This is a genomic window from Kribbella sp. ALI-6-A (assembly GCF_001984195.1).
In the GTDB taxonomy this organism is placed as follows: Bacteria; Actinomycetota; Actinomycetes; order Propionibacteriales; family Kribbellaceae; genus Kribbella.
Map to the genome: position 1 here is coordinate 168035 of NZ_MTQN01000007.1, position 112833 is coordinate 280867.

The 112833-nt window shown below is 69.7% G+C and carries 108 protein-coding genes (2 of these 108 only partly in view); 71 read left to right on the plus strand and 37 right to left on the minus strand.

What is annotated here, in order from left to right:
- The 6 genes from BWI15_RS04800 to BWI15_RS04825 form a co-directional block, all read left to right on the plus strand.
- A protein-coding gene (locus BWI15_RS04800) for a helix-turn-helix domain-containing protein (RefSeq protein WP_077013059.1) crosses the window boundary here: on the plus strand, positions 1-100 show its 3' portion. It extends 824 nt beyond the left edge of the window; the window shows 100 of its 924 coding nt (coding positions 825-924); its start codon lies beyond the left edge, outside the window; it ends in the stop codon at positions 98-100.
- Positions 101-183: 83 nt separating this feature from the next.
- The gene (locus tag BWI15_RS04805) at positions 184-1041 is read left to right on the plus strand and encodes a trypsin-like serine protease (protein WP_083750558.1); all 858 of its coding nucleotides are present in this window, start codon (positions 184-186) and stop codon (positions 1039-1041) included.
- Positions 1042-1268: 227 nt separating this feature from the next.
- On the plus strand, positions 1269-3749 hold the full coding sequence (gene leuS, locus BWI15_RS04810) for a leucine--tRNA ligase (protein WP_077013060.1): 2481 nt from the start codon (positions 1269-1271) through the stop codon (positions 3747-3749).
- A gap of 13 nt (positions 3750-3762) precedes the next feature.
- Positions 3763-4182 (plus strand): secondary thiamine-phosphate synthase enzyme YjbQ, encoded by a 420-nt coding sequence (locus BWI15_RS04815; RefSeq protein WP_077013061.1) that lies wholly within the window; start codon positions 3763-3765, stop codon positions 4180-4182.
- A 100-nt stretch (positions 4183-4282) separates the two neighbouring features.
- Entirely contained in the window at positions 4283-4474 is a 192-nt protein-coding gene (locus BWI15_RS04820) for a hypothetical protein (RefSeq protein ID WP_077013062.1), read from the plus strand.
- A gap of 161 nt (positions 4475-4635) precedes the next feature.
- Positions 4636-7197: an ATP-binding protein gene (locus tag BWI15_RS04825; RefSeq protein ID WP_077013063.1), complete on the plus strand. Its 2562-nt coding sequence runs from the start codon at positions 4636-4638 to the stop codon at positions 7195-7197.
- A gap of 580 nt (positions 7198-7777) precedes the next feature.
- On the opposite strand, the gene BWI15_RS04830 is transcribed toward BWI15_RS04825, so the two are convergent.
- Positions 7778-8293, minus strand: coding sequence for a pyridoxamine 5'-phosphate oxidase family protein (locus BWI15_RS04830; RefSeq protein WP_077013064.1), 516 nt, complete (start codon positions 8291-8293; stop codon positions 7778-7780).
- A 53-nt stretch (positions 8294-8346) separates the two neighbouring features.
- Here BWI15_RS04830 and BWI15_RS04835 point away from each other — a divergent pair, with 53 nt between their 5' ends.
- From BWI15_RS04835 to BWI15_RS04860, 6 genes are all read left to right on the plus strand, one after another.
- Positions 8347-9189 (plus strand): DegV family protein, encoded by an 843-nt coding sequence (locus tag BWI15_RS04835; RefSeq protein ID WP_077013065.1) that lies wholly within the window; start codon positions 8347-8349, stop codon positions 9187-9189.
- Between the two features lie 159 nt (positions 9190-9348).
- Positions 9349-10155 carry a ComEA family DNA-binding protein gene (locus tag BWI15_RS04840; RefSeq protein WP_237771127.1) on the plus strand — a complete coding sequence of 269 codons (807 nt, stop codon included), beginning with the start codon at positions 9349-9351 and terminating at the stop codon, positions 10153-10155.
- Positions 10156-10333: 178 nt separating this feature from the next.
- Positions 10334-12613 carry a ComEC/Rec2 family competence protein gene (locus BWI15_RS04845; protein ID WP_237771128.1) on the plus strand — a complete coding sequence of 760 codons (2280 nt, stop codon included), beginning with the start codon at positions 10334-10336 and terminating at the stop codon, positions 12611-12613.
- Between the two features lie 1818 nt (positions 12614-14431).
- Complete coding sequence (holA, locus tag BWI15_RS04850; protein ID WP_077013067.1) at positions 14432-15415, plus strand: DNA polymerase III subunit delta; 984 nt, start codon at positions 14432-14434, stop codon at positions 15413-15415.
- Positions 15416-15740: 325 nt separating this feature from the next.
- Positions 15741-16103, plus strand: a complete 363-nt coding sequence (locus BWI15_RS04855) for a hypothetical protein (protein WP_143465403.1) — start codon at positions 15741-15743, stop codon at positions 16101-16103.
- Between the two features lie 12 nt (positions 16104-16115).
- Positions 16116-16358 (plus strand): hypothetical protein, encoded by a 243-nt coding sequence (locus tag BWI15_RS04860; protein ID WP_077013069.1) that lies wholly within the window; start codon positions 16116-16118, stop codon positions 16356-16358.
- A 93-nt stretch (positions 16359-16451) separates the two neighbouring features.
- Here the strand turns inward: BWI15_RS04860 and rpsT are convergent, their stop codons facing one another.
- Positions 16452-16712 (minus strand): 30S ribosomal protein S20, encoded by a 261-nt coding sequence (gene rpsT / locus BWI15_RS04865; RefSeq protein ID WP_077013070.1) that lies wholly within the window; start codon positions 16710-16712, stop codon positions 16452-16454.
- Positions 16713-17083: 371 nt separating this feature from the next.
- Between rpsT and BWI15_RS04870 the strand changes: the two genes are divergently transcribed.
- On the plus strand, positions 17084-20083 hold the full coding sequence (locus BWI15_RS04870; RefSeq protein WP_077013071.1) for a S8 family serine peptidase: 3000 nt from the start codon (positions 17084-17086) through the stop codon (positions 20081-20083).
- On the opposite strand, the gene BWI15_RS04875 is transcribed toward BWI15_RS04870, so the two are convergent.
- From BWI15_RS04875 to BWI15_RS04885, 3 genes are read right to left on the minus strand one after another with little or no spacing between them, the layout of a single operon-like run.
- Positions 20080-21228 (minus strand): hypothetical protein, encoded by a 1149-nt coding sequence (locus tag BWI15_RS04875; RefSeq protein ID WP_077013072.1) that lies wholly within the window; start codon positions 21226-21228, stop codon positions 20080-20082. The two genes, BWI15_RS04870 and BWI15_RS04875, sit on opposite strands and share 4 nt — an antisense overlap.
- The gene (locus BWI15_RS04880) at positions 21225-21758 is read right to left on the minus strand and encodes an RNA polymerase sigma factor (protein ID WP_143465404.1); all 534 of its coding nucleotides are present in this window, start codon (positions 21756-21758) and stop codon (positions 21225-21227) included. Before BWI15_RS04880 ends, BWI15_RS04875 begins: the two co-directional genes overlap by 4 nt.
- A 51-nt stretch (positions 21759-21809) precedes the next feature.
- Positions 21810-22709: a phosphotransferase family protein gene (locus BWI15_RS04885; protein ID WP_077013074.1), complete on the minus strand. Its 900-nt coding sequence runs from the start codon at positions 22707-22709 to the stop codon at positions 21810-21812.
- A gap of 141 nt (positions 22710-22850) precedes the next feature.
- Here BWI15_RS04885 and lepA point away from each other — a divergent pair, with 141 nt between their 5' ends.
- From lepA to BWI15_RS04905, 4 genes are all read left to right on the plus strand, one after another.
- A complete protein-coding gene (gene lepA, locus BWI15_RS04890; protein ID WP_077013075.1) occupies positions 22851-24737 on the plus strand; it encodes a translation elongation factor 4 in 1887 nt (628 codons plus the stop codon).
- Positions 24738-25652, plus strand: coding sequence for an aminoglycoside phosphotransferase family protein (locus BWI15_RS04895; protein WP_077013076.1), 915 nt, complete (start codon positions 24738-24740; stop codon positions 25650-25652).
- 168 nt (positions 25653-25820) lie between these two features.
- Positions 25821-26453, plus strand: coding sequence for an MOSC domain-containing protein (locus BWI15_RS04900; protein WP_077013077.1), 633 nt, complete (start codon positions 25821-25823; stop codon positions 26451-26453).
- Between the two features lie 26 nt (positions 26454-26479).
- The gene (locus BWI15_RS04905) at positions 26480-27670 is read left to right on the plus strand and encodes an MFS transporter (protein WP_143465405.1); all 1191 of its coding nucleotides are present in this window, start codon (positions 26480-26482) and stop codon (positions 27668-27670) included.
- Here BWI15_RS04905 and BWI15_RS04910 read toward each other — a convergent pair.
- The 3 genes from BWI15_RS04910 to kduI all read right to left on the minus strand — a co-directional run bounded on the left by BWI15_RS04910 (position 27649) and on the right by kduI (position 30061).
- On the minus strand, positions 27649-28404 hold the full coding sequence (locus tag BWI15_RS04910; protein ID WP_077013079.1) for an IclR family transcriptional regulator: 756 nt from the start codon (positions 28402-28404) through the stop codon (positions 27649-27651). The two genes, BWI15_RS04905 and BWI15_RS04910, sit on opposite strands and share 22 nt — an antisense overlap.
- Positions 28405-28466: 62 nt before the next feature.
- On the minus strand, positions 28467-29225 hold the full coding sequence (locus tag BWI15_RS04915) for an SDR family oxidoreductase (RefSeq protein WP_077013080.1): 759 nt from the start codon (positions 29223-29225) through the stop codon (positions 28467-28469).
- Positions 29222-30061, minus strand: coding sequence for a 5-dehydro-4-deoxy-D-glucuronate isomerase (kduI, locus tag BWI15_RS04920; RefSeq protein WP_083750562.1), 840 nt, complete (start codon positions 30059-30061; stop codon positions 29222-29224). The genes BWI15_RS04915 and kduI overlap by 4 nt, the downstream gene beginning before the upstream one ends.
- Before the next feature lie 268 nt (positions 30062-30329).
- Between kduI and BWI15_RS04925 the strand changes: the two genes are divergently transcribed.
- The 6 genes from BWI15_RS04925 to BWI15_RS04950 all read left to right on the plus strand — a co-directional run bounded on the left by BWI15_RS04925 (position 30330) and on the right by BWI15_RS04950 (position 36075).
- Positions 30330-31691: an ABC transporter substrate-binding protein gene (locus BWI15_RS04925; protein ID WP_077013082.1), complete on the plus strand. Its 1362-nt coding sequence runs from the start codon at positions 30330-30332 to the stop codon at positions 31689-31691.
- Between the two features lie 74 nt (positions 31692-31765).
- Complete coding sequence (locus BWI15_RS04930) at positions 31766-32650, plus strand: carbohydrate ABC transporter permease (protein WP_237771129.1); 885 nt, start codon at positions 31766-31768, stop codon at positions 32648-32650.
- Positions 32651-32652: 2 nt separating this feature from the next.
- Positions 32653-33513 carry a carbohydrate ABC transporter permease gene (locus BWI15_RS04935; protein ID WP_193432133.1) on the plus strand — a complete coding sequence of 287 codons (861 nt, stop codon included), beginning with the start codon at positions 32653-32655 and terminating at the stop codon, positions 33511-33513.
- Positions 33514-33569: 56 nt separating this feature from the next.
- Positions 33570-34664, plus strand: a complete 1095-nt coding sequence (locus BWI15_RS04940; protein ID WP_077013084.1) for a mandelate racemase/muconate lactonizing enzyme family protein — start codon at positions 33570-33572, stop codon at positions 34662-34664.
- A 56-nt stretch (positions 34665-34720) separates the two neighbouring features.
- Positions 34721-34906 (plus strand): tautomerase family protein, encoded by a 186-nt coding sequence (locus BWI15_RS04945; protein ID WP_077013085.1) that lies wholly within the window; start codon positions 34721-34723, stop codon positions 34904-34906.
- Positions 34907-35049: 143 nt separating this feature from the next.
- Positions 35050-36075: an aspartate-semialdehyde dehydrogenase gene (locus BWI15_RS04950; RefSeq protein WP_077013086.1), complete on the plus strand. Its 1026-nt coding sequence runs from the start codon at positions 35050-35052 to the stop codon at positions 36073-36075.
- 93 nt (positions 36076-36168) lie between these two features.
- On the opposite strand, the gene BWI15_RS04955 is transcribed toward BWI15_RS04950, so the two are convergent.
- Complete coding sequence (locus BWI15_RS04955) at positions 36169-36378, minus strand: hypothetical protein (RefSeq protein ID WP_077013087.1); 210 nt, start codon at positions 36376-36378, stop codon at positions 36169-36171.
- 140 nt (positions 36379-36518) lie between these two features.
- Here BWI15_RS04955 and BWI15_RS04960 point away from each other — a divergent pair, with 140 nt between their 5' ends.
- The 5 genes from BWI15_RS04960 (at position 36519) to BWI15_RS04980 (ending at position 42198) form a co-directional block, all read left to right on the plus strand.
- Positions 36519-36776, plus strand: a complete 258-nt coding sequence (locus BWI15_RS04960; protein ID WP_168197263.1) for a helix-turn-helix domain-containing protein — start codon at positions 36519-36521, stop codon at positions 36774-36776.
- A gap of 121 nt (positions 36777-36897) precedes the next feature.
- Positions 36898-38733, plus strand: coding sequence for an AMP-dependent synthetase/ligase (locus BWI15_RS04965; protein WP_077013089.1), 1836 nt, complete (start codon positions 36898-36900; stop codon positions 38731-38733).
- Positions 38734-39277: 544 nt separating this feature from the next.
- A complete protein-coding gene (locus tag BWI15_RS04970) occupies positions 39278-41338 on the plus strand; it encodes a transglycosylase domain-containing protein (protein WP_237771130.1) in 2061 nt (686 codons plus the stop codon).
- A 42-nt stretch (positions 41339-41380) separates the two neighbouring features.
- Positions 41381-41761 (plus strand): hypothetical protein, encoded by a 381-nt coding sequence (locus tag BWI15_RS04975; protein ID WP_077013091.1) that lies wholly within the window; start codon positions 41381-41383, stop codon positions 41759-41761.
- Entirely contained in the window at positions 41758-42198 is a 441-nt protein-coding gene (locus BWI15_RS04980) for a MarR family winged helix-turn-helix transcriptional regulator (protein WP_077013092.1), read from the plus strand. Before BWI15_RS04975 ends, BWI15_RS04980 begins: the two co-directional genes overlap by 4 nt.
- Positions 42199-42201: 3 nt before the next feature.
- Here BWI15_RS04980 and BWI15_RS04985 read toward each other — a convergent pair whose 3' ends face one another.
- Complete coding sequence (locus BWI15_RS04985) at positions 42202-43050, minus strand: PHP domain-containing protein (protein ID WP_077013093.1); 849 nt, start codon at positions 43048-43050, stop codon at positions 42202-42204.
- A 56-nt stretch (positions 43051-43106) separates the two neighbouring features.
- On the opposite strand from BWI15_RS04985, the gene BWI15_RS04990 reads away from it, so the two are divergent.
- The 5 genes from BWI15_RS04990 to BWI15_RS05010 all read left to right on the plus strand — a co-directional run bounded on the left by BWI15_RS04990 (position 43107) and on the right by BWI15_RS05010 (position 48290).
- Positions 43107-43904, plus strand: coding sequence for an ABC transporter ATP-binding protein (locus BWI15_RS04990; RefSeq protein ID WP_077013094.1), 798 nt, complete (start codon positions 43107-43109; stop codon positions 43902-43904).
- A gap of 8 nt (positions 43905-43912) precedes the next feature.
- Complete coding sequence (locus tag BWI15_RS04995) at positions 43913-44674, plus strand: ABC transporter permease (RefSeq protein ID WP_077013095.1); 762 nt, start codon at positions 43913-43915, stop codon at positions 44672-44674.
- Between the two features lie 14 nt (positions 44675-44688).
- Positions 44689-45489, plus strand: a complete 801-nt coding sequence (locus BWI15_RS05000) for a MerR family transcriptional regulator (RefSeq protein ID WP_077013096.1) — start codon at positions 44689-44691, stop codon at positions 45487-45489.
- A gap of 38 nt (positions 45490-45527) precedes the next feature.
- Positions 45528-46733 (plus strand): radical SAM family heme chaperone HemW, encoded by a 1206-nt coding sequence (gene hemW / locus BWI15_RS05005; RefSeq protein ID WP_077013272.1) that lies wholly within the window; start codon positions 45528-45530, stop codon positions 46731-46733.
- 228 nt (positions 46734-46961) lie between these two features.
- Complete coding sequence (locus tag BWI15_RS05010) at positions 46962-48290, plus strand: ABC transporter substrate-binding protein (protein ID WP_077013097.1); 1329 nt, start codon at positions 46962-46964, stop codon at positions 48288-48290.
- Positions 48291-48293: 3 nt separating this feature from the next.
- Here BWI15_RS05010 and BWI15_RS05015 read toward each other — a convergent pair whose 3' ends face one another.
- A complete protein-coding gene (locus BWI15_RS05015; protein ID WP_077013098.1) occupies positions 48294-49796 on the minus strand; it encodes a SulP family inorganic anion transporter in 1503 nt (500 codons plus the stop codon).
- A gap of 250 nt (positions 49797-50046) precedes the next feature.
- On the opposite strand from BWI15_RS05015, the gene BWI15_RS05020 reads away from it, so the two are divergent.
- Positions 50047-51066 carry a LacI family DNA-binding transcriptional regulator gene (locus BWI15_RS05020; protein ID WP_077013099.1) on the plus strand — a complete coding sequence of 340 codons (1020 nt, stop codon included), beginning with the start codon at positions 50047-50049 and terminating at the stop codon, positions 51064-51066.
- A 6-nt stretch (positions 51067-51072) separates the two neighbouring features.
- Here BWI15_RS05020 and BWI15_RS05025 read toward each other — a convergent pair whose 3' ends face one another.
- Entirely contained in the window at positions 51073-51906 is an 834-nt protein-coding gene (locus BWI15_RS05025) for a hypothetical protein (RefSeq protein WP_077013100.1), read from the minus strand.
- On the minus strand, positions 51899-52582 hold the full coding sequence (locus tag BWI15_RS05030) for a hypothetical protein (RefSeq protein ID WP_143465406.1): 684 nt from the start codon (positions 52580-52582) through the stop codon (positions 51899-51901). Before BWI15_RS05030 ends, BWI15_RS05025 begins: the two co-directional genes overlap by 8 nt.
- 141 nt (positions 52583-52723) lie before the next feature.
- Here BWI15_RS05030 and BWI15_RS05035 point away from each other — a divergent pair, with 141 nt between their 5' ends.
- Complete coding sequence (locus tag BWI15_RS05035) at positions 52724-55324, plus strand: DUF3376 domain-containing protein (protein ID WP_077013102.1); 2601 nt, start codon at positions 52724-52726, stop codon at positions 55322-55324.
- Here BWI15_RS05035 and BWI15_RS05040 read toward each other — a convergent pair.
- From BWI15_RS05040 to BWI15_RS39785, 4 genes are all read right to left on the minus strand, one after another.
- A complete protein-coding gene (locus BWI15_RS05040) occupies positions 55299-56123 on the minus strand; it encodes a DUF3097 domain-containing protein (RefSeq protein WP_077013103.1) in 825 nt (274 codons plus the stop codon). The two genes, BWI15_RS05035 and BWI15_RS05040, sit on opposite strands and share 26 nt — an antisense overlap.
- 201 nt (positions 56124-56324) lie before the next feature.
- Positions 56325-57848, minus strand: coding sequence for an NCS1 family nucleobase:cation symporter-1 (locus BWI15_RS05045; RefSeq protein WP_077013104.1), 1524 nt, complete (start codon positions 57846-57848; stop codon positions 56325-56327).
- Positions 57849-57918: 70 nt separating this feature from the next.
- Positions 57919-58815, minus strand: coding sequence for an MBL fold metallo-hydrolase (locus BWI15_RS05050; RefSeq protein ID WP_077013105.1), 897 nt, complete (start codon positions 58813-58815; stop codon positions 57919-57921).
- A gap of 22 nt (positions 58816-58837) precedes the next feature.
- Positions 58838-59182, minus strand: a complete 345-nt coding sequence (locus BWI15_RS39785) for an EF-Tu/IF-2/RF-3 family GTPase (RefSeq protein ID WP_077013106.1) — start codon at positions 59180-59182, stop codon at positions 58838-58840.
- A gap of 133 nt (positions 59183-59315) precedes the next feature.
- On the opposite strand from BWI15_RS39785, the gene BWI15_RS05060 reads away from it, so the two are divergent.
- From BWI15_RS05060 to BWI15_RS05085, 6 genes are all read left to right on the plus strand, one after another.
- Entirely contained in the window at positions 59316-59957 is a 642-nt protein-coding gene (locus BWI15_RS05060; RefSeq protein WP_237771131.1) for a ThuA domain-containing protein, read from the plus strand.
- Complete coding sequence (locus BWI15_RS05065; protein WP_077013108.1) at positions 59942-61045, plus strand: Gfo/Idh/MocA family protein; 1104 nt, start codon at positions 59942-59944, stop codon at positions 61043-61045. Before BWI15_RS05060 ends, BWI15_RS05065 begins: the two co-directional genes overlap by 16 nt.
- Before the next feature lie 95 nt (positions 61046-61140).
- Positions 61141-62160 (plus strand): heat-inducible transcriptional repressor HrcA, encoded by a 1020-nt coding sequence (gene hrcA / locus BWI15_RS05070; protein ID WP_077013273.1) that lies wholly within the window; start codon positions 61141-61143, stop codon positions 62158-62160.
- Between the two features lie 28 nt (positions 62161-62188).
- Positions 62189-63325 (plus strand): molecular chaperone DnaJ, encoded by a 1137-nt coding sequence (dnaJ, locus tag BWI15_RS05075; RefSeq protein WP_077013109.1) that lies wholly within the window; start codon positions 62189-62191, stop codon positions 63323-63325.
- A 23-nt stretch (positions 63326-63348) separates the two neighbouring features.
- Positions 63349-64128: a 16S rRNA (uracil(1498)-N(3))-methyltransferase gene (locus tag BWI15_RS05080; RefSeq protein WP_077013110.1), complete on the plus strand. Its 780-nt coding sequence runs from the start codon at positions 63349-63351 to the stop codon at positions 64126-64128.
- Between the two features lie 101 nt (positions 64129-64229).
- Entirely contained in the window at positions 64230-64877 is a 648-nt protein-coding gene (locus BWI15_RS05085; protein WP_077013111.1) for a class I SAM-dependent methyltransferase, read from the plus strand.
- Here the strand turns inward: BWI15_RS05085 and BWI15_RS05090 are convergent.
- Together BWI15_RS05090 and BWI15_RS05095 are read right to left on the minus strand one after the other, a co-directional pair.
- Positions 64870-65973: a Gmad2 immunoglobulin-like domain-containing protein gene (locus tag BWI15_RS05090; RefSeq protein WP_077013112.1), complete on the minus strand. Its 1104-nt coding sequence runs from the start codon at positions 65971-65973 to the stop codon at positions 64870-64872. The two genes, BWI15_RS05085 and BWI15_RS05090, sit on opposite strands and share 8 nt — an antisense overlap.
- Positions 65970-66479 (minus strand): SigE family RNA polymerase sigma factor, encoded by a 510-nt coding sequence (locus BWI15_RS05095; RefSeq protein WP_237771132.1) that lies wholly within the window; start codon positions 66477-66479, stop codon positions 65970-65972. The genes BWI15_RS05090 and BWI15_RS05095 overlap by 4 nt, the downstream gene beginning before the upstream one ends.
- Positions 66480-66601: 122 nt before the next feature.
- Here BWI15_RS05095 and BWI15_RS05100 point away from each other — a divergent pair, with 122 nt between their 5' ends.
- The 7 genes from BWI15_RS05100 to BWI15_RS05130 all read left to right on the plus strand — a co-directional run bounded on the left by BWI15_RS05100 (position 66602) and on the right by BWI15_RS05130 (position 72287).
- A complete protein-coding gene (locus BWI15_RS05100) occupies positions 66602-67465 on the plus strand; it encodes a hypothetical protein (protein ID WP_077013114.1) in 864 nt (287 codons plus the stop codon).
- A gap of 148 nt (positions 67466-67613) precedes the next feature.
- Entirely contained in the window at positions 67614-68540 is a 927-nt protein-coding gene (locus BWI15_RS05105) for a PhoH family protein (protein ID WP_237771152.1), read from the plus strand.
- Positions 68537-69013, plus strand: coding sequence for an rRNA maturation RNase YbeY (gene ybeY / locus BWI15_RS05110; RefSeq protein ID WP_077013115.1), 477 nt, complete (start codon positions 68537-68539; stop codon positions 69011-69013). The genes BWI15_RS05105 and ybeY overlap by 4 nt, the downstream gene beginning before the upstream one ends.
- 7 nt (positions 69014-69020) lie before the next feature.
- On the plus strand, positions 69021-70334 hold the full coding sequence (locus BWI15_RS05115) for a hemolysin family protein (RefSeq protein ID WP_077013116.1): 1314 nt from the start codon (positions 69021-69023) through the stop codon (positions 70332-70334).
- Between the two features lie 27 nt (positions 70335-70361).
- Entirely contained in the window at positions 70362-70703 is a 342-nt protein-coding gene (locus tag BWI15_RS05120) for a cytidine deaminase (protein ID WP_077013275.1), read from the plus strand.
- Positions 70687-71616, plus strand: a complete 930-nt coding sequence (gene era, locus BWI15_RS05125) for a GTPase Era (protein WP_077013117.1) — start codon at positions 70687-70689, stop codon at positions 71614-71616. Before BWI15_RS05120 ends, era begins: the two co-directional genes overlap by 17 nt.
- Complete coding sequence (locus BWI15_RS05130; protein ID WP_077013118.1) at positions 71616-72287, plus strand: GNAT family N-acetyltransferase; 672 nt, start codon at positions 71616-71618, stop codon at positions 72285-72287. Before era ends, BWI15_RS05130 begins: the two co-directional genes overlap by 1 nt.
- Here the strand turns inward: BWI15_RS05130 and BWI15_RS05135 are convergent.
- Positions 72284-73273 carry a GNAT family N-acetyltransferase gene (locus BWI15_RS05135; RefSeq protein ID WP_237771133.1) on the minus strand — a complete coding sequence of 330 codons (990 nt, stop codon included), beginning with the start codon at positions 73271-73273 and terminating at the stop codon, positions 72284-72286. The two genes, BWI15_RS05130 and BWI15_RS05135, sit on opposite strands and share 4 nt — an antisense overlap.
- 110 nt (positions 73274-73383) lie before the next feature.
- On the opposite strand from BWI15_RS05135, the gene BWI15_RS05140 reads away from it, so the two are divergent.
- Entirely contained in the window at positions 73384-73836 is a 453-nt protein-coding gene (locus BWI15_RS05140; RefSeq protein ID WP_077013119.1) for a Fur family transcriptional regulator, read from the plus strand.
- A 2-nt stretch (positions 73837-73838) separates the two neighbouring features.
- Positions 73839-76043: a catalase/peroxidase HPI gene (katG, locus tag BWI15_RS05145; RefSeq protein WP_077013120.1), complete on the plus strand. Its 2205-nt coding sequence runs from the start codon at positions 73839-73841 to the stop codon at positions 76041-76043.
- Between the two features lie 51 nt (positions 76044-76094).
- On the opposite strand, the gene BWI15_RS05150 is transcribed toward katG, so the two are convergent.
- Positions 76095-76520 carry a PPOX class F420-dependent oxidoreductase gene (locus BWI15_RS05150; protein WP_077013121.1) on the minus strand — a complete coding sequence of 142 codons (426 nt, stop codon included), beginning with the start codon at positions 76518-76520 and terminating at the stop codon, positions 76095-76097.
- Between the two features lie 33 nt (positions 76521-76553).
- Positions 76554-76823 carry an EamA family transporter gene (locus BWI15_RS38665; RefSeq protein ID WP_143465407.1) on the minus strand — a complete coding sequence of 90 codons (270 nt, stop codon included), beginning with the start codon at positions 76821-76823 and terminating at the stop codon, positions 76554-76556.
- Between the two features lie 310 nt (positions 76824-77133).
- On the opposite strand from BWI15_RS38665, the gene leuA reads away from it, so the two are divergent.
- Positions 77134-78807 carry a 2-isopropylmalate synthase gene (leuA, locus tag BWI15_RS05155; protein ID WP_202817581.1) on the plus strand — a complete coding sequence of 558 codons (1674 nt, stop codon included), beginning with the start codon at positions 77134-77136 and terminating at the stop codon, positions 78805-78807.
- 41 nt (positions 78808-78848) lie between these two features.
- Positions 78849-80321: a GNAT family N-acetyltransferase gene (locus tag BWI15_RS05160; protein WP_077013123.1), complete on the plus strand. Its 1473-nt coding sequence runs from the start codon at positions 78849-78851 to the stop codon at positions 80319-80321.
- Between the two features lie 3 nt (positions 80322-80324).
- Here the strand turns inward: BWI15_RS05160 and BWI15_RS05165 are convergent, their stop codons facing one another.
- From BWI15_RS05165 to BWI15_RS05175, 3 genes are read right to left on the minus strand one after another with little or no spacing between them, the layout of a single operon-like run.
- Entirely contained in the window at positions 80325-80981 is a 657-nt protein-coding gene (locus BWI15_RS05165) for an ATP-binding cassette domain-containing protein (protein WP_077013124.1), read from the minus strand.
- Complete coding sequence (locus BWI15_RS05170; RefSeq protein WP_077013125.1) at positions 80981-81817, minus strand: ABC transporter ATP-binding protein; 837 nt, start codon at positions 81815-81817, stop codon at positions 80981-80983. Before BWI15_RS05170 ends, BWI15_RS05165 begins: the two co-directional genes overlap by 1 nt.
- Positions 81814-84933 (minus strand): FtsX-like permease family protein, encoded by a 3120-nt coding sequence (locus BWI15_RS05175; RefSeq protein WP_077013126.1) that lies wholly within the window; start codon positions 84931-84933, stop codon positions 81814-81816. Before BWI15_RS05175 ends, BWI15_RS05170 begins: the two co-directional genes overlap by 4 nt.
- Positions 84934-85142: 209 nt before the next feature.
- Between BWI15_RS05175 and BWI15_RS05180 the strand changes: the two genes are divergently transcribed.
- The 6 genes from BWI15_RS05180 to BWI15_RS38290 all read left to right on the plus strand — a co-directional run bounded on the left by BWI15_RS05180 (position 85143) and on the right by BWI15_RS38290 (position 90705).
- Positions 85143-86168: a bifunctional alpha/beta hydrolase/OsmC family protein gene (locus tag BWI15_RS05180; protein WP_077013127.1), complete on the plus strand. Its 1026-nt coding sequence runs from the start codon at positions 85143-85145 to the stop codon at positions 86166-86168.
- A 99-nt stretch (positions 86169-86267) separates the two neighbouring features.
- Positions 86268-87254, plus strand: a complete 987-nt coding sequence (locus BWI15_RS05185; RefSeq protein WP_077013128.1) for an aldo/keto reductase — start codon at positions 86268-86270, stop codon at positions 87252-87254.
- Entirely contained in the window at positions 87251-88195 is a 945-nt protein-coding gene (locus tag BWI15_RS05190) for an SDR family oxidoreductase (RefSeq protein ID WP_330359525.1), read from the plus strand. Before BWI15_RS05185 ends, BWI15_RS05190 begins: the two co-directional genes overlap by 4 nt.
- A gap of 29 nt (positions 88196-88224) precedes the next feature.
- Positions 88225-88995, plus strand: coding sequence for a DNA repair protein RecO (recO, locus tag BWI15_RS05195; protein WP_077013129.1), 771 nt, complete (start codon positions 88225-88227; stop codon positions 88993-88995).
- 127 nt (positions 88996-89122) lie between these two features.
- The gene (locus BWI15_RS38670) at positions 89123-89689 is read left to right on the plus strand and encodes a hypothetical protein (RefSeq protein WP_143465408.1); all 567 of its coding nucleotides are present in this window, start codon (positions 89123-89125) and stop codon (positions 89687-89689) included.
- Positions 89644-90705, plus strand: a complete 1062-nt coding sequence (locus BWI15_RS38290; protein ID WP_143465409.1) for a hypothetical protein — start codon at positions 89644-89646, stop codon at positions 90703-90705. The genes BWI15_RS38670 and BWI15_RS38290 overlap by 46 nt, the downstream gene beginning before the upstream one ends.
- A gap of 184 nt (positions 90706-90889) precedes the next feature.
- Here BWI15_RS38290 and BWI15_RS05210 read toward each other — a convergent pair whose 3' ends face one another.
- Entirely contained in the window at positions 90890-91237 is a 348-nt protein-coding gene (locus tag BWI15_RS05210) for a hypothetical protein (protein WP_077013131.1), read from the minus strand.
- A 267-nt stretch (positions 91238-91504) separates the two neighbouring features.
- On the opposite strand from BWI15_RS05210, the gene BWI15_RS05215 reads away from it, so the two are divergent.
- Complete coding sequence (locus BWI15_RS05215; protein WP_077013132.1) at positions 91505-92332, plus strand: isoprenyl transferase; 828 nt, start codon at positions 91505-91507, stop codon at positions 92330-92332.
- Between the two features lie 21 nt (positions 92333-92353).
- On the opposite strand, the gene BWI15_RS05220 is transcribed toward BWI15_RS05215, so the two are convergent.
- From BWI15_RS05220 to BWI15_RS05235, 4 genes are all read right to left on the minus strand, one after another.
- The gene (locus BWI15_RS05220) at positions 92354-93001 is read right to left on the minus strand and encodes a response regulator (protein ID WP_077013133.1); all 648 of its coding nucleotides are present in this window, start codon (positions 92999-93001) and stop codon (positions 92354-92356) included.
- A complete protein-coding gene (locus tag BWI15_RS05225) occupies positions 92998-94215 on the minus strand; it encodes a sensor histidine kinase (RefSeq protein WP_237771134.1) in 1218 nt (405 codons plus the stop codon). The genes BWI15_RS05220 and BWI15_RS05225 overlap by 4 nt, the downstream gene beginning before the upstream one ends.
- A 68-nt stretch (positions 94216-94283) precedes the next feature.
- A complete protein-coding gene (locus tag BWI15_RS05230) occupies positions 94284-95108 on the minus strand; it encodes an ABC transporter permease (RefSeq protein WP_077013134.1) in 825 nt (274 codons plus the stop codon).
- Entirely contained in the window at positions 95105-95983 is an 879-nt protein-coding gene (locus BWI15_RS05235) for an ABC transporter ATP-binding protein (RefSeq protein WP_077013135.1), read from the minus strand. The genes BWI15_RS05230 and BWI15_RS05235 overlap by 4 nt, the downstream gene beginning before the upstream one ends.
- 218 nt (positions 95984-96201) lie before the next feature.
- Here BWI15_RS05235 and BWI15_RS05240 point away from each other — a divergent pair, with 218 nt between their 5' ends.
- Entirely contained in the window at positions 96202-97296 is a 1095-nt protein-coding gene (locus BWI15_RS05240) for an S-(hydroxymethyl)mycothiol dehydrogenase (protein WP_077013136.1), read from the plus strand.
- Positions 97296-97901, plus strand: coding sequence for an MBL fold metallo-hydrolase (locus tag BWI15_RS05245; protein ID WP_077013137.1), 606 nt, complete (start codon positions 97296-97298; stop codon positions 97899-97901). The genes BWI15_RS05240 and BWI15_RS05245 overlap by 1 nt, the downstream gene beginning before the upstream one ends.
- Before the next feature lie 55 nt (positions 97902-97956).
- On the opposite strand, the gene BWI15_RS05250 is transcribed toward BWI15_RS05245, so the two are convergent.
- Positions 97957-98781 (minus strand): hypothetical protein, encoded by an 825-nt coding sequence (locus BWI15_RS05250; protein ID WP_237771135.1) that lies wholly within the window; start codon positions 98779-98781, stop codon positions 97957-97959.
- On the opposite strand from BWI15_RS05250, the gene BWI15_RS05255 reads away from it, so the two are divergent.
- On the plus strand, positions 98780-99541 hold the full coding sequence (locus BWI15_RS05255; RefSeq protein WP_143465410.1) for a class I SAM-dependent methyltransferase: 762 nt from the start codon (positions 98780-98782) through the stop codon (positions 99539-99541). The two genes, BWI15_RS05250 and BWI15_RS05255, sit on opposite strands and share 2 nt — an antisense overlap.
- A 1-nt stretch (position 99542) precedes the next feature.
- Positions 99543-100160 carry an HAD family hydrolase gene (locus BWI15_RS05260; protein WP_077013140.1) on the plus strand — a complete coding sequence of 206 codons (618 nt, stop codon included), beginning with the start codon at positions 99543-99545 and terminating at the stop codon, positions 100158-100160.
- Positions 100161-100188: 28 nt separating this feature from the next.
- Here the strand turns inward: BWI15_RS05260 and BWI15_RS05265 are convergent, their stop codons facing one another.
- From BWI15_RS05265 to BWI15_RS05285, 5 genes are all read right to left on the minus strand, one after another.
- Positions 100189-100689, minus strand: a complete 501-nt coding sequence (locus tag BWI15_RS05265) for an MFS transporter (RefSeq protein WP_077013141.1) — start codon at positions 100687-100689, stop codon at positions 100189-100191.
- A gap of 58 nt (positions 100690-100747) precedes the next feature.
- On the minus strand, positions 100748-101140 hold the full coding sequence (locus BWI15_RS05270; RefSeq protein WP_077013142.1) for a Fur family transcriptional regulator: 393 nt from the start codon (positions 101138-101140) through the stop codon (positions 100748-100750).
- A gap of 67 nt (positions 101141-101207) precedes the next feature.
- The gene (locus tag BWI15_RS05275; protein WP_077013143.1) at positions 101208-102212 is read right to left on the minus strand and encodes a metal ABC transporter permease; all 1005 of its coding nucleotides are present in this window, start codon (positions 102210-102212) and stop codon (positions 101208-101210) included.
- On the minus strand, positions 102209-102970 hold the full coding sequence (locus BWI15_RS05280) for a metal ABC transporter ATP-binding protein (protein WP_077013144.1): 762 nt from the start codon (positions 102968-102970) through the stop codon (positions 102209-102211). The genes BWI15_RS05275 and BWI15_RS05280 overlap by 4 nt, the downstream gene beginning before the upstream one ends.
- Positions 102967-103959 (minus strand): metal ABC transporter substrate-binding protein, encoded by a 993-nt coding sequence (locus BWI15_RS05285; RefSeq protein WP_083750566.1) that lies wholly within the window; start codon positions 103957-103959, stop codon positions 102967-102969. Before BWI15_RS05285 ends, BWI15_RS05280 begins: the two co-directional genes overlap by 4 nt.
- A 182-nt stretch (positions 103960-104141) precedes the next feature.
- On the opposite strand from BWI15_RS05285, the gene BWI15_RS05290 reads away from it, so the two are divergent.
- The 8 genes from BWI15_RS05290 to BWI15_RS05325 all read left to right on the plus strand — a co-directional run bounded on the left by BWI15_RS05290 (position 104142) and on the right by BWI15_RS05325 (position 112254).
- Complete coding sequence (locus BWI15_RS05290) at positions 104142-105359, plus strand: YibE/F family protein (protein ID WP_237771136.1); 1218 nt, start codon at positions 104142-104144, stop codon at positions 105357-105359.
- 143 nt (positions 105360-105502) lie between these two features.
- Positions 105503-106627 carry an inositol-3-phosphate synthase gene (locus BWI15_RS05295; RefSeq protein WP_077013147.1) on the plus strand — a complete coding sequence of 375 codons (1125 nt, stop codon included), beginning with the start codon at positions 105503-105505 and terminating at the stop codon, positions 106625-106627.
- Positions 106621-107490, plus strand: a complete 870-nt coding sequence (locus BWI15_RS05300) for an SCO3242 family prenyltransferase (RefSeq protein WP_077013148.1) — start codon at positions 106621-106623, stop codon at positions 107488-107490. Before BWI15_RS05295 ends, BWI15_RS05300 begins: the two co-directional genes overlap by 7 nt.
- Entirely contained in the window at positions 107487-108311 is an 825-nt protein-coding gene (locus BWI15_RS05305) for a sugar phosphate isomerase/epimerase family protein (RefSeq protein WP_077013149.1), read from the plus strand. Before BWI15_RS05300 ends, BWI15_RS05305 begins: the two co-directional genes overlap by 4 nt.
- Positions 108308-108883: an EboA domain-containing protein gene (locus BWI15_RS05310; RefSeq protein ID WP_077013150.1), complete on the plus strand. Its 576-nt coding sequence runs from the start codon at positions 108308-108310 to the stop codon at positions 108881-108883. The genes BWI15_RS05305 and BWI15_RS05310 overlap by 4 nt, the downstream gene beginning before the upstream one ends.
- Before the next feature lie 7 nt (positions 108884-108890).
- Positions 108891-109742, plus strand: coding sequence for a TatD family hydrolase (locus tag BWI15_RS05315; RefSeq protein ID WP_077013151.1), 852 nt, complete (start codon positions 108891-108893; stop codon positions 109740-109742).
- Positions 109739-110887: a metabolite traffic protein EboE gene (gene eboE, locus BWI15_RS05320; protein ID WP_077013152.1), complete on the plus strand. Its 1149-nt coding sequence runs from the start codon at positions 109739-109741 to the stop codon at positions 110885-110887. Before BWI15_RS05315 ends, eboE begins: the two co-directional genes overlap by 4 nt.
- Positions 110884-112254: an alkaline phosphatase family protein gene (locus tag BWI15_RS05325; protein WP_077013153.1), complete on the plus strand. Its 1371-nt coding sequence runs from the start codon at positions 110884-110886 to the stop codon at positions 112252-112254. Before eboE ends, BWI15_RS05325 begins: the two co-directional genes overlap by 4 nt.
- Positions 112255-112258: 4 nt before the next feature.
- On the opposite strand, the gene BWI15_RS05330 is transcribed toward BWI15_RS05325, so the two are convergent.
- Positions 112259-112833, minus strand: the 3' portion of a protein-coding gene (locus BWI15_RS05330; protein WP_077013154.1) for a LacI family DNA-binding transcriptional regulator. 421 nt of this gene lie beyond the right edge of the window; only the last 575 of its 996 coding nucleotides appear in the window; its start codon lies off the right edge, out of view; its stop codon occupies positions 112259-112261.

Below are 112833 nucleotides of genomic sequence, written 5' to 3' on the forward strand. Positions count from 1 at the left end.
CGACGTCCGCCCGTTCAGCACAGCGTTCCGGCGTCGTCACGGCCAGTCGCCGTCGGCGTTCCGTGCCGGTGGAGGGACCCGCCACCTCCACGAAGGTTGACCCTCGCGCTGACGTCGATCCCTGGACGCGCCCGCACCGCGGTGCTGCAATGCGAGCAAGCACGTCAGTCCCCTGGAGGAGACATGAGTCGACTCAGCCGTACCCTCGTCACCGCCGTCCTGGCGTTCGTGGTCGCGCTGCTTCCATCCCTGCCGGCCGCGGCGATCACCGGCGGCGAACCCGACGGGAACCGTCACCCGAACGTCGGCCTGATCCTGTTCTACACACCTGACGGCCGCTTCCGCTGCAGCGCGACGCTGGTCTCACCGACCGTCCTGCTGACCGCCGCACACTGCACCGACGGGACGCTCGGCAAGACCCTGGTCACGTTCGACTCGGTGATCGCGGAGCAGCCGCCGTCGCCGTTCCCGGTCGCCGCGAACCCCGCGGCCGGCTACACCCAGGCCGAGATCGAGGCCGCCGGCTACCTGTCCGGCACGGCGTACACGCACCCGGAGTATTCCGACTTCACCGACCTGGACAACTGGAACGACGTCGGTGTCATCGTGCTCGACCGTCCGGTCACGACGATCCAGCCGGCCACCATCGCACCGCTGAACTACCTGGACGACTTCGCCCAGCCGCTGCTGAACAAGACCATCTTCACCTCGGTCGGCTACGGCACCGAGGTCCGCAAGCCCGAGTCCGGCCCGCAGAAGCCGCAGCCGATGACGTACCCGCTGATGCGGCGGTTCGCCGAGCAGCCGGGCCAGAAGCTGACCGACCAGATCCTCCAGGTCAACGGCAACATCAACGACAACCGCGGGACCGGCGGCACCTGCTTCGGCGACTCCGGCGGTCCGACGTTCCACGGCGGCTACCTGGTCACCGTGACCAGCTACGGCTACACCGCCAACTGCCGGTACCTCGGCGGCCTGCAGCGGGTGGACATCGAGGTCGTCCAGAACTGGCTGCGCACCTTCGGCGTGACCTTCGCCTGATGCCCTGACCGTGTTCGGGTGGCGGGCGGACTCCCGCCCGCCACCCGATGCGGTAATCTGGCCGTATGCGAGTGAGCCTGCTCCTTGGTTAGCCGTACTGGCATCGAGGCGCCGATCGAGCGCCGGTCAGTACGGCGTCCCCTCCTGCGTGAGGGGCTTTTTCATGTTCCGGATGCCTTTCTGGCAGATTTAGGCTCAACCAACACGAAGAATGCGGGAGTAGGACCGTGAGCGAGCAGGTGGACGACACCCCCATCGACCGGGGCGGATACGACTTCGAGGCCATGCAGGCCAAGTGGCGGCCGGTCTGGGAGAAGCTCGACCCGTTCAAGGCCAAGGACGACGGCTCGGCCGAACGGCGCTACGCGCTGACGATGTTCTCCTACCCCTCCGGCGACCTGCACATGGGTCACGGCGAGGTGTTCGCGCTGCACGACGTGCTGGCCCGGTTCTGGTTCCAGCAGGGCTACGACGTGATGAACCCGATCGGCTGGGACTCCTTCGGGCTGCCGGCCGAGAACGCCGCGATCAAGCGCAACGAGCACCCGGCGACGTACACCTACGCCAACATCGAGACCCAGGCGGAGTCGATCCGGCGGTACGCGCTGAGCTTCGACTGGTCGCGCCGGCTGCACACGTCCGACCCGGAGTACTACAAGTGGACGCAGTGGCTGTTCCTGCAGTTCTTCGAGCGTGGGCTGGCCTACCGCAAGGCGTCGTACGTCAACTGGTGCCCGCACGACCAGACCGTGCTGGCCAACGAGCAGGTCGTCCAGGGCCGGTGCGAGCGGTGCGGGCACGAGGTCACCAAGCGTGAGCTGACCCAGTGGTACTTCAAGACCACCGAGTACGCCCAGCGGCTGCTGGACGACATGGACCAGCTGCAGTGGCCCGAAGAGATCCTGCTGATGCAGCGCAACTGGATCGGCCGCTCCGAGGGCGCGTTCGCCTCGTTCCAGGTCGAGGGCCGCGACGAGCCGATCAAGGTGTTCACCACCCGTCCGGACACGCTGTTCGGGGCCACCTTCATGGTCGTCGCGCCGGACGCCAAACTGGCCGAGGAGCTGGTCACGCCCGAGCAGCGCCCGGCGTTCGACGAGTACCTGAAGGCGGTCAAGGCCTCCACCGAGATCGAGCGGCTGAGCACCGAGCGGGAGAAGACCGGCGTCTTCCTGGGCTCGTACGCGATCAACCCGGTGACCGGCGAGCGGATCCCGATCTGGGCCGCCGACTACGTGCTGGCCGACTACGGCACCGGCGCGATCATGGCGGTGCCCGGCCAGGACAGCCGCGACTGGGAGTTCGCCGAGAAGTTCGGCCTGCCGATCGTGCGCACCGTGCAGCCCGAGGAAGGCTTCGACGGCAAGGCCTACACCGGCGACGGCCCGGCGATCAACAGCGCCAACGACGAGATCAGCCTGGACGGGCTGCCGATCGACGAGGCGAAGTCACGGATCATCGACTGGCTGCAGGACAAGGGCCTGGGCGAGCGCACGATCAACTACCGGCTGCGCGACTGGCTGCTGAGCCGGCAGCGCTACTGGGGTGCGCCGATCCCGATCATCCACTGCCCGGCGTGCGGTGAAATCGCGGTGCCCGAGGACCAGCTGCCGGTCGAGCTGCCGGACCTGCGCGGCGCGGCCCTGGCGCCCAAGGGCGTCTCGCCGCTGGCCTCGGTCCGCGAGTGGGTCGAGGTGGCCTGCCCGAAGTGTGGTGGCGACGCCGAGCGCGACACCGACACGATGGACACCTTCGTCGACTCGTCGTGGTACTTCCTGCGCTACTGCTCGCCGAACTACACCGAGGGCGCGTTCGACAAGGACGCGGTGAACCGGTGGATGCCGACCTTCCAGTACGTCGGGGGCAAGGAGCACGCCGTACTGCACCTGCTGTACGCGCGGTTCTTCACCAAGGCGCTGCACGACATGGGGCTGCTGGACGCCGTCGAGCCCTTCACCCGGCTGCTGAACCAGGGCCAGGTGATCAACGAGGGCAAGGCGATGAGCAAGTCGCTGGGCAACGGGGTCAACCTGGGCGACCAGCTGGACGAGTTCGGCGTCGACGCGATCCGGCTGACGATGGTCTTCGCCGGCCCGCCGGACGACGACATCGACTGGGCCGACCTGTCCCCGGGTGGTTCGCTGCGCTTCCTGCAGCGCGCCTGGCGGCTGAGCGGCGCGGTGGAGGCTCCGGTCGGCGCCGACCCGGCGACCGGTGACCTGGCGCTGCGCAAGATCACCCACAAGACCGTGGCGGACGCGACCGAGCTGATCGAGTCGTACCGGTTCAACGTGATGGTCGCGCGGGTGATGGAGCTGGTGAACGCGACCCGCAAGGCGATCGACTCCGGCCCGGGTGCGGCCGACCCGGCGGTCCGCGAGGCGACCGAGACGGTGGCGATCCTGCTGAGCCTGGTCGCGCCGTACACGGCCGAGGACATGTGGGAGAACCTGGGACACCAGCCGACGGTCGCCAAGGCCGGCTGGCCGACGGTCGACCCGGCGCTGCTGGTCGAGGACTCGGTCACCTGCGTCGTCCAGATCGCGGGCAAGGTGAAGGAGCGGCTGGAGGTCGCCCCGGACATCAGCGACGCCGACCTGGAGAAGCTGGCGCTGGACTCGGAGGCGGTGCAGAAGGCGCTGGACGGCCGTGGCGTCCGCAAGGTGATCGTCCGCGCGCCGAAATTGGTCAACATCGTCCCGGCCTGACACGCTGGCCGGTATGCGCTCCGAGCTGATCGACGTAGGAACCGGTAGTCACGAGGTCGTTTTCGACCTGACGAGCAAGTGCGAGCAGTTCGTCGACGCTGAGGCCCACCAGGCCCAGGGCGACGGACTGCTGCACGTGTTCGTCCCGCACGCGACGGCGGGGGTGGCGATCCTGGAGACCGGCGCGGGCAGCGACACCGACCTGCTCGCGGTGCTCGAGCAGTTGCTGCCCCGCGACTTCCAGTGGCAGCACCGGCACGGCACCGCCGGCCACGGCCGCGATCACGTGCTGCCGGCGCTGATCCCGCCGTACGCGACGATCCCGGTGCTGAACGGGCGGATGATGCTCGGCACCTGGCAGTCGATCTGCCTGGTCGACACCAACGTGGACAATCCCCAGCGCCAGGTCCGGCTTTCCTGGCTCCCGTCGTGAACAAATGACCTGGCGTCGCCATTGTCTGGTCTTTGCTGACTTATCGTGATGTTGCCGGAGGTGTTACCTCGGCGAAACACGTCTTCGCTTGAATATTCGCATGGCAGCCCTTGATTCCCTGCTCGGCGTGGGCGCCGAGCTGATCGTGCGCGCGACCAGGGGCATCTGCGACGGCAGCCGGCTCAACGCCGACCAGGGTCGCACGCTCACCGCGGCCCGCATCTCGGACTGGTCCGAGGTGCTTTCCCTGTACGCCGAAAAGAATGCCGAGGACGTCCGGGTCAGCGCCTGAGCCGGGTATTTCCTGTCCACGCAGCAATTCCCTTTTCAACCGTTTTCCGGGTTTCGGCCCGGCCTTCGCCGCGCGGCGCCGCCACGGAAGTGGCCGCTGTACCCGCCATGGTCACGTATCTTGTGCTGTGGCGGTGTGAGGCTCAGAAGGGGTGACGGGCTTTGACGGACGCGGATGGCCGGGCTGCGGGACGGAGTGAATTCGCCGATCTCCTGCTCGACCTGAGGGTCCAGGCGGGGTTCTCCCAGGAAGAGCTGGCCGAGGCCGCTGGGTTGAGTGTGCGCACGATCCGTGAGCTCGAGGCGGGCCGGGTTGCGCGGCCGCGCAAGGACTCGGTGCGGTTGCTCGCCGAGGCGCTCGGGCTGCAGGACGGTGACGCCGGCAGGTTCCTGGTGGCGGCTGGGCACGCGACGGTTCGGCCGGTGATCGCTGTGGGTGCTCCGGCGCCGTCCGGCATGCGCTGGCGTGGGACGCGGCCGATCCCGGACGGACTGGTCGGACGGGACACCGAGCTCGCGGAGCTGGCTGATCTGCTGCGCCAGAACCGGCTGGTCACGTTGGTCGGCCCGGGCGGAGTCGGCAAGACCGAGCTGGCGCTGGCCGCCGCAGACCGGTTCTCCGGTGCGGACACCACCGTCGTGGTCGTCGACCTGACGACGGTCCAGCGCGACTCCGCCGTACCGTCCGCGATCCTGGATGCCTTCGGGACCGCGCCGGGCACCTCCGACCTTGACGACGTGCTGTCCGGGCGGCAGCCGGGCGACCTGGTCATCGTCGAGGACAACGCCGAGCACGTGCTCGACGGCGTCGCCACGGTGGCGAACCGGATGGTCCGCAGCTTCCCGAGCGTCGGCGTACTGGTGACCTCGCGGATTCCGCTCGGCCTGCCGGACGAGGTGGTCCGCCGGGTGCAGGTGCTCGGCGTACCGGCGAACGACCGGGACTTCGCGGAGATCGCGGCCAGCCCGGCGGTGGAGATGTTTATCCGGCGGGCCGCGCGGGTCCGGCCGGACTTCGCGCTGACTCCGGAGAACGCGGCGACCGTCGCGCGGCTGTGCCAGCGGCTGGACGGGCTGCCGCTCGCGCTGGAGCTGGCCGCGGCGCGGGCCGGGTCGCTGTCGGTGGAGACGATCCTGGCCGCGCTGGACGACCGGTTCCGGCTGCTGTCCGGGCCGCGGCGGTTCGGCGCGCCGCACCAACGCACGCTGGCCGACACGATCGCGTGGAGCGTCGACGCGCTGTCCGACGCGGCTCGCCAGCTGCTGTACCGGGCCTCGATGCTCGGGTCCCCGTTCACGCTGGACGCGGTGGTCGGCGTCTGCACCGGTCCGCCGATCGACTCGCTCGACGTACCGATGCTGCTGGCCGAGCTGGTCGACAAGTCGCTGCTGCAGCCGGTGCTGGAGTTCGAGGCGCTCTACGGCGCGCGGTACAAGATGCTAGAGACGATCCGCGAGCACGCGTACGCCGGACTGACGTCGCAGAGCACCGATCTGACCGAGTTCCGCGACCGGGCGGTGAGCTGGTGCGCGGAGTACGTGAAAGGGCTGGAAGGCGCCTGGGCGAGTCCGGACCGCGACCGGCGGTACCGGGCGGCCAACGCGAACTCGGCGACCTTCGAGGTGGCGCTGGAGCGGGCGGCGGAGCTGGAGCAGTGGGACACCGCCGCCCAGATCGTGCTCGGCTTCCGGATCGCCTGGCAGTACCAGGCGAGCGTGGCGCAGAGCGGGATCCGCTGGGCCGTGCAGTGCGCCGAGAACGTGGTCGACAAGGAGGTCAGCGGGATGCTGCTGACCATCGGCGGCCGGCTGTCGAACCTGACCGGCGACGTACGGGCTGCGCGGCGGCTGTACAGCGAGGCGCGGACGCTGACTTCGCCTGAGTCCGAGATGGGGTTGGTGGCTCGAGGCGGCTGGGTGTCGTCGGGGTCGCTGCTGCTGGACACTGCGAGCCTGGCCGAGATCCCGGCGCTGGTGGCCGATGCCCGCTCGCACGGCAACGTGCAGCGGTCGGCGACGGTCCAGGCGATCTGCGGGCTGGCGCTGGCACGGTGGGGTCGGCTGCCGGAGGCCAAAGAGCTCCTGCTGGCGTGGGAGGCGGCGTTGGTGAACCCGGGGGTCTACCCGGACGAGATCGCCTACATGGCGCTCAGCCGGGTTTCGCTCGAGCTGGGTGACCTCGCGGAGGCGCGGCGGTGGGCGGAGCTGGCGCGCGACAGCCAGGCCTCAGACGATCCGGAGCGGACCAAGATCGCCGGGTGCCTGGCGATGGTGGAGTTCCAGGAGGGCCGCTACGACGAGGCGCAGGCGCTGCTGGACGAGGCCGACGAGGACATCCGCGGGCATCGGGGCTACTTCGACTACCTGGTGATGCTGTATCGGAGCCGGCTGGCACGTCGTACCGGTGACATCGCCGCGGCCCGTGCGTCGATCCGCGACGCGGTGAGCCGGCTGCAGGTCGAGGGACGGGTGGTGTACCTGCTCGACGTCTTGCCCGAGGCGGTCGCCGTACTGCATGCTGCTGGGCATTCTGCCGCGGCCGACCTGCTCTGCGGACAGCTGCTGGCCTGGCAGCAGACGATGGACCCGCCGATGCTGCCGACCGCCTGGGCCGTGCTGCAGGAGTCGTGCTCGACCGCGTCCGTGGCGCCCGGCTGGCCGGAGCCCAACCCCGCCGAGTCCGTACGCCGGCTGGCGGACGACGTACTGACCGCTCTCTCCTGACGTCTCCGGGCGGAAGCTGCCGGGGAACTGCCGGTTGTTCTGCCTCGTCCGGGTCTGCCGCGCCGACCAAGATAGTCGGCGTAGGGCAGGTTCCACACAGGCAGAGATCGACGGCCGGACCGGGTGTTCGAGGCAGGAGGTGGTCACCGTGACGAAGCAGGCGCGGGCCACCGACCAGCCGGTGGAGACCACGAGACGGGTGGAGACGACACGGAGCAAGCAGGGCAATGATCGGTGGGGGCGCCGTTCAGCTGTCGCGAGGCTTCGGCGTGCTGCGACGTGCGGATCTGTCCTACGCAGTACCGGGTGCCGTGCGCTGTCAGGGCACCGGACCCGGGGTGGGGCTCCAGCAGAGGCCATGCACACGACACAGGGGACGAGTGCGGGCCCGGTCGGTACGGGAAAGCCGGTGGGTTGGACGCCCATCGGTGGGGCCGGCCGCTGGAGCTCCCCGGGGTAGTTCCGGGGGGAGCAACTGCGGGGGGATGCAGGGGGGCTAGGAACTGGCAACCAGGGGGAGTCAGTTCTCGCGAGGTGGCAGCCAGCGGAGGGGTTGGCCGCCACCTCGCTGTTCGTTCGTCTATTCGTCGGCGGGAAGCACTTCGGACTTGTCGAAGGCGTAGCCGACCATCCAGTGCGGCTGCAGACGGCAGTAGACGATGTCGTCGCCCCAGGTCGACGGCGAGCTGCCGTAGTGGGCGACCAGGTGGTCCTCGATCTCCTGGAAGTCCGGGTGCTCGGGGGTGAGGAACTCGACCCGGCCGTGGCTGAACACCCCGATGCGCTCGCCGTCGACGTACGAGACGCTGGCCGCTGGTCTGGCGCGCAGATGCCTGGCCTTGGCCGCGCTGCCGGCCGTGCTGAACACCCAGCGGGCGTGCAGGAAGTGCCCGTCGACCGCGCTGATCCGCGGCTCGCCCTTCGCGGTGACGGTGGCCAGGTTGAGCGTGCGCATGCCGGTCAGCGCCTTGGTCAGCTCCTCGGCGGTCAGCTTGCGTTCGCCCGTGACGATGCTGCGCAGATGCTCGGTGGACCGCCCGTACGCCGCGTCCAGCAACTCCTGCAACTGCGTGATCTCGGTTGTGGTCTCCCTCATGCGTGCCACTCTCGCACCAGGCGCCGACGAAAACTGTCCGGTAACCTCGCTGCATGTCAGCCCGCGTGCACGTCGTCACCGACTCCACGGCGGGGCTGTCGGCGCACGAGGTGCTCCGGCACCCGCTGACCGTCGTACCGCTGCAGGTTGTGATCGGCGGCACGTCGTACGACGACGGCGGCACGAGCGCCGACGCCGTGGCGGAAGCGCTGAAGACCTTCACCCCGGTCTCGACCAGCCGACCGTCGCCGCAGTCGTTCGCGGACACCTATGCGGCGTGTGCGAGGGCGGGTGCTGAGTCGATCGTGTCGATCCATCTGTCCGGGGACATGTCCGGGACGTTCGAGGCGGCGATGATCGGGGCCAAGGAGTCGCCGATCCCGGTGCGGGTCGTCGATTCGCGCTCGCTCGGGATGGGCCTGGGTTTTCCTGTCTTGGCTGCAGCTGAGGCCGCTGCCTCAGGTGCCTCCCAGCAGGAGGTCGAAGCCGCCGCGCGCGCTCGGATGTCGTCCATCTCGTCGTACTTCTACGTGGACACCCTCGAGTACCTCCGCCGAGGCGGCCGCATCGGCGCTGCCCAAGCCCTCCTGGGCACGGCTCTGGCCGTCAAACCCCTGCTCACTATCAGCGGCGGCCGCATCGTCCCGTTGGAGAAGGTCCGTACGTCGTCCCGAGCCATCGCCCGACTCGCAGACATCGCCGTCCAACGAGCCGGCGACGGCCCGGTCCAGCTGGCCGTCCACCACCTGGCCAACCTCGACAAGGCCCACACCCTCGCCGACGGCCTCGCCGCCCGCCTGCCTCAAGCCGAGGGCATCGTCCTCCGAGAGGTGGGCGCCGTGATCGGCGCGCATGTGGGGCCGGGGATGCTCGCGGTCGTCATCGCTCCGCGCTGACGAGCCCCGGGCGTCGGGTGCTCTCTTCTCTCCGGCCGCCGCGACCTCAGCCCCCGCGACCTCCGCGGCCGCATCGCCACCCGCCTCAACCCACGCCGAGTTCTCCACAGGCAAAAACCTGCACCCAAACAACCGTCCAATCACTCGTACTTTCCCTGTGTGAAGTCACCACGCCGCACCCCCGCGCCGAACCCGGCCGACCGCCAGGCTGCCCTGGACCGGTTGCGCGCCGCCTCGGCCCGGAGTCCGGCCGACGAAGGGGAGGACGAAGTGCGAGGCGGATGGATCCCAGACACCGTGCTACCCGAGCGCCTACGCGGCACCCACTGGACCGTGGCTCCCCGCCACCTGATCGTCATCGCCCTGGTCCTCACGATCGGCCTGACCTGGGCCGGCTGCTCAGTCCTCCGCTCCCGCCCCGAGCCGATCCCCGACCGCCCGACCACCTCAGCCAACCTGACGCCGGGTTCCCCCGTCACCGCCCCCACACCAGCAGGCGCCAACCCCACCTCACCCTCAACCCCACCCAGCACGCTCGTCGTCCACGTAGCCGGCAAGGTCCGCCGCCCCGGCCTCATCCACAGCAAATCCGGCGACCGTGTAGCCGACGCCCTCGCCGCGGCCGGCGGTGCCTTGCCCGGCACGGATCTGACCACCCTGAACCTCGCCCGCCCCCTCACCGACGGCGAACAAATCGTCGTCGGCGCCCCCAACCTCCCACCCGCCGTCACCTCCACAGGCCCCCGCCCGAGCTCCGGCAGCCCCGGCCCCACCGCCCCCGTCGACCTCAACACCGCCACCCTCGACCAACTCGACGCCCTCCCCGGCGTCGGCCCCGTCCTGGCCCAACGCATCCTCGACTACCGCACCGAACACGGCCGCTTCACCACCATCGACCAACTCCAGGAGGTCACCGGCGTAGGCACCAAGAAGTACGAGGACCTGAAGCCCCATGTCCGCATCTGACCCGCGGGCAGCGGCGGGGGAGACGTCCACCCCGGAGAGACTTCACCCCGAAACCCCAGACACGCGGCAGCCCGAAGCCCCAGACACGCTTCAGCCCGAAGCCGACCCAGAAGAGAAGCCCCTCGACGCCCGACTCCTCCTCCCCGCAGCCGCAGGCTGGATCACCGCGATCCTCCTGATGCCCCACTCCAGCATCGTCGCTGTCATCACCGCGGCAACCGCCACCGCAATCACCCTGACCCTGCTGACCCTCGCCCTCCGCCGCCGCTCCCGCCTGCTCTTCACCCTCGTCGCGATCACCTCCCTCTCCGCAGGCCTCGCCGCCGCCTCCGCGCTGCAAATCCACCGCCTCACCACCGGCCCCATTCCAGCCCTCGCCACCACCCACTCCACCGCCAAACTCCACCTCAAGATCACCAGCGACCCAGCAGTCCGCAGCACCCCCGGCAACCGCCGCCCGCCGTACGTCGTACTCAAAGCAACCGCCGAGCAAGTCACCGCTCGCGGCACCGCCACCCGCGTCCGCACCCCGATCCTGCTCATCGGCTCACCCGCCTGGCAGCACGTCCGGCTCGGCCAACTCGTCGAGACCAGCGGCCGCCTGAGCGCGGTCGATCCCGGTTCCGATGTCGCCGCGATGGTCTCCGCCCGAGCGAGCCCCAAGATCCTCGGCGACCCCGCGTGGTGGCTCCGCGCCGCCGAGCAGGTCCGCGCCGGCCTGCGCGACTCGGTCGCCGATCAACCCGACGACGTCCGCGGCCTGGTCCCCGCCCTCGTCATGGGCGACGAATCAGCCCTCCCACCCGACCTCGTCACCGACTTCCAACTCACCGGCCTGACCCACCTCTCGGCGGTCTCCGGCACGAACCTCACCCTCCTGCTCGCCTTCGTCCTTCCACTGGCCCGGCTCCTCGGCGTCCGCGCCCGTGGTCTCACCGTCGTCGGCCTGCTGATGGTCGTCGCCTTCGTCATCCTCGCCCGCCCTCAACCAAGCGTGCTGCGCGCCGCCGCGATGGGCCTGGTCGCGCTGGCGGCGATGACCACCGGCGGTTCGCGGCGTCGAGCAGTCCGAAGCCTGTCCGTCGCCGTGATCGCGCTACTGCTCCTCGACACGTCCCTCGCACGATCAGCTGGCTTCGCCCTCTCGGTCCTCGCCACAGCCGGGATCGTGCTACTCGGACCTGCCTGGCGCGACGCCCTCGCGACCTGGATGCCGCTCCGCCTGGCCGAAGCCATCTCCTGCCCGCTCGCCGCCCAACTCGCCTGTACGCCGGTGGTCGCCTGGCTCTCCGGTCAGGTCTCGCTGGTCGCGGTCGCCGCCAACCTGTTGGCCGGCCCAGCAGTCGGTCCAGCCACGATCCTGGGCTTCGGCGCGGCCGGAATCGCCTTGCTGAGTTCAGATCTGGCCCGCTTGGCGGGTTGGCTGGCGAGCTGGCCCGCACGGTGGATCATCCTCGTCGCCGAAACCGGCGCTGACCTCCCCGGCGCCGTCAGTCCGTGGCCCGCAACAGTCGTAGGTGTCACGATCCTCACCCTGCTCTGCCTGGCCCTAACGGTCGGCCTGCACCGAATTCTCACCCGTCCGTTAGCCGTCCTGCTGTGCCTGGCAGTGCTCGTCTTCGTAGTCCTCCGCCCCACCCCACGCCTCGGCTGGCCACCCGCCAACTGGATCCTCGTCGCCTGCGACGTAGGCCAAGGCGACGGCTTGGTCCTCCGCACCGGCCCACGCTCCGCTGTAGTCGTCGACACCGGCCCCGACCCCACTCCCATGGACCGCTGCCTCCAAGACCTGGGCATCACCCACATCCCTGTCCTTGTCCTCACCCACTTCCACGCCGACCACGCCGGCGGCCTGGCCGGCGCCCTCCACGACCGCCAAGTCGACGAAATCGAGGTGACGCCGTACTTCTCCCCGCCCGCAGAATTCCGCCGAGTCCAAGCCCTGGCATCCACCCATCAGATCCCAGTCCGCCCAGTCACTTATAAGGAACGCCGAACCATAGGCCCTCTCACCTGGACCACCCTCTGGCCGGCCCAAGTCCCGTCCCTCCCCACCGATCCCTCCGCCACCAACGACGACGAAAGCTCCCCGGAGAACAACGCCAGCATCGTCATGCTCGCCGAAACCACCGGCCTGCGCATCCTCCTCACCGGCGACCTCGAACCAGAAGCCCAACGCTCCGTCCTAGCCGCCCACCCCGACCTCCGAGCCGACATCCTCAAAGTCCCCCACCACGGCTCCGCCCGCCAGGACCCCACTTTCTTCGCGACCGCCCAACCCCGCCTCGCCCTCATCTCCGCCGGCCCCGACAACGACTACGGCCACCCCGCCCCGAGAACCCTCGACCTCCTCACCCGAACCGGCACCACCATCCGCCGAACCGACACCTCCGGAGCCATCGCCATCACCAGCGAAAACAACAAACTGGCCACCACCTCCCAAGGCCGCTCACCATGAACGTGCCTGCTGAGCGGTGGAGTGGTTGCCGCGTTCACCCCGGTTGCGTTGCCGGAAGCAACGTTGATCGAGTCGACCCTGACCTGCCTGCCGCGCGCCGCGGCTGCCGAGCGCTCATCAGGGGCACCGAGTGGCTCATCACCCTGAGCAGGCGTGCGCCTCTCCGCCACTGCTCGTGCGGCACTCACAGGACGGGATCCGCACGGACCTGGCCGAGCACAGCCGCCGCGCGGTCGTGGCCGGCGTACCTAGCGCTACGCCTCGCAGTGGTGGCAACAGCCGAGCTAGTTGCCCTCAGCATCGTTCTGCGTGTCCGCACCGCAACACCTTTCATGCCGTCAACCGCGCCGTATGGGTCTTGTTGTGGAGTGTTGTGTGAACGGCGAGGTAACCGGGCGACGGTTCGGCGACGATGACGATCGCACTGTGCCGCTGACGCTTGGGTCCGCAGCGTTTGTGTCCCAGCTGCATCCGGTCCTCAGAGGGCGTCCAAGCCCTACCGAGCAGCTCATCGCGCCGACCTCCTAGACGGACCTCACCGTGAGGACGTCAAAGGAGACCGCCGCGACCTGCCGAGCACACGGCACTCCGGCCGTTCATGCCCAGCCCGAGACGGACGTCCGGATCGACCCGTATGCCCTTGCTGTACAAGCAGCCCGCCCGCCGGCACTCCGGCGTTTCCACAACTCCGCGCCGGTGAGTCGGCCGACTTCCGCCTGTCGCGCATGTCGGCAGTCCCGCATGCCTGCGCTCCCGCATGCCAGCGACCCACGCCCGCACGCCCGCAGTCCCGCACTCCCGCACGCCTGCGCTCCCGTACGCCCGTATGCCTGCAGCCCGCGCGCCTGCGCGCCCGCATGCCTGCACGCCCGCACGTCTGCACTTCCGTATGCCCGCGCTCCCGTACGCCCGGGGTCCGGTACGCCTGCACTCCCGTACGCCCGCGCGCCTGCATGCCCGCGCGCCATCAGTCCCGCGCCGAGCATGCGCCCGCACTCCCGCACTCCCGTACGCCCGCATGCTCGCGCGCCCGCATGCCAGCACGCCAACAGTCCCCCGCTCCCGTACGCCCGCAGTCCCGCACGCCTGCACTTCCGTACGCCCGCATGCCCGCGCTCCCGCAGTCCCGCACGCCTGCGCTCCCGCACGCCCGCGCCGCCACTTCCCGCACGCCCCCCAGTCCCGCGCTCCGCACGCCCGCATTTCCGCACGCCTCCACAGTGTGCGCGCCCCCGACCGGCTTGCAGTCCATCGCAGGTGGGCCGCTGTGCCCAGCCATGGAACGGATGCACCGCATCCGTGAGCTACCCCGGAATTTCGGACGACCTTGACGTGCGCCGTCGCCTGTCACCGGTCGCCACCGCCGGTGATGCCGTCGTCGTCGTCGCCGCCGTCGCCGTGGCTGTGGCTGTGCTGTGGCTGTCGCCGTCCTCGTTGGCGCGTAGGTAGGCGTTCGACTGGGCGATGTGCTCTCTCCGGCCGCCGATCCGGTAGCACGTGGCGGGCCTCGGATCCGCATCGACCTGGTGTGGATCAACGACCCCGCACTCACCCGACGCCGCGAACCATCTCGGTGTCGACGAAGGTCATGTGCGCGACGCCGCCCCCGGTTCGTCCGTACCCGCGACTTCCAACACGACGGACGTGGTTGGATGCGCGAGCGCCAAACCGCGCGGCGCCATCGACGACCTCAACGGTCCGTTCGCGCGCCTCATTCGGTGCCCATGGTCGACGGTCTGCGGACTGAGGGAGAGCCCCGCGGTGACCAACGGGGTGGGGGCGGGAATTGTCGGTCGGGCGTGGGATGCTGGCTTTGTTATGGCTGCTCGGAGAAGTGCTGCGCCGAAGCTGGGGGACGTGTTGCTCGTCACCGGCTCGGAGACGTTTTTGGCGGATCGGGCTGTGCGGTCGGCGATCGCGGCGGTGTCCAAGGGAAAGAGTGACGTCGAGGTCACTGACCTGGGGGCGGGCGAGCTCGATGTGGGGGTGTTCGCGGAGCTGACCGGGCCGTCGTTGTTCTCGGCGGAGCGGGTCCTGGTGCTGCGGATGCTGGAGAACCTGCCGACCGAGATGGTCCCTTATCTGCTGGAGTACGCCGGTGCGCCGGCGGACGACATGCTTGTGGTGCTGGTGCACTCGGGTGGGCAGAAGGGCAAGGCGGTGCTCGACAAGTTGCGCAAGGCCTCGGTGAACGAGGTGGTCGCGACGGCGCCGAAGACCTGGGAGTTGCCGCAGTTCGTGGCGGGGGAGATCCGGCTGCTGGGTGGCACGATCGACGAGCGTGGCGCTGCCGCGCTGGTGGATGCTGTTGGGCATGATCTGCGGGCGCTGGCGGGGGCCTGTTCGCAGCTGGTGTCGGATTCCGGTGGGCAGGCGATCTCGACGGACCTGATCGGGCAGTACTTCGGCGGCCGGGCCGAGGTGACGAGTTTCGCGGTGGCCGACGCGGCGATCGCGGGGCGCACGGAGCCGGCGCTCGAGCAGTTGCGCTGGGCGTTGGACTGCGGAGTCGCCGCGGTGCTGGTGACGAGCGCGATGGCGGGTGGGCTGCGGGGGCTGGCGAAGTATTCGAGCGCGCCGCCTGGGTTGCGCGAGGCGGATCTGGCGCGTGAGGTCGGCGTACCGCCGTGGAAGCTGAAGACGCTGCGGCAGCAGGCGCGCGGGTGGACCCCGGGCGGACTGGCGACGGCGATCAAGGCGGTCGCGCAGGCAGATGCCGATGTGAAGGGTGCGTCAGGCGACGCGGGCTATGCGCTGGAGCGGATGGTCATCACGGTCAGCCGAGCGCACGGTCGCCGCTGACCCTATGCCGCGAACCGGCGTTCCTCCGGCCACGGCCTGAGAGTCGGTGCCGCCACCGCAAGGCGTGGGAGCCGGTTGTACGCCACGAAAACTGCGGCGCGGGTCGGTGCGCGGCTGCGGCGCGGCGCAATCCTCTGCAACATTTCGGGCGGGCGGGCGGTTGCGGAGGTCGAGCTTCGACCGGGCCAGCAGGCCGAGTTCCTCAAGACTGGCCAAGTGCGGTGCGTGGGCGCTCGGACACACCGGATGACGTCCAGGGATTGCTTATTGCTCACCCGTTGCCGTCGAAGAGCCGTAGGTCTAGCGTGCGAAATGAGCGCGACGCATGGGGGGAATCATGGCGACGGTCGGTGTGGTGGGGCTCTACTCGTTCGGCAGCCCTTTCGAATCAGCGGTGTTGCAGCCCGGTGCGACCAGAGGGATCAGCTTCGGCCCGTCGGATGCGTTCAGGAACACCGCCGTGATCCTGACGCCGCACCCGATGCGGGTCGGACTGCTGGGTCAGGCAACCATGAGGATCTCCGATCTCGAATCCTGGTCGATCCAGGGCGCGCTCGGACCTCCGTCGAGCGGACTGTCGTTCACCGAGTGGTACGTCGGCGCCTACGTCACGAACATCGGCTCGACGCCGATCGAGGCGTTCACCGTCACCGTAGCCGTCATCACGCCTGGGCCTGACGGCCACTGAGGGGGCAGATTCATGAAGCTCACGGCATACCACGACGAACGCGGCAACATCGTGGCCGTCATCGCGCGGCCCGACGACGCGCCCGCGGCTCACATCGATCTCGGCCGGCCGGGACTGCACAGAACCGAAGTCGAGTCCGACGAGTTCACCGACCAACCGGACCCCGAGCAGCTCCAGGAGCGGCTGGCAACGCTGATGTCGTCACAGCGGATCGAGGTCGACGGGCCCACCGCGCGACTGTCGGCCAAGAGCTGAAACCGGCGACGAACCGAGAGTCTCAGCCCGGTTCCAGGCACGCAAAAACGATCGGCCCGGTCCACTGGGTGGAGGGCCGATCGTCGGGTGCGATCAGAGCGCGGCGGCCTTCTTGAAGATGGACGACTTGCGGTTCGCAGCCTGGTTGGCGTGGATGACGCCCTTGCTGGCGGCCTTGTCGAGCAGGCGGGCGGCCACGCGGGCCTCCTCCTGCGCCTTCGCGGCGTCGCCGGCGTCGGCAGCCTCGCGGAAGCGGCGAACAGCCGTCTTGAGGGTCGACTTCACCGACTTGTTGCGAAGCCGCGCAGCCTCGTTCTGGCGGTTGCGCTTGATCTGGGACTTGATGTTCGCCACGGAGCAGAGCCTCGATCAGGAGTTTGCGGTCAGTACAGGAAAGGTGGCGGGTGCAGGACGGCAGAACCGACGCACACACGCGAAGAGACAGATTAGCAACAACCCCGAGGCTTGACCAAACCGAGCAGTCACGGCAGCGCCGCTACACCCCGGAACGACGGGGAAAACCGCGCGCGCGACCCCGCGTACGGCGTACCGGCGCCTGGTGACACGGTACGGACCGAGCGTGACATCAGGGCGGGGCACCGGCATACTCGGGGCCCTCGTGACGCCGTTGGGGACGGCGTTACCGGCGGCGCGCGAGAAGGTGTTCCGTGAACCGATGTCGCGCGTGCCGACCAGCCAGCTCCGTCCAGCTCTGGAGGAACTCCGTGCCAGCTCCTGCCCGTCGGCGTCTGGCGGTACTCACCGTCGCTGCCTTCAGCGCGACCGCCCTGGTCGCCACCGTCGTGAACCACGCGACGGCGTCCACCCCGACCGCGACCCAGGCCGCACCGCTGGTCAAGGAGTCCGAGACCGGCGCGTACATCGTCCAGCTGGACGACGCCCCGGTCACCGAGTACGACGGTGACATCGCCGGCTTGGCCGCGACCCGGGTGCTGCCCGGCGGCAGGCTGCTGCGTGAGGCGACCCAGGTGGTCGGCTACGTGCAGCACCTGGCGCGGGAGCGGACCGAGGTGCTCGGTCAGGTGCCGGGCGTACAGAAGCTGTACGACTACAACTACACCTACGCCGGGTTCTCGGCGCGGATGTCGCACGACGACGCGGTCAAGCTGGCCAAGTCCTCCGGCGTGAAGAGCGTCGAGCCGAGCGGGATGCAGCACGCGGACACCGTCGACACCCCGCGGTACCTCGGTCTGTCCGGCAAGGGCGGCGCCTGGCAGCAGGCCGGTGGCGTCGACAAGGCCGGCGACGGCGTGATCGTCGGCGTGATCGACTCCGGCTTCACGCCCGAGCGGCCCAGCTTCGCGCCGATCAAGACCACCAAGGCGTCGGATGCGCTGATCAAGAAGAAGTGGAAGGGCATCTGCCAGGCCGGCACCGAGGCGCCGGTGAAGTGCAACAACAAGGTGATCGGCGCCCGCTACTTCGACGCCGGCGTCAGCGGCAACCCGATCCCCGCCGAGTACCACTCGCCGCGGGACTACGGCGGCCACGGCACCCACACGGCCAGTACGGCGGCCGGCAACTACGGCGTCGACATGTCCGTGCTCGGCCGCGACTACGGCAAGGGCTCGGGCATCGCCCCACAGGCGCGGCTGGCGATCTACAAGGTGCTCTGGGCCCCTGACCCGTCCGGGGGCGGCTCCGGTACCGACGCCGACATCGTGGCTGCCATCGACGCGGCGGTCTCCGACGGCGTCGACGTGATCAACTACTCGATCTCCGGCTCCGGCTCGACGTTCGTCAACGCGACCGGGCTGGCGTTCCTGCGGGCCGCGAAGGCCGGCGTGTTCGTCTCGACCAGCGCGGGCAACACCGGCCCGGGGGTCAGCACGGTCGGCAAGAACTACCCGTGGGTGACGACCGTTGCCAACGGCACGCACGACCGCGACGTCCAGACCACGGTGACGCTCGGCAACGGCCAGTCCTACACCGGTGCGGGCATCGGTGCCGGTACGCCGCAGGCGCCGGTCGTGCTGGCCAAGGACGCCGGCCTGGCTGGTGCCGACCAGGCCAACCTGGCGCGCTGCATGCCCGGCACGCTCGACCCGGCCAAGGCGACCGGCAAGATCGTGGTTTGCGACCGCGGGGTCAGCGACCGGATCGACAAGAGCCGGCAGGTCAAGGCCGCCGGTGGCGTCGGCATGATCCTGGTCAACCCCACCGCGAACACGCTCGACTCGGACCTGCACTCGGTGCCGACGGTTCACCTGGACCACGTCGCCGGCCCGGAGGTCAAGGCGTACGTCGGCGCGACCGCGAACCCCACGGCCACGATCGCCGCGGCCCAGACTGTCCGGGTGAACGCGCCGAAGGTCGCGAGCTCCTCGAGCCGCGGGCCGTCGCTCGCCGGCAACGGCGACTTGCTCAAGCCGGACGTGATGGCGCCCGGCACGAACGTGCTGGCCGCGACGTCGGAGCTCGCGGCGGGCGGTGGCGAGTACGCCTTCATGAGCGGTACGTCGATGGCCGCGCCGCACATCGCCGGCGCCGCCGCCGTGCTGAAGAGCCGCTACCCGACCTGGTCCCCGATGGCGATCAAGTCGGCGCTGCTGACCACCGCGACGTCGCTGGACGCCGCGGGCAAGCCGATCCAGAACGACTCCGGCTCGCCGGGCAACCCGTTCGGGTACGGCGCCGGGCTGATGCAGCCGAAGAACGCGATGGACCCCGGCCTGGTCTACGACTCGTCGTACGACGACTGGGCGCGGTTCGTCTGCGGGTCCGGGCAGGTCGGCGCGACGCACGAGCTGTGCGCCAAGGGCAAGATCGACCCGAGCGACCTGAACTACCCGACGATCGCGATCGGCGACCTGGCCGGCAAGCAGACCGTCAAGCGGACCGTGCGCAACGTCGGCAAGCTGCCCGAGGTCTACTTCCCGAAGGTGGAGGGGCTGACCGGCTTCAAGGTCACCGTGACGCCGAAGCTGCTGGTCGTGCTGCCCGGCGCCAGCGCGTCGTACCAGGTGACCTTCGAGCACAACGGTGCGCCGCTGGGGCAGTACTCGTTCGGCAAGCTCAACCTGCGCTCGTCGCGGCACGTGGTGAGCAGCACGCTCGCGATCCGGCCGCTGACCGTGAAGGCGCCGGTCGAGGTCAGCGGCACGGGCACGACCGGCTCCGTCCCGGTCCCGATCACCTCCGGGTACACCGGCACGCTGCAGACCTCCGCGGTCGGCCTGGCCGCAACGGGTGTCGACGAGGCGACGCTGAAGAACCCGGGCGGCGTCTCGTTCCCGACGGCGAACCCGGCGGCCAACGAGCACGTCGCCAAGTACACCGTGACCGTGCCGGCCGGGACGAAGTACGCCCGGTTCTCCACCTTCGACGCGGACTACCCGGCGGGCACCGACGTCGACGTGTTCGTCTACAAGGCCGGTACGACGGCTGTGCTCGGCAGCAGCACCGGTGGCTCGGCCGAGGAAGAGGTGAACCTGCCTGCTCCGGCCGGTGGCTCGTACGACGTGTACGTCGATCTCTTCGCCGGTGCTGCCGAGCAGAAGGTCAAGCTGAACCACTGGGAGCTGCAGACCCCGGCAGGCAACCTCACGACGACTCCTGCCAGCCAGGGCGTCCAGGCGGCCGGCCAGACCAGCGTCACCGCTTCCTGGTCCGGCCTGACCGCCGGGACGCGCTACCTCGGCCTGCTGTCCTACACCGACGGAGGCGACGGCTCGGGCTCGACGGTGGTTCGCGTCGACGCCTAGGGCTCGATCAGTTCGATCTGCTTGAGGTCCGGGGCCACGAGAACCTTCTCGCAGGCCCCGGACCCCACCGCGCACCGGAAGACCGTGGCATGCGGCAGTTCTTCGGCCGGCGTTCCGTCGGAAACCATCGGCGATGCCGGCCGGCCGTCTTCGCGGAGCGCTTGGACGACCAGGACATGGTCGGCGTCCTCGAAGGTCGGGAGCTCGGAGATGTGTGCCGCGGCCAGCTGCAGCGGGGTTCGCTTGCCTGTCCGGATATCCACCACAGCGTCGCCCACGGCGAGCGTTGCACCGTCCGGTGACACCACCGGGTTCGTTGCGTCCGGCGAGCAGAAGGGGCTGCCGGGGATGAGCCGACCTTCGGACAGGTGCGCTGAGGTGAGGCAGCGCTGCTTGCCGACGGTGGTGGCGAACGGGATCGCGCTGGACTGTGGAGCGACGTCGATCGCGTCGACAGACTTCGGCGGCGTCACCGGCGTCAGTCGCCCGGTCGTCGGCTGCCAGACCAGGAGTTGGCTGATCCGCTGATCGCGGTCGGCTTTCGACGCCCAGATCCCGGCCTGGTTCCAGCCGTGCAGATTCGTTTCGTGCAGGCGCGCCTCGTACGGCAACGTCCGCTCGGTGATCAGCCGGCCCGACGCCACGTCGTACACCTGCACCTGTTTGATCCCCTGGACCACGGCGACTTGGGTGTGGTCGGGGGACAGCACGGGTCGGGTGACTCCCTCGGGGCCGACCGGACGCACGGTGCCGTCGGCAGCCAGAACGCCGAGCTGGGCGCTTGTCGCGGTGTTGAAGTGGATCAGCCAGCCGCCGGAGACCCGTCCGACCACCTCGGCCACGTTCTCATTCAGTTCGACGACCTGGTCGCCGTCGTGCAGTTCGCGTTGCTGGTCCAGCGCCGTCAGCACGTACGGGACCCTCAGACCCGGCGGCTGCGGATCCGGCGCGACCGGGGGATTGTGCAGGTGCGCCACGAGCGCCGCCGACGCGATCAGTACGGCGACGGCCGCCGCGGCGAGAAGTGGGGTCCAGACGCGGGAGCGCCCGCGAGGCGTCTCCAGCCCGGGGGCTTCGGCGTCGTCAGGGATTGTGGCGGCCTTGGCCTGCAGGTAGTCGCGCAGGCGCGACTCGGTGTCGGTCATCGGGATTCCTTCAGCTGCTCGGTGAGGATCGCGAGGCCTCGCGACGCGGTGGCGCGTGCGGTCGACTCACTGATCCCGAGGGTCTGGGCGATCTCGCCGTGCGAGAGATCGAGGTAGTAGCGCAGGACCAGGACCTCGCGAGTACGCCGGGGGAGCGTGCTCAAGGCTCGCTGCACCTCCAGCCGTTCCTCGCCGAGCACGACCTCGCTCTCGGCCGATGCGCCGGGCCGGTCGGCCGGTGGGGTGTAGAGACGGGCGACGCGCCGCCGGCGGAGTGCCGAGCGGCTGCGGTTGAGCACTGTCGTCCGGAGATACGCCAGGGCTTTGCCGGAGTCGTCGAGCGGCCACCGGCGGTACAGCTCGGCGAACGCCTCCTGGACCAGGTCCTCGGCCTGCTGGCGGTCGTCGACCATCAGCACCGCCAGCCGGACCAGACCGACCCAGTGCTCCCGGTACAGCCGGGTCACCGCCGCCGGTGTGTCGTCGGGCACCGGTACGGCGGTGCCGATACTCGCCAAGGGTTCAGTCACACCCTGAAGACGCCCGGCACCGCAAAACGCTGCATCGGTCGAGGCGCCGCATCAGCCGAGACGTTCGCGCAGCCAGTCGAAGTGGACCAGCGCGGTCTGGCGCTGCCAGGCCCGCATGGTCGGGATGCTGGGCTCGGGAGCCTGGGTGCTGCCCCACAGCAGTCCGCCGGCGATCGCCGAGATCAGACCGTTGACACCGGGCGCGTCAGGAAGTGCCGGCAGCTCCACCGAGCCGTACATGTCGGCGCAGAGGATCACCGTGTCGGTCCACACGGGTGCGATCGAGGCATGCGCCCAGTCGATGAACACCACCCGGTCCTCGGTGAGCAGGAGGTTGTCGGCGCGCAGGTCCCAGTGCACGAGGGCAGTGCCCTTCGCCAGCTCCTTCAGCCCGGTGCGGGCCAGTTCGGCGAGCTCCTGCTCGCGGCCGACGGCCCAGTCCGGTACGGCGACGCCGTCGGCGATCAGCAGGTCCCACCGGCTCAAGAAGCGCTCGCTGCGCTCGGCGGCGACCGGTGCGTCCGGCCACGGCGACGGGTCGAGCGACTCGCTCAGCTCGGCGAGTGCGTCGAGGACGCGCGTGGCGTCGTACTGGTGCCAGGGGTGGGGCGGGATGTAGCCGGCGATGTCCTCGAGCAGGATGCCGACCCAGCTGCCGTCGTCGTACACGCCGAGCAGGCCGGGGATGTGCGGCATCGGCCCGACCGCCTGCATGGCGACGATCTCCTTGCGGATCAGGTTGGGCGTGTCCGGGTTGAGCTCCGGCCCGACGGCCTTCACGAAGCCCCGCCGCCCCGAGGCGGTCATCAGCCGCGCCGCGACGCCGGGCGAGAAGCCTCCGCTCTGCGTGGCCGCCGAGACCACCGACGACCCCAGCGCGCGCTCCACCCAGGCTCGAACGCGCGCGGGCGCGCTCTCGTACGGCAACCGTTCCACCACCGCGTGTGCCATACGGCAAGAGCGTAGACGGCAGCCGCCCCGCTCGCGCTCGGTTTTCCACCGCCCGGACGCACGAATGCGCAAACGGCTGGCGTGTCATGGGAAGATGGAGCAGTTGTCCTGTCACCACCCTCAGACGAACTGGATCCCTCCGTGCCCGTTGGACCCACGACCGTTCCCCAGCCGGGTCGTACCGACCCGTCGCTGATCCGGAACTTCTGCATCATCGCCCACATCGACCACGGCAAGTCGACGCTGGCCGACCGGATGCTGCAGATCACCGGGGTGGTCGACGACCGCTCGATGCGGGCCCAGTACCTGGACCGGATGGACATCGAGCGCGAGCGCGGCATCACGATCAAGTCGCAGGCGGTCCGGCTGCCGTTCGCGCCGAAGCCGGACACCCCGGGCGGCCTGCTCGCACCCGACGGTACGACGTACATCCTGAACATGATCGACACCCCGGGCCACGTGGACTTCACCTACGAGGTGTCGCGGTCGCTGGAGGCGTGCGAGGGTGCGGTCCTGCTGGTCGACGCCGCGCAGGGGATCGAGGCCCAGACGCTGGCCAACCTCTACCTCGCGCTGAACGCGGACCTGCACATCATCCCGGTGCTGAACAAGATCGACCTGCCCGGTGCGATGCCGGAGAAGTACGCCGCCGAGCTGGCGCACATCATCGGCTGCAAGGAGTCCGACGTGCTCCGGGTCTCGGCCAAGACCGGTGAGGGCGTCGAGGACCTGCTCAGCGAGATCGTCGCGCAGGTCGAGCCGCCGAAGGGCGTCAAGGACGCCCCGCCGCGGGCGCTGATCTTCGACTCCGTCTACGACACCTACCGCGGCGTGGTCACCTACGTCCGGGTGGTCGACGGCGAGCTGACCCACCGCGACAAGATCAAGATGATGTCCACCGGCGCGGTGCACGAGATGCTCGAGGTCGGCGTGATCTCCCCGGAGCCGATGAAGTCGCCGAGCATCGGCGTCGGCGAGGTCGGCTACCTGATCACCGGCGTGAAGGACGTGCGCCAGTCCCGGGTCGGTGACACCGTCACTTCCAGCGTGCGCGGCGCGACCGAGGCGCTGGGCGGCTACAAGCACCCGCAGCCGATGGTGTACTCCGGGCTGTTCCCGATCGACGGCGACGACTACCCAACGCTGCGCGACGCGCTCGAGCGGCTGCAGCTCAACGACGCCGCCCTGCAGTACGAGCCGGAGAGCTCGGGTGCGCTCGGCTTCGGTTTCCGCTGCGGCTTCCTCGGCCTGCTGCACATGGAGATCGTTCGCGAGCGGCTCGAGCGCGAGTTCGACCTGGACCTGATCTCCACCGCGCCGAACGTGGTCTACCGGGTCGACATGGAGGACGGCAAGGAGCACGTCGTCACCAACCCGAGCGAGTTCCCCGACGGCAAGATCGCGGACATCTACGAGCCGGTGGTGCGGGCGACGATCCTCAGCCCCAAGGACTTCATCGGCGTGATCATGGACCTGTGCCAGACCAAGCGGGGCAACCTGCTCGGCATGGAGTACCTGTCCGAGGATCGCGTCGAGCTGCGCTACACGCTGCCGCTGGCCGAGATCGTGTTCGACTTCTTCGACCAGCTGAAGTCCAAGACCAAGGGTTACGCCTCGCTGGACTACGAGCCGACCGGCGAACAGGCCGCGGCGCTGGTCAAGGTCGACATCCTGTTGCAGGGCGAGACCGTCGACGCGTTCTCCGCGATCGTGCACCGCGACAACGCCTACGCCTACGGTGTCGCGCTGGCCGGCAAGCTCAAGGAGCTGATTCCGCGCCAGCAGTTCGAGGTGCCGATCCAGGCCGCGATCGGGTCCCGGATCATCGCCCGGGAGTCGATCCGGGCGATCCGCAAGGACGTGCTCGCCAAGTGCTACGGCGGTGACATCACCCGGAAGCGCAAACTGCTGGAGAAGCAGAAGGAGGGCAAGAAGCGGATGAAGATGGTCGGCCGGGTCGAGGTCCCGCAGGAAGCCTTCATCGCCGCGCTGAAGACGAACGAGCCCTCCGAGAAGGCCAAGAAGTAGGTGCCGGCGGTCGAGATCCCCGACGGCCTGCTGGTCGTCGGGTCGCGCGGGCCGGACTGGGCCGCCTGGCTCGACCGGCTGCCGCGGCTGGTCCAGGACCTGCTGGGCGAGTGGGAGCTCACCGTCGACGGCTCGTCGGCGTACGGGAACTGCGCGGTCGTCGTACCGGTGCTGACCCGGGCCGGCGAAGCGGCGGTGCTGAAGGTGCAGTTCCCGCACTGGGAGGCCGAGACCGAGCATCTTGCCCTGCAGGCGTGGGGCGGGCGTGGAGCGGTGCGGTTGCTGCGGGCTGACCCGCGGCGGTTCGCGATGCTGCTCGAGCGGCTGTCAGCCCGTGACCTGACCGGGGTCGACGACCGGGAAGCCTGCGAGATCGTCGGTACGGCGTACTCGAAGCTGCATGTCGCCGCCGGACCGCAGTACCGGACGCTCTCCGGTGAGCTGGAGCGATGGATCGAGGACTTCCGCGCCCTGCCCGCGTCGGCGCCGGTCCCGCACCGGTACGTCGAGCAGGCGATCTCGCTCGCGTCGGACTTCGCCGCCGATCCCGCCACCGACGGGCGCCTGATCCACACCGACCTGCACTACGAGAACATGCTCGCCGGCGACCGCGAACCCTGGCTGGTGATCGACCCCAAGCCGCTGTCCGGCGACCCCTGCTACGAGGTCGCCCCGCTGCTCTGGAACCGCTGGGACGAGGTCGTCGCCTCCGGTGACATCCGGTTCCGGGTCCGCTCCCGCTTCTACGCCGCGATCGACGCCGCCGAACTGGACGAGGACCGCACCCGCGACTGGGTGATCGTCCGCCAGATGCTCAACGTCCTGTGGACCCTCAAGGACGCCGGCACCGACGAGTCCCTGCCGCAGGACTGGCTGACCCGCAACATCGCGATCGTGAAAGCGATCCAGGACTAGTCCCACCCGCCGCACGGCGGACGCCCAGCACTGACCAACCTCGGTGAGTCGGAGCTTGCCCCGCCTGAGACCGCTGTCGGGACGGCGGTTCTGAAGGGTTGGTCAGTGGTGGGCGTCCGGGTGGAAACTCGGTGGAGCCGTGCGGGCCGGGCGGGAGAGGATGCAGGTATGCGGCTGCTGACGGTGAACGTGGTGGAAGAGCTGATTCCCGGTCCGAAGGAGACCGGGTGGACGGCGATCGACAAGCGGCCGCAGGTGGGGCGGGTGGCGGTGGGGGAGTGGGGGCTCGCCGGGGACTCGGTGTGTGACACCGCGAACCACGGGGGACCGGACCAGGCCGTCTACGCGTACGCCGAGGAGGATGCGCGCTGGTGGAGTGAGCAGTTGGGGCGCGAGATCCCGTCGGGGCTGTTCGGGGAGAACCTGCGGACCGAGGGGATCGATCTGACCAATTCCCTGCTGGGTGAAGTCTGGCGGATCGGGGACGAGGTGGAGGTCGAGGTCCGGGCGCCGCGGATTCCGTGCATCACCTTTCAGCACCGGATGGGGATCCCGGGCTGGGTGAAGCGGTTCCATCAGGCCGGGCGGCCGGGGGTCTACTTCAAGGTGCGCAAGACGGGCACGATCGCCGCGGGTGATCCGATCACGGTGGTGAGCCGGCCGGAGCACGAGGTCACTGCCGGGGTGATGTTCGAGGCGCAGGACGGGCCGAAGATGCAGACGATGCTCGACTCCGGCATCGACGTGATGGAGGAGCTGCGCGAGGCTGCTCAACGCATCGCAGCACGCCCCGCCCGGTGAAGGGCGTCATCCCAACACCTGGCCCGTTGAGGCCGTTGGCGCTCGCGACGCTGCTCAGCCGCGTCGGCAACGGTCTGCTGATGACGGTCAGCGTGCTCTACTTCACCCGCATCGTCGGCCTCTCGATCGCGGAGGTCGGGCTCGGGCTGACCATCGCCGGTCTGTTCGGCCTGCTGTCGGCCGTGCCGCTCGGGCACCTGGCCGACCGGCGCGGTCCACGGGGGTTGTTCGTCGTCCTGGGCAGCTCGGTCGCTGTCCTGTCGCTGCTCTACCTTCTGGTCGACACCTTCTGGCAGTTCCTCGTGGTCGCGATCGTCGTCACCGTGCTCGATCGAGGCGCCGGCGCGGTCCGGTCCGCGTTGATCGCCGCCGTCACCCAAGGCTCCGTCGGCCGGGTCGCCGCCCGCGCCTACCTGCGCGCCGTCACGAACATCGGCATCATGGCCGGCGCCGCGATCGGCGCGCTCGCGCTGCATTTCGACACGCGGACGGCGTACCAGCTGATGTTTGTCGTCGACTCGATCCTGACCTGCGCGTCGGCGTTCATCATTCTCGCCATCCCCCGAGTCGCGCCGCAGCCGAAGAGCGCCGACGGGCCGGTCTGGATCGCGTTGCGCGACCGCGGCTACCTCACCGTCTCCGCGCTCAATGCCGCGATGTCGATCCACTACGCGGTGCTCGACATCGCGATCCCGCTCTGGGTCGTCGAGCACACCGAGGCGCCGCGCTGGACCGTCGCGCTGCTGCTGATCATCAACACGATCGTCGTCGCGCTCTTCCAGGTTCGTTCCAGCCGGGGCATCCAGGACCCGGCCTCCGCCGCCCGCGCCACCCGTACGGCGGGATGGTTGCTGCTGGCATCGATGGTGCTGTTCGCGGGCGCCTCGGGTGGTGGCGCGGTCGTGGCCGTCAGCCTGCTGGCGGTCGGTGCGTTCGTACAGGTGATCGGTGAGCTGCTGCAGTCGTCCGGCTCGTTCTTACTGGGCTTCGATCTCGCATCGGATCAGGCGCAGGGTCAGTACCAGGGCGTGTGGGGGACCAGCATGTCGATCAGCACGATGGTCGCGCCGACCGTGCTGGCGCTGCTGCCGCTCGGACTGGGTGTGCCGGGCTGGATCATCCTCGGCGTCTGGTTCGCCGGGATCGGTGTGCTGTTCGTCCCCGTGGTCCGCTGGGCGTCAGCCCGCAAGGCGGCTCAGTTGGAAGGCTCCAGGTAGCCCAGCGCCGCCGAGATCTTGCGCGCCGCCTCGATCGCGGCCGGGGCCATCAGCGCGACCTGGGCGATGGACTGCTCCAGCGACAGCGTCGAGATGCTCACCGCCGCGATCGCCGCGCCGGTGTGGTCGTGAATGACCGCCGCGACGCAGCGGATGCCCGGCTCGTTCTCCTCGTCGTCCAGCGCGTAGCCGCGGGACCTGACCTGGGCCAGGTCGGCCTTGAGCGCGGCCGCCGTCGTGTGCGTCAGCGGCGTACGGGCGGGCAGTCCCGTCCGGGTAATCAGCGCGTCGAGTGCCTCGTCGTCCTTCTCGGCCAGCAGCGCCTTGCCGATGCCGGTGCAGTGCAACCAGAAGGCTTTGCCGACCCGCGACGGCATCCGGTACGGCTTCGGGCCGTCGAGCCGGGCGACGTAGATCGCCTCGTCGCCGTTCAGCAGTCCGACGTGCACCGTGCAGCGCGTTTGCGCGACCAGGTCGGCGAGCACCGGCCGGGCGACCGTGGCCAGGTCGACGTTGGTGAGCGCGTGGCCGGCCAGCCGCAGCGCCTTCGGGCCGGGGTGGTACGAACCGTCCTCGGCCTGCGCGACGAACTCGTGCTCGACCAGCGACGCCATGATCCGGTGCACGGTCGACTTGGCCAGGCCGGTGGCCGTCACCACGTCGGTGAACCGGGAGTGCTCGAGGACGGCGTCGAGCACCATCAGCGTCTTGTCGATGGCCGAGGGCGAACTCATGTCGCTCATCCTGTCACCTCTGTCCTGTCCGTCCCTGTCAGTGCACCGGTACGCCGTACTGCCTACCGCGCGAGCCAGCCGCCGTCGACGGCCAGCACGTGCCCGTTCACGTAGTCCGACGCCGCCGAGGCGAGGAAAACCGCGGCGCCGACCAGGTCTTCGGGCCGGCCCCAGCGACCGGCCGGGATCCGGTCCCGGATGGCCGTCTCGCGCGTCGGGTCGGCGCGCAGGTCGGTGGTGTTGTCGGTACTGATGTAACCCGGCGCGATCGCGTTCACCTGGACGCCGGCCGAGCCCCACTCGTTGGCCAGCGCCTTCGTCAGTCCCGCGACCGCGTGCTTGCTGGCAGTGTAGGCGGGCACGGTGATCCCGCCCTGGAAGCTGAGCAGCGAGGCGATCGTGAGGATCTTGCCCGCGCCCCGCTCGACCATCGCGGCGCCGATCGGCCGGGTCACCGCCCAGGCGGAGTTCAGGTTCACGTCGATCACGTGCTGCCAGTCGGCGGTCGCCGTCGCGGCCGCGGGTGCCCGCCGGATGGTGCCGGCGTTGTTGACCAGGATGTCGACCCGGCGTTCGCGCGCCAGGTCGGTGGCGACCGCCTCGACCGCGTCGGGGTCCGCGAAGTCCGCGGTGACGACGGTCGCCTCGCCGCCGTTCTGCTTGATCGCCTCGAGGGTGTCCTCGACCGCCGCGTCCCGGGCGAGCAGGATCAGGTCGGCGCCGGCCGCGGCGTACCCGGCGGCGATCGCGGCGCCGATGCCGCGCCGGGCCCCGGTCACCAGCGCGGTCCGGCCGCGCAGCGAGAAGGCGTCGAAGGTCACCGCAACTCCGTCACGTCGACGCCGTCCATGTCGGTGAACGCCTGGTTCTCACCGGCCATCGCCCAGACGAAGCTGTACGACGAGGTGCCGGCGCCGGAGTGGATCGACCAGCTCGGCGAGATGACCGCCTCGCGGTCGGCGACCAGCAGGTGCCGGGTCTCGTCGGGCTCGCCGAGCAGGTGGACGATCCGCTCGGTCTCGGGCAGGCCGAAGTACAGGTAGCACTCGGTCCGCCGGTCGTGGGTGTGCGCGGGCATCGTGTTCCACGTGCTGCCCGGGTGCAGGGTGGTGACGCCGAGCACGATCTGGCAGCTCTGGACGCCGTTCGCGTGGATGTACTGGTCGATGGTGCGGCGGTTCGCGGTCTGCTGGTCGCCGAGCTCGAGCCGGTTGCCCTCGCCGGGCTGCACGAGCGTCGTCGGGTACGACGTGTGCGCGGCGGCGCTGAACAGGTAGAACGCGGCGTCGGCGCCCTCGAAGACGACCTCGCGCGCGCCGCGGCCGGCGTACAGGCAGGCGCCGGTGGTCAGCTCGAACGTGGTGCCGTCGACGGTCACCGTGCCGGGGCCGCCGACGTTGACGATGCCGGCCTCGCGGCGTTCGAGGAAGTACTCACTGCGCAGCTCCGGCCAGGTGCCCAGGGCGAGCGGGCCGGAGACCGGGCGGGCGCCGGCGAGCACGATCCGGTCGTGGTGAGTGAGCACCGCGGTGATCGTGTCCGGGGTGAACAGGTCGTCGACCAGGTAGTGCGCGCGGAGCGCGGCGGTGTCGAACCCGGGCACCTGGGCGGGGTGGGTGGCGTGGCGGACGTCGAGGGGCGGCTGCGGCGTATTCACAGACCTAGGTTCTACTGGATGGAACATCCTGTCAATCGCTGCTGATGTCGGCGGCGGATTTGCCAGAAAAAAAGGGGGATTGGCGAGTCGCCGTTTGGTTCTGTTAGGCGGAACCAAGTGTCGTCCAGCAGAACATCGGGCCGTCGAGGCCTTGACCGCCCTAGTTCGCTGTTCTAGCGTCCTGGGCATCGAGTTCGCGGTCCCGCCGTCGAATGCGGCATCGCGAGCAGCACACATCCCCTCGGCCAGGTGAACTGGAGGCGCTGACGTGTCGTCATCAACAGCCAAGGTGCTGTCGCGAAGATCGCTGTTGCGTGGTCTCGGCGTGGCCGGCGCCGGCGTCGGACTCGGGAGCCTGTCTGCCGGGTGTGGCCGATCCGCCTCCGGGACGGCGGCGATGGAGCTGCCGCCGGTGACAGGGGCGTACGACGGTCCGCCGGTGACGCTCCGGTTCTGGAACGGACTGACCGGTGGTGACGGGCCTTTCATGCGCAAGTTGCTGGCCCGCTTCCAGGATCTGAACCCGAACGTGACGATCCAGATGTACGCGATCCCGTGGTCGAACTTCTACCAGAAGTTCCCGGCGTCGGTGGCGAGCGGGCTGGCGCCGGACTTCGCACTGATGCACAACTTCCAGGTCGCGACCAACGCCGCCCGCGGAGTGATCATGCCGGTCGACGGTCTGGTCGACGCGGTCGGCCTGAGTGAGCAGGAGTATCCGGCAACGGTCTGGCAGTCCGGCGTGTACCAGAACCGCCGCTACTCGATCCCGCTGGACATCTGGCCGGACAGTCTCTTTTACAACCGCAGGGTGCTGGCCAAGGCCGGGCTCGACCCGGACCAGCCGCCGCAGGACGCCGCGTCGTACCAGGCGGCGCTGGAAACGCTGCGCAGCAAGGGCATCGCGGGTCACTGGCTGGCGTCCGTCGACCCGCAAGGCGTCGGCCGGCCGTTCGACTCCCTGCTCTGGCAGCACGGTGGCACGCACTACGACGCCGACGGCACGACGGCGTACTTCACCTCGGCGGAGGCGACGGCCGCGCTCAAGTGGCAGGTGTCGCTGCTGGAGCAGGGGTTCAGTCCGCGCAACGCCAGCGGCGGCGATGCGAACGTCGCCTTCAAGAACGACAAGAACGCCTTCCTGTGGGGTGGGCCAGGGGCCCTGATCAACGACCTGTCCAAGGTGAAAAACCTGGACTGGGGCGTCGCGCCGCTGCCCAAGATCGGTCCGCAGCGCGCAGCCTTCGCCGGCTCGCACCAGTTCGTGATCGCCCGGCAGAAGGACTTCGACCCCGACCGCGTGGCCGCGTCCGTGGCCTTCATCAGCTGGCTGACCCGCAACGCGGCCGGCTGGGCCGAGGCCGGGCCGATCCCGGCGCGCCGTTCGGTGCAGCAGTCCGGCGACTTCCAGAAGCTGGTGCCGCAGGCAAAGGTCGCGCGCGGTGTCGACTTCATCAAGTTCTATCCCCTGATCCCGGGCATCGCCGACGTCCAGCTCACGATCCTGTACCCGGCCGTCTCCGACGTCCTGCTGCAGAACAGCAGTCCCGAGCGCGCGATGGAGGCCGCCGTCGCCCAGGCGAGCGAGTTGCTGCAGGAAAATCGGCAGAAGTACGAAGGGAGCCGGTGATGGCCACGGAAACACTGGTCGACCGGCGCTCGCGCCGCGCGCCCGGGACCGTTGAGGTACCTCGAGGCGCGGGCGTGCGCCCAGGGCGGTTCACGCCGTACCTGTTCCTGGCGCCGTTCCTGCTCGTCTTCGGCGTCTTCGTACTCGCGCCGGCGGTCTACGGTCTGTGGATCAGTCTGCACAACTGGGACTTCTTCTTGCCCACGCGACCCTGGGTCGGGTTGACGAACTACCTCAACCTGTTCGACTCGGACAACCTGTTGGCCGAGCAGTTCTGGGAGAGCATGCTTGCCACCGGCAAGTTCGTGCTCTTCTCGGTGCCGCTGCTGGTGGTGCTGCCGCTGGGCCTGGCCATGCTGCTGAACCGGAACTTCCGCGGCCGAACGGCGTTCCGCGCGATCTACTTCGCGCCGTACGTGCTCGGCGTCAGCGTGATCGGACTGCTGTGGCAGTTCCTGCTCAGCTCGAACGTCGGACTGGTCAACTACTACCTGTCCAAGGTCGGACTCGACGAGGCGATTCCCTGGCTGACCGCCTTGCCGTGGGTGTGGATCTCACTGGTCGGCGTCACCGTCTGGTGGACGATGGGCTTCAACTCGGTCGTGTACCTGGCCGGTCTGCAGGGCATCGACACCGCGCTGTACGACGCGGCGAAGGTCGACGGTGCGAGCCGCTGGCGTGAGTTCGTCCACGTCACGTTGCCGGGATTGCGTCCCGTGCTGCTCTTCGTCGTCACGATGACCATCCTCGCCTCGGCCAACATGTTCGGGCAGTCCTACCTGCTGACCGCCGGCAATCCGTCCAACGAGACCCGGACGGCGATCATGTTCATCGCCCAGGTCGGCCTGGAGCAGTTCAGGATCGGGAGCGCCGCGGCGATGAGCTACCTCCTCGCCCTCCTGCTGATCGTCATCAGCGCGGCCAACTTCGTGTTCTTCCGTAGCAAAGAAGGGGATTGACGATGGCCACGATCGTGACCGCCGGCCGGCGGCCGGGCCAGGGGGTGGCGGCGAACCTGCTGCTCTACGCCCTGCTGCTGATCCTCTCGGTGATTTTCATCGCCCCGCTGCTGTGGATGCTGTCGACGTCGTTCAAGACCACCGAGGGCGCGACCGCGCTGCCGCCGCAGTGGATCCCGGAGGAGTTCTCGGCCGAGGGCTACACCTCGCTGTTCGCCGACGCCCAGGCGCCGGTACTGCGCTGGCTGTTCAACAGCGTCGTCGTCGCCGTGGCGCACACCGTGCTGGTTCTGGTGACCGCGGCGGCCGCGGCGTACCCGCTGGCCCGGATGCGGTTCCGGGGCAAGAACACGATCTTCGCGCTGATCGTGGCGACCCTGTTCGTGCCCGGCTTCGTCTTCCTCATGCCCAACTACCTGATCGTCGAGAGTCTGGGCTGGCTGGACAGCAAGTGGGCGCTGATCGTGCCCGGCGCGGCCAGTGCCTTCGGCGTCTTCTTCCTGCGGCAGTTCTTCGTGTCCATCCCGGTCGAACTGGAGGAAGCCGGGCTGATCGACGGCGCCAACCGGTTCCAGATCTTCGTCCGGATCGTGCTGCCGCTGGCGAAAGCTCCACTGGCTACCCTGGCGATCCTCAGCCTGCTCGGTAGCTGGAACGACTTCCTCTGGCCGCTCTACGTGCTCTTCAACCCCGAGAACCTCACCCTGCCGGCCGGCCTCGCGACGCTGAAGGGCGCGTACGCCACCGACTATCCCGCGATCATGGCGGGAGCAGCCCTGGCCAGCGTCCCGGTGCTGATCGCGTTCGCGCTGGTCCAGCGCTACGTGATCGCCGGCGTCGCCCGATCCGGACTGAAGGGCTGACCCTGTCAGGGTCCGTGCCGTCCGACCGCACACCTCACCACCGAACGGGAGTTCCCATGTCCTTGGACCGCCATTTCGTCACCGCCGTCGAGAGATCGACGATCACCAGCCAGTACCCGCGGACCGTCGGCCGCAACGCGCGGCTGGGCAGTCACGGCAGCGGTGGCGACGCGGAAATCGTGATTCTGCGGACCGACACCGGCAAGGCCGGCTGGGGGCTCGTCGCCGGGGCCCTGCCCGCCGAGGACCAGGTCGTCGGGCGGTCCGTGCTCGACCTGATCGACCCGGCGACCGGCGTACGGGACGAGGCGCTGGTTGGGCTGGACTTCGCGCTGCACGATCTCGTCGGGCAGATCGAGGACCAGCCGGTGTACGCGATCCTGGGCGCGCGGGGGCAGCGGACGATCAGCTGCTACGACGGCGCGATCTACTTCGCCGACCTTGACCCGGACGACGACCCGCGCGGCGTACCGGCGGTGCTGGCCGACTGCGCGGCCGACGACGCGGCCGGGTACCGCGCGTTCAAGCTGAAGATCGGCCGCGGCAACCGCTGGATGGAACGCGCCGCGGGGGATGCCAGGGACATCGAGGTCACGCGCGCCGTCCGGGAGGCCTACCCCGACCACCGCATCCTGGTCGACGCCAACGACGGCTACGACTGCGACGGCTTCATCGCGTACCTGGAGGCTGTCGCCGATGTCGGCCTGTACTGGGTGGAGGAGCCGTTCCTCGACGACGCGGCCGATCTCGCCCGGCTCCGTGCGCATCTCAGCGACACCGGGTCGACGACACTGATCGCCGAGGGCGAAAGCAATCCCGAACTCGACACCCTGCTCAAGATCACCGGAAACGGTGACATCGACGTCCTGCTGATGGACGTCGTGTCCTTCGGACTGACCAGCTGGCGAGCGGTGATGCCGAAAGTCGCCGAGCTGGGGGCTCATGCCTCCCCGCACGCCTGGGGCCTGCCACTCAAGACCCTGTACGCCGCGCAGCTGGCGGCCGGGCTCGGCCGGGTGAACACGGTCGAAGGAGTTCCCGGCCAGACGGTCGGGGCCGACACCAGTGCCTACCTGTGGCGCGACGGAGAACTCACCGTGCCCGATCGCCCGGGATTCGGAATCCCGCTCGAGGAGCTCACTGGCCGGTGACCCGGCCGGCCCTTCGGATAACGTTTCCCGTCACCCAACGAACGGAGTCGCCCAGAATGCCCAACATCACCGTCGAACTGCTGTCCGGCCGCACCCTCGACCAGCGCCGCGAGTTCGTCGCCGCCGTCACCGACTCGGCGGTCTCCATCCTCGGCGCCAAGCGCGAGGCGGTCCGCATCGTGTTCACCGAGATCGAGAAGTCCGACGTCGCCAACGGCGGCGTCCTGGTCTCCGACTCCTGATCCCGGGCAGCCGCCCTGAGCCCGGCTGCCCCCGGCGGCCCGGGGTCCCCTCCCGCCCAGGGGACCCGGGCCGTTTCTTCTTGTCCTGGGCCGGATGCTGGAATTGAGGCACCGCCGCACCGGCCGCCAACTACGCTCGCCCCATGCGAGTAGGCGTATTCGGTGCGACAGGTCAGGTCGGCGGCGTGATGCGGGAGCTGCTGGTCGAGCGCAACTTCCCCATCGACGAGATCCGGTACTTCGCGTCCGCGCGGTCCGCGGGCACGCTGCTGCCGTACGGCGACACGAAGGTCACCGTCGAGGACTCCGCCACGGCGGACTTCGCCGGGCTCGACCTCGCGCTGTTCTCCAACGGCAAGACGGCCTCGAAGGAGCTCGCCCCGAAGGTTGCCGCGGCGGGGGCGATCGTCGTCGACAACTCGTCGGGCTGGCGGATGGACCCCGACGTACCGCTGGTGGTGGCCGAGGTGAACCCCGGCGACCTGGACCACCTGCCCAAGGGCATCGTCGCCAACCCGAACTGCACGACGATGGCCGCGATGCCCGTGCTCGCGCCGTTGCACGGCGAGGCACGGCTGACCCGGCTCGTGGTTTCCACCTATCAGGCTGTCTCGGGTTCCGGCGGCGCCGGCGTACGGGAGCTGGCCGATCAGACCGCGGGACTGGTCGACGGTGCCGATCGGCTGGCCCGCGGCGCTGACGGCATCACGCTGCCGGAGCCTGCGATCTATGCCGGGCCGATCGCGTTCAACGTGCTGCCGCTGGCCGGCTCGATTGTTGCCGACGGCTCCGGGGAGACCGACGAGGAACAGAAGCTCCGCAACGAGAGCCGCAAGATCCTGCACATCCCGGACCTTCCGGTGGCCGGCACCTGCGTGCGCGTCCCGGTCTTCACCGGGCACTCGCTGAGCATCCACGCCGAGTTCGCCGAGCCGATCACGCCCGAGCGCGCGACCGAGCTGCTCGCCGCGGCTCCCGGCGTCGAGCTCGCCGACCTCCCGAACCCGCTGGCCGCCGCCGGGCACGACCCGTCGTACGTGGGGCGCATCCGGCAGGACCAGTCGGTCCCCGATGGACGCGGGCTCGTGCTCTTCGTCTCCAACGACAACCTCCGCAAGGGTGCCGCGCTCAACGCCGTACAGATCGCGGAGCTGCTGCAGAAGCGCTGATGTCATCACGAGCGGCAGCCCCGCCCCCGTCGTACGGCGGGGGCGGGGCTGTTTGCACCGGGCAATGCACGTGCATGGACCGCCCGGTGCGGTCTAGGCGGGGCTTTCCCGGCCGTCGTCGTCGGAGCGGAGCTGGGTCAGGCGCTCCACGAAAGCGCGGTCGTGGGTGAACAGGCGGGTCGTCGTACCCTCGAGCAGCGGGGCGTCCCACAGCACCTGGACCTCGGTGCCGAACACCGCCGCGACCGTGCCGCGGCCGTAGTCGCTGGAGCTCACCCGCTGTCCTTCGACGATCTCCGCCATCAGCTCCCCGTCGGATTTTCTGACCTAACGACCGGAAAACTAACACAGTGCCCTAACTTGAACCGGTGTGCTCGATTACCTTGCGTGTTGCTCGGAATTAGGGTATGACGCCAGGCTCTCACTCATGCAGACTGCGGACCGTGAAGCCGGAGGAGCTGGACGCCCTGATCGCGGGCAACGTGCGGGCCGCTCGCGCCCGGCTCCGGTTGCGCCAGGAGGACCTCGCCGACGAGATCGGCTGGTCCCGTCCCACGGTGTCCTCGCTCGAGGCCGGCACGCGCCGAATCACCGTGGCCGACGCGGTCGCGCTCTGTTCGGCGCTGAAGCTCACGCTGCCGGAGCTGCTGCGAGGAGCACCCTCCGAGGTCTTCGAAGCACTGGGAGTCACGCCCGCCTGATCGTTGTGCACCCGGCGTTGCGGAAACGTGATCGAGATGGTGCGGGCGGGCAGGCGAGCGCCATGGTCACCGTGCGCCGGAGCTATTACTCTCCGGTTTACCTGACCCATGGGAGGCCAGAATGAAGCCCGTTGCCGACGGACCGCAGCTCGCGCTGCTCAGCTCCCGCAAGGAGCACCTCGCTCAGATGTTCTTCGACCGGGTGGCCGCCACGCCCAACCGGGAGGCGTTCCGGCACCCTGTCGACGACGGCTGGGCCTCCGTCACCTGGCAGCAGACCGACGAGCTGGTACGCCGGCGCGGCGCGGGACTGATCGCGCTGGGCGTCGAGCCCGAGCAGCGCGTCGCCGTCGCCGCGAACACCCGGGTCGAGTGGGTCCAGTGCTACCTGGCCGCCGTCGTCGCCGCAGCCGCGACCACCACGATCTACCCGACCACGATGGCCGGCGACGTCGCGTACATCGTCGCCGACGCCGAGGTCCAGGTCGTGTTCGCCGAGGACGCCAGCCAGGTCGACAAACTGCGTGACCACAAGGCCGACATTCCGTCGGTCCGCAAGATCGTCCTGATCGACGGCGAACCGGACCCGCAGGACGGCGACTGGGTGATCAGCCTGGCCACGCTGGACGAGCTCGGCGCCCGGCACCTCGCCGACCACCCGTCGGCGATCGACGAGCGGGTCGCGCAGATCAAGCCCGAGCACCTGTGCACGCTGGTCTACACCTCCGGCACCACCGGGCGCCCCAAGGGTGTTCGGCTGCCGCACTCGGTGTGGACGTACGAAGGCGCCGCCGTGGAAGGGATCCGGGTGCTGAGCCCGGACGACCTGCAGTACCTGTGGCTGCCGCTGTCGCACGTCTTCGGGCAGGTGCTGCTCGCCGTACAGTTCCAGATCGGCTTCGCCACCGCGATCGACGGGCGGGTCGACAAGATCGTCGAGAACGCCGCCGTCGTCCAGCCGACGTTCATGGCCGCCGCGCCGCGCGTCTTCGAGAAGGCGCACGGGCGGATCGTCACGATGATGGAGGCCGAGGGCGGCGCGAAGCTCAAGCTGTTCCACTGGGCCTTCGGGGTCGGCGCCGAGGTCTCCAAGCTGCGGCAGCAGGGCAAGGAGCCGAGCGGCATCCTGGCGGCGAAGTACACGCTGGCCGACAAGCTGGTGCTGTCGAAGATCCGCGCCCGGTTCGGTGGCCGGATCCGGTTCTTCGTGTCCGGGTCGGCGGCGCTCGACAAGCGGCTGGCCGAGTGGTTCCACGCCGCCGGACTGCTGATCCTCGAAGGCTACGGCCTGTCCGAAACCGCGGCCGGCTCGACGCTGAACCGGCTCGACAACTACCGCCTCGGCAGCGTCGGACCGGTCTTCCCGGCGGCGGAGTTCAAGATCGCCGAGGACGGCGAGATCCTGATCAAGGGTCCCGGCGTGATGAGCGGCTACCACAACCTGCCCGACCAGACCGCCGAGGTGATCGACTCCGAGGGCTGGTTCCACACCGGCGACATCGGGCACTTCGAGGACGAGTTCCTCTACATCACCGACCGCAAGAAGGACCTGTTCAAGACCTCCGGCGGCAAGTACGTCGCGCCGCAGGTGATCGAGGGCCGGTTCAAGATGATCTGCCCGTACGCCAGCCAGTTCCTGGTCCACGGCAGCCAGCGCAACTTCGTCACCGCGCTGGTCACCCTCGACCCCGACGCCATCGCCGGCTGGGCCGAGGCGAACGGATTGGGTGGCAAGTCGTACGCGGAGATCGTGACCTCGGATGCGGCGCACAAGATGATTCAGGGGTACGTCGACGAGTTGAACGCCGGGCTGAACCGGTGGGAGACGGTCAAGAAGTTCACGATTCTGGACCGGGATCTCACGGTCGAGGGTGGCGAGATGACGCCGAGCTTGAAGCTCAAGCGCAAGCATGTGGAGACGCAGTACGGGGATCTGCTGGACAAGATGTACGACTAGTACGGCGGGTTTTGGGTGGAGGGGTGGGTCCCCCACGCGGGGACCCTCCGCTCGCTGGCGCTCGCTGCGGTGCCCCGCTCCCGCCCGCCCTCGTCTGAGGTGTGCGGGCTGCCGCCCGCCGAGTGCGCGTGCTGGCGCCCGCTTCGAGTGCGCGCTGCCGCGCCGTCGGCGTACTGTCGCACGCTTCATTCGAGAACGGGTCGGCGAGGGGGAGTGCGCTCGGGGTGCGTGCGGGGGTTCACCGAGGACGGATCGACAGCCGAGCCGCGGAGACGTCGTAGTCGCAGAACCTGCAGGTCCTCAACCACGCGTCGTCCTCAGCCCGGGCGCTCGCCTCAACCCCTCGATCCCACACACCATTGACCAACCGCCCGCGCAAATTGTCCCCGCCTGGACCCCCACGCACCACCCCAAGCGTGGCGAGCTTGCCCAAGGCAACCGACTTCCTCACAGCTTGCTCACGATCTTCATCACACCCCGCGATCGGCCGTAACCTGGAAGCGTGGACGCAACCGGCAGGGGCGGTCGCAACCTCGTTGGGGCCGTGAACAGGTTCATCGGTCTGAGCGTGCTGTCTGGTGCGCTCGCGGCCGGGCTGGTGATTCCTTTCACCGGGCTGGTCGATCTCGGGACGCGGAAGATGGCGGAGACGGTCGAGAGTCTGCCGCAGGAGCTGAAGACCGAGCCGTTGCAGGTTCGGAGCCGGATTCTCGCCGCGGACGGCACCGTGATCGCCACGTTGTTCGAGCAGAACCGGGTTCCGGTTCCGCTGAGCCGGATCAGTGTGGTGATGCGGCGGGCGATCGTGGCGATCGAGGACTCGCGGTTCTACGAGCACGGTGCGCTCGACGCGAAGGGCACGATGCGGGCGCTGATCCGGAACCAGACCGAGGGGTCGGTGCAGCAGGGTGGGTCGAGCATCACCCAGCAGTACGTGAAGATGAGCCTGGTGGAGAAGGCGCGGACCGCGGAGGAGCGGGCGGCGGCGACGGCGGTGACGTATCAGCGCAAGCTGACCGAGCTGCGGTACGCGATCGCGCTGGAGAAGGAGCTGTCCAAGGATCAGATCCTGGAGCGGTACCTGAATCTGGCGAACTTCGGCGACGGCACGTACGGCGTACAGGCTGCGGCCCAGCATTACTTCGGCACGACCGCCGCCAAGCTGAACCTGCCGCAGGCGGCGCTGCTGGCCGGGCTGGTGAAGAACCCGACCGGCTACGACCCGACGAACAACGCGAAGCGGGCCAAGGATCGCCGCGACCTGGTGCTGCGCCGGATGCAGGAACTCGGGCTGATCAGCGCGAAGCAGGCCAACGACGCGATCCGGACGCCGGTGTTCAACCCGAAGAAGATGCAGAAGATCCCGAACGGCTGTGCCGGGTCCCGCTACCCGTTCTACTGCGCGTACGTCGTGTCGAAGCTGCTGCAGAATCCGGCGCTGGGCCCGACCGCGAAGCACCGGGAGCACTACCTGAAGACCGGCGGGCTGTCGGTGACGACGTCGCTGGATCCCAGGATCCAGGCGGCCGCGCAGGCGTCGATCAACGAGCACACCAAGCCCCGCGACAGCGCCGTCGCCGCGATCACCGTGATCGAGCCGGGCACGGGGGTGGTCAAGGCGATGGTGCAGAGCAAGCCGTACGGCAACGGCAAGAACCAGACGGCGTACAACTACAACGTCGAGAAGTCGTATCCCGGCGGGTACGGCGGCTTCCAGAACGGTTCGACGATGAAGGCGTTCACGATCGCGGCGGCGATCGAGAGGGGCCTGCCGCTCGACTACCGGATCAACTCGCCGGAGCAGATCGACCTCAGCAACAAGCCGTTCCGGACCTGCAAGGGGTGGACCAAGGCCCCGGACTACAAGCCGCGCAACTCGACCACGAGCGGCAACCTGACCATGGTCGAGGCCGCCAAGGCGTCGACGAACACCTACTTCCTCCAACTGTCCCAGCGGACCGGGCTGTGTGCGCCGGCCACCATCGCGGCCAAGCTGGGCATGTACAACGCCCAGGCGCTCGGGCCGCTCGACCAGGTGGTGTCGTTCACCCTCGGCGTCGGCTACGTGACGCCGCTGATGCTGTCGAACGCGTACGCGACCTTCGCTGCTCGCGGCAAGTACTGCACCCCGGTCCTGGTCACCGCGATCCAGGACAAGTCCCGCAAGCCGATCAGCACTCCGGGGCCTTCCTGCCGGCAGGCGATCTCGCCGGAGGTGGCTGACGGTGTGAACCGGGTGCTGAGCGCCGTGATGGAGCCCGGTGGCACCGGTGGCCGGCTCAACTTCGGCAGCTGGGACCTGGCCGGCAAGACCGGAACGATCCAGGACAACGAGGCGGTCTGGTACGCCGGCTACGCGCCGAACCTGGCCGCGGCGTCCGTGGTGGCCGACGCGAACCTGCCGTACACGAACCTGATGTACGGCCACACCCTCGACGGCCGCGACATCGCCGACCCGACCGGGTCCGGTACGGCGGGGCCGCTGTGGAAGACCACGATGCAGCGGGCGCTGCCCGGCCTGCCGCTGCTTCGCTTCACGGCGCCACCGGCCAAGATGCTGGGCGGGCAGGACAAGCCCCCGGCCGACGTCAGCGTGGAGCGCTAGACCCGGCTGGAAAAATCTATGCGATTCGCATACATTGTCCATATGTCGCACGCCCTCGAAGCAGCCGTCGTCACCTGGCACGAGGCGGTCAACGCCGGAGACCTCGACCGCAGCGTCGCCGCCGTCACCGATCCAGTCGTTGTCCTGGGTCCGAAAGGCGCTGGCCCACTGACGCCGGCCGAGTTCGCCGACTGGGTGCAGCGCTCCGGCATCACGCTGACGCCGCGCTCGTGGCATCCGATCAGCGACCGGCTGATGGTTGTCGAGCAAGACGCCAGCTGGCCGGAGAGCCAAGGCCCTACCAGGGTCGCCACGGTCTTCCGGGCGACCGAGGACAAGGTCTCCGCGTCGCTGCGTCTCCCGGATCTGCACTCCGCGCTGGAGCTCGCCTACATCTGCCGAGAACTGGCCGCGACCGAATGACCGCGGAACCCGGACCGGGGCAGACCCTCTTCCAATTCGTCCGTCACTGGTCGCGGCGCTGGAACGGCGACGACGAGGTGTCCGAGCAAGGCCGCCTCGTGCTCGTCACCGAAGCCGTTCGAGCCGTCAGCGCGCGCGAGGCCGCGACGATCAACGCCATCGCGCGAGAGATCGCCATCGATCAGAGTGGCGCTTCCCGGCTGGTGAAGAGCGCTGTCGCCGCGGGCTACCTCGAGCTGACGACCTCACCCACCGATGCCCGCCGGCGCGAGGTCGCGGTCACCACAGCCGGTGATCGCATGCTGAAGGACGCGCATCGGTGGCAGGAGAAGGTCTTCGACGACCTGACCGCACACTGGTCGCCCCGGCAGCGCGACGACTTCCAGCGGTCGATGCTGGATCTGGTCGAGCGGTCGCACGCCCGGATGGACAGCTGAGCCCTAGCCAACGCCGAGCACACGAGCAGGTGGCACCCGGCGAGTCAGCCACGGCTCGGTCGGTGAGCTTCCAGGAACGAAGCCGGCAGCGCTCGCCACCTGTGCCGCATCGGCGAGGCCGGTGGCGAGGGCTTCGGGAAGGTGGGCGTCGCTGCCGAAGGTGAGCAGCTGGCCGCCCACCTCGCGCCACCAGCCGAGGATGGTTGGATCCAGCGGCAGCCGGGTGTTGAACTCCAGCGCCCGTTCACCGTCGGCCAACGCCCGCAGCGCGGCCCGGAGCTCCTCCTCGAAGTCGCGAGGATCGAACGGCCCTGGCCACGACCGCACGGGATAGTCGATGTGGCCGAAGACGGTGAAAGCGTCGGAACCGGCGACCATCCGGGGGATCTCGGCGAGGTACTCCCGGAACACCTCGTCGGCCGCACGCCGCGGGAACAACTCCCACGGCTCGGCCATCGAGTCCCCGTCCGGCAGGCAGTGCAGCGACCCGATCACCCGATCGAAGGTGCCCTGGGCAAGTAGTTCGGCGACCTCCGCAGCGTGGAGGTGCGGCTGGCCGACCTCCATCCCGGTGAGGATCCGCAGTTGCGGGTACGCCGCGCGGCAGCGATCGACGCATTCCAGATAGCCGGCGACATCGAGCACCGGCGCCCGGAGGATCCCGTCGGTCACCAGGTCGGGGAACCTCGGTGCCAGGAAGCCGGCGCGGAACGGCGTGAAGTCGACGTGCTCGGTGAAGGCGACCGCGGGCAGGCCGAGCTCGACGGCTCGGGCGCAGGTCGCGTCCATCGCGCCGCGGTCGGCGTCCCAGGACCACTCGCTGTGCACATGGCCGTCCGCCGGCAGCTCCATGTCTCCATTGTGGCGGGCTTGACCCTGACGCAACGTCAACCCTCCACCCTGAGGTCATGCACAGCACACAACAGAGAACAACCGATCCGGCGATCCGGATCCAGGGCCTGGAGAAGTCGTACGGCGAGCTCGCGGTTCTGCGCGGCGTGGACCTCGAGGTGGAGCGCGGCAGCGTGTTCGCCCTGCTCGGTTCGAACGGCGCGGGCAAGACCACCGTCGTACGGATCCTGGCCACGCTGCTCAAGGCCGACGGGGGCACGGCCGTCGTCAACGGCTTCGACGTCGCGACGCAACCGTCGAACGTGCGGGAGTCGTTCAGCCTCACCGGTCAGTTCGCCGCGGTCGACGAGATCCTCAGCGGGCGGGAGAACCTGGTGCTGGTCGCGAAGCTGCGCCACCTTCCGGACCCGGGCGCGATCGCGGACGGCCTGCTGGAGCGTTTCTCGCTGACCGGCGCGGGCGCGCGCAAGGTGTCGGCGTACTCGGGTGGCATGCGCCGGCGGCTGGACATCGCGATGAGCCTGATCGGGGATCCGCCGGTGATCTTCCTGGACGAGCCGACGACCGGGCTCGACCCCGAGGCCCGCGTCGAGGTGTGGGAGACCGTGCGTGGCCTGGCCGGTCGCGGTACGACGGTGTTGCTCACCACGCAGTACCTCGAGGAGGCCGAGCAGCTCGCCGACCGGATCGCGATCCTGCACCAGGGCCGGATCATCGTGAACGGCACCCTGGCCGAGCTCAAGCAGCTGCTGCCGCCCGCCGAGGTCGAGTACGTCGAGAAACAGCCGTCGCTCGAGGACGTCTTCTTCGCGGTCGTCGGCGATGCCAACCACGACCGCCAGAGCAGGAGCTGAGGACCGCCATGGCCACGTACTTCTTCGCCGACACCGCTGCCCTCACCGGGCGGACGCTGCGGCATGTCACCCGCAGCCTGGACACCGTGCTGACGACCGCGATCCTGCCGATCGTGATGATGCTGATGTTCGTCTACGTGTTCGGCGGCGCGATCGACACCGGTCAGGGCCGGTACGTCGACTACCTGCTGCCCGGCATTCTGCTGATCACGATCGGCTCGGGCGTCTCCTACACCGCGTTCCGGCTGTTCATGGACCTGAAGAGCGGCATCTTCGAGCGCTTTCAGTCGATGCCGATCGCCCGGTCCGGCGTGTTGTGGGCGCACGTGCTGACCTCGCTCGTCGCGAACCTGATCTCGCTGGTGGTCGTCGTCGGCGTCGCCGTGCTGATGGGCTTCCGCTCGGGCGCCGGCGTGCTGTCATGGCTCGGCATCCTGGGCATGCTGGTCCTGTTCATCCTCGCGCTGACCTGGATCGCGGTGATCGTGGGACTGTCGGCGTCCTCGGTCGACGGGGTGGGCGTGTTCTCGTACCCGCTGATCTTCCTGCCGTTCGTGAGCTCGGCGTTCGTGCCCACGCAGACCATGCCGGGACCGCTGCGCTGGTTCGCGGAGAACCAGCCGGTGACGTCGATCGTCAACACGATCCGGAGCCTGTTCGCCGAGCAGCCGGCCGGCGGCGACAGCTGGACCGCGCTGGTGTGGTCCGCCGGCATCGTGGTGATCGCGTACGGCGGGGCGATGGTCGCCTACCGCCGCAAGATCGCCTGAGGCAGGCTGATCCCATGCTCACCATCAGCCGGCTGGCGGCGTACGCGGGGGTGACGGTCCGGGCGGTCCGTCACTACCACCAGATCGGGTTGCTGCCCGAGCCGGAGCGCGATCACTCCGGCTACCGGTCGTACGACGCAGCCGCGGTGGTGCGGCTGATCCGGATCCACACCCTCGCCGAGGCGGGCGTGCCGTTGGCCCGCGTGCAGGAGCTGCTGGACGCCGGCCCGGAGGCGTTCGCCGGCGGCGTCGCGGAGATCGACCGCGAACTGCGCGCCGAGATCCGGCGGCTGCAGGACAACCGCCGGCGGATCGCGCGGCTCGCCGCGGGGGAGCAGCTGGCCCTGCCGCAGAGCGTCGTGGACTATCTCGACCGGCTGCGCGGCCTGGGGGTCGACGAGCGCTACATCGCACTGGAGCGGGACGCCTGGATCATGGTCGCGGCGCAGGCGCCGGACCTCGTCGACCACGTCATCGCGCAGAAGCACCGCGACCTGGACGATCCCGACATGGTGCGGCTCTACGAGTTGCTGAGTGAGGTGTTCGACTGGCGGACCGACGATCCGCGGGTGGTCGAGATCGCCGACCTCGTGGAGCGGCGGATGATTCGTGCGGTCGAGGCCGGCGAGCTGGGTGACGGCGTCGACAACCCGTTCGTCGACCTGCTGGACGCCACCATGCTCGAGTCCTCGCCGATCGCGCAGCGGATCGTGGCGATCCTGGAAGAGCGCGGCTGGCAGGGCTGGACCAGCATCAAGCGCGTGCCCGCCGACCGGGTCGGCGCACTCACCGACGGGTCCATGACCCGAAGGTAGGCAGCCGGCGTTGCGACTGGGTCCGTAGCATGGAGGACGTGCCATCGACATTGCCCGAGGGAGAGGTCGCGCCCCGGGACGGGTCGCTGCCGGATGCCGCCGTCGCCGAGGCCGCGCACCGGCCGTTCGGCTTCTACCTGCACGTCCCGTTCTGCGCGTCCCGCTGCGGTTACTGCGACTTCAACACCTACACCGCCAAGGAGCTCGGCGGCGGCGCCTCGCAGGCGTCGTACGCCGAGACAGCGGTGCAGGAGGTCCGGCTCGCGCGGCGGGTGCTGCCCGGCCTGGACCGGCCGGTCGAGACGGTGTTCTTCGGCGGCGGTACGCCGACCCTGTTGCCGGCCAGGGATCTGGGTGCGATGCTCAAGGCCGTTCGCGACGAGTTCGGGCTCGCGCCCGGCGCCGAGGTGACGACCGAAGCCAACCCCGAGTCCGTCGACCAGCGGTACCTGGAGGAACTGCTCGAGGCCGGCTTCACCCGGGTCAGCTTCGGCATGCAGAGCGCCGCCTCCCACGTACTGCGCATCCTCGACCGGCAGCACACACCCGGCCGGGCCTTGGACGCCGTCAAGGAGGCGACCGCGGCCGGCTTCCGGCACGTCAACCTCGACCTCATCTACGGGACGCCGGGGGAGACGCTGGACGACTGGCGTGCCTCGCTGGAGTCGGCGCTATCCGCCGAGCCGGACCATGTCAGCGCCTACGCCCTGATCGTCGAAGACGGCACCCAGCTCGCCCGCCGGGTCCGCCGGGGCGAGCTGCCGATGCCGGACGACGACGACCTCGCCGACAAGTACGTGCTCGCCGACGACCTGCTGACCAGCGCGGGACTCACCTGGTACGAGGTGTCGAACTGGGCCAAGGCCGACGACGCCCGCTGCCGGCACAACGAGCTGTACTGGCGCGGCGACACCTGGTGGGGCATCGGCCCCGGCGCGCACAGCCACGTCGGAGGAGTCCGCTGGTGGAATGTCAAACACCCCAGCGCGTACGCCGAACGGATCGCCGCGGCCGAAAGCCCGGCGTACGCGCGGGAGATCCTGGACGAGGAGACCCGGCGCGTCGAGCGCGTGCTGCTCGAGATCCGGCTCCGGGCCGGCCTTCCGGTCGACGTACTGGATGCCGAGGGGCGGGCCGCGGTGCCGAAGCTGGCCGGTCTGGTCGAGCAGTCCGACGAGCGCCTGGTGCTCACTCGGCGTGGTCGGCTCCTGGCCGACGCGGTGGTCCGCGACCTGCTGCCCTGAGGTCCGGGTAAGTCCGGACAAGTCAGCAAACTCCCAGGTAATACAGCATACGGTCATCGGCGCGGCGCTGACCGTGATCAAGTGGTCAGGTATGTACTGACGAAGGTGGCCCGGTATCTCAGCGTGACGATGTGGTCCTTGACACATCCGGTGGGAACGCTCGAAACTCAGGTCACTTTCCGAAAGGGGAGCGCTCTCAACCCGTCCGAATCACAGGGAGCAACTCACATGCGGCCCAAGGCCCGCCTCCGCCCCCGCACCACCGTCGCCGTGCTCGCCTGCAGCCTCGCCTTGCTGGTCAGCTCCTGTGGCGGCAGCGACGAGCCCGACGCCGCGGCCGGCGACGCTGCCGACGGGCCCCGGGTCGAACTGACCATCGCGACGTTCAACGAGTTCGGCTACAGCGACCTCTACCGCGAGTACGAGGCCGCGCACCCGAACGTCAAGATCACCGAACGCCGCGCCGCCACCGTCGACGAGCACATCAAGAACCTGGAGACCAACCTCGCGTCGGGGTCCGGGATGGCCGACATCGAGGCGATGGAGGTCAGCTGGATCTACAAGTACCTGGCCAAGGCGGACAAGTTCGTCGATCTGCGCAAGTACGGCGCCGATGAGCTGTCGTCACGCTGGCTGGACTGGAAGGTCGCCGGCGCCACCGCTCCGGACGGCAAGATCATCGGCTACGGCACCGACATCGGGCCGGAGGCGATCTGCTACCGGCGCGACCTGTTCGCCAAGGCCGGACTGCCGACCGACCGGGCCGAGGTCGCCAAGCTCTTCCCCGACTGGGCGTCGTACTTCTCCTACGGGCGGCGGTTCAAGGCCAAGGTGCCGAACTCGGCCTGGTACGACTCGGCGGTGCTGACCTGGGAAGCGATGCGCAACCAGCTGATCGAGGCCTACTACTCCAACGAGGACCGCTACCTCGGCGACGAGAACGAGCTGCTGGTCAGGACCTGGAACCAGATCGTCGCGGGCAGCCAGGACGGGTTGTCGGCCAAGCTGCCGGCCTGGAGCGACGCCTGGACGAGGGCGTTCCGCTCGGACGCGTTCGCGACGATGGCCTGCCCCGGGTGGCTGCTCGGCGTGATCCAGGACAACGCGGGGTCGTTCGGCAAGGGCAAGTGGGACGTCGCCGACGTGTTTCCCGGCGGTGGCGGGAACTGGGGCGGCTCGTACCTGACCGTGCCGACGCAGTCGACCCAGCAGGAGGAGGCCGCCAAGCTGGCCGCCTGGCTGACGGCGCCGGAGCAGCAGATCAAGGTGTTCAAGAAGGTCGGCTCGTTCCCGTCCACCGTCGACGCCTACGACGCCGAGCAGGTGAAGTCCCAGGTGAACGAGTACTTCAACAACGCGCCGGTCGGGCAGATCTTCATCAACCGGGCCAACAACGTGATCCTCAAGCAGCACAAGGGTCCGCGCGACGGTGAGATCAACCAGGTCTTCACCGACGCGCTCGAACGGGTGGACCAGGGCAAACAGTCCCCGCAGGCGGCGTGGAAGCAGGCGCTCCGCGACGCCGAGAAGGCGGCCAACACCAGAGTGGGCAACTGAGTACTAGCCGAGCGTGCCGGCCAGCCGTTCGTGGCGTTCGGCGCTGGCCGGGTTGAGGCCGACGATGCGCACGGTCTTGCCGTAGCGGGCGTACTTGGTGGTGATCGCGTCCAGCGTGGCGACGCTGGACGCGTCCCACACGTGCGAGTCGGTCAGGTCGATCAGCACCGTGCCCGGGTCGCCCCGGTAGTCGAACTGGTGTACCAAGTCGTTGCTGGAGGCAAAGAAGAGCGCGCCGCTGACGGCGTACACCTTCGTGTCGGGCTCCGAGGTGGGAACCTCGGTGACCTGGGTGAAGTGCGCGACCCGGCGGGCGAACAGCACCATCGCGACCAGGACGCCGACCACGACACCGATCGCCAGGTTGTGGGTCACCACGACGACCACCACGGTCGCCAGCATCACGGTCGTCTCGCTGCGCGGCATTCGGCGCAGGGTCTTCGGCCGGATGCTGTGCCAGTCGAAGGTGCCGACCGAGACCATCACCATCACCGCGACCAGCGCCGCCATCGGAATCAGCCCGACCAGGTCACCGAGGCCGACCACCAGGATCAGCAGGAACGCGCCGGCCAGGAACGTCGACACCCGGGTCCGGGCACCGCCGGCCTTCACGTTGATCATCGTCTGGCCGATCATCGCGCAGCCGCCCATGCCGCCGAACACCCCGGTGATCAGGTTCGCGACGCCCTGTCCCCACGCTTCACGGGTCTTGCCCGACGGGGTGTCGGTGACGTCGTCGACCAGCTTGGCGGTCATCAGCGACTCGAGCAGGCCGACCAGCGCCATGCCCAGCGCGTACGGCGCGATGATGCGCAGCGTCTCCAGCGAGAACGGCACGTCCGGCCAGAACAGCGACGGCAGGCTGTCGGGGAGTTGACCCTCGTCGCCGACCGTCGGCACGGACGCGTGCGTGAGCAGCACGAACCCGGCGACCAGCAGGATCGCGACCAAGGGCGCCGGGATCGCGGTGGTCAGCCGCGGCAGCAACACCATGACGGCGATGCCGGCCGCGACCAGCGGGTAGACCAGCCACGGGACGCCGACCAGGTGCGGCAGTTGCGCGAGAAAGATCAGGATCGCCAGCGAGTTGACGAAGCCCACCATCACCGAACGCGGGATGAACCGCATCAGCCGCGCGACGCCGAGCAGCCCGAGCACCACCTGCAGTACGCCGGCCAGCAGCACCGTCGCGATCAGGTAGTCGAAGCCGTGGTCGCGCATCACCGGGGCGATCACCAGCGCGACCGCGCCGGTCGCGGCCGAGATCATCGCCGGCCGCCCGCCCAGGAACGCGATCGAGATCGCCATCGTCACCGACGCGAACAGCCCGACCCGCGGGTCGACCCCGGCGATGATCGAGAAGCTGATCGCCTCCGGGATCAGCGCCAGGGCGACGACCAGACCGGCCAGCGCCTCGGTCTTCAACCGTCGCGGCGACCGCAGGGCGGCCCGGACGGAGGTGAGGTCGGAGGCGGGCAGGGCTGACTCAGGCGTCAGCGAAGTCATCAGGAGTCTCCAGGTGCGCGGGCACGGCCCGCCCGGGTCGCGCGTCGTTGCGCGAAGGTGGCGGACGAAGGTGAGCCAGAACGTGGCGGCTGCGGCGGACCTGCGGCCCTGCCGACGGGCAACTTTACCTCCCGTGCCTGTGCGGCCGCCCCGGGACCGAAGCGGCGAGACGCATCAGGCGTGGATATGTCCGTCGGCCGGGCCGGAAAGGTACTACCGTGTGAAGGTCATTTCGTGTCAAGGAGGTCCCATGGTTTTCGAGGGTCAGGACGGTGGGACTCCGACGTTGGAGCAAGTGGCCGCGCTCGCCGGAGTGTCCCGGGCCACCGTGTCCCGCGTGGTGAACGGTTCGCCGAAGGTGCTGCCCGACACGGTCGCCGCGGTCGAGCGGGCGATCGGCCAGCTCGGCTACGTGCCGAACCGGGCCGCCCGCGCGCTGGTGACACGCCGGACGGACTCGGTCGCGCTGGTGATGCCCGAGCCGGACAGCCGGGTGTTCTCCGACCCGTTCTTCGCCGGCATCCTGCGCGGGGTGAGCCGCACGCTCGCACCGACCTCGTCGCAGCTGGTGCTGCTGATCGAGCCCGCCGAGGGCGACGACCAGCGCCTGCTGCGCTACCTGCGCGGCGGTCACGTCGACGGCGCGATCATCGTCAGCCACCACGGCCGCGACAACGTGCTGCAGGAACTGGCCCAGCTGCCGCTGCCGATCGTGTTCAGTGCGCGCCCGCTCGGCGTCGAGGTCCCGGTCGCCAGCGTGGACGTCGACAACGTGGCCGGCGCCCGGACCGCGGTCGAGTACCTGCTCTCGAAGGGCCATCGGCGCATCGGCATCATCGCCGGGCCGCTCGACATGACCGCGGGCCTGGACCGCCTGACCGGCTACCAGCAGGTCGCGGCCGAAGCGGGCTTCCCCGAGGCCGTCGTGATCGGCGACTTCACCGCCGAGGGCGGCGAGCAGGCGACCATCCAGCTGCTCGACGAGCACCCCGACCTGGACGCGATCTTCGTGGCCAACGACCTGATGGCGACCGCGACCTTGCGCGTGCTGTCCCAGCGCGGCCGCCGGGTGCCCGACGACGTCGCCGTGATCGGTTTCGACGACTCCGTGGTGGCGACGACGACCACGCCCCAGCTCACCACGATCCGCCAGCCGGTCGAGAAGCTGGGCGCGCGCCTGGCCGAGCTCCTGCTGGCCAAGGTCGGCGGCGCCGACCTGACCAGCCCGGAGATCTACGGCACCGAGCTGGTCGTCCGCGGCTCGGCCTGACCGCGGTTACGGCGGGTCGTTCTGGAACTGGAACTGGACCCGGATCGAGGAGTCCAGGGACACCACGAGCGTCGTGTTCGACGGATTCCAGCGCTGCGGGACGAGAAACAAGCGGTTGTCGCCGACAACCAGTACGCGCAGCCCACGGTAGCGGTAGTTGAAGGTCTGGCCCGCGCCCGGTCGCAGCGCCGTCTCCTCGAGCCCGGGAGAGCGCAGCTGCAGCCGTTCCTTGGTGTCCAGGATGACCGCCGGGAAGCGCCCGAGGTTCTCCGCGTCCGACTTGGCCAGGCCGCGGCCGGAGTACGCCGCGGTGGTCGCGGTCGCCCAGAACGCGCACGTCGTGGTGACCACACCGAGCAGCGCGATCAGGATCACCGGCGGACGCCGATCGGCCAGGTGCGCGGCGACGTAGGAGAGATAGCCGAGCGCGGCCGCCGCGAGGCCGATCACCAGCGGGACCACCAGTGCGTAGTACGGGACGTCGCCGATCGCCGGGTAGAGGAACAGCGCGATCACTCCCACCACGAGCAGAGCGGCGGCGGCCACGAGCGACCGGCGTACGGCGGTCTGAGTGGGCTTGATCGCGTTGTGCAGCAGCAGACCCGCGACGGCGAGCAGGGTGAGGACGAGCAGGGGGACGAGCAGCGGCTGCGGACTGCGCATCACGTAGTCCTGCGTGCTCAGGCCGATCGTGTCGACGTCGATGCCGAAGTACTCGTACTGCGAACGCGCGGAGACGTAGCCGAAGTAGAACAGCAGTGCGCTGATCAGCGTGACCGGCGCGACGATGCCGGCCGCGAAGCTCACCCAGCGTTCGATCTGGGCCCGCTGCTCAGCCATCCGTGCCGGTCGGGCTCGGGGTCTCGTCCGGCACCGGTGACTCCTCCGGTGACGGTGACTCCTCCGGAGTGGGCGACTCCTCCGGCGGTACGACCTCGCCGTCGACGGTGATGGTCAGCCCGCCGGCCTGCAGGTAGTCGCTCTGCACCTTGGAACACAGGGCTTCGGATTCGCACGTCACGTCGCCGAAGAGGTTCAGCACGGAGTCACCCGGACCGACCTTCTCCAGCACCAGGTAGCAACTGGTTGCTCCGCTGCCGAACGCGCTGCCCTCCACGCACGCCGGTCCGTCCGGGCACGATCCCGAACCGAACCGCACCACCGAGGTGTCGGTCAGCTCGTAGCGGAGCACCTTGATCTGTACGCCGGACGGCAGTTCGCCGCCGTTCCAGCCGGGCGCGAAACAGGACCGGCCCTTGGCGTCGAACTCGACCTGACCACCGACCGGCAGCTTCGCGTTCTTGATCGCGGGCTTGGACTGCGGTGGCTGCGGCTGCTCGGCCTCGGTCGGCTCGACCGAGGGTTCGTCGGTGGTCTCCGAAGCGACCGGCGCACTGGTCGAGTCGCCAGGAGGCTGCTCGCTGCCGGCGTCGTCGGCGCTGCTCCCGCTCCCGTCCGAGCATCCCACCAGGCACAGCACCAGCAGGACCGTCGATGCCTCTCTCCACCGGGACATCAGCATCACCCCCACTGGCCAGGATGACCCCGGTGCGGCGACCCGGCAACAGTTCGGCCGGCTTTGTTCACTCTCCGCTGCCGACCTCTGTTTCCGCCGCCGGGCCCGTGGTATCTCTCGTAGTGGACGAGGGGGGAAACCGTGTCCGAAATCCTGTCCGGCCACGAGATCCGGATCGCACTGGTGCTCAACGGCGGCGTCAGCCTGGCGGTCTGGATGGGCGGTGTCACCCACGAGCTCGACCTGATCCGTCGCGCCTCCGCGGGCGGCGACGCACCGCCCGCCCAGCCGTACGACGAACTGCTGGCGCAACGCTGGCGCGACCTGTGCCGCCGCGACGGCGAACAGCGCAAGGTCGTCGTCGACGTGATCGCCGGGACCAGCGCGGGCGGCCTGAACGGGTCCCTGCTCGCGACCGCCGTCTCGCACGGCTCCACGCTCGATCCCGGCGACGACAACGGCCCGTGGCTGCGGCAGAAGTGGGTCGGCCTGGGGTCGCTGGAGGTCGGCATGCTCGTGCCGGCCGTCGGCAAACCGTCCACGTCGGTGCTCGACGGCGACTACTTCCTGACCGAGCTGAAGGAGCTGCTCAAGGGCGTCGCCGGGGGCGGGCGGTCCGCAGCGGCCGAGCCGGTCACGTTGTTCGTGACGGCGTCCGGGCTCGGGGTCCAGCAGTTCGAGGCGAAGGACGCGGCGGGGCAACGGTTCGTCGTACCGGATCATCGGTATCTGTTCCGCTTCACCAGCGAGCACCGCGCCTTGTACGACGGGACGACGCGGTCGTTCTCGCTGGATCCGGTCAACGGGCTGAGCGACACCAAGCTGCTCGCCCGGGCCGCGCGGGCGTCGGCGTCGTTCCCGGTCGCCTTCGGGCCGGTGCTGGAGACGCCGAACATGGCGACCAGCCCGCCGCGGGTGCAGCCCGGTCAGCAGCAGGCGGGACCGGGGGCCTGGCTGGTCGACGGCGGCGTGCTCGACAACGCGCCGTTCGGGCCGGTGCTCGACGTCGTCGCCCGGCGGCCGGTGACGGGCAAGGCCAGCCGGTACGTCCTGTACGTCGTACCGTCGGCGGGGATCGGTCTGGCCGCGACCCGGTTGCCCGAGGCCAACGAACCGGGCTGGCGGGTGGCGGCGCTGTCGGCTGTGCAGTTCCCGCGCGAGGTGGACTTCCGTGCCGACGTCGAGCAGCTCGAACGATTGCTGCTCGAGGCGGACGCGTCCTGGTCCGACACCCAGCGGCTGTACGACCGGTGCATGCACCACCCGGAGGACCGGGGCGCGTTGCACAAGGCGGCCGCGCTGCTGCAACCGGCGTACTCGCGTGGGCGGGCGGCAGGTGGAGTGTGGGAGGCCGTCACGGTCGCTTCGCCGGACCGGTCGACCGTGCTGGACGCGGCCACCGCGCTGTCGGAGCAGGAGATCGACGAGATCCTCGCGACCGACCACCCGTGGGTTCCCGGGCCGGACGGGTCGACGGCGTTGTTGCGCCAGGACGTCGACGGAAATCCCTGCTGGCCCTGGGGAACGGGCGCGGCGGAGCGCGTCGTACGGCTGGTGCTGCGATCGCTGCGGACCCGGATCGACACCGCCGGGCCGGGGGAGCGCGACGAGCTGGAGAAGTGGCTCAAGGCATCGAGTGACACGCTGCTGAAGGTGCAGGCGGTGCGGGACGCGTTGTCGGCCGAGCTGACCGCCGCCGATCTCGACCTGCGCCCGGCCGGTGGCGCGGAGGCGGTCGCGGTCGCGGTGAACGACATCTTCGAGTCGTTGCAGATCCAGCGTGCCCTCGGCGACGAGTTCGCCACGCTGGTCGCGGCCGTCGGGCCGGTGATGGTGGACACCGCGCTGGAGGTCGAGATCGTCTCGCGCTGCACGTCCGCGCGGAACCCGCAGCAGCGCAGTGCGCCGTTCCAGTTCCTCCGGCTCGGGCCCGACATCCCGCTGACGCTGCTCGACGAGCTGCCCGAGGGATCGATCGCGAACGAGCTGAAGGACCGGATCCTGTACGGCACGCAGGTCGGTCACTTCGGCGCGTTCGGCGCGGCCGAGTGGCGGCGCTGGGACTGGCTGATGGGCCGGCTGCACTGCGTCGCCCACCTCGGCGCGATGCTCGGCGCGGAGCCGGAGTGGATCCGGGAGACCCAGCGGCAGGTGCTGGCCGCGGAGGAGTGGACCGTCGACGAGCTGGCGCGGCAGGTGCGCAAGCTGGCCGACGACTTCCCGGTCGACGCCGGGCTCGGCGCGCTGACGACGATGCGCGACGAGCTGAACGGCTCGAAGGCCGGCCGCGCGACGACCAGGGGACTGGCCGACCGGCTCGTCGACGTGTCGGGTGGGCTGAGTCCGCAGGTCGGCGACTGGGTGAAGGCCTCGGCGGCGCGCAGGAACGAGCCGCGGTCGTGGCTGCTGGGGCTGGTCCGGTGGTTCACGGCGCCGGCGCGGGAGACGATGTGGAACCGGCTGGTGCGGTCGCCGGACCTGGGTGAGGTACGCCGGCCGTTGGTGTTCCAGCAGTGGTTGCCGGTCGCCGCGGCCGGGGTCGGGGTCCTGCTGCTCGTTGTCGCTGCGGTGGTGCAGGCGGCCGGCGTACGGGTTGTGGCTGCTTTGCTGGCCGGGGTGGTGCTGACCCTTGCGGCGGTGCTGTTCGTCGTGTCGACGTACGTGCGGAAGACGCGGCGGCGAATCCGGCAGTGGATCGCGGCTCGGCTGCCAGAGATCAGTCCATCGTCACGAAATCGATGAGCTCCTCGACCCGGCCGAGCAGGGCGGGTTCGAGGTCGGCGAAGCTCTTCACCTTCGACAGGATGTGTTTCCAGGCGGCCGCGACGTCGGCCTGGTCGGTGGCCGGCCAGCCGAAGGTCTTCAGCACGCCCTTCTTCCAGTCCTCGCCGTGCGGGATCCGCGGCCACTCGGCGATGCCGACCGACGACGGCTTGACCGCCTCCCAGATGTCGATGAACGGGTGCCCGACGACCAGCACGTGCCGGTTGTTCACCTGGGCCGCGATCTTCGACTCCTTCGAGCCCTCGACCAGGTGGTCCACCAGTACGCCGAGCCGCCGTCCCGGGCCCGGCTGGTACCGGTTCACGATGGCCGGCAAATCGTCGATGCCCTCCAGGTACTCGACGACCACACCCTCGATCCGCAGGTCGTCACCCCAGACCCGCTCGACCAGCTCCGCGTCGTGCCGGCCCTCGACGTAGATCCGGCTCGCCCGCGCCACCCGGGCCCGCACGTTGTCCACCGCGACCGACCCCGACGCCGTCCGGGTCTTCTTCGCCGGCCCCGCCTTCTTCGGCGCGACCAGACTCACCGGCTTGCCGTCCACCCAGAACCCCGGCCCCATCGGGTAACTCCGGATCTTGCCGAACCGGTCCTCCAGGTCGACGACCCCGTGCTCCCACCGCACCACCGCCCCGACGAACCCCGAACTCGGCTCCTCGACCACCATGCCTTTTTCCAGCTCCACGTCGACGGTCCGCCCGTTCTTGGGCTTGCGCCAATCCCCGGCCAGCACGTCGTTCCCATACCTGTCAGCCACCGGTCAACCGTAAGCGTCGAGGGAGCGGAGGAAAGGACCGACGCGCCTTCTCGGGCGGTCAGCAGCGGTACGTCGTACGTGTGGGCGGTGGTGCCGGGTCCATGGTCAGGTGACATCAGGCAGTCGCGTCTTCGGCTCGGTCGCAGCGGCCCCTTTCTGCTCTCGTCCGGTTACTGGAGTTTAGTGCTCGGTGAGGACACGTCAGACGGTCGGAGCCGTGTGCTGTGGCTGGTTCGTGCGATGCGGTACGGCGAGCGTCAGGCCGAGGTAGATGACGAGCCCGGCGGTCAGGCCGACGAGCCAGGAGTAGTCGTAGAGGGGTTGCAGGAGCGGGATCAAACCGTCGTCGGGAAAAGGACCGCCGTACGCGCCGCCCACGGCGAGGAGCGAGCCGACGACGGTGGCGACGACTGCCCGCCAGTTCCAGCCGGCGGTGTACCAGTAGCGGCGGTGGGGGAGGTAGAGGTCGGCGAGCTGGAGGTGGGTGCGGTCGATCAGCCAGTAGCCCGCGATCAGGACACCGGCGATGGAGGCGAGCAGACCGCCGTAGAAGCCGAGCCAGGCGAAGATGTAGATGTCGGGGTCGGTGAGCAGCCGCCAGGGCTGGATCAGGACGCCGATCACCCCGGTCAGCAGGCCCGCCGTACGGAATGTGAGCCAGCGGGGCAGCGCGTTCGCGAAGTCGTACGATGGGCTGACCACGTTCGCCGCGACGTTGCACGACATCGTCGCCAGGATCGCCATCACCAGGCCGACCGTGACCACGACCGGGTTCTCGAAGCGGCGGGTCAGTTCGACCGGGTCCCAGATCGCCGAGCCGTAGACCACGACCGTGCCCGACGTGGTGACGATCGAGACCAGCGCGATGAACGACATCGTCGTCGGCAGGCCGATGATCTGCCCGAGCACCTGCTGGCGCTGGCCGGCGCCGAACCGGGTGAAGTCGGGCATGTTCAGCGACAGCGTCGCCCAGAACGCGATCATGCCCATCAGCGACGGCGCGAAGATCTTCCAGAAGTCCGCGTCCCAGCCGAGTGCCGACGGCTGCGACAGGATCGGCCCGGGCCCACCGGCCTTGACCAGGATCGCGATCATCAGCGCCAGGAAGGCGACCGTGACCAGCGGCGCGGCCCAGTTCTCGAACCGCCGCAGCCCTTCGATGCCGCGCCAGATCAGCCACATCTGCAGCAGCCAGAAGAACGCGAAGCTCAGCCACAGCGTCCACGGATGCCCGCCGATCGCGGACGCGTTCTGCCAGCCCGAACCGGCCAGCTCACCGACGATGACGTGGATCGCCTGGCCACCGATCCACGTCTGGATGCCGAACCACCCGCAGGCCACGAAGGCCCGCAGCAGCGCCGGGAAGTTCGCGCCGCGCACGCCGTAGAAGGCCCGCGCGAACACCGGGAACGGGATCCCGTACTTCGTCCCCGCATGGCTGTTCAGCAGCAGCGGGACGAGCACGATCAGGTTGCCGAGCGTGATGGTCAGGAAGGCCTGCAGCCAGTTCATCCCGATCGCGACCAGGCCCGAGGCGAGCAGGTAGCTGGGGATGTTGTGCGCCATGCCCATCCACAGCGCCGCGTAGTTGTACGTCGTCCAGCGCCGTTCGGCGATCCGCGTCGGCGCCAGCTCCTCGTTGCCGTACCGGCTCTGCGCGACCACGGCCGGGTCGTCCAGCTCGACCCTTCCGTCCGGGTGACCGAGCTGATCCGTGCTGACCATTGGCCCCACCCCATCCCGTCGATGCTTCGCAACAACGTGCGGGATGAGATGTCACCGTGTCAACGGACAACTACTTCTGGTGCTCGCCGCCCAGCCCGAGCATCGGCAGCGTCGGCCGCCGCGGAGTCCCCAGTACGCCGTACCCGCGGCGTACGGCCTGCTCGAGGTGCTCGATCGGCCACGGCCAGTCGTCGGTGTGCTGCAACGCGTTCTCCAGCGACGTACCGGCGTGGTGCAGCCCGGAGATCGTGTTCGCGACCGTGCCCAGATCGCCGGCCTGCTCCCGGACGAACTCGGCGTCGACGACCGCGCCGTGCCCCGGCACGACCTTCGACTCCGCGCCGAGCAGGCCGATCACCCGGTCGAGGGTCTCCGGCCACTCCAGCGGATACGAGTCGTCCCCGTACGACGGCGGCGCGGACTCCTCGACCAGATCGCCGACGAAGAACACGTCCACGTCCGGGACGACGACCACGACGTCGCCGTCGGTGTGCCCGTTGCCGAGGTGCAGCAGCTCGACCCGCCGGCCGCCCAGGTCGATCACCTTGGCCACCGCGAAAGTGTTGTCAACGGCAACCAGTTCGGTCGCGGCCACCTCCGCCAGCACCTCGGCCGGGATCTCCGGGTACGCCGGGTCGGTGCCCGGGGTGTCGCGGTAGTGCTCCTGCAGCGCCGGTCCGCGCTCGGCCAGAGCCGCGGCGGCGTTCTCGTGCGCGAAGCTCACCGCCTCGGTGAAGACCGCGTTCCCGAAGGTGTGGTCGAAGTGCGCGTGCGTGTTGACCACCCACTTCACCGGCAGGTCGGTCAGCTCACGGATCTCGGCCAGCACCTGCTCGGCCTGCGCGGTCGAGGCGCGCGGATCGATCACCAGCGCGCCGTCGTCACCGACCACCAGCCCGACGTTCAGGTCCCACTCGCGATACCGGCGGACCCAGCATCGATCGCCCAGCTCGGTCCACTCACTCATACCGCCGACCTTAGCCGCGGCCTCAGTGGGTCAGCACGTCACCCTGCTGCACGTCCGACCTCTCGACGCCCTGCAGCATCAGCCCGACGTTGTCGCCGGCGGCTGCCCGGTCGGTGGTGCGGCGGAACATCTCCACCCCGGTGACGACCGTGCGCAGCACCTCGGCGCCGCCTCGCTGCACGACCACCACGTCGTTCACCCGTACCACGCCGGCCAGCACCCGGCCGGTGACCACCGTGCCGCGCCCGGTGATCGAGAACACGTCTTCCACCCGTAGCTGGAACGGCACGTCGTCCTGCACCCGCGGCGGCTCGGCCGGCGCGGTGTCCTGCGGGCGCTCGTCGTTCTTCCAGAACTTCCATCCCATGCCGGTGACCCTATGCGGTGGCCGGTTCCGGAAAGCGGCATCCAGCGGGCGGAACGGGGGTTGAAGGGGCCGGGAGCGCCGCCTAGGGTCGCCTAGGCAGTTCCAAAGATCCGATCTCTGAAGGGCGGGGCGCGTGACGACACGACGGGCACTGGTGGTCCGGGGTGGCTGGGAAGGCCATCTCCCGGTCGAGGCGACCGAGCTGTTCATCCCCTTCCTGCGCGACAACGGCTTCGAGGTCACCGTCTCGGAGAGCACCTCGAGCTACCTCGACCTGGACGGCACCGACCTGGTGCTGCAGTGCATCAGCATGGGCGACATCACCGCCGAGGAGGTCAAGGGGCTGGAGACCGCGGTCCGCAACGGCACCGGCCTGGCCGGCTGGCACGGTGGCATCGTCGACTCGTTCCGCAACAGCGCCGACTACAGCTTCATGACCGGCGGCCAGTTCGTCTCGCACCCGGGCGGCTTCGTCGACCACCGGATCGACGTGGTCTCCGATCACCCGATCGTCGAGGGCATCACGCGGTTCGACCTGCACACCGAGCAGTACTACGTGCACGCCGACCCGACCAACACCGTGCTGGCCACGACCACCTTCCGGGCCCACCCGGACTTCCCGTGGATCGAGGGCGCGACGATGCCGGCGGTCTGGACCCGCACCTGGGGCGACGGCAAGGTCTTCGTCTGCACGCCGGGCCACAGCCTGGCCGACCTGCAGCAGCCCGAGGTCCGCACGATCATCGAGCGGGGGTTGCTGTGGGCGAGCAAGTGAGCCGGGTCGGCATCGTCGGCACCGGGGTCATCAGCGGCACCTACCTCGACCACCTGGCCAAGCTGCCGGGCGTCGAGGTGGCCGCCGTCGCCGACCTGGACGTTTCGCGGGCGCAGGCGGTGGCCGACGCGAACCCCGGTGTCCGGGCGCTGTCGACCGACGAGCTGATGGCCGACCCGGACGTCGACATCGTGCTCAACCTGACGATCCCGGCCGCGCACGCACCGGTCCACCGGGCCGCGCTCGAGGCCGGCAAGCACACGTACGGCGAGAAGCCGCTGGCCGTCGACCGAGCCGAGGCCCAGGCGCTGCTCGCGCTGGCCGAGGAGAAGGGCCTGCGGATCGGCTGCGCGCCGGACACCGTGCTCGGCACCGGCACGCAGACCGCGCGGGCCGTGATCGACCGCGGCGACATCGGCGTACCGACGGCCGCGACTGCGTCGTTCGTCACGCCCGGCCACGAGCTGTGGCACCCGGCGCCGGAGTTCTACTACCAGCCCGGCGGCGGCCCACTGCTCGACATGGGCCCGTACTACGTCACCAGCCTGGTCACGCTGCTCGGCCCGGTACGCCGGGTGACCGGCCGCGCGGGCCGCTCGCAGGACGAGCGCAAGGTGCACACCGGGCCGCGCGCCGGGCAGACCTTCCCGGTCGACGTCCCGACGCATGTCACCGGCATCCTCGAGCACGAGTCGGGCGCGCTGACGACCGTGCTGATGTCGTTCGACGTCTGGGCCGCGCGACTGCCGCGGATCGAGATCTACGGCACAGAGGGCAGCCTTTCGGTGCCCGACCCGAACGCCTTCGACGGATCGGTCGAGATCGCGACCGCCGCCCGGCGGGAGTGGACCGAGGTCCCGGTCGCCGGCGGGTACGCCGGAGCCGGGCGTGGTGTCGGGGTTGCTGACCTGGCGCGCGCGATCCGTACCGGCGGCCCGCATCGGGCCGACGGCGCGCTGGCCTTCCACGTCCTGGACGTCCTGGAGTCGGTGCTCGAGGCCGCGGCCAAGGACCAGCCGGTGGACGTCACCAGCACGGTCGAGCGGCCGGCCGCAGTACCGTTGGGAGCCTCGCCCGAAACTGCCTGAGGCGCCAACCTCCGCTACGGGTCGGTAGACTGGCACTCGGACTGTCTGAGTGCCAGAGCCGGATACTGAGCCCGAGGGAAGAGAGGGTGGTGCGCGTGCTGGACGAGCGCAAACTGGACGTACTCCGGGCCATCGTCGAGGACTACGTGGCCACGCACGAGCCGGTCGGCTCGAAAACTCTGGTCGACCGGCACAATCTCGGCGTCTCGCCGGCCACCGTGCGCAACGACATGGCCGCGCTGGAGGAGGAGGGGTACATCACCCAGCCGCACACCAGCGCCGGCCGGATCCCGACCGACGCCGGCTACCGGCTGTTCGTCGACAAGCTGAGCACGGTCAAGACGCTGTCCGCGGCCGAGAAGAAGGCGATTTCGTCGTTCCTCGGCGGCGCGGTCGACCTGGACGACGTCGTCCGGCGGACGGTGCGGCTGCTGGCCCAGATCACCCGTCAGGTCGCGATCGTGCAGTACCCGACGCTGACCCGGTCCAGCGTGCGGCACGTCGAGGTGGTCACGATGACCCCGCGGCGGATGCTGCTGGTGCTGATCACCAGCACCGGCCGGGTCGAGCAGCGCATCGTCGAGGCGCCGGACGACGTCGACGAGCAACTGGTCGCCGACCTGCGCTCCCGGCTGAACACGGCGCTCACCGGCAAGCGGCTGACTGACGCGGCGACCTCGCTGGCGGGCCTGCCCGAGACCTTCCCGCCGACCGACCGCGCCCTGGTCGCGGCGATCGTGACGACCCTGCTGGAGGCGTTCACCGACGAGGGCGAGCAGCGCATCGCCGTCGGTGGCGCGGCCAACCTGACCCGGTACGGCGACGACTTCGAGCGCAACGTGAAGCCGGTGCTGGAGGCGCTCGAAGAGCACGTGATCCTGCTCAAGCTGCTCGGCGAGGCGACCCACCCGCAGACGCTGACGGTCCGGATCGGGCACGAGAACCCGTACGAGGAACTGGCCACCACCTCGGTGGTCGCGACCGGGTACGGCTCCAAGTCGGAGGCGCTGGCCACGCTCGGCATCGTCGGCCCGACCCACATGGACTATCCCAGCACGATGGGCGCGGTTCGCGCCGTCGCGCGTTACGTCAGCCAGATCCTGGCCGACTCCTGATGACTTTCCCCTACCTCTGGTCTGGAGTATGAGCACCGATTACTACGCCGTCCTCGGCGTCAGCCGTGACGCGTCCCAGGACGAGATCAAGAAGGCCTACCGCAAGCTGGCCCGCCAGTACCACCCGGACGTGAACGACTCCGAGGACGCGCACGCCAAGTTCCAGGAGATCGGCCGCGCCTTCCAGGTGCTGAGCGACCCGCAGAAGAAGCAGGTCCACGATCTCGGCGGCGACCCGTTCGCGAGCGCCGGACCGGGTGGCGCGGGCTTCGGCCAGGCGTTCACCTTCACCGACATCATGGACGCCTTCTTCGGCCAGACCGGTGGCGCGACCCGCGGACCGCGGCCGCGCACCCGGCGCGGCCAGGACGCGCTGATCCCGCTGCGGATCGACCTCAGCGAGGCGGCCTTCGGCACCACCCGCGAGCTCAAGGTCGACACGGCCGTCGTGTGTCCGACCTGTTCGGGGTCGGGCGCGGCGGCGGGTTCCGAGCCGGTCACCTGCGAGATCTGCCACGGCCGTGGTGAGGTCACCCACACGCAGCGCTCGTTCCTCGGCGAGGTCCGGACGATGCGCCCGTGCCCGAACTGCCGCGGCTTCGGCACCACGATCCCGAACCCGTGCGTCGAATGCTCCGGCGACGGCCGCGTGCGCTCGCGGCGTACGGTCACCGTGAAGATCCCCGGCGGGGTCGACAGCGGCACCCGCGTGCAGCTGTCCGGCCAGGGCGAGGTCGGCCCCGGCGGCGGCCCGGCCGGCGACCTGTACGTCGAGATCGAGGTCGAGCCGCACGAGATCTTCAGCCGCAACGGCGACGACCTGCACTGCACGGTCACGCTGCCGATGACTGCGGCCGCGCTCGGTACGACGATCGACCTGCCGACGCTGGAGGGCGAGACGACGCCGCTGGAGATCCGTCCCGGCACCCAGTCCGGCACGGCGATGACGCTCACCGCCCGCGGTGTCCCGCGCCTGCGCCACGCCGGCCGCGGCGACCTGATCGTGCAGATCATCGTCGAGACCCCGACGAAGATCGACGACCACCAGGCCCAGCTGCTGCGCGACCTGGCCGCCTCCCGCGGCGAGGAGCGTCCGCAGGGCCAGGTCCAGGCCACCCACAAGGGCGTCTTCGGCCGCCTCCGCGACGCCTTCGGCGCCCACTGAACAGCCAGACCCCGGCACCGACGATGGGACTCCCGGTCTTCCACCTCGCCGAGCTGGGCGAGGACCCGCGGGCCGCTCCCGGCGTAGCCGCCGGCACCAGCTCCGCAGCAGGCGCGGAGCTGGTGCTCGAGGGTCCGGAAGGCCGGCACGCTGCCGTCGTCCGGCGGATCGGGCCGGGGGAGCGGGTCCGGCTGACCGACGGCCGCGGCAGCTTCGCCGAGGGTCCGGTGGTCGAGGCGAGCAAGTCGGGCATCACCGTCGCCGTCGACCGGCGGGGATCGGTGCCGCTACCGACGCCGAGCCTGGTCGTCGTACAGGCTCTGCCGAAGGGTGAGCGAGCCGAGCTCGCGGTGGAGATGCTGACCGAGGTCGGCGTCGACCTGATCGTGCCGTGGAACGCGGACCGCAGTCAGTTCCGCGCCAACCCCGAGCGGGTCGAGAAAACGCTGACCAAGTGGCGGTCGTGGGCGTTCGAGGCGAGCAAGCAGTCCCGGCGGAGCTGGTTCTGCGAGGTCGCGCCGGTGGCGTCGACGGCCGACGTCGCGCGACTGCTGAGCAGCGCCGCGCTGACCGCCGTACTGCACGAGGAAGCCAAGACGCCGCTCGCGACCCTGACCCCGCCGACCACCGGCGACGTGGTGATCGTCGTCGGCCCCGAAGGTGGCATCACCGACGCCGAGCTGGAGACCTTCGGCGCCGAGCCGGTGCTGCTCGGCGACACCGTGCTGCGGACATCGACGGCAGGAGTCGCCGCCGCGGCGGTCCTGCTCGCCCGCGGCCGCTGGATCGCCTCGGGACCATGACCACCACCTAGGGACTTCGGACAGGCTGTGCCCTGTCCGCAGTCCCGGCTTCCTGTCCTGAGTTACCCGACCGACCCCGGAGGACCGCGGTTTTGAGCTCGATGGACTGGCTGGAATGGCACGCGTCGTACGAGGACGAGGAGTCGCCGTTGAGCCGCCGGCTGGCGTCGGTGCAGCGAGCGATCCGGCAGCACCTGGACGCCGAGCCGGACGGCCGGATCCGCGTCGTCAGCGCGTGCGCCGGACAGGGCCGTGACCTGATCGAGGTCCTCGCCACCCATCCGGCCCGCGGCCGCGTCACCGCCCGGCTGGTCGAGCTCGACCACCGCAACGCCGGCCTGGCGCGCGCCGCCGCGACCGTGAACGGCCTGACCGGAGTCGAGGTCGTCGAGGCCGACGCCGGCCGCACCGACGCGTACGCCGGCGCCGTACCGGCCGACCTGGTGATGTTCTGCGGCGTCTTCGGCAACATCAGCGACGCCGACGTCGAGGCCACCGTGAAGGCGCTGCCGCAGTTCTGCGCGCCCGGCGCGACGGTGATCTGGACCCGCGTCCGCGAGGAGCCGAACCTGTGCCCGGCGATCCGCGGCTGGTTCGCCCGCGCGGGCTTCGAGGAGCTCTCGTACGACGCCCCGGACGACGTGCTCTGGTCGGTCGGCGTCAACCGCCTGACCGCCGACCCGCAGCCACTGGAAACGGGCCGGCAGCTGTTCAGCTTCGTCCGGCCGCCGGACGCGCGCTCTACTTGACCAGGATCGACTTCGTGTCGGTCGAGGTCTGCCGGCCGTCGGCGACCGACACCTCGAACACCTCCAGCGTGTAGCGCCCGGCGGGCAGCTTCGCCACGACGAACGAGTACGGCGTGAACTTGTACGCTTCCTCGGTCGTCGCCACCCCCTCGTCGATCACCCGCTTGGTGTCGTCGGAGGTGATCCGCCAGTTCAGCTGGGCCTCGTGGGCGGCGGCGACACCGCTGACCTTCAGCGGCGACCGCACGACCGCGCCGTTCTCGGGTGCCGTGATCCAGATCAGCGCCTGCACGTCGAGCGACTGGGCGCGCCCGAGCGGCTGCTTGATCTCGACGCCGAACAGGTGGCTCACCGGCTTGCCACGCAGGGTCACCTCGATCGGGACGGTCTGTCCGCTCGCGCCCTGGACCGTGTAGACCAACTGCTGCAGCGCCATCTGCGCGACGCCCTGATCGAGCCGTTCCGTGGGCAGCTTTGCGAAGTCCACGGTCGTCAGCGCCCCCGACATCCGGACCCCCGCGACCTGCGCCCCGGACCACGGCGAGATGTAGTCGGGATCGCTGGACTTGCCAGCCACCATCAGCTGCAGCGCCGAGTACGTCGGCCGGCCCTCGAACTGCGCGAAGGTCCGGTACAGCCGGACGCCCGCGCCGGTCTCGATCCCGTCCGTCCGGCCCAGCCAGTAGACCGGGATCGCCCCCGAGCCCTTGGGCTCCAGCTTGCCGCTCTGCGTCGGCAGGGCTTTCGGCGTCGGCTCGGTCGGCCGAGGCGCCGGCGTCGGCACGGCACTGGGCGGAAGGGTGCTGTCCACGGAGCCGGTCGCGGTGGCGGAGGTCTCCGGCGCGCCGGCCACCTGGCTGTCACCGGACGGCCGGTCCTCGCCGTTGAGCAGCGCGAAGGCGCCGATCGCGGCGGCGGTGCCGACCGCGGCGGCACCGGCAGTGAGCACCCAGCCCCGGCGGTTGACCGGCGCGCGCTGGCTCCGGACCCGCGCCTGGATCTCGTGCAACCCGTCGGCCGGCTCGATCCGGTCGGCCTCGGAGTGCAAAGCCCGCCGCATCAGCTCGTCGAACTCGTCGTTCGGGTGCTCATTCATGCGTTCCGCTCCAGGACCTGGCGCAGCGACTTGGTCGCCCGCGCGGCATGGCTCTTCACCGATCCCCGGCTGATCCCCATCGTGTCGGCGATCTCCGCCTCCGACAGTTCACCGTAGTACCGCAGCACCATCACGGTGCGTTGCTTTTCCGGCAGGGTGCGCATCGCCTCGATCACCCGGTCGGTCTCCGCGGTGCGCAGGACGGCCTGCTCGGCGCTGGGCTCGTCGGGCAGCGAGCGTGGCATGTGCTTGTCCACGACCACCAGATGCCGCTGCCGGGACCGGCACCGGTTCACCACGGCGGTCCGCAGGTACGCCAGCGCCTTGTGCGGATCACGCAGCCGGTGCCAGCGTGCGTGCATCGCGACGAAGGCGTCCTGCACGATCTCCTCGGCCGCGCCCCGGTCACGCAGCAGCAGGGCGCCGAGGCGGACCAACGACGTGTAGTGCGCCGTGTAGACAGCCGTCAGCGCCTCGTCGGCGTTCCACGAGGACTCCTGAGCCACGCACTCGTCATACACCACCGCCGGTTGTGCCACGTGACGTTGACGCGACGGTGGCGTCCCAGGTTGACAACCTTCCGCCGATTCGGTCTGGTTCTGTGACCTGCGACGCATCAGGAGCCCCGATGAGGCAGCACGGCAACCAGCGCTGGTCCGGCCACCGCGAACTCACCACGGCCGCGGTCGACCGCCTGTACGCCGTACTCGCGGGCCCCGACGGACGCATCCGTGGCCTCGGGCGAGACCGGTACGCCGCCCAGCTCGACCGGGCCCAGGCCCACCAGGACCGGCCCTTCGCCGCCGGCCTGATCAGGAACTTCGCCAACACCGGCCGGACTTTCCCGTACGCCGGCCTCGGCCCGACCCTGCACTCGGCGTACACGAATCCCGACGTCCAGCGGCAGCACTTCCTCGCCGATCCGTTCCGCTCCGGACCCGCCAACCTGCGCGTCGCCGCCGGCTTCATCGCAACCGAACTGCGCCGAGCCCGTCGCAAGAGCGGGCGCGAGATGATGCGGCACCTCGGAGCGGCCGTGCACGCGATGCAGGACAGTTACAGCGGAGCGCATGCCTGGCGAGACTACGCGGTGTATTCGGGCGATCCGACAGCAGCCGTCCGGGCTCTGCACGTGTTCACCCCCGCGCATCTGGTCGGCATCGACGACGGGCGGAACACGCATGCCGGGGCGTTCGACCAGCCGCCGGCCCGGTCCGGGACGGTCCGGGCCGCGGTCGAGGCGACGTACCGGATCCTGACGGCGCACGAGCTCGGGCTGCGGGATCCCGGTCGCGCGGAGCTGGTACTGCGGGAGACCCTCGAACCGCTCGTCAGGGCGTCGGACGCAGGCGTGGTGGTCGGTCTGCTGCCCGATACCGAGTGGCGTGCCGAACGGGACCGGCGGCTTGAACTGGACAAAAGTGCAGGTCAGAGGCCTGTCGAGGGGGGAATCGGGGTTTTATCGGATGGCGGTGTCGGGGCCTGCGGCTAGCATGGATCAGGTCATCGTCACCAGGCACCAGGAGGAAAGGCTGTCCAGGCCACGCAGTATCGAGCCGTCGCACCCGGATGCGACGCGCGCCGGCGGTAGCGAACCGCCGAAGGCGACCCACAAGGTCGTCGTGCCGAACAGCATCGACATGGTGGCGCTGCTCGGAGCCCGGGACGAGTTCCTCCGGGTCGTCGAGAAGGAGTTCGCCGCCGACATCCACGTCCGCGGCAACGAGATCACGATGACCGGCGAGCCGGCCGAGCTGGCGCTGGCCGAGCGGCTGATCGACGAGCTGATCGCCGTGGTCCGGACCGGTCACGGGCTGACCGCCGACTCCGTCGAGCGCAGCATCGCGATGATCAAGGCCGAGACCGTCGAGAGCCCGGCCGACGTGCTGACCCAGAACATCTTGTCCAGCCGCGGCCGGACGATCCGGCCCAAGACGCTGAACCAGAAGCGCTACGTGGACGCGATCGACAAGAACACGATCGTGTTCGGCATCGGCCCGGCCGGTACCGGCAAGACCTACCTGGCGGTGGCCAAGGCGGTCCAGGCGCTGCAGGCCAAGGAGGTCAACCGGATCATCCTGACCCGGCCGGCCGTCGAGGCCGGCGAGCGGCTGGGCTTCCTGCCCGGCACGCTGTCGGAGAAGATCGACCCGTACCTGCGCCCGCTGTACGACGCGCTGCACGACATGCTCGACCCCGAGTCGATCCCGCGGCTGATGACGGCCGGCACGATCGAGATCGCGCCGCTGGCCTACATGCGCGGCCGGACGCTGAACGACGCCTACATCATCCTGGACGAGGCGCAGAACACCTCGCCGGAGCAGATGAAGATGTTCCTCACCCGGCTCGGTTTCGGCTCCAAGATGGTGGTCACCGGTGACGTCACCCAGGTCGACCTGCCGACCGGCACGAACTCCGGCCTGCGGGTCGTGCAGAACATCCTGGAGGGCGTCCAGGACCTGGCGTTCTGCCGGCTGACGTCGCACGACGTGGTCCGGCACAAGCTGGTCGGCCGGATCGTGTCGGCCTACGAAAACTACGAAGGCAGCGCTGAACCGAACCGATGAACGTCGAGGTCAACAACGAGTCCGGTGTGGAGATCGACGCCCACGGACTGATGCGGCTGAGCCGCTTCGTGATGTCGAGCCTGCGCCTGCACCCCGAGTGCGAGCTGTCGATCAAGCTGGTCGACGAGGACACGATGGCGCGTTACCACGTCGAGTTCCTGGACCTGCCCGGCCCGACCGACGTGATGTCGTGGCCGATGGACGAGCTGCGTCCGGGCAGTGACAACGACGACGCCGAGCCACCGCTCGGGCACCTGGGCGACATCGCCCTGTGCCCGACGGTGGCGGCCGCGCAAGGCGCCAAGGCCGGTCACGGCACCTGGGCCGAGCTCGAGCTGCTGACCGTGCACGGCATCCTGCACCTGCTCGGCTACGACCATGCCGAACCGGCCGAGAAGGCGGAGATGTGGGAAGTCCAGGGGCGGCTGCTGGAAGCCTGGCGCGCACCGGGAAACCGGCTCGGCGAGGAGTGACACTGCCGTGAGCTACCACGACGGCGTCCTGCTGGTTGTGGCCGCGGTGCTCGTTCTGCTCGCCGGGGTGTTCGCCGGCGCCGAGGCGGCCATCTCGGCGTACTCGAAGGTGCGGGCCGACGAGCAGGTCGAGATGGGCAACACCCGCGCGGTCCGGCTGCGCGACCTGCTCACCGACGCCCCGCGCTACCTGAACACCCTGCTCCTGGTCCGGCTGAGCTGCGAGATCACCGCGATCGTGCTGGTCACCCAGGCGCTGTCCAACGTCTTCCCGGTCACCTGGGAGCACATCCTGATCACCGCCGTGGTGATGGTGGTGGTCTCGTACGTGATCATCGGCGTCGCGCCGCGCACCCTCGGCCGGCAGCACTCCGACCGGTTCGCGATGCTGTCGGCCGGCCCGATCATGGCGCTGACCACCGTGCTCGGCCCGATCCCGAAGCTGCTGATCCTGATCGGCAACGCGCTCACCCCGGGCAAGGGCTTCGCGGCCGGCCCGTTCGCGACCGAGTCCGAGCTGCGGGCGCTGGTCGACCTGGCGGAGAAGTCCGCGGTGATCGAGGCCGACGAGCGCCAGATGATCCACTCGGTCTTCGAGCTCGGCGACACGATCGTGCGCGAGGTGATGGTGCCGCGCACCGACATGGTCTACATCGAGCGGCACAAGAAGCTGCGCCAGCTCACCTCGCTGGCGCTGCGCTCGGGCTACTCGCGGATCCCGGTGGTCGGTGACTCGCTGGACGACATCCTCGGCGTGGTCTACCTCAAGGACGTGATGCGCCGGGTCTACGACAACGCCCAGTCGGAATCCACCGAGCGGGTCGAGTCGGTGATGCGCCCGTGCATGTACGTGCCGGACTCCAAGCCGGTCGACGAGCTGCTGCGCGAGATGCAGGCGGCCCGGATGCACGTCGCGATGGTCGTCGACGAGTACGGCGGCACCGCCGGCCTGGTCACCATCGAGGACATCCTGGAGGAGATCGTCGGCGAGATCACCGACGAGTACGACGAGGCGCCGGAGCCGGTGCAGGCGCTGTCCGACGGCGCCTTCCGGGTCTCCAGCCGCTACCCGATCGACGAGCTCGGCGAGCTGTTCGGCCTCCCGCTGGACGACGACGACGTCGACACCGTCGGCGGACTGATGGCCAAGCTGCTCGGCAAGGTGCCGATTCCGGGCGCGCAGGTCGAGATCGAGGGGCTGGGTCTGTCCCTCACCGCGGAACGGCCGTCCGGCCGCCGCAACCAGATCGGTACGGTGCTGGTCCGGCGAACCGACGAGCTCGCCGAGCAGCCGCAGGACAGCAGTCACCAGACTGCCTGACGCCGCCCACGAGACACTGGAGTTGTGTTGCCCGCTGACCTCTCGGCCGAGGACGCCAAACTGGTCACCCTGGCCCGTGCCGCCCGCGCCCGTACCCGCGCGACCGAGGGTGCCGCCGTGCGCGACTCCGACGGGCGGACGTACGCTGCGTGTACGGTCCAGCTCGACACGGTGCTGCTGTCCGCGCTGCAGCTCGCGGTCGCGATGGCGGTCTCGTCCGGCGTGAAGGGCATCGAGGCGGCCGCGCTGGTCACCGACGCCGGGCCCGAGGCGGTCGACGTCGAGGTGGTCCGGTACTTCGGTGGCGCCGCGCTGCCCGTAGTCGTTGCTGATGGCAACGGAGAGGTTCGTGATGTCGTCCACACCTGAGCAGTTCCGGTCCGGTTTCGCCTGTTTCGTCGGGCGGCCGAACGCGGGCAAGTCGACGCTGACCAACGCGCTGGTCGGCCAGAAGATCGTGATCACCTCGTCGAAGCCGCAGACCACCCGGCACGCCGTGCGGGGCATCGTGCACCGCGACGACGCGCAGCTGATCCTGGTCGACACCCCGGGGCTGCACAAGCCGCGGACCCTGCTCGGCGAGCGGCTCAACGACGTGGTCAAGACCACCTGGGCCGAGGTCGACGTGATCGCGATCTGCCTGCCCGCCAGCGAGCGGATCGGGCCGGGCGACCGGTTCCTGGTCGGCGAGGCGGCCAAGGTCGCCAAGACCCCGAAGGTCGCGCTGGCCACCAAGGCGGACCTGGTCGGCCCGGACCGGATGGCCGAACACCTGGCCGAGATCGCCGCGCTCGGCGAGGCGCACGGTATCGAGTGGGCCTCGGTCGTCCCGGTGTCGGCGGTCGACGGGTTCCAGGTCGACGTGGTCGCCGACGAGCTGGTCAAGCTGCTGCCGGAGGGCATGCCGCTGTACGCCGACGGCGACGTCACCGACGAGCCGGAGGAGATCCTGGTCGGCGAGCTGATCCGCGAGGCCGCGCTGGAAGGTGTCCGGGACGAGCTGCCGCACTCGATCGCGGTCACCATCGACGAGATGATGCTGCGCGAGGGCCGGCCCGACGACAAGCCGCTGCTGGACATCTACGCGAACATCTTCCTGGAGCGGGACAGCCAGAAGGGCATCGTGATCGGCCACAAGGGCGCCCGCCTGCGCGAGGTCGGTGCCAACGCCCGCCGCCAGATCGAGGCCCTGCTCGGCACCCCGGTCTATCTCGACCTGCACGTGAAGATCGCCAAGAACTGGCAGACCGACGCCAAGCACCTGAAGAAGCTCGGGTTCTGATGGACGTTCTGCTCAACCCCGCGTACGGCGCGCTCACCGGGCCGCACGCGGGGATCGCCGAGGTGCGCGGGAACGTCCGGGTCTACCCGTCCGACGTGGCGCCGTTCCTCGGGTTGCCGGACGAGCCGACCGAGCAGGACTGGGCCGACGCCGCCGAACTGGTCGGGCCGAACCGGCTGGTCGCGACCATGGGACCTGCACGTGCGGTGCCCGAGCTCTTCAAGGTGGACCGGCAGTTCGACCTGGTCCAGTTCGTCGCGCCGGCCGGCTTCGGCGCGGAGGATTCCGAGGCGGTGCGGCTCGGGCCGGACGACGTACCGGAGATGCTGAGCCTGGTCGCGCTCACCGACCCGGGCCCGTTCCGCGCGCGGACGATTGAACTCGGCAACTATCTCGGCCTGCGCGAGGACAGCGAGCTGATCGCGATGGCCGGTGAGCGGTACCACCTGCCCGGCTACGTCGAGATCAGCGCCGTCTGCACCCATCCCGACCACCGCGGCCGGGGGCTGGCCACTCGCCTGATCCGCGCTGTCGTGGCCGGCATCGAGCAGCGCGGTGAGCAGGCGTTCCTGCACACCGGCGGCACGAACCTCACCGCCATCCGGCTCTACGAAAGCCTCGGCTTCACGATCAGCAACCGGATGAAGGTCACGCTGCTGCAGGTCGTTTAGATCGCCTTCTGGTAGGCGATCGACCGGGCCACCACGTGGTACCCGAGCTGTTCGTTGATGCCGATCATGTGCGCGTTGGACTCGGCGTTCCAGGTGTCGAGCTGGGTCAGCGCCGGCTCGGCTTCGCGCATCCACAGCAGCATGCCGGTTTTCACCAACGCGCCGAGCCGATGTCCGCGATGGTTCCGCGCGACCGCGGTGTCGGCCTGCTCGGCGATGTGCGGCCGCTCCCGCTCGACGGTGATCGTCGAGTGCCCGGCCAGCTCGCCGGTCGCCCGCTCCCGGGCGATCACCCGGTACAGGCTCCGGTCGTGCGCCAGCTGCGCCTGCTCATAAGCCCGCAACCGTTCCGGGCTGAACTCGTCGTCCTCGATGTCCAGCTCGTCCTTCGGCGCGTCGTTGATCGACGCGGTCACCGCGACCATCCCGTCGAGCAGGTCGTCGGGCAGTACCCCGCTCACCCGCACCAGCTCGTACGCCGACGCCGCGCGCGCCGCTTCGTCGTACAGGCGTTGCACGAGGTCCCAGTCCAGCGCCGTCAAATCCTGGCGCCGGTTCACCTCTATCGCCTTCGGTTCGTAGCCCTGCCGCCGTGCGAACAGGTCGGCCTTCGGCAGGTCCCACGCGCTCAGCCCGAGCGAGGTCCGGCCGAGTTCCTCGGCCAGCCCTTCGCCGTACGCGAGCAGTTCGCCGCCGAGGCCGCGGCCGCGCCGGTCCGGGTGCACCTCGACCTCGAACCAGGCCAGGTTCGTGTTGTCGTAGGTCGGCAGCTCGACGCTCAGCACCCCGGCGAGTGTGCCGTCCTCGTCGCGGGCCAGATAGGCCTGTCCGGGGTCGCCGTCCCAGCCGTACTTCAGGTGTGCCGCGAAACCGCGAGCGGTCGGCAGCAACGCGTCCGGGCAGTCGAGCTTGTGCGTGGCCTGAAACAGCGCCACGGCGTCCGCGCACCCGACCTCGTCGTCGGGGGAGAGCCTGGTGATGTCCACCAGGCCAGAGTGGCGCGCGGCCTCGTTCACCGCCATCGGTTTTCGCTGGTGAGAATCTGCCCGGGCAGTGAATCTTGACCGATTCAAAATCATTCGAAAGTATCTGTGTGATGGCCCTCGACTCCGACCCCACCGAACTGCTGCGCGAGGCTGCGCTGCGGGTCACCCGGCCACGGCTGGCCGTGCTCACCGCCGTGCACTCCCACCCGCACGCCGACACCGACGCGATCATCCGGGCCACCCGCGAGGAGCTGCCGGACGTGTCGCACCAGGCGGTGTACGACGTCCTGCGCGCGCTGACCGACGCGGGTCTGCTGCGGCGGATCCAGCCGGCCGGTTCGGTCGCCCGGTACGAGGCTCGCGTGGGCGACAACCACCACCACGTGGTCTGCCGGTCGTGCGGCGCCATCGAAGACGTGGACTGCGCCGTCGGCGCGGCCCCCTGCCTGCACCCGTCCGACCAGCACGGCTTCGCCGTCGACGAGGCCGAGGTCGTGTACTGGGGTCTGTGCCCGGCGTGTTCCGCCGCAAGTCCTGAACCAGCCACCACATCGAGAGGTTGAGCATGACCGAGACGCCTGACCTGCCCCACGGCAGTGAGAGCGAGAACCCCGCCATCGACTCCCCGACGCCGGCGGTGCCCAATCCGCGGTCGAACCGGGACTGGTGGCCGAACCAGCTGGACCTCTCGGTGCTGCGCCGGCACGCGCCGCAGGCCAGCCCGCTGGAGCAGGACTTCGACTACGCCGAGGAGTTCAAGAAGCTCGACGTGGACGCGCTCAAGCGCGACATCGTCGAGGTGATGCGGACGTCGCAGGACTGGTGGCCGGCCGACTTCGGGCACTACGGCCCGCTGTTCATCCGGATGAGCTGGCACAGCGCCGGCACCTACCGGATCGAGGACGGCCGCGGTGGCGGCGCCGACGGCGCGCAGCGCTTCGCCCCGCTGAACAGCTGGCCGGACAACGCCAACCTGGACAAGGCCCGCCGCCTGCTCTGGCCGGTCAAGCAGAAGTACGGCCGGAAGATCTCCTGGGCCGACCTGCTGGTCCTGGCCGGCAACGTGGCGCTGGAGGACATGGGCTTCCAGACCTTCGGTTTCGGCTTCGGCCGCGAGGACATCTGGGAGCCGGAGGAGATCTTCTGGGGCCCCGAGGACACCTGGCTGGGCGACCAGCGCTACAGCGGCGACCGTGAGCTGGCCAGCCAGCTCGGTGCGGTCCAGATGGGCCTGATCTACGTCAACCCCGAGGGCCCCAACGGCCAGCCGGACCCGCTGGCCGCGGCCCGCGACATCCGCGAGACCTTCGGCCGGATGGCGATGAACGACGAGGAGACCATCGCGCTGATCGCCGGCGGTCACTCGTTCGGCAAGACCCACGGCGCCGGCCCGGCCGACCACATCGGTCCGGAGCCGGAGGCGGCTCCGCTGGAGGCGCAGGGCCTGGGCTGGAAGAGCACCTACGGCTCCGGCAAGGGCCCGGACGCGATCACCAGCGGTCTCGAGGTGACCTGGACCAGCACGCCGACCAAGTGGGGTCACGGCTTCTTCCAGAACCTGTTCGGCCACGAGTGGGAGCTGACCAAGAGCCCGGCCGGCGCGTGGCAGTGGGTCGCCAAGGACGCCGAGGAGAACGTTCCGGACGCGTACGACCCGAACAAGAAGCACCGCCCGACGATGCTGACCACCGACCTCGCGCTGCGCGTCGACCCGGAGTACGAGAAGATCTCGCGCCGGTTCCTGGAGCACCCGGAGGAGTTCCAGCTCGCGTTCGCCAAGGCCTGGTACAAGCTGCTGCACCGTGACATGGGTCCGGTGTCGCGCTACCTCGGTCCATGGGTCCCGGAGCCGCAGCTGTGGCAGGACCCGGTTCCGGCCGTCGACCACGAGCTGATCGACGACGCGGACGCCGCGGCGCTGAAGGCGAAGCTGCTCGACTCCGGGCTGTCCGTCGGCCAGCTGGTCCGGACGGCGTGGGCCGCGGCGGCCTCGTTCCGCGGCACCGACAAGCGCGGTGGCGTGAACGGCGCCCGGCTGCGGCTCGAGCCGCAGCGCAACTGGGAGGTCAACCAGCCGGCCGAGCTGGCCGAGGTGCTGCCGAAGCTGGAGCAGATCCAGCAGGAGTTCAACAGCGCGCAGACCGGCGGCAAGCGGGTCTCGCTGGCCGACCTGATCGTGCTGGCCGGCAACGCGGGCGTCGAGCGCGCGGCGGCCAACGCCGGGCAGGACGTCACCGTGCCGTTCCACCCGGGCCGGACCGACGCCTCGCAGGAGGACACCGACACCGAGACGTTCGCGGTGCTCGAGCCGCGCGCCGACGGTTTCCGCAACTACCTGCGGGCCGGCGAGAAGCTGTCGCCGGAGACGCTGCTGCTGGACCGGGCCTACATGCTGACCCTGACCGCGCCGGAGCTGACGGTGCTGATCGGCGGTCTGCGCGCGCTGGGCGCGAACGCGGGTGGCTCGAAGCACGGCGTGTTCACCGACCGGCCGGAGACGCTGACGACCGACTTCTTCGTGAACCTGCTCGCGCCGGGCACGGAGTGGAAGACCTCGGCCGTCGACGAGAACGTCTTCGAGATCCGCGAGCTGGGCTCCGACGAGGTCAAGTGGACGGCGACCGCCGTCGACCTGGTCTTCGGCGCCAACTCGCAGCTGCGCTCGCTCGCCGAGGTGTACGCCGCGGCGGACGCGCAGGAGAAGTTCGTCAAGGACTTCGTCGCCGCGTGGGTGAAGGTGATGGAGCTCGACCGGTTCGACCTGAAGTGACCTGATCGCGAACGGCCCGGCGCACTCGGTGCGCCGGGCCGTTCGCGTCGGTCAGGACGGGGACGGCATCCCGTAGGCGTGGTCGACGGTCATCGTGAACATCAGCCGCCGCTCGGCGACCATCGCGCGGCGGTAGTCGTCCCAGTCCGGGTGCTCACCGGACGCCGTCCGGTAGTAGTCGACCAGCGCCTCGACGGCGTCGTCGTGCGGATCCCGCGCCACCGCACTCAGCTCGGCCTTGCCTTCCAGCACCAGGTACGACCCGCCGTTGGGGCCGTTGACGTACAGACTGGCCCGCGGGTCGCGGCGCAGGTTCTTGGTCTTGGCCCGGCCGTCGGTCAGCGAGACGCGGATCCGGTTGCTCACGGCGTCGTACACGTAGGTCACGTTGGACAGCTGCGGCCGCCCGTCCCGCTTCACCGTGACGAGAACACCGAGGCCGTGGGTGCCGAGACGCTCGGCGAGTGAGTCGGTCATGCCATCAGCGTAGGAGGTCAAGTGCGCTTGAGCTCAAGCCGTCTCGAACTGAACGGACACGAGCAGGACGCCGCCGAGGACGGCGCTCAGTCCAGTGATGGTCAGCGGGGTGAGGCGCTCGCGGAGCACGGCGAGGCCGAGCAAGGTGCCGACGGCAACGTTCAGCGTGCGGCGGACGGCGACCGTCTCGATCGTGGTCAGCGACATCGCGAGCAGGACGAGGCCGAACCCGACTCCTCGGCCGAGGCCGCGCCGGGTCGGACGAGGTCGCCGCTGAAGAGCAGCACGAACGAGAGCGGTCACGTAGACAGTGTCTACATGGGATCGGTAGACGATGTCTACTAACGGCGACCGCGATCGCCCGTCACGCTGCGTGTCTCGCCGATCGAGACCCCCGGTTCGACGGCTGGGCGGGCCTGTGCTTAGACTCGCTGGCATCATGCGGCACCAGGTTCTCCTCCTTCGCTGCCGCGGCGAGGCCTGACCAGGCCGGTTCCCTCGCCGCGGAGTTCTGTCGTGCGCCGGTCGTCGACGACCCCGTAGTACAGCCTTCCCGAGGAGAACCCCCGTGGCACCCAAGAACCAGCCCCAGCCCGTCCAGCAACCGTCCGGGATGCCGGTGCAGCGCTACCGCGCGTTCCCGCCGATCGACCTGCCGGACCGGACCTGGCCCGCCAAGACCGTCGACCGGACGCCGCGCTGGCTGTCCACCGACCTGCGCGACGGCAACCAGGCCCTGGTCGAGCCGATGTCGCCGGCCCGCAAGCGGCGGATGTTCGACCTGCTGGTGAAGATGGGCTACAAGGAGATCGAGGTCGGTTTCCCCAGCGCCAGCCAGTACGACTTCGACTTCGTCCGCAGCCTGATCGAGGGCGACGCGATTCCCGACGACGTGACGATCTCGGTGCTGACCCAGGCCCGCGAGGAGCTGATCGAGCGGACCGTGCAGTCGCTGCAGGGGTCGCCGAAGGCCACCATCCACCTCTACAACGCGACCGCGCCGTTGTTCCGCCGGGTCGTGTTCAACGTCGACAAGGCCGAGTGCCGCAACATCGCCGTCCGCGGCACCGAGACCGTGATGAAGTACGCCGACGAGATGCTGGGCGACTGCGAGTTCGGCTACCAGTACAGCCCGGAGATCTTCACCGGCACCGAGCTGGAGTTCGCGCTGGAGGTGTGCGAGGCGGTCAGCGACGTGTGGCAGCCGGCCGAGGGCCGCGAGATCATCCTGAACCTGCCGGCCACCGTCGAGATGTCCACGCCGAACGTGTACGCCGACCAGATCGAGTGGTTCGCCCGCAACCTGACCCGGCGCGAGTACAGCACGATCAGCCTGCACCCGCACAACGACCGCGGCACCGCCGTCGCCGCCACCGAGCTCGCCCTGATGGCCGGCGCCGACCGGGTCGAGGGCTGCCTGTTCGGCCACGGCGAGCGGACCGGCAACGTCGACCTGGTCACCCTGGGGATGAACCTGTTCAGCCAGGGCATCGACCCGCAGATCGACTTCTCCGACATCGACGAGATCCGCCGCACGGTCGAGTACTGCACCCAGATGCGCGTCCCCGAGCGTCAGCCGTACGCCGGCGACCTGGTCTACACCGCCTTCTCCGGCTCTCACCAGGACGCGATCAAGAAGGGCCTGGAGGCGCTGGACAAGCAGGCCGCGGCCGAGGGCAAGCCGGTCTCCGAGATCGCCTGGGAAGCGCCGTACCTGCCGATCGACCCCAAGGACGTCGGTCGCTCGTACGAGGCGGTCATCCGGGTCAACTCGCAGTCCGGCAAGGGCGGCGTCGCCTACATCATGAAGTCCGAGCACCGCCTCGACCTGCCGCGCCGGCTGCAGATCGAGTTCAGCCGCGTCATCCAGCAGCACACCGACGCCGAGGGTGGCGAGGTCGGCCCCCAGGTGATGTGGGACATCTTCGCCAACGAGTACCTGGCGCCCGGCAAGCTGTCGCTGCTGACCGTCACCTCGAAGTCCGGTGGCGAGGGCAACGAGACGGTCGCCGTGCAGGTGTACTCCAACGGCGTACCGCACGAGCTGACCGGTGAGGGCAACGGCCCGGTCTCGGCGTTCGTCGACGCAATCAAGCCGCTGAAGTACGACGTGCGCGTGCTGGACTACCACGAGCACGCGCTCTCGGCCGGCGGCGACGCCCTGGCCGCGGCGTACGTCGAGTGCGAGGTCGGCGACGAGGTGTTCTGGGGTGTCGGCCGGGACGCCAACATCCTGACCGCGTCGCTGAAGGCCGTCGTCTCGGCGATCAACCGCGCCACTCGCTGAAAGAACGTGCGGATCGTCCGCCGAGCTGGTTGGCTCGGCGGATGATCACCGTGCGCGAGATCGACCCGTCCGACGACGCCGCGTACGGAAGCTGGTACGACGCCTTCCGGGCCGGCCTCGCGGAGGGCCGGCCGGCCGCGCTGCTGGAGTCCCGGGAGGCGTTGGCCTCTTCGTTGCGCGATCCCGGCCCGCAGAAGGCACGCGTTCCGGTCGGAGCCTTCGACGGCCCGCGGCTGGTGGGCTCGATGCTGTTCGCGTACCGGCTGCTGGACAACCTGGACACCGTCGAGGTGGAGATCGCCGTTCCGCCCGCCGATCGGCGCCGCGGGGCCGGCACGATGTTGTGGCGCTGGGCAACGGCTCGTGCGGCCGAGCTCGGCCGCACGATCTTCCAGGCCGAGCTCAGCGTCCCCGGCGCGGACTATCCGTGGCCGGGCAGCGCGTTCGCCGCGGGTCTGGGGTTCACCGTCGGCAACGTCGAGGACCACCTCGTCGTACCGCTTCCGTACGACGCCGCCCGACTGGAACGGCTCCGTGCCGAGGTGGGGGAGCTGACCGGCTATCGCCTGACGTCCTGGGTGGGCCCCTGTCCCGAACAGCACTTGCCGGCGTACGCCGAGCTGCGCACCGCGATGGATCACGACGTCCCGTCCGGCGAGCTGACCCGCGACCCGGCGCCGTGGACGGTCGAGCGGCTGCGGGACAGCGAGCAGCGGGCCGCGAAGAACTACTTGGCGATGGTCACGATGGCGCATACTCTCGACGGCGTCCCGGCCGGCTACACGCTGATGTACCTGATGAACGCCGACCCCGAGCACGCGCTACAGGAAGACACCCTGGTCCTGCGCGACCACCGCGGCCGCAACCTCGGCGCCCACCTGAAGCTGGCCAATCTCGACCAGCTCGCGAAGCACCGCACCACCCAGCGCCTGCTGCACACCTGGACCGCTCACTCGAACGCCGCCATGCGGAAGATCAACGCCCGCTTCGGCTTCGAGGTCGTCGAACAGCACCACGAGCTGGAACGCCTGACCCCGAAGCTGCGCCCGGCCGCGCGGGCCGTCGTCCTGGATCGGGACGACCGGATCCTGCTGATGCGGTTCGCCTTCGACGACCGGCCGGATGTGTGGGCGGCACCCGGCGGGGGAGTCGAGCCGGGGGAGTCGTTGCTGCAGGCACTCGGTCGTGAGCTGGACGAGGAGATCGGCCTGACGCCGCCGGTCGATCCGCCGCATGTGTGGCACCAAGAGGTTGTTGCCCAAGGCCACGCGAGTGGGTACGACGGCGTGATCAACGACTACTTCCTGATCCGGGTCGACAGCCACACCCCGGGCGGCACGATGTCGGCGGCCGAGCTGCTCGCCGAGAACGTGCACGGCCATCGCTGGTGGGCCCAGGACGAGCTCACGGCGTACGACGGTCCGGACGTGTTCTCCCCGCGGGCGTTGCCGGTCTACCTCGCCGACCTGCTCGCCAGCGGACCGCCGGCGTCGCCTCACCTCATCGGTCTGTGACGGCTACAAGCGGCGTTCCCAGCTGAGGTGACCTTCGTCCATCGTCGCGTGGCCGTCGGCACCGGCGGCGACGCTCGGGTCGTGGGTGGCGATGACGACGGCGGCGCCGCGCTCGGCCTCCCGGCGGAGCAGGTCCAGGACGCGTTCGCGGTTGGTGCTGTCGAGTTCGCTGGTCGACTCGTCCGCCAGCACGACTTTGCCCTGCTGGGCCAGCCCGCGCGCGACCGCGACCCGCTGCTGCTCGCCACCGGACAGCTCCTCGACCAGATGGTCGCCGCTCTCCTCGAGGCCCACCGCCGCCAGAGCCTCGTCGATCACCCGGTCCACGTCTTGCTTGCCCCCAGCAAGCAACGGCAGCGCCAGGTTCTCCCGGGCGGTGAGTACGCGCGCCAGTCCGTTGCCCTGCGGAATCAGTACGACGCCCTGCTGGGACGCTCCCGGCCGGTCCACCACCGGTACGCCGTCCAGCGCGACCGTGCCCGCCTTCGGCGTGAGCGCCCCGGCGAGTGCCCACAGCAACGAACTCTTGCCCGCGCCGGACGGTCCGCTGACGGCCAGGACGAACCCCGGCGGGACCCGCAACGACACGTCCGCGACGGCGACCACGTCGTCGTACGCGACCACGAGGCCGGTGGCGGTGATGCCGCGCTCGATGCTCATCAGGAGTCCTCCTGCTCGACCGGGCTGAGCCGGACTTCGCCGTCCTCGGTGGTGGTGACCCGCAGCAGCGTCCCGGGTGGCAGCAAGTCGGCCACGTGCGGCGGCAGCGGCAGCGACCCGTCGGTGGCGACCACCGCGAACTCTTCGCCGGACCGGCCCTCGGAGGCGATCCGGCCGTCCCTGATCGTGATCGTCCGCGGCAGCGCGGCCGCGACCTCCGGGTCGTGGGTGATCAGCAGCACCGTCATCCCGGTGGTCCGGTTGATGGTCGAGATCGCCGACAGCACCTCGTCACGCGCCTGGTGATCGAGCTGGCTGGTCGGCTCGTCGGCCAGCAGCAGCCCGGGGTAGGTGGCGATCCCGACCGCGACGGCGGTGAGCTGGATCTGGCCCGGCGTGAGCTTGCCGAGCGGTGACTTCGCCTGTCGGCCGAGGCCGACCAGCTCCAGCACCTCCTCCGGCGTCGGCAGGTCGCGGTCCCGTGGCGCGGCCCCCTGGGCGTAGCGGATGTTGTCCAGCGGATTCAGGTACGGGATCAGGTTGCGCCCGGCCCCCTGGAGCACGATGCCGACGTCGGCGGCGCGCATCCGGTCCAGCTCCGCCTCGGTCATCGTGGCGACGTTGTGCTCACCGATGTGCAGCCGGCCCGCGCTCGGCGTGAGCAGTCCACCGCACAGCTGCAGCAGCGTCGACTTGCCGGCGCCGGACGGTCCGAGCAGGCCGACCAGCTCACCCGGCCGGACGGAGATCCCGATGCCGGACAGGGCCGCGACGTCATGGCCCTGGCTGCGGTAGATGTGCACCAGGCCGCTGGTGCTGATCGCGAGGCCGCTCATGCCAGGTCCTCCTTGATCCGGCTGTAGCCCGCCCGGCGGTTCACGCCGGAGCCGAGCAGCAGCGTGGTCGTGGTCAGCACGACGGTCCCGATCAGCCAGAGCACCCCGGCGACCGCCCAGTTCGTGCCGAGGTCGAGCGGGATCGGCGACGGTTCACCGGTCTCGGCGAACAACGGGATCAGCGGCAGCGCGACCTTCGCGCCGACCACCCCGCAGATCGAGCCGAGCAGCACCGCCAGCGCGACCGGGCCGGTCTGCTCCCAGCGCGCGGCCCGTCCGGTCGTGGCCGCCGGTACGCCGGTGATCCGCAGGCTCGCGTAGTCCTGGGCCCGAGACCGCCACGAGGTCACCACCATCAGCAGCAGCACGATGATCGCGAGCGACCAGCCGGCGACGCCGATCACCGGGGTCAGTTGCAGCGCGAGCGCACTCGCCGAACGGCTGTACACCTCCGCCCGTGCGGCACTGCGATCGCCGAGCGAGGCGTCCAGGCCGGCCTTGCCGAGCGCCTCGATCAGCTGGTCGGCCTTGGCCACTCCCTCGGCGTTCAGCCAGATCTCGAACGAGACGTTGCTCTGGGCAACCGTGCCGCCGATCCGCCGGAGCGCTTCCAGGTCGACGACGGCCGCACGTTCGGGGTAGCGGTTGATCGGTCCGCGGAGCCGGTCGATCGGGCTGATCAGCTGCGCGATGCCGTCCAGCCCGGGCACCGTCGTCGTGGTGCCCACCGGGTAGCCGCTGGTCACCAGCGCCGGGATGCCCGGCGGGACCGACGCGTGCTGGATCACGTTCTCGAGCGCGATGCTGGTGACGTTGAGAGTCAGGCCGCCGTCCGGACCGTCCTTGGCCCGGACGGCGCCGCTGTCCTCGGTGAGCTGGGGAATCTCCTGCCAGTCGTCCGACGTACCGAGTCCTGCGGAGGGGGTGCCGTCGGAGCCGAACTTGCTCAGTACGACGTCGCCGGTGATGCCGGACTGGTCGCTGATGTCCCGGGCGATGCCGAGGCGCAGCAGCCGGCAGCCGGCCGTGCAGCCCGAGACCTTGGTGGTCAGATCGACGGTCCGGCCCGGTACCAGGGGCAGCGCCGGGAAGCTGGCGACGAACCGGCTGCCGTCCCGGAGACTGACCAGGGTGGCCCGGATGATCACCGACTTCGCCGGGGCCTGCGGCGGGGGCGCAACGCCGTTGATCGTCTTCGGAACCACCGGTTGCATCGGGCCGGTGCTCGCGGTCACCCGGAGCTGCCCGCCGCGTACCTCGATCGGCGCCGGCTGCCGCGGTGCGGCGAGCTGCGCGAAACCGTCCGGGTCGGTCAGCTCCTCGCCCTGGAAGGCGATCCGGCGGAAGCTGTCGGGCTCGATCATCACCGTGCGCAGGGCATCGGGGGCGGTCGTGGTGGAAATCAGGACGGGGGAGAGCCATTGGCGGTCACGGTCGAGGCTGTTCAGCACCGCGGTGAAATTGCCGAGGTCGGTCGTGTCGACGGTGACGACGCCTTCAGCACCGGCCTCGTACCCGGCGCGCGTCTCCCGGTTGTCGCCGGCCACGGAGGCGGCCTGGCCGGCGAACGAGACGAGCGCGGTCGCCACCGCGACGACGGCGACGATTCGGGTCACCGCCGGACGGCGCGAGACCTGGAGTGCGCCGAGGGCGAGTCCCAGACGCCCGGCCCGCAAGGCCTGCCGGCTGATCAGCGCAGCGGCCGGGAGCAGGAGATGAGCGAAGGTCAGTCCGACCGCCAGCGCGAGCAGCGTGGGCGTCAGCACCGGCAACGGCCCTCGGCCACCGCCGGTCAACGCGCCGATCAAGCCGGCCGTCGCCAGTACGACGATCGCAACGTCCGCGATCGCCACGGACCGGCCCCTGCGCCGTGGAACCACTCGGCGCAGCAGGGTGGAGATCGGCTGCCGCGCGACGGAGCGGACGGTCGACACCACGACAACAAGCCCGACGACCAGTGCCAGCCCCACCGCGGCCGGCACCGTCCAGTGGAACTCGATCGGTGACCCACGGTCGAGCCATGTCTGTCTGACGGCGAGGAGCAGTCCGAAGCCGGAGGCCGCACCCAGCAGCAGTCCGGCCGCGACTGGTACTCCGAGCTCGAGCGCCAGCGCCTGCCCGGCCGACCGCGTGCTGGCGCCGCGCAACCGGGCCACCGCGAGCTCGGGGCGGCGCTGGTCGACCACGGCCGCCAATGCGAGGGCCAGCACCACGACGCCGAACAGAGCGACCTGGACCATCACCAGCGGGATGATGGTCGCCGCCTGCCGCCGTTCGGCCCCGATCGAGTCGATCAGGCCCACCAGGCCGGAGTTGTTGTGAGCGTTGTACTGGAGTTCGCCGGCTTCCGCCTCGACGTTCTCCGTAGCCGCCTTGAGTCGCTCCAGGTGGTCCAGGCGGGTGAGTCCGGGCAGCGGTCGCGTGTCGAGGGTGTTGCGATGTCCCCATGCCGCCGCGTCGAAGGTCTTGCGGTCGGTCAGCAGGTAGTCGAGGGCGCCGGCGCTGTTGCCGATCTGCGCGAAGGAGTTTCCGGTCGGGGGCCGGCCGAACCAGTACACGTCCTGCGCGTCCTCGGGGACGTAGAGGCCGACGACGGTCAGCACGCCGCGGCCGACGTACTGGTTGGGGACGATGTTCAGCCGCTGGCCGATCTTGATGTCGTGGTTGTCGACGTCCGCCGCGGACATCACCACCTCGCTCGGCGCCGAGGCGCACCGGCCGGCGATCAGCCTCAGCCGCTCGCAGTACCCGTCGCGCCACAGGATGCGTCCCTGGGGCTTGGGCGCGGTGACCTCCGGGCCGGTGAGCCAGGTGATGTCGACGTGCGCGCCGTACACGGGCGGGCTGAACAGCGGCCTCAGGTCGGCCGGGACGAGAGTCTCCAGCTTCTCCGGTGCCGTCGGTTTGCTGACGATCCGGCTGGTCGGTGGCGACAGCGCCTCCACCTGCCAGGCGGCGACCAGCGGCCGGTTGGTCAGCATCTCGGTCGTGACCGTCTGCTCCACGGCCCGGGAGAACCAGGGCGCGAACGAGGCGCACGTGCCGATCAGCAGACTCACCCCGGCCAGGACCACGGCCTGCGACCACCGGTACCGCAACGCCCGGCCCAGGAACATCTCTCGTACCCCCCAGCAGCCCGTGAACCCTGCCGAGAACTTACGGACTGACCGGTGTCACGTCAGGGCTTCGGTGCCCACCGATGCGCTTTCGTTGCCTGCCCGGCCGATGCTTGCTACCTGGGCCGAACTGTTGCTACCCAGCGGTACTCGGTGGTCACCGTGGGTCGATGCGCCGGGCGGTTCGCCGGGTCGGGGATGCTTGTGCCATGACGGATCCGAAGGTCACGCTGGAGCTGGACAGGCCGCAGGGTGGATCACTCGACGCACTCCTTGCCCTGCCCACCGGCGAAATCCGGGCGTACGCCGTCCTGGCGCACCGCTCACCCGGGTCCGTGGACGTCATCGCCGACACCCTGACCCGGGCCGGGATCGCCGTGCTCGCCTTCGAGATCGGCGCCGCCGGGGCGGTGGCCGACGTGGTGCTGGCGGCGTACCACCTGCGGGCGAACTTCGAGCCGCCGGAGATCCTGATCGGGCACTCGCTCGGCGGGGTCGCGGTGCTGTCGGCGTCGCACCTCGTGCCGGAGATCCGGGCCGTGGTGACGATCAACGCCCCGGCCGGCGAGATCCCACCGCCACGAACCGCCCTGCTGGTGATGCACGCGCCGAGCGACCAGCAGGTGGGGATCCAGAACGCGGGGCACTTGTTCGTCGGCGCTCGGCATCCGAAGTCGTTCATCGCGCTGGACGGAGCGGACCACGCGCTGACGAACCCGGCCGACGCGGTGTACGCGGCGACGATGCTCGGGGCGTGGGTCGGGCGCTACCTGACCAAGCCGGCGGCGCCGGTCGCGTCCGGGCTGACGATGGGTCACCGGGTCGTTGTCTCCGAGAACGGTGCGCCGTACGCACAGACGATCGTCGCCGGGCGGCACCGGTTGAGCGCCGATGAACCCGTGCCTCTGGGTCGCGACACGGGGCCCACGCCGTACGACCTGCTGCTGGCGTCGCTCGGATCGTGCACGTCGATGACGATCCGGATGTACGCCGAACGCAAGCAGATCCCGCTCCGCGACGTCTCGATCGAGCTGCGCCACGCGCGCGTGCACGCGAAGGACTGCGAAGAGTGCGAGACCAGCGCCGGCATGCTGGACCGAATCGATCTCAAGATCACGCTCGAGGGCGATCTGACCGAGGAGCAGCGCGAAAAGCTGCTCGCGATCGCAGGCAAGTGCCCGGTGCACCGGACGCTGCACTCGGAAGTCCAGATCCGCACGGCAATCGCCGACTGAGCGGCCGCGCTGTCCATTACCGGGACTCTCTGTGGCGCCCACCTCCCCGTCGTACCGCCCCCAACCCGTCCACCCACCGGACGGGGGTAGGTTCGGACCATGCGTGAATCCCAGCTCGGAGATCTGACCGTTTCCGCCCTCGGCCTCGGCTGCATGGGGATGTCCCAGTCGTACGGCACCAGCGACGACGCCGAGTCGATCGCGACCGTGCACGCGGCGATCGATGCCGGCTGCACCTTCCTGGACACCGCCGACGTGTACGGCGACGGCGCGAACGAGGAGCTCGTCGGGCGCGCCCTGGCCGGCCGCCGCGACCAGGTCGTGCTGGCGACGAAGTTCGGCTTCAGCCGCCGCCAGGCCGGCGACACGATCCCGAACGTGATCAACGGCAGCCCGGAGTACGCGCGCACCGCGATCGACGCGTCGTTGCGCCGGCTCGGCGTCGACCACGTCGACCTGTGGTACCTGCACCGCCGCGACCCGCAGGTCCCGATCGAGGAGACCGTCGGCGCGATGGCCGAGGCGGTCGAGACCGGCAAGGTCCGCTACCTCGGCCTGTCCGAGGTGTCCGGCGACACCGTCCGCGCCGCGCACGCCGTCCACCCGATCACCGCCGTCCAGAGCGAGTGGTCGCTGTGGACCCGCGACCCGGAAACCGAGGTTCTCCCGACGCTGCGCGAGCTGGGCATCGGCTTCGTCCCGTTCAGCCCGCTGGGCCGCGGCTTCCTGACCGGCCAGATCCAGTCCCCGTCGGACTTCGGCCCCGACGACATGCGCGCCACGCTGCCCCGCTTCACCGGCGAGAACTTCCAGAAGAACCTCGACCTGGTCGCCCAGGTCAAGTCGCTGGCCGCCGCCCGCGGCGTCACCGCCGGCCAGCTCGCCCTCGCCTGGCTCCTTGCCCAGGGCAACGACATCGCGCCGATCCCCGGCACCAAGCGCCGCAAGTACCTCGCGGAGAACCTGGCGGCCGTCGACCTCACGCTGACCCCCGAGGAACTCGACACGCTGAACAACGCGTTCCCGCCGGAAGCTGCCGCCGGTACGCGCTACTCCGAGTCCGCCATGAAGTTGGTCAACCAGTGACCGAGCCGAGGCCCACAGCCGCGCCGACCTCTGATTCAGGGCCGCTGACCTCCACTCCTCCTGGCGCCGCCGCGGCGCCCGCCCCCAGCGACTTCAGCGGCGATCAACCACTGATCGCCGTCACCGGATCCACCGGCCAACTCGGTTCCCAAGTAGCCCGAACGCTCGCCGAAGCCGGCGTACGCCAACGCCTGGTGGTCCGCGACCCCGCGAGAGCCCCCGAGCTCGCCAACACCGAGATCGCCCAAGCCGCGTACGGCGAACACCCCGCCTTGCTCAACGCCTTCGACGGCGTGGACACCCTTCTCCTGCTCAGCGCCACCGAGTCCGCCGACCGCGTCTCCTTGCACACGGCAACCATCGACGCCGCGGTCGCCGCCGGCGTACGCCACATCGTCTACACCTCCTTCGCCGGCGCCGCCCCGAACGCCACCTTCACCTTCGCCCGCGACCACTGGCACACCGAGCAGCACGTGCGCGAGTCCGGCGTCGGCTTCACCTTCCTGCGCGACAACCTGTACCTGGACTTCGTCCCCGGCCTCGTCGGCGAGGACGACGCGATCCGCGGCCCGGCGGGCGACGGCCGTGTCGCCGCCGTCCTGCGCGCGGACGTCGCCGCGGTCGCCGCCCAGGTCCTGCTGGATCCCGCCGCGCACGCCGGCGCGACGTACGACCTGACCGGCCCGACCGCCTTCACCCTCACCGAGGCGGCCGCCGTACTGAGCGAGAAGCTCGGCCGCACGATCCGCTACGAGCCCGAGACCCTCGACGAGGCGTACCGCTCCCGCGAACGCTTCGACGCCCCCGCGTGGGAGGTGGCCGGCTGGGTCACGTCGTACGCCGCGATCGCGAGCGGCGAGTTGGGCACGGTCAGTTCCGCCGTCGAGCAGCTCACCGGCCGCAAGCCGACGGGCCTGGCCGAGTACGTCAACACCCTGTGACTGTCGGACCGATTTGAGACACTGTCCCCGTGCCGCTCTACCGTGACGAAGCCATCGTGCTCCGAACCCAGAAACTGGGCGAAGCCGACCGCATCGCCACCCTGCTGACCCGCTCCCACGGCAAGATCCGCGCCGTCGCCAAGGGAGTCCGCCGTACGTCGTCCCGCTTCGGCGCGCGACTGGAACCCTTCAGCCACGTCGACCTCCAGCTCGCCACCGGCCGCACCCTCGACGTCGTCACCCAGGCGGTCTCCATCGCCGCGTACGGCGAAGGCATCGTCTCCGACTACGCCCGCTACACCACCGGCACAGTCCTGCTGGAAACCGTGGACCGCCTGGTAGTCGAAGAAAAAGAACCAGCCACCCAGCAACACCTCCTCTTGGCCGGAGCCCTGCGAGTCCTTTCGACCGGAGAACGAGAACCCCGCCTGATCCTCGACTCCTTCCTCCTCCGCTCCCTGGCCATCTCCGGCTACGCCCCGTCCTTCGGCGACTGCGCCCGCTGCGGCGAACCAGGCCCCCACCGAGCCTTCAACCCCGCCGCCGGCGGCATGGTCTGCGCCTCCTGCCGCCCACCCGCCTCCACCATGCCCGCCCCCGCCACCATCACCCTCCTGGCCGCCCTCCTCACGGGCGACTGGCCCACCGCCGAACGCACCGACCCACGCACCCGCCGCGAGGCAGACACGCTGGTAGCCGCCTTCGTAGCTTGGCACCTGGACCGCCTGCGCTCGCTGCGACACCTGGACCTCACGCCGGCACCGGTCGTCCCGCTACCAGGCACCGAGTCCCTCGGTTGACTCGAGCCAGTTGCAACAACCTGCAATCCCTCCCCGCGCTCGGCTGACCCCTGTGGACAACGTCAGCTGAAGAGACTGCCGGTATGGCAAGGTTGTACAGACAGTAATCACGCGGCACGGAGGCACGATGCGCAGGCAGCTCACCGCAACAGTCACGGCGGCAACCCTCGTGCTGGCCGCCGCTGCCTGCGACAGCTCCGGCTCGGCGACACCGCCCCCGTTCACTCCGTCGACAGCACAGACAACGGCCACAACGCCAACCGCGACACCGACCATCGCACCCGATGGAGCTGTCGAGGCCTATCGCCAGTTCATCGCCGCGACGGATGTCATGGCCCGCAGCGGCGGTGAAGACGTCACCGAGCTGCGGAAGTGGGCCAGCGGGACGATGCTGGGCGCCGAGCTGAATCAAGCGGCGACGTTCAAGGGCCGGAAGTGGCGCAGCGTCGGGGAGCAGAAGGTTGTCTGGGCCAAGGTCCTGACCCTGGGGACGCCGGGACCGAACGGTGAAGTCAACGAAGCGGTCGTCGAAGCGTGCGTCGACTCCTCGCAAGCGATTGCCAGCGGCCCCGACGGGAAGCCGATCAGGCCTGCCAACGCCCCAACCCAGCTCGTTGACCGCATGAAGATGGTCTACGCCTCAGGTGCGTGGAAGGCGAACTTCCCGCAGAGCAGGAAGGCCGGCAAATGTTGACGGCAAAGCAACTCGCTGCCGCGCTGCTCCTGATCGCGCTGACAGGGCCGACGCGCGCGTTGGCCGGCCCAACGACTGATCCTCCGCCGACGACTGGTGAACCTGATTGCATCATCAGTGTCTTCTCGGGCCAGTGCGAGCTGACGGTGACCGATGAGGTGAATCGGCCAGGCGACTCAGACACTCCTGGAAAGACGACCAAGGTCAGCAAGAAGGGCTGCGTCTTCGAGGGCAAACCGATTCCGTGCACCACCGAGGATGGGTTCTGGGATCCCTCGTCGGGTTGTTATCTCCTGCCGCGTGACAAGCCCATGACGTTGGGGGACACGAGCAAGATCAAGCCCGGCAGCAAGTTCTATCGGTGCTGGGTGTTGCTCGACGTGGTGGATGGTAAGCCGGTCGGCGAGGCGCGGTTCGAGTCGGAGATCAAGGAGCCGGGCGAGCCGGAAACGATCGACCCGCGGGTGGCTGCGCGTCAGGTTGTCGACGACATGAACTTCGTGGCGCCGCAGCTTGGGTTGTCGCCGTTCGTGCAGAGTGCGCGGCGCGAAGGCGTGGTGAATTCGCCGGTCTGGATGTGGGTGACGGATCCAGGCGAGAGTACGACCGGGCCGCTGTCGGCTCGGGTATCGCTCGGGGGAGTGACGATCGAGGCCGTCGGGACGGTGGATCGGATCGAGTGGTCCATGGGGGACGGCAATACGGTCAGTTGCAAGGGGGCCGGTACGCCGTTCGACCGGTCTTCGGTGGAAGGCAAGTCGCTCAGGGAGGTGCCGGCATCACCGACGTGCGGGCACAAGTACGTGAAGACGTCGCGCTGCGAGAAGGGCGGAAAGTTCCCGGTGAGCGCGACGGCGTACTGGAACGTCCACTGGACCGGCGGCGGTATGGAGGGCGACATTCCGCTGCAGTTCAGTCGGTCGACTTTGCTGTCGGTGATCGATCTGCGGCCGGTTCTTGTTGCTCCGGATGGTGCCAGCGAGCCGGAGGTCAGCACGCCTGCGCGGTCGTGCTGACGGACGCCGTCAGGCGCGGGCGGCGGCGTACGGCGTTCGGTGGACCAGCCGGATCAGCGGTCGCGGGTCTGGTCGCGGCGTCCCGGGCGGCCATGGACAGCAGGACGTGGGCAGCTGGCCGCGGATGACATCGCGTCCAGGAAAGCTCGCTCCGGGCGGCTCGGGCTCGACGGGGCCGAGCGGGTCATGTCGACGGTCGGGCGTCGGCGTCCTCCCACGGATCTTCTTGCAGGGCTTTGCGGATGCCCTCGGCCCGGGTTGCCGGGCGGGCGTTGCCCCCGGCGATCACGGTGGCGAGATCGACCCAGTCGACCGAATCGGTCGAGCGGAAAGGGATCGCGCCCTCGGCGACGTACGCTCGGAAGTCGTCGCGGGCCATACCGATCGCGTCGGCGGCCTCGTCGATCGGGAGTTCGGTGCGCAGTGGCGAGATCTTGACCGCCCGTCCCGCCCGCATCGCGTCGATCACCTGGCGAACAGCGTCGAAGACCAGCGGAGGGATGTCCTCGCGTACGCCGTCCGGGCCAACCACGAACGGGCCGGCGGAGGAGGTCTGCCGCTGGTCCGGGTCCAGCAGATAGATCCGCGCGTCGGTCGTGGGTCCAGGTATGCCGAGAGTCTAGTCAGCGCGGAGTCCTGGACCGTCGCGACAGGACTGCGCCGATCACGCCGCGCCGGAACCCGGACCTGGCCGGAGCACTGCGAGTCCTTTCGACCGGGGAACGAGAACCCGGCTGGAGGACGGGAAGCCAGTAGGTCGGTGGAAGGTGCGGGACAGGGATGGGGGAAAATCGTCGGCATGTCGCCATTGGGTCGTCGTCGGGTTGTGGAGCGGAAGGCCCGGGGGGAGGTGGTTGCGCCGGAGCCTCATCCGTCGGGGGCCCGGCCGCCGCAGTTGCCGGCTGAGTTGGTGCCTGAGCACGTGGCGATCGTGATGGACGGCAACGGGCGGTGGGCCAAGCAGCGAGGGCTGGCGCGGACCGAGGGGCATCGGGCCGGGGAGGCCTCGTTGCTCGATGTGATCAAGGGCGGCATCGAGATCGGGGTGAAGTACATCTCGGCGTACGCGTTCTCGACCGAGAACTGGGCGCGCTCGCCCGAGGAGGTCCGGTTCCTGATGGGGTTCAACCGGGACGTGATCCATCGGCGGCGTGACGAGCTGGACGCGATGGGGGTGCGAGTCGTCTGGTCGGGGCGGCGGCCGCGGTTGTGGAAGAGCGTGATCGACGAGCTGGAGTACGCGCAGGAGCGGACCAAGGACAACGACGTGATCACGCTGCAGTTCTGTGTGAACTACGGCGGGCAGGCGGAGATCGCGGACGCGATGAAGTCGATCGCGCAGGAAGTTGCCGCAGGCAAGCTTCGGCCGGACCGGATCACCGAGAAGACGATCGCGCGGCATCTGTACCACCCGGAGGTGCCGGAGGTCGATCTGTTCGTCCGGTCGTCGGGGGAGCAGCGGACCTCGAACTTCCTGGTCTGGCAGCTCGCGTACGCCGAGATGGTGTTCCTCGACACGCTCTGGCCCGACTTCGACCGGCGCGACCTGTGGCGGGCGATCGAGATCTACGCGCAGCGGGACCGGCGGTACGGCGGCGCAGTGCCCAACGAGGTCACCAGCACCTGACCGTACGGCGGGAATGCCCTCTCACCGATCGCGCGGCGAAGGCAACAAACCCCGTTCGATCGCCACCGTGACCGCCCGGGTCCGGTCGTCCACGTCGAGCTTGGTGAACAACCGCTGCAGATGCGTCTTCACCGTCGCCTCGCCGATGAACAACTCCCGGCCGATCTCCGCGTTCGACAACCCCCGCGCCACCGCGGCCAGCACCTCCAGCTCCCGCGGAGACGGCTGAGCGCCGGTCGCCGGCGCCGGCGTACGCAAGCGCGACATCAATCGCGCGGCGACCGGCGGCGCGAGCACCGTCTCGCCGCGCGAAGCCGCGCGGATCCCGTCCAGCAGCTCGGCATGCGGCGTGTCCTTCAGCAGATACCCCGCGGCCCCGGCCTCGACCGCGTGCAGGATGTCCGTGTCGGTGTCGTACGTCGTCAGCACCAGCACCTTCGTCGCCGGATAACCGGAAACGATCGCGCCGGTCGCCGACACCCCATCGCGGCGTGGCATCCGCAGGTCCATCAGTACGACGTCCGGCCGGGTCGCCTCGACCAGCGCGAGCGCCTCCTCGCCGTCGCCGGCCTCGCCGACCACCTCGATGTCGTCGGTGACGGCGAGCATGCCGGTCAGCCCGGAACGCACGATCGGGTGGTCGTCGACCACCAGTACGCGCACCGTCACGAGTCCTCCTGACCGCTCGAGGGAATGAGTACCTGGATCCGGGTTCCGCGCCCCGGTGCGCTGTCGACCTGGACGGTGCCGCCGGACTCCTCGACCCGGCCACGCATCGCGGCCAGACCGTATCCCGGTGCGGGGGCCGCCGGCTCGAAGCCGTTGCCGTCGTCGCTGATCTCGATCCCGACGCCGTCGGCCGACATCGTCAGCGTGATCAGGACCGTCCGGGCGCCCGCGTGCTTGCGCACGTTGGCCAGCGCCTCCTGCGCGGCTCGCAGCAGCACGACCTGCTGCCCTTGCGGCAGCGCAGCGACCTCCTCGTCAGGCATGTCCAGCGACACCTGGACGTCGACGCCGGTCTCCGCCGCGAACCGCTCCGCCTGCCGCCGCAGCGCCTCGGTCAACGTTGCCTCCGACAACGCAACTGGGGTGAACGCGGCAACCAACGCACGCGCCTCGGCCAGGTTCTCCCGCGCGGTGTCCTCGATCGCGCTCAACCGGCGCGCGACCGAGTCGGCGCCGCCTCGCTCCAACTCCACCGCGGCGGTCTGGGCGAGCATCACGATGCTGGTCATGCCCTGCGCGAGCGTGTCGTGGATCTCGCGCGCCATCCGCTCCCGCTCGGCCATCACACCAGCCGTGTGGTGCGCGGCGGCGAGCTCGTCCCGCGTCGACTCCAGCTCCTCGATCAGGTCGGCCCGCTGCTGGCTCTGCGCGATCACCCGGTCGATCCAGATCCCCATCAACGAGCTCACCACCAGGCTGATGAGCATCCAGGGCAAGATCGACCAGAAGGCGTCCGTCGTCCAGCCGGCCGCCCACAGCTGGGCGGTGCCGACGGCAACGAGCAGCACCAGCGTCAGGACGATCGCGTCGAGCGTCCGCCGGCTCAGCAGCCAGATCTGCGGCGAGACGATGAACAGGATGAACACGGACTGCGGGTAGAGCGCGACGGCCGCCGCGATGCAGCCGATCATCAGCAACCGGTAGACGTTCGACAGCAGCCAGTTGCGGGAAGTCATCGCCGGGATGGCAAGAAGCCAGTAGGCCAGCGCCAGCACGCCGACCAGGGTCAGGTAAGCGGTCTTGCGTCCGGCGCTGAGTTCGGACGAGATCGAGGCCGAGAGCGTGACCACGACCAGCAGCACGTAGAACACGACGTGCCAGCCGAACAGTGTTCGGAGCCAGATCGGCTGATCAGCCCGCGAGGAAACCTGCATGCCCCCCATCTTCCGCCAGAACCAGTCGGCCGTACGACGTACGGTCCCGGCGGAAGCGCCCACGTTCATCAGCCGGCGTCCCGGCGGGTCCAGCGGAACACCCGCTGGGCGACGATCAGCCCGACCACCAGCCAGAGCGTCAGCACGATCGCGCCGGTCCCGAGCTGCCACGAGCCGCCCGGCTCGGACGCTTCGAAGCCGTCCGGCAAAAACACCGACCGCATCCCCTGCGCCAGCCACTTCAGCGGGAAGACCTCGGAGACCGCCCGCATCCAGGCCGGCAGGCTGCTGTAGACGAAGTAGACGCCGGAGATGAACTGCAGCAGCAGGACGACGGGCGTCACCACGGCTGAGGCCGCCTTGCCCGACTTCGGTACGCCGGAGAACGCGATGCCCAGCACCGAGCCGGACGCCGTACCGAGTACGAAGATCCACAGGAAGTGCAGCCACTTGTCCGCCGACGACGGCAGGTCCACGCCGAGCAGCAGTCCGGCGACCGCGAGCAGCAGCCCGAACTGGGCGACCGAGGTGAACAGGACCAGCCCGATCTTGCCGATGAAGTACGACTGCGGCGACATCGGCGTACCGCGCAGCCGCTTGAGCAGGTCCTCGTCACGCTCCATCGCGATCGTGATCGCCAGCGACTGGAAGCTGGTCAGGAAGATGCCGGAGGCGATCATGCCGGGCGTGAAGTACGTCGCGGCGTCGACCCCCTGGGCGAACTCGGTACCGCTGAAGACGGCCGAGAAGATGGCCAGAAAGATGATCGGGAAGAAGAACGTGAACAGCAGTTGCTCCTTCTCGCGGAAGAACTGCTTCACCTCCAGCCCGATCCTGGACAGCCCGATCTGGACGGCGGACGGCAGTGGACGGGCCGGCGCGGTGGTGCTCATCGGGTCGCTCCTTCGAGGGCGTCGGCGTCGACCGCGCCGATCAGGTCCAGGTAGATGTCTTCCAGGCTCGGTCGCCGGATCTGCAGCTCGGGGATCTCCCCGTCGAAGCGCAGCATCAGCCGGGCGAGCTCCGCGGTCGGCTCGTCGGTCCGGATCTCATGCGCTCCGTCGGCGTCCAGCCACGACACCCGCGCCGTCCGCGCACCGCGGCCGCCGAGCGTGTCCGGCGTGGCGACCTCGAGCATCCGGCCGTCGGCGATGACCCCGACCCGGTCGGCCAGGTGCTCGGCCTCGTCCAGGTAATGGGTGGTGAGCAGGATCGTGGTGCCCGCGGTGCGCAGGTTCTCGATCAGGGTCCAGAAGTGCCGGCGTGCCTCCGGGTCGAAGCCGGTGGTCGGCTCGTCCAGGAACAGCAGGTCCGGGTTGCCGATCACGCCGAGCGCGACGTCGAGCCGTCGCCGCTGCCCGCCGGACAGCTTGCGGGTACGGGTTTTGCGCTTGTCCTCCAGCCCGACCGAGGCGATCACCTCATCGGGATCGCGCGGGTTCGGGTAGTAGCGGGCGAAGTGCTGCACGAGCTCCGCGACCGACAGCTCGGCTTCCTCGCGTGACGACTGGGCGACGATGCCGATCCGGGCCCGCCAGTGCCGGTCGGCGTGCGCCGGGTCGATCCCGAGCACCCGTACGTCGCCCTCGTCCGCCCGGCGATACCCCTCCAGGATCTCCGTGGTGGTCGTCTTGCCGGCGCCGTTCGGGCCGAGCAGGGCGAAGACCTCGCCGTGCCGGATGTCCAGGTCGACGCCCGCGACGGCGACCTTGTCCGGGTAGCGCTTGACGAGCCCGCGGACCCGCACTGCCAAGTCGTTGTCGTTCATGGCTCAAGCCTCGCCGTCGGCGGGGGTGCGTGGTGAGAGCCGGACGACGGACCGGCTGTCCCCCGACCGGTGGACACCCGGCAGGTCCGGCGGACGGGCGACCGGCGGACAGACGTCCGGCGAACGGGCGATCGCCGGTACGGCGTACCGGAAAATCCCCGGGCCGACGCGCGGGAGGGGGCAGACGGGAGGTGGCCCGGTTGGCTAGCGTCGGGCGCATGAGTCAGACAGTGCGTGGAGTCGTCGCCCTGAGCAAAGGTGCCCCGGTCACGATCGAGCAGATCATGATCCCCGATCCCGGGCCGGGGGAGGCGGTCGTCCAGGTCCAGGCCTGCGGGGTCTGCCACACCGACCTGCACTACCGGGAGGGCGGGATCAACGACGAGTTCCCGTTCCTGCTCGGGCACGAGGCGGCCGGGATCGTGGAGAGCGTCGGCGAGGGCGTCACCGACGTCCAGCCGGGCGATTTCGTCGTACTGAACTGGCGCGCGGTCTGCGGCAGCTGCCGGGCCTGCCTGCGCGGTCGGCCCTGGTACTGCTTCAACACGCACAACGCCAAGCAGAAGATGACGCTGGCCGACGGCACCGAGCTGTCGCCCGCGCTCGGCATCGGCGCGTTCGCCGAGAAGACCCTGGTGGCGGCCGGGCAGTGCACAAAGGTGGACCCGGCGGCGAAGGCTGAGGTGGCCGGGCTGCTCGGCTGCGGTGTGATGGCCGGCCTCGGCGCGGCGGTGAACACCGGCAACGTCGGTCGTGGTGACTCCGTCGCGGTGATCGGCTGCGGCGGCGTCGGCACGGCGGCAGTCGTGGGCGCGCGGCTGGCCGGCGCGGCCCGGATCATCGCGCTGGACATCGACCAGCGCAAGCTCGACGTCGCCCAGGAGCTCGGCGCGACACACACCATCAACTCCAAGGACCTGGACCACGACGGCGTCGTCGCGGCGGTCCAGGAGCTGACCGGCGGGTTCGGCGCGGACGTCGTGATCGACGCGGTCGGCCGTCCGGAGACCTGGAAGCAGGCGTTCTACGCGCGCGACCTGGCCGGCACGGTCGTGCTGGTCGGCGTACCGACGCCGGAGATGACGCTGGAGATGCCGCTGCTCGACTTCTTCGGCCGCGGCGGATCGCTGAAGTCCAGCTGGTACGGCGACTGCCTGCCGAGCCGCGACTTCCCGATGCTGATCGACCTGCACCTGCAGGGGCGGCTGCCGCTGGACCGGTTCGTCTCGGAGACGATCGCGCTGGGCGAGGTCGAGGCGGCGTTCGCGAAGATGCACCACGGTGACGTGCTGCGTTCGGTGGTGGTGTTCTGATGGTCGCCCGGATCGAACGGCTGGTCACCTCCGGCACCTTCAGCCTGGACGGCGGCACCTGGGACGTCGACAACAACGTCTGGCTGGTCGGCGACGACCACGAGGTGCTGGTGATCGACGCGGCCCACGACGCCGAACGGGTCGTCCAGGCGGTCGGGGACCGGCGGGTGGTCGGGCTGGTGGCCACGCACGGGCACAACGACCACATCAACGCCGTCGGCGGCGTCCAGGCGGTGCTGAAGTGCCCGGTCTGGCTGAACTCGGCCGACCAGATGCTCTGGTCCGCGCTGTACGACGAACTGCCGGACCACGACCTCAGGGACGGAACGACGTTCGAGGTCGCCGGGGCGACGCTGAAGGCGGTCCACACGCCCGGACACAGCCCGGGTTCGACCTGCCTGTACGCCGCGTCGCTGGACGCCGTGTTCACCGGCGACACCCTGTTCCACGGAGGTCCGGGCGCGACCGGCCGGTCGTACAGCGACAAGCCGACGATCCTGAAGTCGATCCGCGAGCGCCTGCTCGCGCTGCCGTCGGGCACGGTCGTGCACACCGGTCATGGCGACACGACGACGATCGCGGCGGAGGCTGCCAACATCAGTTGATTGCCGGACACCGCGGCACCTGATGCCGCGGTGCCGGCGGCACCTGCCCGCTCGATCAGCGGGTGGTGGTGGCGCTGGCCTGGTCCCAGGACACGGGGGTCGTGTAGAGGACAAACCGGTAGTCGCGGGTCCTGCTGAAGCGGTAGGACATGGTGGCCACGCCGGCGGAGTTGGTGGTGACGGCCTTCAGACCCCTCCAGGTGGTCGTGCCCCGCTCCTTGTACTGGAACGCGCCCTTCGCGGACCGCTTGAAGTAGCTGTTCGAGCCGGTTGAGTAGAGCAGCGAGGTGCCGGTCAAGGTGACGACGTCCTGGGTGCGCTTGCTGGTGATCCAGGCGGCGGTCGCGAGGCGGATGTCGGACTGGACGGTGTTCTGGGACAGCTGATTGGAGTTGCTGTCGTAGGCGGCGTACGGGCGCCAAGTGTGGACGCCAATGGTGTGCGATGAGTAGACGTCCCAGCTGTACTGGTTGTTACCGCTCCCGACGCTGCCGAAGCCGGCGCCGCCCTGATCGCCCTGGCTTGGATGAATGAGATTCCAAGCGGACCAGGCCGTTCCGCCCATTGAGCAAACCCCCGAGGCGTACAGCTTGAACTCCTTGTACGGCTGCCCGATGACCACCCGATAAGGAGCAGTCAGATTGCACGTCGCCGTCGTCCTGGCGTTCGCCGGAGCAGCCGTGAGCCCGGCCGTCGCGACCGTCAATGCCGCGGTCACGACTGCGGCCGTCCGCCAGCTGATCGAATGCTTGCTGCGCATGGTCGTTCCCCCCACTTGATGTTCAGTTGTCCCGGCGATCATTGACGTGAAGGGCGGGGATGGCAACCCCTGAGCAAATCCGGTGCGCGCGGCAACGGACCGCCGTACGATCGCCGGCATGGACCGCGCCGACGTCGTCGCCCGGAATCGGCAGTACTGGGAGGCCTTGGCGCCGCGGCGTCCAGGGGAGTCGGTCGAGTTCTTCAGCTCCGGCGGAAGTGCACTCAACGAGCACGAGCTGGTCGCGGTGGGAGACGTGCGTGGGCGGCGGGTGCTCCAGCTGGCGTGCTCGGTGGGGGACGAGGCGCTGACCTTCGCGCAGCGGGGCGCCGACGTCGTGGCGGTGGATCTCGCGCCGACCCACCTGGCGACCGGACGAGCGAAAGCCGAGGCGCTGGGACTGACCGTCGACTTCCGCGAGCAGGACATGATGGCGCTGGAACCGGACCTCGCGGGCTTCGACCTGATCTTCATCTCCTGGGGCGGAATCTGCTGGGTCCCGGACCTCGGCCAGTGGGCCGCCGACTTGGCAGAACGCCTCACGCCGCGCGGCGTGCTCGTGATCAGCGAGCACCACCCGCTCTGGGAGGTCCTGACCGTCACCGGTGAGGAAACTCTGACGGTCTCCGGCGACTACTTCACCGCCGCCCGCGACGGCTACGCGGATCCTGCCAAGGCCCCGCAGATCACCCGTGAGCTCGACGCCCAAGTCCAAAGCCGCAGTTACGTGTGGAATCTGGGTGCCCTCGCCAGCGCGCTCCTGTCCGCGGGCCTCACGATCCGCTCCCTGCAGGAGTTCCCGGAGGCCGACATGTACGCCGGCCTGGGAGACCAGGCGGCTCACATCCCAGCCACGTACCTCCTGACCGCCACCCGCTGACGTGCGTCGCTTCGTTGTCCTCGACGCGATGGGTGTGCTCTACCGGCATGGCAACGTGGTCCGCAGCCTGCTCGTCCCGTATCTGCGCGACCACGGATGTTCGCGCAGCGAGTCAGAGATCCTGCAGACCTACCACCTCTGCACCCTCGGCAAGATCGCGACCCACGACCTGTGGAATCGGCTGGGTGCCGGAGCGAGCGCAACCGACGCCGACTACTGCACACGGCACGAACTCAACCCCGGCGTCACCTCGACTCTCGAGCGGCTCACCGCGGCCGGCATCACGCCGGTCGTTCTGACGAACGACGCCGCGGCGTGGTCCGAGTTCCTGCGCCGGCGCTTCGACCTCGAGCAGTACGTCGAACGCTGGTACGTCAGCTCCGACATCGGTGCACGCAAGCCGTCGGCGGACGCCTATCGCGCCGTGCTCGCCCACCCCGGCCTCGACCCTGCTCGGACGGTCTTTGTCGACGACCGTCCGGCCAACCTGCTGGGCGCTCGCGCAGCCGGGTTCCAGCCGCTGCTCTTCCACAGCGACGATTCCGCCGCCAACGCGGTGGACGGGTTCACGCCGACGGAGGTCCGCAGCATGAGTGAGCTGGCGACACAGCTCGTGTGAACCGGTCGGGAATCGGCGACACCAGGGGTCAATCCCGTGGAGATACTGGTGGCTCGAGGAACCCAGTGCCCCAAGCAACAGGAATGGTGATCAAGGCAACGATCACCCCGGTCATCACCGCCGCCGACACGGTGAACCTGCCGACGGCGACGCCTCCGGCGGCGGAGCCGAGGGCGATGCCGATGTTGGCGGCCGACGCCGGCAGGGCCTGGGCCAGTTGGCCGCCAGGACCGGCCAGGCTGATCACCCGGTACTGCAACGAGGGCACGACCCCCGTTCCGAAAATTCCCAGGGCGATCAGCGCCAAAGCCGTCGGGATCGCGCTGCTACCGACTAGATAGAGGGCCAGCAGGGCGCCGGCCAGTCCGATCGCGCCAAGGACGACGGTGCGCGCGGCGTTGCGGTCGGCGTACCGTCCGCCGCCGAACGAGCCGACCGCGGTCGCGACGCCGTACGCGAGAAGGAACGCGCTGAGTGGCGCGCCGGTGATGCCGGTGACGGATTCGAGGAACGGCACGACGTAGGTCACGGTCCGCGCCCCATCGCTCTGCCGGAGTGGCTTAGGTCACATCGGTGCCCACCGAACGTCAGGGTTTCTGGCAGTCCTGGCAGGTTCCGAAGATCTCCAGCGTGTGGCTGATGTCGGAGTACCCGTGCTCGGCCGCGACCTTGTCGGCCCAGCGTTCGACGGCCGGGCCTTCGACCTCGACGGTGCGGCCGCAGTTGCGACAGACCAGGTGGTGATGGTGGCCCTTGGAGCAGCGTCGGTACGCCGTTTCGCCGTCGGCGGTGCGCAGCACGTCGACCTCGCGGGAGTCGGCCAGGGCCTGCAGCGTGCGGTAGACCGTGGTGAGGCCGACGGCCTCGCCGGAGGTCCGGAGCTCCTGGTGGATCTCCTGGGCTGTCCGGAAGTCGTCCAGGTTGTCCAGCACCGACGCCACCGCCGCGCGCTGACGGGTCGACCTCGTTCCGATCGCCACCGTGCCTCCTGTCAAAAGATCGCCGATTCTGCCCGGCAACTCGCCATTGTTTCAGATGCCGGCAACTTCAGTGCTCGTCCCAGTGGTCGCCGTGGGCCGCGTGCAGGTGCCCGTCGTGCACGTAGTCGACGTGATCGCCGTGCTCGACCTTCGGGTGCCCGCACTTCTGGCTGTGCGCGTGCGGGTGCTCGTCGGTCACCACATGCGGCTCCGGCCCGGGCACCCCGACCTCCGGCTCCTCGTCGGCCAGCGGTGCCTGTACGGCGCGCCGCCGGCGTACCAGCGCCCCGGCGATCGCCGCGACGACGAAGCACGCCAGCGCCAGGACGACGATCGTCGCACCGGGCGCCACGTTCGCGTTGTACGACGTGATGATGCCCGCGAGGCACACCAGCACCCCGATCCCGCACGCGGTCGTGAACGTCGACCGGAACGACCTCGTCAACTGCTGAGCCGTCGCCACCGGCACCACCATCAGTGCGCTGACCAGCAGCAGCCCGACGGTCCGCATCGCCACCGTCACGGTCACGGCGGCCATCACCGCGATCAGCAGGTTGAGCAGCTGGACCCGGAGCCCGGTGACGCGGGCGAACTCCTCGTCCTGGCAGACCGCGAACAGCTGCGGCCCGAGGCCGATCGCCACGATCAGAACGACGGCGGCGAGCCCCACCACGACGTACAGGTCGGAGGCCGAGACAGTGGTCAGCGAGCCGAACAGGTACGTGTTCAGCGTGGCCGCGCCTTGACCGGCCAGTCCGATCAGCAGGACGCCGCCCGCGATGCCGCCGTAGAAGAGCAAGGACAGCGCAACGTCGCCGCTGGTCTTGCCGCGGGCCCGGATCAGCTCGATCGCGCTGGCGCCGACGATCGCGACCAGGATCGCGGTCAGCACCGGCGCGGTCCCGGTGAGCAGGCCGAGCGCGACGCCGGTGATCGCGATGTGGCCGATCCCGTCGCCCATCAACGCGAGCCGGCGCTGCACCAGGTACGTGCCGATCGCCGGGGCGGACAACCCCGTCAGCAGCCCGGCGAGCAACGCCCGCTGCATGAACTCCAGTTCGAACAGGGTCATGACAGCCATCCCCGCTGTTCGTCGTCCACGACGTGCGGGTGGACGTGGGCGTGGGTCTGGGAGGCGTGCGGCGGGCCGTCGTACACGACGCGGCCGCGGCGCAGCACGATCGAGCGGTCGATCAGCGCGTCCATCGGGCCGAGGTCGTGGCTGACCATGATGACGGTGGTGCCGCGGGCGACCCGTTCGCGGATCGCCTCGGCGAAGATGTCCTGGCTGGCCAGGTCGACGCCGGCGGTCGGCTCGTCGAGCATGAGCAGTTCGGGGTCGGACACCAGCGCGCGGGCGATCAGCACCCGCTGCTGCTGGCCTCCGGAGAGCTCGGCGACCGCGTCCTTGCGCCGGTCGGCCATGTCGACCAGCTCCAGCGACTGGTCGACGGCGGACTTCTGAGCGGCTGACAGCGGGCGGAACAGCCGCCGCTGCGACAGCAGCCCGGACGAGACCACCTCGTGCACAGTCGCCGGTACGCCGCCGGCCGCGGTGATGCGCTGCGGCACGTAGCCGATCCGGCTCCACTGCCGGAAACGAGGGACCGGCGTACCGAACAGGCGGACCTCCCCGCGCGCGGCTTGCAGCAGACCGACGATGGTCCGGACCAAGGTGGACTTGCCGGAGCCGTTGGTGCCGAGCACGGCGACCACCTCGCCGGGACGGATCCGCAGGTCGATGCCGCGCAGCACGAGACGACCGCCCAGGTCCACCGAGAGATCGGTGACCTGGACGGCCTTCGGGGTGTCGGGTGAAGAAGGTGTCACGCGCAGCTGTTCGCCTTCCGGAGCTCCTGGAGGTTCTCCCGCATCAGCGTCAGGTAGGTCTCCTGCGAGTTCGCGTCCGACAGGCCCTCGATCGGGCTGAGTACGGCGGTCTTGACGTGAACGTCACGCGCGATCGACTCGGCCACCTTCGGGCTGACCAGCTCCTCGTAGAAGATCGTGGTGACCTTCTGGCTGCGCACGATGTCCTGGACCTCCTTGATCCGCTGCGGGGTCGGTTCGGCGTCCGGGGTGAATCCGGCGATGCCGACCATCTGCAGACCGTACCGCTTCGCCAGGTAGGCGAACGCCTCGTGGCTGGTCACGAACGTCTTCAGCTTGCAGTTCTGCAGCCCGGTCCGGAACTCGGTGTCGAGCTTGTTCACCTCGCCGAGCAGCGTCTTGGCTCGCTCCTTGTAACCGTCGGCGTGCGCCGCGTCGACCTCGACGAGCTTGTCGGTGACCGCCTGGACGACGCCCGCGTAGCGGACCGGGTCGAGCCAGAAGTGCGGGTCGAGCTCGTTGTTGCTGAAGGCGGCCGGCTTGACCGTGCCGGTCGGCGTGGCCGAGCCCTCGCCCTCGTGCTCCTCGTGCTCCTCGAAGTTCGCGCCGGTGTCCTCCAGCTTCGCGGCCGGGGCGACGTCGAAACCGGCGTCCGGTGCGTTCTGCGCGACGGCCTCGTCGACCGCGGGCTGCAGGCCCTTCTCGAACACGACCAGCTTGGCGTCGGCGATCGTGCCGACCTGCTTCGGGGTGAGCTCCAGGTCGTGCGGCTCGACGCCGGGCGCGGTCAGCGTGGTCACGTTCACCGCGTCGCCCCCCACCGACTTGGCGATGAACTCGAGCGGGTAGAACGATGCCACCACGTCGAGCTTGTCCCCGCTGCCGCCGGAGCTGCCGGAGCCGCTGTCAGCAGTGGAGCCGCAGCCTGCGAGAGTGAGCAGGGCCAGTGCGGCAAGGCCGGCGGTGACAGCACGCGAACTAGATCTCATGACAATCATTTTCATTTAAATGGAACTGGTTGTCAAAACAGGGAGTGAAACGGATGGCCAGGCGGACGGTCGGACGCAGACGCTCCGACAGCAAACCCAACCGGCGCCGACGGATCGAAATTCCCCGCGGTCACGGCCATGGGCACGGTCACGGGCACGGCGGCTGGGGTGACGAGCACGTCATGGACACCTCCGTCGTGGACCAGGACGCGGTGGTCGCCCGGCGCGTCCGGGTGGTCGTCGCGGCGCTGCTGATCCCGCTGATCGCGGCGGCGGTGATCGCGATGGTGGTGATGTGGCCGGGCGGCGACCTGGTGGTCCAGTCGGCCCAGTCGTCCGGCGCCGGGGGCACCGTCACGAAGCTCGAGCCGTGCCCGGAGAGTCCGGCCGACTGTGACCAGGCGACGGTCCGGATCGACTCCGGACCCTCCGACAAGGGCGCCGAGGTGCCGGTCGAGGTGCCGAAGGGCAAGCAGGCGGCGATCCCGATCGACGTCGGCGACAAGGTCCTGCTCGGGGTGGACGCGAACGCGCCGATCAGCGAGCGGTTCCAGTACGTCGATCACGACCGCGGCCGCCCGCTGATGGTGCTGGCGGCCCTGTTCGCCGTCGCGGTCGTCGTGCTGTCCCGCTGGCGAGGCCTGGCGGCGCTCGGTGCGCTCGGCGTCAGCGCGCTCACGCTGACGCAGTTCATCCTGCCCGCCATCCTCAAGGGGTCGAACCCGCTGCTCGTGGCGGTGGTCGGCGGGTCGGTGATCATGGTGGTCGCCCTCTATCTGACCCACGGCGTCAACGCCCAGTCGTCGGTCGCGCTGGCCGGCACGATCGCGTCGCTCGGGCTGACCGCGTTGCTCGGCTGGGCGTTCGTCAAGTTCAGCGCCCTGTCCGGGATCGGCTCAGAGGGCGCGTCGGTGGTGAAGGCCTACGTGCCGGACCTGGACCTGGCCGGGCTGCTCGTGGCCGGGATCGTGATCGGCGCACTCGGCGTACTGGACGACGTGACGGTGACGCAGGCGAGCGCGGTCTGGGAGCTCTCGGCGGCGAATCCGTCCGCGAGCCGGGCCTCGCTGTTCGGCGCCGGGCTGCGGATCGGCCGGGCGCACGTCGCCTCGGTGGTGAACACCCTCGTGCTCGCGTACGCCGGAGCCGCGCTGCCGATCCTGATGGTCTTCGCGATCAGCGGGACCAAGGCCGGCTACCTGATCTCCACCGAGCTGGTGGCGATCGAAGTGGTCCGAGGTCTGGTCGGCAGCCTGGGCATCATCGCCGCCGTTCCGCTGACCACGGCTCTGGCCGCGATGGCCGTCGCCGACCGCTCCCGCGACCTGGTCGCCGAGCCCGAGCACCTCGAGCCCACGCCGGAAAACGCCGATCGAGTGGCGCCCTCCCCGGAGTCGTGATCTTGCTCTGACCGCGGGGTGATCTTCCGGAATTCCGTCCGGCAGGTTCTTCCGTCGCGCGCGAACCCGATCTAGAGTTCCGATCTGTCACAGATTGTCCGCCCAAGACTACCTTCTGTGGCAGCGAGCTTGAGGAGCCGCGGATGCGTCGACGCGTGGGTGTGTGGTTGTTCGGGGCAAGGGGTTCGGTCGCCACCACGACCGTCGCCGGAGCGGCGGCGGTGGCCCACGGCGCTCCGCCCGCCGGAGTCGTCACCGAGCAGCCGGCGTTCGCCGGCGCGGGGCTGGTGCCGATCGACCGGCTGGTCTTCGGCGGGCACGACCCCGCCGAGACCCCGCTGAGCAAACAGGTCGAGCGACTCGTTGCCGGCGGCGTGCTCCCGCTCGGACTGGACGGCCTGATCGCGGCCGAGCTGGCCGAGGCGGAGCGGAATCTCGTGGTCCTGCCCGACGCGGACAGCCAGGACGAGCTGGTCCGCCGGATGGCCGAGGACATCCGCGCCTTCCGGCTGCGTAACGACCTCGATCACGTCGTCGCGATCAACGTCGCCTCGACCGAACCGCCGTACCAGGTCCAGTACGACGACGTGGCCGCCCTGCGGGAGGCGTTGAGGTCCGAGCAGGCGTTGCCGCCGAGCTCGATCGGGGCGCTGGCCGCGTTCGAGGCGGGTGCGGCGTACGTGGACTTCACGCCGTCGACCTCGATCCGGCCGCGGGTGGTCCGGGACTGGGCGGTCGAGCGGCAGCTGCCGTACGGCGGGCAGGACGCGAAGACGGGGGAGACCCTGGTGAAGAGCGTGCTGGCGCCGATGTTCACCGCTCGCGCGCTGCCGGTGCACGCCTGGTCGGGGACCAATCTGCTCGGTGGTGGCGATGGAGCCACGCTCGCCGATCCGCACGCGGCCGAGTCGAAGAGCGTGTCCAAGGAGCGCGTGCTGACCGAGCTGCTCGGCGGTGAGGTGCCTGGAGAGGTCCACATCGACTACGTGGACCCGCTGGGCGACTGGAAGACCGCCTGGGACCACGTGATGTTCTCCGGGTTCCTGGGCGTGCGGATGACGCTGCAGTTCACCTGGCAGGGGTGTGACTCGGCGCTGGCCGCTCCGCTCGTGCTGGACCTGGCTCGGCTGTCGGCGCTGGCGCTGGAGCGAGGTCATGTCGGGGCGATGCCGTTCCTGGGCTTCTACTTCAAGGACCCGGTCGAGTCGACCGAGCATGCGCTCACCAGGCAGTACGACGAGCTGCTGCGGTGGGTGCACGCATGCTGAAGGCCTTGGTGGAGCTCGTGCGAGCCCCAGCCGCCCTGACCGTGCCAGGCGACGTACTGGCTGGTGCCGTGGCCGCTGGAGACCTGCGCCCGGCGCGGATGGCTGGGCTGTCCGCTGCCTCGGTGTGCATCTACTGGGGCGGCATGGCGCTGAACGACTGGGCCGACCGGGAGATCGATGCGGTCGAGCGACCCGAGCGGCCGATCCCGTCCGGCCGGGTGTCTGCCGGTACGGCGTTCGGTCTGGCGGCTGGGCTCACGGCTGCTGGACTGGCCTTGGCTGGTTGCGCCGGTGGTCGCTCAGCGCTGGCCACGTCGGCCGTGCTGGCTGCGACGGCGTGGAGCTATGACCTGAAGGCCAAGAACACGGCAGCCGGGCCGGTCTTCATGGCGGCGGCGCGAGCGCTCGACGTACTGGTTGGTGCTGGTGATCAGCGGCGGCGAGCGTGGGCTCCGGCGCTTGCGGTCGGTACGCACATCCTCGGCGTGACGGCGATGTCGCGCGGCGAGGTGCACGGCAGTACGCCGTTGCCGGCCCGAGGTGCGCTGGGGGCGACGTCGGCGATCGCTGTGGCGACGATCGGTCGTCCGGGACGGGGCGCTGCTGCCTCCGGGCCGGCCGGCCTGGCCGCGACGGCTGTGCTGACCGGACTGTTCGCCCAGGCCGTCGCTCCGGCGCAGATAACTGCTGCGCGCGAGCCGTCGGGTCCGAAGTTGCGGCGCGCGGTCGGAGCGGGCATCCACGGGCTGGTGCCGTTGCAGGCGGCCTGGTGTGCGAGAGCCGGCGCCCCGAGGCTCGGTGCTGCGCTGGCCGTAGCACTACCGCTTGCGAAGGCCCTGGCGCGGAAGGTGTCCCCGACATGAGGCTCGGCTACGGCACCAACGGCTTCGCCAACCACCGCTTGCCCGAGGCCCTGGCCGTGATCGCCGACCTCGGCTACGAAGGCGTGGCCTTGACGCTCGACCACAACCACCTCGACCCCTTCGGACCAGATCTGCGCGAGCGGACGGCGGAGGTCGGGCGGCTGCTGGCCCGGCTGGAGCTCGCAGTGGTGGTCGAGACCGGTGCGCGGTACGTGCTCAACCCCTACCGCAAGCACGAGCCGACGCTGCTGCACACCGACGGCGCCGAGTGGCGACTGGCCTTGCTGGAACGCGCGGTGGACATCGCCGCCGACCTCGGTGCCGAGGCGGTCTCGTTCTGGTCCGGCGTACTGCCTGCTGACGTGCCGGACGCCGTCGGCTGGGACCGGCTCGTCGCCAGTTGCCACCAGCTCACCCAGTACGCCGCCGACCGCGGCGTCGTGCTCGGTGTCGAGCCCGAGCCCGGCATGTTGCTCGACGACCTCGCGGGTTATCTGAAGCTCCAGGCCGAGATCGGCAGCCAGACCCTCGGACTGACGCTCGACATCGGCCACCTGGTCTGCAACGAGCCGAAGCCTCCGGAGGACTGCATCCGGCTCGGCGCGCCGTACCTGGTGAACGTGCAGATCGACGACATGCGCCGGGGAGTGCACGAACACCTGGAGTTCGGCACCGGCGAGGTCGACTTCGCCCAGGTCTTCGGGGCGTTGAACGAGGTTGAGTACGAGGGGCTGGTGGCGGTCGAGTTGCCGAGACACTCGCATGCGGCGCCGACCGTGGCTGCGGACTCGATCGCCTTCCTGCGCAAGGCGGCGCAGTGACGCGCGGGCCGCAGCCCGGCGCCGCACGGCGGCCGGCCACGACGGCGGCGCTCGGCGCCGACGTGTCGGCCTTCGCCGGACGGCCCCTGGCCGAGGTCTTCCCCGCTGTCACCCGGACCGTCGGAAAAGGGGCTCTCGGCAACGGATGGACCGCCGACGAGGCCGCGCGGGCTACGTTGCTGTCCGGTGCCGGCCGTGCCGAGATCGCGGAGCTTTATCGCTTCGGCGACACGGCCGAGAAGCTGGCGATCCTCAAGGCGCTGCAGTTGGAGGACATCGAGCAGATCGTGGGCGAGGACGGCCTGGCGCTCGTCGAGGACGCGATCCGGACCAACGACCAGCGCCTGCTCGCGGCCGCGCTCGGGCCGTACGCGACGCGGCACCTGCCAGCTGCGACGTTCCGCCAGGCGGTGCTCAAGTGCGTGTTCGCCGGCGTACCGCTGGCTGCCGTCGACGGGCTGCCTGCGCGTGCCGACGACGAGCTGAAACGGATGATGGCCGACTTCGCCGCCGAGCGGCGTGCGGCCGGCCGGTCCGTTCCCGAGGATCTTCAGCCCTACCTGGAGAGGTGACCGGAGCATGCGCATCTTCGACCCGCACATCCACATGACGTCGCGCACCACCGACGACTACGCCGCGATGGCCGCGCACGGCGTCCAGGCGCTGGTCGAGCCGGCGTTCTGGCTCGGCCAGCCCCGGACCAGTGTCGGCTCGTTCGTCGACTACTTCGACGCGCTGATCGGCTGGGAGCCGTTCCGCGCCTCCCAGTTCGGCATCCGGCACCACTGCACGATCGCGCTGAACCCCAAGGAGGCCAACGACCCGCGCTGCCGCGAGGTGCTCGACGTCCTCCCGCGCTATCTGGCCAAGGACGGCGTGGTCGCGGTCGGCGAGGTCGGCTACGACTCGATGACGGCCGAAGAGGACGAGGTCTTCGCCGCCCAGCTCGAACTGGCCAAGCGCTTCGAGCTGCCGGTTCTCGTGCACACTCCGCACCGCGACAAGGCCGCCGGTACGACGCGGACGCTGGACGTCGTCCGCGAGTCGGGCCTGCCGGCCGGACGCGTCGTGGTCGACCACCTCAACGAGGTGACGGTCAAGGAGGTCGCCGACTCCGGCTGCTGGATGGGCTTCTCGATCTATCCCGACACCAAGATGGACCCGGACCGCATGGTCGTGATCCTGCGGCAGTTCGGCACCGAGCGGATCCTGGTGAACTCGGCCGCCGACTGGGGCAAGTCCGATCCGCTGCGCACCCACGCGACCGGTCAGGCGATGCTCGCGGCCGGATTCACCGAGGACGACGTAGACCAGGTGCTCTGGCGCAACCCGGTCGAGTTCTACGGCCAGTCCGGCCGCCTCGATCTCACCGGCTCCGCGGCCGAGGACACCTTCGCCGGCAACTCGATTCTGCGCGGAGCCCGCTCATGAGGTTCCGGCACGCCGACGGCTCGCTCGTCCACCTCGCGTACTGCACCAACGTGCACCCCGCCGAGGACCTCGAGGGCGTCATCGCACAGCTCGACGGATGCTCCTCGCTGGTCCGCAAGCAGCTCGGCGTCCCCGTGCTCGGCGTCGGGCTCTGGCTCGCGCACCGGCTGGCCGACCGGCTGGCCACCTCGTCGATCGCGCTCAACCGGCTGCGCCAGGCCCTCGACCGCAATGGTCTGGAAGTCGTCACGCTCAACGGCTTCCCGTACGCCGGGTTCCACGACCGCGTGGTCGGCAAGAAGGTCTACCTGCCCGACTGGACCGAGCCCGAGCGCTTCCGCTACACCCTCGACCTGATCGAGGTGCTGGCCAAGTTGATGCCCGCCGACGCGGCGTACGGGTCGATCTCCACGCTGCCGCTGGCCTGGCGTCATCCGTGGTCGAAGGAGCAGGACGCCGCCGCGCGCAAGGCGTTCGACCGGATCCAGGTCCGGCTCGCCCAGGTCGAGACGAACACCGGCCGCCGGATCCGCGTCGCCGTCGAACCCGAACCCGGCTGCGTGCTCGAAATGGTCCCGCAGGCCACCCGCTGGCTCACCCCGTACGCCGGTCCGGCGCGGATCGGCCTGTGCCTGGACACCTGCCACCTGGCGGTGCAGTTCGAGGATCCCGCCGGCACCTTCGCGACGACGACGGCGGCCGGGGTCGAGATCGTGAAGAGCCAGGTGTCGGCGGCGCTGCACGTAGCGGACCCGAAGGACGCGGAGGCGGCGCGGCTGCTCGCGGAGTTCGCCGAGCCGAAGTTCCTGCACCAGACCCGGGAGTGGGGCGGGCCGGGAGTCGACAACCTGGACGAGATCGACCAGCTCTCCGGGAACGCCGCCTGGCGCGTTCACTTCCATGTCCCCGTGCACGCCGCCCCTCGTGCGCCGTTGACCAGTACGACCGACGTGCTGGACGACTGTCTGAGCCATCTTGTCGGGGGAGCGCATCCGCTGACGCAGCATCTGGAGTCGGAGACCTACACCTGGTCGGTGCTTCCGGACGGACCGACGAACCAGCAGGAACTCGCCGAAGGCATCGCCGCCGAGCTCGCCTGGCTGCGTGACCGCCTCACCGCGCTCGGCCTGGAGGAGGTCAGATGACCAAGCAAGTGGTGGTGCTGGACGTCGTGGGGCTGACGCCGAGGTTGCTGCGCAAGATGCCACGGCTGCGGTCGTTGCCGCTGACAAGAAATCTCCAGACGGTGCTACCGGCCGTGACCTGTTCCGCGCAGGCGACGTTCCTGACCGGCCAACTGCCGTCCGAGCACGGTGTGGTCGGCAACGGCTGGTACTTCCGGGACCTCGGCGAGGTCTACCTCTGGCGGCAGCACAACCGGCTGGTTCAGGGCGACAAGGTCTGGGACCTGGCCCGGCGCCGCGACCCGTCGTACAAGGTGGCGAACGTGTGCTGGTGGTACGCGATGGGCGCGGACACCAACCTGCTGGTGACGCCCCGGCCGATCTACTACGCCGACGGGCGGAAGGCGCCGGACTGCTACACCCGGCCGGTGGAGCTGCACGACCGGCTGACCGCGAAACTCGGCGACTTCCCGTTGTTCAGCTACTGGGGTCCGACCGCGGGGATCAAGTCGAGCCGCTGGATCGTTGCCGCCGCGCGCCAGATCCTTGCCGAGGACAACCCGGATCTACTGCTCACGTACGTGCCGCACCTGGACTACGACCTGCAGCGGTACGGCGCCTCGTCGGTGCAGGCGACCCGCGCCGCGATCGAGCTGGACGGCGTACTGGCTCCGCTGCTGGACGACGCGCAGGCGCGCGGAGCGACGGTGATCGTGCTGTCGGAGTACGGGATCACCGACGTGTCGCGACCGGTCGACGTGAACCGCGTGCTGCGGTCCGAAGGGCTGCTGGAGGTGCACACGCAGGACGGGATGGAATACCTGGACCCGTGGACGTCGCGCGCGTTCGCGGTCGCCGACCACCAGGTCGCGCACGTCTACGTCAAGGACCCGGCCGCTGTCGATGCCGTCGGCAAACTGCTCGCCGGGGTGAGCGGCGTCGCCGAGGTGCTCGATGCCGAGGGCAAGAAACGGTACGGGCTGGACCACGAGCGGGCCGGTGAGCTTGTGCTGGTCGCGGAGCCCGAGGCCTGGTTCACCTATTACTACTGGCTGGACGACGAGCGGGCGCCGGACTTCGCACGCGGTGTGGAGATCCATCGCAAGCCCGGGTACGACCCGGCCGAGCTGTTTTTCGATCCGGCCGACAAGTGGGTCAAGCCGCGGGCGGCGTCGTACTTGCTGCGGAAGAAGGTCGGGTTGCGCTACGCGATGCAGGTCGTGCCACTGGATCCGTCGGTCGTGCGTGGGTCGCACGGGCGGTTGCCCGCGTCTGCGGAGGATGGGCCGGTGTTCCTGAGCAGCGATCCGGCGCTGGTGTCCGGCGACGGTCCGGTCGCGGCGACGGCGGTGCGTGATCTGTTGCTGAAGGCGGCCGAGCTGGACTGAGTGGTCACGCTGACTCGCGGACCACGATCTCGGTCGGCAGCGTGACCGAGTCGGCGGTGCCATGGGCGATGAGGTCGAGCAGGAGACGCGTGGTCCGCGCCGCCTGCTCGCCCATCGGGCTGCGCACGGTGGTCAGCGCGGGCGCGGTGTAGAGCGCGGCTTCGATGTCGTCGAAGCCGATCACCGCGACGTCGTCCGGCACTCGCCGGCCCGCCTCGCGCAAGGTGCGCAGGGCACCGATCGCCATCAGGTCGTTGGCCGCGAACACCGCGTCCAGCTGGGGATCGTCGGCCAGCAGTTGCCGCATCGCCTCCGCACCGGAGATCCGGGTGAAGTCGCCGAGGGCAACGATCGACCGCCGCCCGGTGTCCTTCAGGGTCTCCCGGTACGCCGTCAGCCGGTCCTGGGCCGCGGTCATGTCGAGCGGCCCTGAGATCGTCGCGATCCGCTGCCGGCCCTGGTCGAGCAGGTGCTGTACGGCCTTCGTCGCGCCGCCGAGGTTGTCGTTGTCGACCCACGGCATCAGCCCCGGGGTGGCCAGTCGTCCGTGCGACACGATCGGCAGACCGGTCCGTGCGA

What these genes read in the sequence shown, in the direction of transcription:
- BWI15_RS04805 (WP_083750558.1), top strand. Translation starts at nt 184, where the DNA reads ATGAGTCGACTCAGCCGTACCCTCGTCACCGCCGTCCTGGCGTTCGTG.
- BWI15_RS04815 (WP_077013061.1), top strand. Translation starts at nt 3,763, where the DNA reads ATGCGCTCCGAGCTGATCGACGTAGGAACCGGTAGTCACGAGGTCGTT.
- BWI15_RS04820 (WP_077013062.1), top strand. Translation starts at nt 4,283, where the DNA reads ATGGCAGCCCTTGATTCCCTGCTCGGCGTGGGCGCCGAGCTGATCGTG.
- BWI15_RS04830 (WP_077013064.1), bottom strand. Translation starts at nt 8,293, where the DNA reads ATGAGGGAGACCACAACCGAGATCACGCAGTTGCAGGAGTTGCTGGAC.
- BWI15_RS04835 (WP_077013065.1), top strand. Translation starts at nt 8,347, where the DNA reads ATGTCAGCCCGCGTGCACGTCGTCACCGACTCCACGGCGGGGCTGTCG.
- BWI15_RS04845 (WP_237771128.1), top strand. Translation starts at nt 10,334, where the DNA reads ATGCCCCACTCCAGCATCGTCGCTGTCATCACCGCGGCAACCGCCACC.
- holA (WP_077013067.1), top strand. Translation starts at nt 14,432, where the DNA reads ATGGCTGCTCGGAGAAGTGCTGCGCCGAAGCTGGGGGACGTGTTGCTC.
- BWI15_RS04855 (WP_143465403.1), top strand. Translation starts at nt 15,741, where the DNA reads ATGGGGGGAATCATGGCGACGGTCGGTGTGGTGGGGCTCTACTCGTTC.
- BWI15_RS04860 (WP_077013069.1), top strand. Translation starts at nt 16,116, where the DNA reads ATGAAGCTCACGGCATACCACGACGAACGCGGCAACATCGTGGCCGTC.
- BWI15_RS04875 (WP_077013072.1), bottom strand. Translation starts at nt 21,228, where the DNA reads ATGACCGACACCGAGTCGCGCCTGCGCGACTACCTGCAGGCCAAGGCC.
- BWI15_RS04885 (WP_077013074.1), bottom strand. Translation starts at nt 22,709, where the DNA reads ATGGCACACGCGGTGGTGGAACGGTTGCCGTACGAGAGCGCGCCCGCG.
- BWI15_RS04900 (WP_077013077.1), top strand. Translation starts at nt 25,821, where the DNA reads ATGCGGCTGCTGACGGTGAACGTGGTGGAAGAGCTGATTCCCGGTCCG.
- BWI15_RS04910 (WP_077013079.1), bottom strand. Translation starts at nt 28,404, where the DNA reads ATGAGTTCGCCCTCGGCCATCGACAAGACGCTGATGGTGCTCGACGCC.
- BWI15_RS04935 (WP_193432133.1), top strand. Translation starts at nt 32,653, where the DNA reads ATGGCCACGATCGTGACCGCCGGCCGGCGGCCGGGCCAGGGGGTGGCG.
- BWI15_RS04940 (WP_077013084.1), top strand. Translation starts at nt 33,570, where the DNA reads ATGTCCTTGGACCGCCATTTCGTCACCGCCGTCGAGAGATCGACGATC.
- BWI15_RS04945 (WP_077013085.1), top strand. Translation starts at nt 34,721, where the DNA reads ATGCCCAACATCACCGTCGAACTGCTGTCCGGCCGCACCCTCGACCAG.
- BWI15_RS04950 (WP_077013086.1), top strand. Translation starts at nt 35,050, where the DNA reads ATGCGAGTAGGCGTATTCGGTGCGACAGGTCAGGTCGGCGGCGTGATG.
- BWI15_RS04955 (WP_077013087.1), bottom strand. Translation starts at nt 36,378, where the DNA reads ATGGCGGAGATCGTCGAAGGACAGCGGGTGAGCTCCAGCGACTACGGC.
- BWI15_RS04965 (WP_077013089.1), top strand. Translation starts at nt 36,898, where the DNA reads ATGAAGCCCGTTGCCGACGGACCGCAGCTCGCGCTGCTCAGCTCCCGC.
- BWI15_RS04975 (WP_077013091.1), top strand. Translation starts at nt 41,381, where the DNA reads ATGTCGCACGCCCTCGAAGCAGCCGTCGTCACCTGGCACGAGGCGGTC.
- BWI15_RS04980 (WP_077013092.1), top strand. Translation starts at nt 41,758, where the DNA reads ATGACCGCGGAACCCGGACCGGGGCAGACCCTCTTCCAATTCGTCCGT.
- BWI15_RS04985 (WP_077013093.1), bottom strand. Translation starts at nt 43,050, where the DNA reads ATGGAGCTGCCGGCGGACGGCCATGTGCACAGCGAGTGGTCCTGGGAC.
- BWI15_RS04990 (WP_077013094.1), top strand. Translation starts at nt 43,107, where the DNA reads ATGCACAGCACACAACAGAGAACAACCGATCCGGCGATCCGGATCCAG.
- BWI15_RS04995 (WP_077013095.1), top strand. Translation starts at nt 43,913, where the DNA reads ATGGCCACGTACTTCTTCGCCGACACCGCTGCCCTCACCGGGCGGACG.
- BWI15_RS05000 (WP_077013096.1), top strand. Translation starts at nt 44,689, where the DNA reads ATGCTCACCATCAGCCGGCTGGCGGCGTACGCGGGGGTGACGGTCCGG.
- BWI15_RS05010 (WP_077013097.1), top strand. Translation starts at nt 46,962, where the DNA reads ATGCGGCCCAAGGCCCGCCTCCGCCCCCGCACCACCGTCGCCGTGCTC.
- BWI15_RS05015 (WP_077013098.1), bottom strand. Translation starts at nt 49,796, where the DNA reads ATGACTTCGCTGACGCCTGAGTCAGCCCTGCCCGCCTCCGACCTCACC.
- BWI15_RS05020 (WP_077013099.1), top strand. Translation starts at nt 50,047, where the DNA reads ATGGTTTTCGAGGGTCAGGACGGTGGGACTCCGACGTTGGAGCAAGTG.
- BWI15_RS05025 (WP_077013100.1), bottom strand. Translation starts at nt 51,906, where the DNA reads ATGGCTGAGCAGCGGGCCCAGATCGAACGCTGGGTGAGCTTCGCGGCC.
- BWI15_RS05030 (WP_143465406.1), bottom strand. Translation starts at nt 52,582, where the DNA reads ATGTCCCGGTGGAGAGAGGCATCGACGGTCCTGCTGGTGCTGTGCCTG.
- BWI15_RS05045 (WP_077013104.1), bottom strand. Translation starts at nt 57,848, where the DNA reads ATGGTCAGCACGGATCAGCTCGGTCACCCGGACGGAAGGGTCGAGCTG.
- BWI15_RS05050 (WP_077013105.1), bottom strand. Translation starts at nt 58,815, where the DNA reads ATGAGTGAGTGGACCGAGCTGGGCGATCGATGCTGGGTCCGCCGGTAT.
- BWI15_RS39785 (WP_077013106.1), bottom strand. Translation starts at nt 59,182, where the DNA reads ATGGGATGGAAGTTCTGGAAGAACGACGAGCGCCCGCAGGACACCGCG.
- dnaJ (WP_077013109.1), top strand. Translation starts at nt 62,189, where the DNA reads ATGAGCACCGATTACTACGCCGTCCTCGGCGTCAGCCGTGACGCGTCC.
- BWI15_RS05080 (WP_077013110.1), top strand. Translation starts at nt 63,349, where the DNA reads ATGGGACTCCCGGTCTTCCACCTCGCCGAGCTGGGCGAGGACCCGCGG.
- BWI15_RS05085 (WP_077013111.1), top strand. Translation starts at nt 64,230, where the DNA reads ATGGACTGGCTGGAATGGCACGCGTCGTACGAGGACGAGGAGTCGCCG.
- BWI15_RS05090 (WP_077013112.1), bottom strand. Translation starts at nt 65,973, where the DNA reads ATGAATGAGCACCCGAACGACGAGTTCGACGAGCTGATGCGGCGGGCT.
- BWI15_RS05100 (WP_077013114.1), top strand. Translation starts at nt 66,602, where the DNA reads ATGAGGCAGCACGGCAACCAGCGCTGGTCCGGCCACCGCGAACTCACC.
- BWI15_RS05105 (WP_237771152.1), top strand. Translation starts at nt 67,614, where the DNA reads ATGGTGGCGCTGCTCGGAGCCCGGGACGAGTTCCTCCGGGTCGTCGAG.
- ybeY (WP_077013115.1), top strand. Translation starts at nt 68,537, where the DNA reads ATGAACGTCGAGGTCAACAACGAGTCCGGTGTGGAGATCGACGCCCAC.
- era (WP_077013117.1), top strand. Translation starts at nt 70,687, where the DNA reads ATGTCGTCCACACCTGAGCAGTTCCGGTCCGGTTTCGCCTGTTTCGTC.
- BWI15_RS05130 (WP_077013118.1), top strand. Translation starts at nt 71,616, where the DNA reads ATGGACGTTCTGCTCAACCCCGCGTACGGCGCGCTCACCGGGCCGCAC.
- BWI15_RS05140 (WP_077013119.1), top strand. Translation starts at nt 73,384, where the DNA reads ATGGCCCTCGACTCCGACCCCACCGAACTGCTGCGCGAGGCTGCGCTG.
- katG (WP_077013120.1), top strand. Translation starts at nt 73,839, where the DNA reads ATGACCGAGACGCCTGACCTGCCCCACGGCAGTGAGAGCGAGAACCCC.
- BWI15_RS05150 (WP_077013121.1), bottom strand. Translation starts at nt 76,520, where the DNA reads ATGACCGACTCACTCGCCGAGCGTCTCGGCACCCACGGCCTCGGTGTT.
- leuA (WP_202817581.1), top strand. Translation starts at nt 77,134, where the DNA reads ATGCCGGTGCAGCGCTACCGCGCGTTCCCGCCGATCGACCTGCCGGAC.
- BWI15_RS05160 (WP_077013123.1), top strand. Translation starts at nt 78,849, where the DNA reads ATGATCACCGTGCGCGAGATCGACCCGTCCGACGACGCCGCGTACGGA.
- BWI15_RS05165 (WP_077013124.1), bottom strand. Translation starts at nt 80,981, where the DNA reads ATGAGCATCGAGCGCGGCATCACCGCCACCGGCCTCGTGGTCGCGTAC.
- BWI15_RS05170 (WP_077013125.1), bottom strand. Translation starts at nt 81,817, where the DNA reads ATGAGCGGCCTCGCGATCAGCACCAGCGGCCTGGTGCACATCTACCGC.
- BWI15_RS05175 (WP_077013126.1), bottom strand. Translation starts at nt 84,933, where the DNA reads ATGTTCCTGGGCCGGGCGTTGCGGTACCGGTGGTCGCAGGCCGTGGTC.
- BWI15_RS05180 (WP_077013127.1), top strand. Translation starts at nt 85,143, where the DNA reads ATGACGGATCCGAAGGTCACGCTGGAGCTGGACAGGCCGCAGGGTGGA.
- BWI15_RS05185 (WP_077013128.1), top strand. Translation starts at nt 86,268, where the DNA reads ATGCGTGAATCCCAGCTCGGAGATCTGACCGTTTCCGCCCTCGGCCTC.
- BWI15_RS38670 (WP_143465408.1), top strand. Translation starts at nt 89,123, where the DNA reads ATGCGCAGGCAGCTCACCGCAACAGTCACGGCGGCAACCCTCGTGCTG.
- BWI15_RS05215 (WP_077013132.1), top strand. Translation starts at nt 91,505, where the DNA reads ATGTCGCCATTGGGTCGTCGTCGGGTTGTGGAGCGGAAGGCCCGGGGG.
- BWI15_RS05225 (WP_237771134.1), bottom strand. Translation starts at nt 94,215, where the DNA reads ATGCAGGTTTCCTCGCGGGCTGATCAGCCGATCTGGCTCCGAACACTG.
- BWI15_RS05230 (WP_077013134.1), bottom strand. Translation starts at nt 95,108, where the DNA reads ATGAGCACCACCGCGCCGGCCCGTCCACTGCCGTCCGCCGTCCAGATC.
- BWI15_RS05235 (WP_077013135.1), bottom strand. Translation starts at nt 95,983, where the DNA reads ATGAACGACAACGACTTGGCAGTGCGGGTCCGCGGGCTCGTCAAGCGC.
- BWI15_RS05240 (WP_077013136.1), top strand. Translation starts at nt 96,202, where the DNA reads ATGAGTCAGACAGTGCGTGGAGTCGTCGCCCTGAGCAAAGGTGCCCCG.
- BWI15_RS05245 (WP_077013137.1), top strand. Translation starts at nt 97,296, where the DNA reads ATGGTCGCCCGGATCGAACGGCTGGTCACCTCCGGCACCTTCAGCCTG.
- BWI15_RS05255 (WP_143465410.1), top strand. Translation starts at nt 98,780, where the DNA reads ATGGACCGCGCCGACGTCGTCGCCCGGAATCGGCAGTACTGGGAGGCC.
- BWI15_RS05250 (WP_237771135.1), bottom strand. Translation starts at nt 98,781, where the DNA reads ATGCCGGCGATCGTACGGCGGTCCGTTGCCGCGCGCACCGGATTTGCT.
- BWI15_RS05275 (WP_077013143.1), bottom strand. Translation starts at nt 102,212, where the DNA reads ATGACCCTGTTCGAACTGGAGTTCATGCAGCGGGCGTTGCTCGCCGGG.
- BWI15_RS05285 (WP_083750566.1), bottom strand. Translation starts at nt 103,959, where the DNA reads ATGAGATCTAGTTCGCGTGCTGTCACCGCCGGCCTTGCCGCACTGGCC.
- BWI15_RS05290 (WP_237771136.1), top strand. Translation starts at nt 104,142, where the DNA reads ATGGACACCTCCGTCGTGGACCAGGACGCGGTGGTCGCCCGGCGCGTC.
- BWI15_RS05295 (WP_077013147.1), top strand. Translation starts at nt 105,503, where the DNA reads ATGCGTCGACGCGTGGGTGTGTGGTTGTTCGGGGCAAGGGGTTCGGTC.
- BWI15_RS05300 (WP_077013148.1), top strand. Translation starts at nt 106,621, where the DNA reads ATGCTGAAGGCCTTGGTGGAGCTCGTGCGAGCCCCAGCCGCCCTGACC.
- BWI15_RS05305 (WP_077013149.1), top strand. Translation starts at nt 107,487, where the DNA reads ATGAGGCTCGGCTACGGCACCAACGGCTTCGCCAACCACCGCTTGCCC.
- BWI15_RS05315 (WP_077013151.1), top strand. Translation starts at nt 108,891, where the DNA reads ATGCGCATCTTCGACCCGCACATCCACATGACGTCGCGCACCACCGAC.
- eboE (WP_077013152.1), top strand. Translation starts at nt 109,739, where the DNA reads ATGAGGTTCCGGCACGCCGACGGCTCGCTCGTCCACCTCGCGTACTGC.
- BWI15_RS05325 (WP_077013153.1), top strand. Translation starts at nt 110,884, where the DNA reads ATGACCAAGCAAGTGGTGGTGCTGGACGTCGTGGGGCTGACGCCGAGG.